General features: G+C 66.3%; 95 protein-coding genes and 1 tRNA gene (1 of these 96 running past the window's edge). 83 read left to right on the top strand and 13 right to left on the bottom strand.

Annotation, left to right across the window (positions count from 1 at the left end; all coding sequences use genetic code 11):
• A protein-coding gene (locus AC56KL_RS12665; protein WP_497180511.1) for a hypothetical protein crosses the window boundary here: on the top strand, positions 1-118 show its 3' end. The gene continues 581 nt to the left of window position 1, outside the view; 118 of the gene's 699 nt are visible here — the last part of the coding sequence; the start codon falls outside the window, past its left edge; the stop codon is at positions 116-118.
• Positions 119-236: 118 nt separating this feature from the next.
• Here AC56KL_RS12665 and AC56KL_RS12660 read toward each other — a convergent pair whose 3' ends face one another.
• Positions 237-926, bottom strand: coding sequence for a response regulator (locus tag AC56KL_RS12660; protein WP_497180510.1), 690 nt, complete (start codon positions 924-926; stop codon positions 237-239).
• Positions 927-1,181: 255 nt separating this feature from the next.
• Here AC56KL_RS12660 and AC56KL_RS12655 point away from each other — a divergent pair, with 255 nt between their 5' ends.
• On the top strand, positions 1,182-3,182 hold the full coding sequence (locus AC56KL_RS12655) for a S9 family peptidase (RefSeq protein ID WP_497180509.1): 2,001 nt from the start codon (positions 1,182-1,184) through the stop codon (positions 3,180-3,182).
• Positions 3,183-3,298: 116 nt separating this feature from the next.
• On the opposite strand, the gene AC56KL_RS12650 is transcribed toward AC56KL_RS12655, so the two are convergent.
• From AC56KL_RS12650 to xseA, 3 genes are all read right to left on the bottom strand, one after another.
• Positions 3,299-4,369 carry a tartrate dehydrogenase gene (locus AC56KL_RS12650; protein WP_497180508.1) on the bottom strand — a complete coding sequence of 357 codons (1,071 nt, stop codon included), beginning with the start codon at positions 4,367-4,369 and terminating at the stop codon, positions 3,299-3,301.
• Between the two features lie 153 nt (positions 4,370-4,522).
• Positions 4,523-5,101 carry a superoxide dismutase gene (locus AC56KL_RS12645; RefSeq protein ID WP_497180507.1) on the bottom strand — a complete coding sequence of 193 codons (579 nt, stop codon included), beginning with the start codon at positions 5,099-5,101 and terminating at the stop codon, positions 4,523-4,525.
• A gap of 95 nt (positions 5,102-5,196) precedes the next feature.
• Entirely contained in the window at positions 5,197-6,570 is a 1,374-nt protein-coding gene (gene xseA / locus AC56KL_RS12640) for an exodeoxyribonuclease VII large subunit (protein WP_497180506.1), read from the bottom strand.
• A 1,244-nt stretch (positions 6,571-7,814) separates the two neighbouring features.
• On the opposite strand from xseA, the gene AC56KL_RS12635 reads away from it, so the two are divergent.
• The 6 genes from AC56KL_RS12635 (at position 7,815) to adk (ending at position 11,694) form a co-directional block, all read left to right on the top strand.
• The gene (locus tag AC56KL_RS12635) at positions 7,815-8,420 is read left to right on the top strand and encodes a MotA/TolQ/ExbB proton channel family protein (protein WP_497180505.1); all 606 of its coding nucleotides are present in this window, start codon (positions 7,815-7,817) and stop codon (positions 8,418-8,420) included.
• Positions 8,420-8,863, top strand: coding sequence for an ExbD/TolR family protein (locus AC56KL_RS12630; protein WP_497180638.1), 444 nt, complete (start codon positions 8,420-8,422; stop codon positions 8,861-8,863). Before AC56KL_RS12635 ends, AC56KL_RS12630 begins: the two co-directional genes overlap by 1 nt.
• Before the next feature lie 33 nt (positions 8,864-8,896).
• Complete coding sequence (lpxK, locus tag AC56KL_RS12625) at positions 8,897-9,925, top strand: tetraacyldisaccharide 4'-kinase (RefSeq protein WP_497180504.1); 1,029 nt, start codon at positions 8,897-8,899, stop codon at positions 9,923-9,925.
• Positions 9,906-10,076: a Trm112 family protein gene (locus AC56KL_RS12620; protein ID WP_436106986.1), complete on the top strand. Its 171-nt coding sequence runs from the start codon at positions 9,906-9,908 to the stop codon at positions 10,074-10,076. Before lpxK ends, AC56KL_RS12620 begins: the two co-directional genes overlap by 20 nt.
• A 4-nt stretch (positions 10,077-10,080) precedes the next feature.
• The gene (gene kdsB, locus AC56KL_RS12615; RefSeq protein ID WP_497180503.1) at positions 10,081-10,833 is read left to right on the top strand and encodes a 3-deoxy-manno-octulosonate cytidylyltransferase; all 753 of its coding nucleotides are present in this window, start codon (positions 10,081-10,083) and stop codon (positions 10,831-10,833) included.
• A gap of 204 nt (positions 10,834-11,037) precedes the next feature.
• On the top strand, positions 11,038-11,694 hold the full coding sequence (gene adk, locus AC56KL_RS12610; protein ID WP_497180502.1) for an adenylate kinase: 657 nt from the start codon (positions 11,038-11,040) through the stop codon (positions 11,692-11,694).
• Positions 11,695-11,858: 164 nt separating this feature from the next.
• Here adk and AC56KL_RS12605 read toward each other — a convergent pair whose 3' ends face one another.
• Positions 11,859-12,371 (bottom strand): DsbA family protein, encoded by a 513-nt coding sequence (locus tag AC56KL_RS12605; RefSeq protein ID WP_497180501.1) that lies wholly within the window; start codon positions 12,369-12,371, stop codon positions 11,859-11,861.
• Between the two features lie 162 nt (positions 12,372-12,533).
• Between AC56KL_RS12605 and AC56KL_RS12600 the strand changes: the two genes are divergently transcribed.
• The 41 genes from AC56KL_RS12600 (at position 12,534) to AC56KL_RS12400 (ending at position 67,086) form a co-directional block, all read left to right on the top strand.
• Positions 12,534-13,214 (top strand): hypothetical protein, encoded by a 681-nt coding sequence (locus AC56KL_RS12600; RefSeq protein ID WP_497180500.1) that lies wholly within the window; start codon positions 12,534-12,536, stop codon positions 13,212-13,214.
• Positions 13,215-13,375: 161 nt separating this feature from the next.
• Positions 13,376-14,134: a 3-hydroxyacyl-CoA dehydrogenase gene (locus AC56KL_RS12595; protein ID WP_497180499.1), complete on the top strand. Its 759-nt coding sequence runs from the start codon at positions 13,376-13,378 to the stop codon at positions 14,132-14,134.
• A 104-nt stretch (positions 14,135-14,238) separates the two neighbouring features.
• Positions 14,239-16,008 (top strand): gamma-glutamyltransferase, encoded by a 1,770-nt coding sequence (ggt, locus tag AC56KL_RS12590; protein ID WP_497180498.1) that lies wholly within the window; start codon positions 14,239-14,241, stop codon positions 16,006-16,008.
• A 4-nt stretch (positions 16,009-16,012) separates the two neighbouring features.
• Positions 16,013-16,624 carry a class I SAM-dependent DNA methyltransferase gene (locus tag AC56KL_RS12585; protein ID WP_497180497.1) on the top strand — a complete coding sequence of 204 codons (612 nt, stop codon included), beginning with the start codon at positions 16,013-16,015 and terminating at the stop codon, positions 16,622-16,624.
• Positions 16,625-16,744: 120 nt separating this feature from the next.
• Positions 16,745-18,181 (top strand): hypothetical protein, encoded by a 1,437-nt coding sequence (locus AC56KL_RS12580; protein ID WP_497180496.1) that lies wholly within the window; start codon positions 16,745-16,747, stop codon positions 18,179-18,181.
• A 70-nt stretch (positions 18,182-18,251) separates the two neighbouring features.
• Positions 18,252-19,430, top strand: a complete 1,179-nt coding sequence (locus AC56KL_RS12575; protein ID WP_497180495.1) for a patatin-like phospholipase family protein — start codon at positions 18,252-18,254, stop codon at positions 19,428-19,430.
• A complete protein-coding gene (locus AC56KL_RS12570) occupies positions 19,427-23,707 on the top strand; it encodes a hybrid sensor histidine kinase/response regulator (protein ID WP_497180494.1) in 4,281 nt (1,426 codons plus the stop codon). The genes AC56KL_RS12575 and AC56KL_RS12570 overlap by 4 nt, the downstream gene beginning before the upstream one ends.
• Before the next feature lie 72 nt (positions 23,708-23,779).
• The gene (locus AC56KL_RS12565; RefSeq protein WP_497180493.1) at positions 23,780-24,478 is read left to right on the top strand and encodes a response regulator; all 699 of its coding nucleotides are present in this window, start codon (positions 23,780-23,782) and stop codon (positions 24,476-24,478) included.
• 131 nt (positions 24,479-24,609) lie between these two features.
• The gene (locus AC56KL_RS12560) at positions 24,610-26,256 is read left to right on the top strand and encodes an AMP-binding protein (RefSeq protein WP_497180492.1); all 1,647 of its coding nucleotides are present in this window, start codon (positions 24,610-24,612) and stop codon (positions 26,254-26,256) included.
• 7 nt (positions 26,257-26,263) lie between these two features.
• Positions 26,264-26,773: a MarR family winged helix-turn-helix transcriptional regulator gene (locus AC56KL_RS12555; RefSeq protein WP_497180491.1), complete on the top strand. Its 510-nt coding sequence runs from the start codon at positions 26,264-26,266 to the stop codon at positions 26,771-26,773.
• 164 nt (positions 26,774-26,937) lie between these two features.
• Positions 26,938-27,654 (top strand): EAL domain-containing protein, encoded by a 717-nt coding sequence (locus AC56KL_RS12550; RefSeq protein ID WP_497180490.1) that lies wholly within the window; start codon positions 26,938-26,940, stop codon positions 27,652-27,654.
• Positions 27,655-27,836: 182 nt separating this feature from the next.
• Positions 27,837-27,911: transfer RNA gene (locus AC56KL_RS12545), tRNA-Arg, on the top strand.
• Positions 27,912-28,095: 184 nt separating this feature from the next.
• Positions 28,096-30,060 (top strand): ATP-binding cassette domain-containing protein, encoded by a 1,965-nt coding sequence (locus AC56KL_RS12540; protein WP_497180489.1) that lies wholly within the window; start codon positions 28,096-28,098, stop codon positions 30,058-30,060.
• A gap of 36 nt (positions 30,061-30,096) precedes the next feature.
• The gene (locus tag AC56KL_RS12535) at positions 30,097-30,825 is read left to right on the top strand and encodes a CAAX prenyl protease-related protein (protein ID WP_497180488.1); all 729 of its coding nucleotides are present in this window, start codon (positions 30,097-30,099) and stop codon (positions 30,823-30,825) included.
• A gap of 60 nt (positions 30,826-30,885) precedes the next feature.
• Positions 30,886-32,124, top strand: a complete 1,239-nt coding sequence (gene epsL, locus AC56KL_RS12530) for an XrtB/PEP-CTERM-associated polysaccharide biosynthesis outer membrane protein EpsL (RefSeq protein ID WP_497180487.1) — start codon at positions 30,886-30,888, stop codon at positions 32,122-32,124.
• Between the two features lie 71 nt (positions 32,125-32,195).
• Positions 32,196-33,578 carry an undecaprenyl-phosphate glucose phosphotransferase gene (locus AC56KL_RS12525; protein ID WP_497180486.1) on the top strand — a complete coding sequence of 461 codons (1,383 nt, stop codon included), beginning with the start codon at positions 32,196-32,198 and terminating at the stop codon, positions 33,576-33,578.
• Positions 33,579-33,933: 355 nt separating this feature from the next.
• Positions 33,934-35,049: a GDP-mannose 4,6-dehydratase gene (gene gmd, locus AC56KL_RS12520; protein ID WP_497180485.1), complete on the top strand. Its 1,116-nt coding sequence runs from the start codon at positions 33,934-33,936 to the stop codon at positions 35,047-35,049.
• A gap of 2 nt (positions 35,050-35,051) precedes the next feature.
• Entirely contained in the window at positions 35,052-36,143 is a 1,092-nt protein-coding gene (gene fcl, locus AC56KL_RS12515; RefSeq protein ID WP_497180484.1) for a GDP-L-fucose synthase, read from the top strand.
• 197 nt (positions 36,144-36,340) lie between these two features.
• Positions 36,341-37,387, top strand: coding sequence for an EpsD family peptidyl-prolyl cis-trans isomerase (locus AC56KL_RS12510; RefSeq protein WP_497180483.1), 1,047 nt, complete (start codon positions 36,341-36,343; stop codon positions 37,385-37,387).
• 171 nt (positions 37,388-37,558) lie between these two features.
• Complete coding sequence (gene epsE / locus AC56KL_RS12505; RefSeq protein ID WP_497180482.1) at positions 37,559-38,347, top strand: polysaccharide export protein EpsE; 789 nt, start codon at positions 37,559-37,561, stop codon at positions 38,345-38,347.
• Positions 38,348-38,554: 207 nt separating this feature from the next.
• A complete protein-coding gene (gene epsF / locus AC56KL_RS12500) occupies positions 38,555-39,961 on the top strand; it encodes a chain length determinant protein EpsF (protein WP_497180481.1) in 1,407 nt (468 codons plus the stop codon).
• 156 nt (positions 39,962-40,117) lie between these two features.
• Positions 40,118-40,933 (top strand): chain length determinant protein tyrosine kinase EpsG, encoded by an 816-nt coding sequence (epsG, locus tag AC56KL_RS12495; RefSeq protein WP_497180480.1) that lies wholly within the window; start codon positions 40,118-40,120, stop codon positions 40,931-40,933.
• 1 nt (position 40,934) lies between these two features.
• The gene (gene xrtB / locus AC56KL_RS12490) at positions 40,935-41,948 is read left to right on the top strand and encodes an exosortase B (RefSeq protein WP_497180479.1); all 1,014 of its coding nucleotides are present in this window, start codon (positions 40,935-40,937) and stop codon (positions 41,946-41,948) included.
• Positions 41,945-42,679 carry an exosortase-associated protein EpsI, B-type gene (gene epsI, locus AC56KL_RS12485; RefSeq protein ID WP_497180478.1) on the top strand — a complete coding sequence of 245 codons (735 nt, stop codon included), beginning with the start codon at positions 41,945-41,947 and terminating at the stop codon, positions 42,677-42,679. Before xrtB ends, epsI begins: the two co-directional genes overlap by 4 nt.
• A gap of 45 nt (positions 42,680-42,724) precedes the next feature.
• A complete protein-coding gene (locus tag AC56KL_RS12480; protein WP_497180477.1) occupies positions 42,725-44,191 on the top strand; it encodes an O-antigen ligase family protein in 1,467 nt (488 codons plus the stop codon).
• Entirely contained in the window at positions 44,191-45,711 is a 1,521-nt protein-coding gene (locus AC56KL_RS12475) for an oligosaccharide flippase family protein (protein WP_497180476.1), read from the top strand. The genes AC56KL_RS12480 and AC56KL_RS12475 overlap by 1 nt, the downstream gene beginning before the upstream one ends.
• Before the next feature lie 90 nt (positions 45,712-45,801).
• A complete protein-coding gene (locus AC56KL_RS12470) occupies positions 45,802-47,085 on the top strand; it encodes a glycosyltransferase family 4 protein (RefSeq protein ID WP_497180475.1) in 1,284 nt (427 codons plus the stop codon).
• Positions 47,021-47,806 carry a glycosyltransferase family 2 protein gene (locus AC56KL_RS12465; protein WP_497180474.1) on the top strand — a complete coding sequence of 262 codons (786 nt, stop codon included), beginning with the start codon at positions 47,021-47,023 and terminating at the stop codon, positions 47,804-47,806. Before AC56KL_RS12470 ends, AC56KL_RS12465 begins: the two co-directional genes overlap by 65 nt.
• A gap of 291 nt (positions 47,807-48,097) precedes the next feature.
• Positions 48,098-50,332, top strand: coding sequence for a DUF4962 domain-containing protein (locus tag AC56KL_RS12460; RefSeq protein ID WP_497180473.1), 2,235 nt, complete (start codon positions 48,098-48,100; stop codon positions 50,330-50,332).
• A gap of 144 nt (positions 50,333-50,476) precedes the next feature.
• Entirely contained in the window at positions 50,477-51,325 is an 849-nt protein-coding gene (locus tag AC56KL_RS12455) for a beta-1,6-N-acetylglucosaminyltransferase (RefSeq protein ID WP_497180472.1), read from the top strand.
• 127 nt (positions 51,326-51,452) lie between these two features.
• Complete coding sequence (locus tag AC56KL_RS12450; protein ID WP_497180471.1) at positions 51,453-52,700, top strand: glycosyltransferase; 1,248 nt, start codon at positions 51,453-51,455, stop codon at positions 52,698-52,700.
• 161 nt (positions 52,701-52,861) lie between these two features.
• The gene (locus AC56KL_RS12445) at positions 52,862-53,980 is read left to right on the top strand and encodes a glycosyltransferase family 4 protein (RefSeq protein WP_497180470.1); all 1,119 of its coding nucleotides are present in this window, start codon (positions 52,862-52,864) and stop codon (positions 53,978-53,980) included.
• A gap of 128 nt (positions 53,981-54,108) precedes the next feature.
• The gene (locus tag AC56KL_RS12440) at positions 54,109-56,061 is read left to right on the top strand and encodes a heparinase II/III family protein (protein WP_497180469.1); all 1,953 of its coding nucleotides are present in this window, start codon (positions 54,109-54,111) and stop codon (positions 56,059-56,061) included.
• A 27-nt stretch (positions 56,062-56,088) separates the two neighbouring features.
• Positions 56,089-57,240, top strand: coding sequence for a non-hydrolyzing UDP-N-acetylglucosamine 2-epimerase (gene wecB, locus AC56KL_RS12435; protein WP_497180468.1), 1,152 nt, complete (start codon positions 56,089-56,091; stop codon positions 57,238-57,240).
• Positions 57,237-57,995 (top strand): WecB/TagA/CpsF family glycosyltransferase, encoded by a 759-nt coding sequence (locus AC56KL_RS12430; protein ID WP_497180467.1) that lies wholly within the window; start codon positions 57,237-57,239, stop codon positions 57,993-57,995. Before wecB ends, AC56KL_RS12430 begins: the two co-directional genes overlap by 4 nt.
• Before the next feature lie 208 nt (positions 57,996-58,203).
• A complete protein-coding gene (gene galE / locus AC56KL_RS12425; RefSeq protein WP_497180466.1) occupies positions 58,204-59,202 on the top strand; it encodes a UDP-glucose 4-epimerase GalE in 999 nt (332 codons plus the stop codon).
• 39 nt (positions 59,203-59,241) lie between these two features.
• Positions 59,242-60,432 (top strand): nucleotidyltransferase family protein, encoded by a 1,191-nt coding sequence (locus AC56KL_RS12420; protein WP_497180465.1) that lies wholly within the window; start codon positions 59,242-59,244, stop codon positions 60,430-60,432.
• The gene (locus tag AC56KL_RS12415; RefSeq protein ID WP_497180464.1) at positions 60,429-61,847 is read left to right on the top strand and encodes a mannose-1-phosphate guanylyltransferase/mannose-6-phosphate isomerase; all 1,419 of its coding nucleotides are present in this window, start codon (positions 60,429-60,431) and stop codon (positions 61,845-61,847) included. Before AC56KL_RS12420 ends, AC56KL_RS12415 begins: the two co-directional genes overlap by 4 nt.
• Before the next feature lie 143 nt (positions 61,848-61,990).
• Positions 61,991-62,719, top strand: a complete 729-nt coding sequence (locus AC56KL_RS12410; RefSeq protein ID WP_497180463.1) for a PEP_CTERM-anchored TLD domain-containing protein — start codon at positions 61,991-61,993, stop codon at positions 62,717-62,719.
• Positions 62,720-62,848: 129 nt separating this feature from the next.
• A complete protein-coding gene (locus AC56KL_RS12405) occupies positions 62,849-63,922 on the top strand; it encodes a TIGR03790 family protein (protein WP_497180462.1) in 1,074 nt (357 codons plus the stop codon).
• 191 nt (positions 63,923-64,113) lie between these two features.
• Positions 64,114-67,086 (top strand): ExeM/NucH family extracellular endonuclease, encoded by a 2,973-nt coding sequence (locus AC56KL_RS12400; RefSeq protein ID WP_497180461.1) that lies wholly within the window; start codon positions 64,114-64,116, stop codon positions 67,084-67,086.
• Positions 67,087-67,267: 181 nt separating this feature from the next.
• On the opposite strand, the gene AC56KL_RS12395 is transcribed toward AC56KL_RS12400, so the two are convergent.
• On the bottom strand, positions 67,268-67,618 hold the full coding sequence (locus AC56KL_RS12395) for a hypothetical protein (protein ID WP_497180460.1): 351 nt from the start codon (positions 67,616-67,618) through the stop codon (positions 67,268-67,270).
• 320 nt (positions 67,619-67,938) lie between these two features.
• Between AC56KL_RS12395 and AC56KL_RS12390 the strand changes: the two genes are divergently transcribed.
• The 15 genes from AC56KL_RS12390 to AC56KL_RS12320 all read left to right on the top strand — a co-directional run bounded on the left by AC56KL_RS12390 (position 67,939) and on the right by AC56KL_RS12320 (position 80,339).
• The gene (locus tag AC56KL_RS12390; protein ID WP_497180459.1) at positions 67,939-68,364 is read left to right on the top strand and encodes a hypothetical protein; all 426 of its coding nucleotides are present in this window, start codon (positions 67,939-67,941) and stop codon (positions 68,362-68,364) included.
• 167 nt (positions 68,365-68,531) lie between these two features.
• Positions 68,532-68,984, top strand: a complete 453-nt coding sequence (gspG, locus tag AC56KL_RS12385; RefSeq protein ID WP_497180458.1) for a type II secretion system major pseudopilin GspG — start codon at positions 68,532-68,534, stop codon at positions 68,982-68,984.
• Between the two features lie 86 nt (positions 68,985-69,070).
• Entirely contained in the window at positions 69,071-70,270 is a 1,200-nt protein-coding gene (locus AC56KL_RS12380; protein ID WP_497180457.1) for a type II secretion system F family protein, read from the top strand.
• Between the two features lie 11 nt (positions 70,271-70,281).
• Positions 70,282-71,976: a GspE/PulE family protein gene (locus AC56KL_RS12375; protein ID WP_497180637.1), complete on the top strand. Its 1,695-nt coding sequence runs from the start codon at positions 70,282-70,284 to the stop codon at positions 71,974-71,976.
• Positions 71,969-72,775 (top strand): hypothetical protein, encoded by an 807-nt coding sequence (locus tag AC56KL_RS12370; protein ID WP_497180456.1) that lies wholly within the window; start codon positions 71,969-71,971, stop codon positions 72,773-72,775. Before AC56KL_RS12375 ends, AC56KL_RS12370 begins: the two co-directional genes overlap by 8 nt.
• 20 nt (positions 72,776-72,795) lie before the next feature.
• Positions 72,796-73,395 (top strand): PilN domain-containing protein, encoded by a 600-nt coding sequence (locus tag AC56KL_RS12365; protein WP_497180455.1) that lies wholly within the window; start codon positions 72,796-72,798, stop codon positions 73,393-73,395.
• Entirely contained in the window at positions 73,392-73,967 is a 576-nt protein-coding gene (locus AC56KL_RS12360) for a hypothetical protein (protein WP_497180454.1), read from the top strand. Before AC56KL_RS12365 ends, AC56KL_RS12360 begins: the two co-directional genes overlap by 4 nt.
• Positions 73,964-74,506: a hypothetical protein gene (locus tag AC56KL_RS12355; protein ID WP_497180453.1), complete on the top strand. Its 543-nt coding sequence runs from the start codon at positions 73,964-73,966 to the stop codon at positions 74,504-74,506. Before AC56KL_RS12360 ends, AC56KL_RS12355 begins: the two co-directional genes overlap by 4 nt.
• Positions 74,506-76,602 carry a secretin GspD/PilQ domain-containing protein gene (locus tag AC56KL_RS12350; RefSeq protein ID WP_497180452.1) on the top strand — a complete coding sequence of 699 codons (2,097 nt, stop codon included), beginning with the start codon at positions 74,506-74,508 and terminating at the stop codon, positions 76,600-76,602. The genes AC56KL_RS12355 and AC56KL_RS12350 overlap by 1 nt, the downstream gene beginning before the upstream one ends.
• Positions 76,602-77,072: a type II secretion system protein gene (locus AC56KL_RS12345; RefSeq protein WP_497180451.1), complete on the top strand. Its 471-nt coding sequence runs from the start codon at positions 76,602-76,604 to the stop codon at positions 77,070-77,072. The genes AC56KL_RS12350 and AC56KL_RS12345 overlap by 1 nt, the downstream gene beginning before the upstream one ends.
• Before the next feature lie 5 nt (positions 77,073-77,077).
• Complete coding sequence (locus AC56KL_RS12340) at positions 77,078-77,461, top strand: type II secretion system protein (protein WP_497180636.1); 384 nt, start codon at positions 77,078-77,080, stop codon at positions 77,459-77,461.
• Position 77,462: 1 nt separating this feature from the next.
• A complete protein-coding gene (locus AC56KL_RS12335) occupies positions 77,463-78,212 on the top strand; it encodes a type II secretion system protein (protein ID WP_497180450.1) in 750 nt (249 codons plus the stop codon).
• Positions 78,213-78,321: 109 nt separating this feature from the next.
• Positions 78,322-79,290 carry an IS1595 family transposase gene (locus AC56KL_RS12330; RefSeq protein ID WP_497180449.1) on the top strand — a complete coding sequence of 323 codons (969 nt, stop codon included), beginning with the start codon at positions 78,322-78,324 and terminating at the stop codon, positions 79,288-79,290.
• 230 nt (positions 79,291-79,520) lie between these two features.
• Positions 79,521-79,991, top strand: coding sequence for a hypothetical protein (locus tag AC56KL_RS12325; protein WP_497180448.1), 471 nt, complete (start codon positions 79,521-79,523; stop codon positions 79,989-79,991).
• A gap of 30 nt (positions 79,992-80,021) precedes the next feature.
• Complete coding sequence (locus AC56KL_RS12320) at positions 80,022-80,339, top strand: PEP-CTERM sorting domain-containing protein (RefSeq protein ID WP_497180447.1); 318 nt, start codon at positions 80,022-80,024, stop codon at positions 80,337-80,339.
• A 79-nt stretch (positions 80,340-80,418) separates the two neighbouring features.
• Here the strand turns inward: AC56KL_RS12320 and murJ are convergent, their stop codons facing one another.
• Positions 80,419-81,969: a murein biosynthesis integral membrane protein MurJ gene (murJ, locus tag AC56KL_RS12315; RefSeq protein ID WP_497180446.1), complete on the bottom strand. Its 1,551-nt coding sequence runs from the start codon at positions 81,967-81,969 to the stop codon at positions 80,419-80,421.
• 266 nt (positions 81,970-82,235) lie between these two features.
• On the opposite strand from murJ, the gene rpsT reads away from it, so the two are divergent.
• Positions 82,236-82,502 carry a 30S ribosomal protein S20 gene (gene rpsT / locus AC56KL_RS12310; protein ID WP_027864728.1) on the top strand — a complete coding sequence of 89 codons (267 nt, stop codon included), beginning with the start codon at positions 82,236-82,238 and terminating at the stop codon, positions 82,500-82,502.
• A 358-nt stretch (positions 82,503-82,860) separates the two neighbouring features.
• Positions 82,861-85,095, top strand: a complete 2,235-nt coding sequence (locus tag AC56KL_RS12305; protein ID WP_497180445.1) for an NADP-dependent isocitrate dehydrogenase — start codon at positions 82,861-82,863, stop codon at positions 85,093-85,095.
• Between the two features lie 154 nt (positions 85,096-85,249).
• Here the strand turns inward: AC56KL_RS12305 and AC56KL_RS12300 are convergent, their stop codons facing one another.
• Positions 85,250-85,798, bottom strand: coding sequence for a pseudouridine synthase (locus AC56KL_RS12300; protein ID WP_497180444.1), 549 nt, complete (start codon positions 85,796-85,798; stop codon positions 85,250-85,252).
• A 195-nt stretch (positions 85,799-85,993) separates the two neighbouring features.
• Here AC56KL_RS12300 and icd point away from each other — a divergent pair, with 195 nt between their 5' ends.
• Together icd and AC56KL_RS12290 are read left to right on the top strand one after the other, a co-directional pair.
• On the top strand, positions 85,994-87,247 hold the full coding sequence (icd, locus tag AC56KL_RS12295; protein ID WP_497180443.1) for an NADP-dependent isocitrate dehydrogenase: 1,254 nt from the start codon (positions 85,994-85,996) through the stop codon (positions 87,245-87,247).
• A gap of 86 nt (positions 87,248-87,333) precedes the next feature.
• The gene (locus AC56KL_RS12290) at positions 87,334-87,600 is read left to right on the top strand and encodes a hypothetical protein (RefSeq protein ID WP_497180442.1); all 267 of its coding nucleotides are present in this window, start codon (positions 87,334-87,336) and stop codon (positions 87,598-87,600) included.
• Between the two features lie 87 nt (positions 87,601-87,687).
• On the opposite strand, the gene AC56KL_RS12285 is transcribed toward AC56KL_RS12290, so the two are convergent.
• Positions 87,688-87,891 (bottom strand): cold-shock protein, encoded by a 204-nt coding sequence (locus tag AC56KL_RS12285; protein ID WP_091875187.1) that lies wholly within the window; start codon positions 87,889-87,891, stop codon positions 87,688-87,690.
• Between the two features lie 319 nt (positions 87,892-88,210).
• Here AC56KL_RS12285 and clpS point away from each other — a divergent pair, with 319 nt between their 5' ends.
• The 6 genes from clpS (at position 88,211) to AC56KL_RS12255 (ending at position 97,795) form a co-directional block, all read left to right on the top strand.
• A complete protein-coding gene (gene clpS, locus AC56KL_RS12280) occupies positions 88,211-88,513 on the top strand; it encodes an ATP-dependent Clp protease adapter ClpS (RefSeq protein WP_027864722.1) in 303 nt (100 codons plus the stop codon).
• Positions 88,510-90,810, top strand: a complete 2,301-nt coding sequence (clpA, locus tag AC56KL_RS12275) for an ATP-dependent Clp protease ATP-binding subunit ClpA (RefSeq protein ID WP_497180441.1) — start codon at positions 88,510-88,512, stop codon at positions 90,808-90,810. The genes clpS and clpA overlap by 4 nt, the downstream gene beginning before the upstream one ends.
• 159 nt (positions 90,811-90,969) lie before the next feature.
• Complete coding sequence (locus tag AC56KL_RS12270) at positions 90,970-94,389, top strand: S41 family peptidase (RefSeq protein ID WP_497180440.1); 3,420 nt, start codon at positions 90,970-90,972, stop codon at positions 94,387-94,389.
• Positions 94,390-94,620: 231 nt separating this feature from the next.
• On the top strand, positions 94,621-95,337 hold the full coding sequence (locus AC56KL_RS12265; RefSeq protein ID WP_497180439.1) for a PEP-CTERM sorting domain-containing protein: 717 nt from the start codon (positions 94,621-94,623) through the stop codon (positions 95,335-95,337).
• 155 nt (positions 95,338-95,492) lie between these two features.
• The gene (locus AC56KL_RS12260; protein WP_497180438.1) at positions 95,493-97,073 is read left to right on the top strand and encodes a methyl-accepting chemotaxis protein; all 1,581 of its coding nucleotides are present in this window, start codon (positions 95,493-95,495) and stop codon (positions 97,071-97,073) included.
• A gap of 86 nt (positions 97,074-97,159) precedes the next feature.
• Positions 97,160-97,795, top strand: a complete 636-nt coding sequence (locus AC56KL_RS12255; protein WP_497180437.1) for a class I SAM-dependent rRNA methyltransferase — start codon at positions 97,160-97,162, stop codon at positions 97,793-97,795.
• Here AC56KL_RS12255 and AC56KL_RS12250 read toward each other — a convergent pair.
• From AC56KL_RS12250 to prpR, 3 genes are all read right to left on the bottom strand, one after another.
• Positions 97,792-98,964 (bottom strand): trans-sulfuration enzyme family protein, encoded by a 1,173-nt coding sequence (locus AC56KL_RS12250; protein WP_497180436.1) that lies wholly within the window; start codon positions 98,962-98,964, stop codon positions 97,792-97,794. The genes AC56KL_RS12255 and AC56KL_RS12250 overlap by 4 nt on opposite strands.
• Positions 98,961-100,340 carry a pyridoxal-phosphate dependent enzyme gene (locus AC56KL_RS12245; RefSeq protein ID WP_497180435.1) on the bottom strand — a complete coding sequence of 460 codons (1,380 nt, stop codon included), beginning with the start codon at positions 100,338-100,340 and terminating at the stop codon, positions 98,961-98,963. The genes AC56KL_RS12250 and AC56KL_RS12245 overlap by 4 nt, the downstream gene beginning before the upstream one ends.
• A gap of 286 nt (positions 100,341-100,626) precedes the next feature.
• Complete coding sequence (gene prpR, locus AC56KL_RS12240) at positions 100,627-102,231, bottom strand: propionate catabolism operon regulatory protein PrpR (RefSeq protein ID WP_497180434.1); 1,605 nt, start codon at positions 102,229-102,231, stop codon at positions 100,627-100,629.
• A gap of 161 nt (positions 102,232-102,392) precedes the next feature.
• On the opposite strand from prpR, the gene AC56KL_RS12235 reads away from it, so the two are divergent.
• The 7 genes from AC56KL_RS12235 (at position 102,393) to AC56KL_RS12205 (ending at position 113,372) form a co-directional block, all read left to right on the top strand.
• Positions 102,393-102,725 (top strand): DUF485 domain-containing protein, encoded by a 333-nt coding sequence (locus AC56KL_RS12235; protein WP_497180433.1) that lies wholly within the window; start codon positions 102,393-102,395, stop codon positions 102,723-102,725.
• Complete coding sequence (locus AC56KL_RS12230; RefSeq protein ID WP_497180432.1) at positions 102,722-104,383, top strand: cation acetate symporter; 1,662 nt, start codon at positions 102,722-102,724, stop codon at positions 104,381-104,383. The genes AC56KL_RS12235 and AC56KL_RS12230 overlap by 4 nt, the downstream gene beginning before the upstream one ends.
• A gap of 200 nt (positions 104,384-104,583) precedes the next feature.
• Positions 104,584-105,474, top strand: coding sequence for a methylisocitrate lyase (prpB, locus tag AC56KL_RS12225; RefSeq protein ID WP_497180431.1), 891 nt, complete (start codon positions 104,584-104,586; stop codon positions 105,472-105,474).
• A gap of 40 nt (positions 105,475-105,514) precedes the next feature.
• The gene (gene prpC / locus AC56KL_RS12220) at positions 105,515-106,675 is read left to right on the top strand and encodes a bifunctional 2-methylcitrate synthase/citrate synthase (RefSeq protein ID WP_497180430.1); all 1,161 of its coding nucleotides are present in this window, start codon (positions 105,515-105,517) and stop codon (positions 106,673-106,675) included.
• An 18-nt stretch (positions 106,676-106,693) separates the two neighbouring features.
• Positions 106,694-109,300, top strand: a complete 2,607-nt coding sequence (acnD, locus tag AC56KL_RS12215; protein ID WP_497180429.1) for a Fe/S-dependent 2-methylisocitrate dehydratase AcnD — start codon at positions 106,694-106,696, stop codon at positions 109,298-109,300.
• A 49-nt stretch (positions 109,301-109,349) separates the two neighbouring features.
• Positions 109,350-110,564, top strand: coding sequence for a 2-methylaconitate cis-trans isomerase PrpF (gene prpF, locus AC56KL_RS12210; protein WP_497180428.1), 1,215 nt, complete (start codon positions 109,350-109,352; stop codon positions 110,562-110,564).
• A 129-nt stretch (positions 110,565-110,693) separates the two neighbouring features.
• Positions 110,694-113,372 (top strand): sensor domain-containing protein, encoded by a 2,679-nt coding sequence (locus AC56KL_RS12205; RefSeq protein ID WP_497180427.1) that lies wholly within the window; start codon positions 110,694-110,696, stop codon positions 113,370-113,372.
• Positions 113,373-113,422: 50 nt separating this feature from the next.
• Here the strand turns inward: AC56KL_RS12205 and xth are convergent, their stop codons facing one another.
• Positions 113,423-114,190 carry an exodeoxyribonuclease III gene (xth, locus tag AC56KL_RS12200; protein WP_497180426.1) on the bottom strand — a complete coding sequence of 256 codons (768 nt, stop codon included), beginning with the start codon at positions 114,188-114,190 and terminating at the stop codon, positions 113,423-113,425.
• Positions 114,191-114,632: 442 nt separating this feature from the next.
• Here xth and AC56KL_RS12195 point away from each other — a divergent pair, with 442 nt between their 5' ends.
• Both AC56KL_RS12195 and AC56KL_RS12190 read left to right on the top strand, forming a co-directional pair.
• Positions 114,633-114,983, top strand: a complete 351-nt coding sequence (locus AC56KL_RS12195) for a phiTE_015 family protein (RefSeq protein ID WP_497180425.1) — start codon at positions 114,633-114,635, stop codon at positions 114,981-114,983.
• 6 nt (positions 114,984-114,989) lie between these two features.
• A complete protein-coding gene (locus AC56KL_RS12190) occupies positions 114,990-115,199 on the top strand; it encodes a DUF1653 domain-containing protein (RefSeq protein WP_497180424.1) in 210 nt (69 codons plus the stop codon).
• Positions 115,200-115,343 lie beyond the last annotated feature (144 nt).

Genomic DNA, 115,343 nt, shown 5'->3' with positions numbered 1-115,343 from the left:
GGCTTTCGCGGGTGACGTGGATGCCGATTTCCCGGTCGTGAACTACCGTTTCGGCGCCGAGCGCGCCCAGGTGGTCACCTACAGTGCGCCGCTGGCGCTCGTCCCGCTGTTCGAGTGAAGGGTTGGTAGGGTGGTCGGCTTCGCCGACCGCGCGGTGATCGTTAGCGCCTGAAACAAGGCGAGGGCAGATCTTGCTGGGGTTAAACGCGCGGTCGGCAGAGCCGACCACCCTACGCTCAATTCCAGGCCGACGGCGAGAACAGATAGCCTTCGCCCCACACCGTCTTGATCTTCTCCGATTCCGCATCTTCGAACTTGCGGCGCAGCTTCGAGATGCAGTTGTCGATGCTGCGGTCCAGGCCGTCGAACTCGATGCCGCGCATCTTCTTGAGCAGCGCGTCGCGCGACAGCACGCGGCCGGCCGCTTCCGCCAGCACCAGCAGCAGCTTGTATTCGGTATTCGACAGTACGCAGGGCTCGCCGCGCCAGACCACGCTGCGGTCGGTCGTGACGATGCGCAGCGCGCCGAACTGCAGCACCCGGGTGTCGGCGCCGCCCTTGACCTGGGCCGTGCGCCGCATCAGCGCGCGCAGGCGCGCCAGCAGCACGCGCGGCTGCACCGGCTTGTTGACGAAATCGTCGGCTCCCTGTTCCAGGCCCGATACCTCGTCGTAGGAATCCTCGCGCGCCGTCAGGATCAGGATCGGCACCTCGGACATTTCGCGGATCTGGCGGCACACCACCATGCCGTCGAGGCCGGGCAGCATCAGGTCGAGCACGACGACGTCGGGCGACAAAGTCTTGAAACGTTCCAGCGCCTGGTCGCCGCGGGTGACGAGGTCAACCGCGAATTCATAGCCGGACAGGTATTCGGTGACGAGTTCCGCCAAACGCGGATCGTCTTCCACCAACATCACTCGGTACATGCGCATTTTCTCCTTGTCCGAGATTGTATAAGACTAGTTGCAGGAAATCACAGCCCCTACAAAGGGGGGACATTTGCAGACAGTTTGCCGACATTTGCCTGGCGTTCGGCAGCAAGCGCGCACCATCTTACTCCGCTGCCGGACTGGACGCCGGCCTTCGCCTTTCCTCCCGCCGGGATGCTCCCGGGACGGTCCACATCGTGTAAAGTCGAGCAGCAGTAATCTCGACAATCACACGCAATCGGAGACCACCGGATGAGACTCGACCGCCGCCCCTTCGGGCTGACCCTGATCGCCACGCTTCTGATCGCCACCACCACCGCCACCGCCATGGCCCAGGAGAGCACCATCGCGCCCCCTGCAGCGATGGTGCTGGAAAACGTGCCGCCGGTACGCGCCGCCCTGGCCGCCCAGGTGGCGAAGTACAACGAATTCAAGCCGACCTCGTACGCCGCATGGCACCCGACCCGGCTCGAGATGATCGTCTCGCGCCGCCACAACAACACGCCGCAGCTGTTCCGCGTGGCCAGGCCCGGCGCGCCGCTGGAACTGATGACCGACTACGCCGAGCCGGTGCGCACGGCCCAGTACGAGCCGCGCCACGGCAAGTTCTACGTGTTCGGCCGCGACACCGGGGGCAACGAGGTGTTCCGAGCGTACCGGCGCGACGTGGGGCTGAAGCCCGGCAGCGCGGATGCGATCCCCGTCACGCCGGACAATCGCCGCGTGCAGGACACCGCCTGGGCGAAGAAGAGCGGCCGGCTGCTGTACGTGACGGTGCCGGTGGGCCGCCAGGGCTCGAACGACCAGATCAATTCCACCATCAGCATCGTCGACCCGACGCAGCCGGAACAGGCGCGCGTGCTGGCCGAGCTGCCGGGCGGCGGCTGGGGCGCGTTTGCGTTCTCGCACGACGACCGGCAACTGGTGTACAGCGAGTACGTGTCGGCCAACGAATCCTATCTGTGGCTGATGGATGTCGCCAGCGGCAAGAGCCGGCGCCTGACGGAGCAGGGCGCCAGGGGAGAAGAAACGGTCGCCTACGGCAATGCCGTATTCGCGCGCGATGGCAAGGGCGTCTACACGACCAGCGACCGCGGCTCGGAATTCCGGCGCCTGGTCCACATCGACCTGGCGAGCGGCAAGGAGACCGTGCTGACGCCCGGGATCAACTGGGACATCGACGACTTCGACCTGAGCGACGACGGCAAGCTGCTGGCATTCGTCGCCAACGAGGACGGCAGCAGCGTGCTGCGCATGATGCGTACCAGCGACCGCAAGCTGGTGGCCCAGCCGAAGCTGCCGATGGGCGTCATCGGCCGCATCGAATGGCACAACAACAGCCGCAACCTGGCAGTCTCGCTGTCCTCGGCGCGCAGCCCGTCCGAGGTCTACGGCATCGATGCGAAGACCGGCGCCGTGACGCGCTGGACCCGGCACGAGAAGATGGCCGTCGACATGAACAGCTTCGTCGAACCCGAACTGGTGCGCTGGAAGTCGTTCGACGGCCGCAGCATCTCGGGCTTCGCCTACCGGCCGGACGCCAGGAAATTCCCCGGCAAGCGCCCGGTGGTGATCAACATCCACGGCGGGCCGGAAGGACAGTCGACGCCCGGTTTCCTGGGCCGTAACAACTACTACACGGACGAGATGGGCCTGACCGTGATCTACCCGAACGTGCGCGGCTCGCAAGGGTACGGCAAGAGCTTCCTGAAGCTCGACAACGGCAAGCTGCGCGAGGATTCGGTGAAGGACATCGGCGCGCTGCTCGACTGGATCGCCACCCAGCCCGACATGGATGCGTCGCGCGTGGCGGTGGTGGGCGGTTCCTACGGCGGCTACATGAGCCTGGCCGTGTCGACCATGTACCCGGAGCGCATCGCCGCCGCCATCGACGTCGTCGGCATCTCGAACTTCGTTACCTTCCTCGAGCGCACCGAAAGCTACCGCCGCGACCTGCGCCGCGTGGAATACGGCGACGAGCGCGATCCCGCGATGCGCAAGTGGATGGAAGCGACGGCGCCGGCCAGCAACGCGGCGAAGATCAGGAAGCCGCTGTTCGTCGTGCAGGGCAAGAACGACCCGCGCGTGCCCTGGCAGGAGGCCGACCAGATCGTGGCCACGGTAAAGAAGAACGGCACGCCGGTGTGGTACATGACGGCGAACGACGAAGGGCACGGTTTCGGCAAGAAGGCGAATGCCGATTACCTGTTCTATTCGACGATCGATTTCTTCAATACCTACCTGCTCAAATAATTCGTAGGGTGGGCGGGTCTCCCGCCCACGCGTTCAGACCACGTATCTCGGCCTGCTCCGTGGTGTGCATTCGTTCGATGAACGCGTGGGCGGCATAGCCGCCCACCCTACGGACCTCAAGCAGTGACCAGATACTCGGCGATGGCGTTGCCCACGTCGGTGGTATTGGCCGTCCCGCCCATGTCCGGCGTACGCGGCCTGCTCACCAGGCAATGCTCCATCGCCCGCACGACCGCATCGTGCGCTTCCGTATAGCCCAGAAACTCCAGCATCATCGCGCCCGACCAGATCATGGCGATCGGATTTGCGATGTTCTTGCCGTAGATGTCCGGCGCCGAGCCGTGCACCGGCTCGAACAATGAAGGGAAGCTGCGCTCGGGATTGAGGTTGGCAGAGGGGGCGATCCCGATCGTGCCCGCACAGGCAGGGCCCAGGTCCGACAGGATGTCGCCGAACAGGTTCGAGGCCACCACCACGTCGAAGCGTTCCGGCGACAGCACGAAGCGCGCGGCCAGGATGTCGACGTGGTACTTGTCCCAGCGGACGTCCGGATAGGATGCCCCCATCGCGGCCACGCGCTCGTCCCAGTAGGGCATCGAAATCGCGATGCCGTTCGACTTGGTGGCGGCGGTCAGGTGCTTCTTCGGGCGGCGCCGGGCCAGCTCGAAGGCGCACTTGAGGATGCGGTCGGTGCCGTGGCGGGTGAAGACGGCTTCCTGCAGCACCAGCTCGCGCTCGGTGCCTTCGAACATGCGCCCGCCCACCGCCGAGTACTCCCCCTCGGTGTTCTCGCGCACCACATAGAAATCGATGTCGCCGGGCTGCTTGTTCGCGAGCGGGCAGGGCACGCCCGGCATCAGCCGCACCGGGCGCAGGTTCACGTACTGGTCGAACTCGCGGCGGAATTTCAGGAGCGAACCCCACAGCGAGATGTGGTCGGGCACCGTGTCGGGCCAGCCCACGGCGCCGAAGAAGATCGCATCAACGCCGGCGAGCTGCGTCTTCCAGTCGTCCGGCATCATCTGGCCGTGCTCGAGGTAGTAGTCGCAGCTGGCCCACGCGAAGTGGACGAACTCCAGCCCGATGCCGAAGCGCCTGGCTGCCGCCTCGAGCGCGCGCAAGCCCTCGGGCATGACTTCCTTGCCGATACCGTCGCCGGCGATGACGGCGATCCTGTGCTGTTGCATGGCTGGCTCCTGGGCTGAATGCATGTCAGCCGTCAGCTTAGCAAGAAAACACTCGCGACGATCGACCTGCGTGTGGCCGGGTCGTCGGCGCCGTAAATAGACACAGCCCGCGGAAGCGGGCTGTGTTTGTCAGGCTTGGGAGCGCAGAACGGCTCAGGCCATGTTCTGGTTCACGAAGTTCCAGTTCACGACATTCCAGAACGCATCAAGGAACTTGGCGCGCGCATTGCGGTAGTCGATGTAGTAGGCGTGCTCCCAGACGTCGGCGGTCAGCAGCGGCTTGTCGGTGGTGGTCAGCGGGGTGCCGGCGTTGGAGGTGTTGACGATGTCGACGCTGCCGTCGGCCTTCTGCACCAGCCAGGTCCAGCCCGAGCCGAAGTTGCCCAGCGCGGACTTGTTGAACTCTTCACGGAACTTGTCGAACGAGCCCCACTTGGCGTTGATGGCGTCCGCCACCTTGCCGGTCGGCGCACCGCCGCCGTTCGGGGTCATGCAGTTCCAGAAGAAGGTGTGGTTCCACACCTGGGCCGAGTTATTGAACACACCGCCGCTCGACTTCTGGATGATCTCTTCCAGGGACAGGTTTTCGTACTCGGTCCCCTTGATCATGTTGTTCAGGTTGGTGACATAGGTCTGGTGGTGCTTACCGTGGTGGAATTCCAGGGTTTCGGCCGAGATGTGCGGCTGCAGGGCATCTTTAGCGTACGGCAGTGGCGGCAGAGTATGTTCCATGTGCTATTCCTTGTGCGTTGGTTGGACGGGTTTTGTTCCAAAACCGCGCTATTCTAAACCGGATGGCGCGATGTTGCTTGCTTGACCAGTGCTGCTTACTCGGGCGCTTCTCCAGGCGCGGCCTGTACGCTCGAGACGACGATATCGGCGCTGCCGCCCGCCAGCCGCAGGTTCAGCTTGTTGCGCGCCTTGACCTGGGCCGGATCGCGCAGCACCTCGCCTTTCACGTTGCGCACGATCGCATAGCCGCGCTCCAGCGTGCGTTGCGGATTCAGCAGTTCGAGCTGGGCGGCCAGCGCCCCCAGCCCGTCGCGCCGCTGTTTGACACTGTTGCACAGGCTGGCGTTCAGGTGGCGCCCGTCAGCCAGTAGCTGGGCGCGCAGGGTACGCATGTCGGGACGGTGGCGCATCCAGCGCTGTTGCAGCTGGGCCAGCACCAGGTTCTGGCGGTTCACGGGCGTACGCACCGCATGGGTCAGCGCGGCCGCCATCGACAGCAGCTTCACGCGCTGGTGGCGGATCTGGGCCGAAGGGCTCAGCAGGCGGCGGCTGGCGTTGTCCAGGCCCTGGCTGGCTTCCGACAGCGTGCGGCGCATCGCACGGCGCAAGTCCGTCGCGTCGGCTTCGAGCGAGGCGAGCCAGTCGGCGCGCGGCGTGGCGGCCAGTTCGGCGGCGGCGGTCGGGGTGGCGGCGCGTACGTCGGCGGCGAAGTCGGCAATGGTAACGTCGGTCTCGTGCCCGACGCCGGCAATCACCGGGATGGCGCAGGCATCGATGGCGCGCGCGACGACTTCCTCGTTGAAGCTCCACAGGTCTTCGATCGAGCCGCCGCCGCGGCACACCAGCAGCACGTCGGCTTCCTGGAGCCGCGAGGCCGTGGTGATGGCCTCGGCAATCTTGTCGGCGGCGAACTGGCCCTGCACCGGAGCGGGGTACAGGATCACCCGGACATGCGGCACCCGGCGGCGCAGGGCGGTCAGCACGTCGCGCAGCGCCGCCGCCTGCGGGCTGGTGACGATGCCGATGGTGCGCGGGAACAGCGGCAGCGGGCGCTTGCGTTCCTGGTCGAACAGACCCTGGGCCGCGAGCTTTTCCTTCAGCTTCAGGAAGGCTTCGTAGAGCTGGCCGACGCCGGCGCGGCGGATCGTCTCGACGTTGATCTGGTAGTCGCCGCGCGCCCCGTACAGGGTCACCAGGGCGCGCACCTCGACCTTGTCGCCCTCGCGCGGGACGAAGCCGGCGTACTGGGCGCGGCCGCGGAACATGACGGCGCGCACCTGGGCGGCATCGTCCTTGAGCGTGAAGTACCAGTGACCCGAACCGGCCCGCGTGAAGTTCGAGATCTCGCCGCCGATCCAGGCCAGTGGAAAACTCCGTTCGAGCAGGCGGGCCACCTGCTGGTTCAAGGATGTCACGGTCATGACGGGCGTGGCGGTGTAGGCGGGATCGGCGTCGGTCGGGCGTTCCATGGCGGGTCGATGAAAGGGCAAGGGCATGCTTATGTCATATCTTGGCCAAAACGACAAGCGCCTGTCGCCATCCGTGCGCGCACCAAGCGACGCATTGTGGACGGATTATTGTTGCCTTTTTTCAATGCACGGGAATGAAGTCTTTAAGAATCAATGGCTTGGCAAGGGCACTTCACACTTGGCCACAATCTTATCCACAAATTCTGTGGGGAACTCAGCGAGGTAAGAGCGAGCTCGCCTCAATTTTATGCAGGGCGTGCACTTTCGTTTGCGATCAAGGACTTAGCATGCATACGTGGCGCTTGGTCACATTGTTGTCCACAAAAGCTGTGCATAGCAATTGAATCACGACGAACATGTGTGGCCCGCCCATGTGGGTGGCGTGCGCTGCTCAAAAATGGCACTTGGAAACTTTTTTCTTTAGTATCAGCAACTTAGCTAGCAGGAGAGAGGCTTGCACACATCCTTGTCCACAAAAAGTGTGCACAAGCGGAACAGCCGTCTCTGCAGCTAAAAGGGAGTGCGCTCATGGAAGACGCAAGCTACGGCGCCCTGGTCGATGCCCAATTCGACGGCAGACACAATTCATCCTTCTAAATCATATGCTTAGTTACGCATCCCTGTGCTTCATCACATCCTTGTCCACAAAAAATGTGAACAGATTGAATTTTCTTGGCCCGAGAGCCCACAGCGCTGAACAAATGCTGCTTCGGGAGCGATTTATGCACCCAAACACTTGTCTACAAGCCGATTGATGAATTTTTGTGCGTCGAGTTTTTGTTGAGCCAAATCAAAGGCTTAAGTCTTCAAAATCCCCTTTGCACACATTATTGTCCACAAAAACTGTGAGGAACCCCACAGGGTGCCGGGGTGTCGCGCGTAGTATGCGCTGATTAAATTTTGCGCTTGGGAAATTTGTTCTTCAAAATCAAAGCATTAGGCCTTGCCGCTGACCCTTGCGCACAATTTTGTCCACAGAATTTGTTCGTAACACTTTTTCTTGTGCCAGATCAAAACAAACTGCCGAGTTCGGCCGGGAAGAGGCAAACCAGCCCGGCCGGCGCCTGCCATTTTCTTGCGCAAGGTCAAAATGTCCTTATAAATCAACGTCGTTCGTCCAAACGCGCGGGCTTGCGCACATTTTTATCCACAGAAGCTGTGCAGAACCGCAGGGTGCCGCACTTGCCGCACTGCTGGCAACTTGTTACATTGCTGAATTGATTTCTTTCGCTCAGGAGTTTCTTTTGCTCGCCATTTTCCAAGCTGCAGGCTGGCCTATCTGGCTCTTGCTGATCGCCTCGATCGTCGCTGTCGCCCTGATCGTGGAACGCCTGATCTACCTGCGCCGCGAGAAGATCCTCCCAAAGGCATTGCTGGATGAAGTGATCCGCGTCTACCGCGCCGGCAAGGTCACGCCCGAGGTGGTCGACAAGCTCGAACACAATTCGCCGCTCGGCACCGTGCTGGCCGCCGCGCTGCGCAATGTCGACGCCCCGCGCGAGGTCATGAAGGAATCGATCGAGGAAGCCGGCCGCGGCGTCGCCCACGGCCTGGAGCGTTTCCTGACCACGCTCGGCACCATCGCCTCGCTCGCCCCGCTGATGGGCCTGTTCGGCACGATCGTCGGCATGATCGAGATCTTCGGCGCCCAGAGCCCGACCGGCAACAACCCGGCCCAGCTCGCGCACGGTATCTCGGTGGCCCTGTACAACACCGGCTTCGGCCTGGCCATCGCCATGCCTGCGCTGGTGTTCTACCGCCATTTCCGCTCCTCGGTCGACAGCTTCATCGTCGAGATGGAGCTGCAGGCCGTGAAGGTCGTCGACGTCGTGCACGGTAGCCGCAAATGATGAACTTCCGCCGCGGCCGCCAGCGTGAGGAACCGGAGATCAACCTGATCGCGTTCATCGATGTGCTGCTGGTCATCCTGATCTTCCTGCTGGTCTCGACCACCTACAGCAAGTTCACCGAGCTGCAGATCACGCTGCCGACGGCCGACGCCGAGAAGGTCCAGCAGCGGCCCTTCGAGATCAACGTCACCATCGACGCCAAGGGCAACTACACGGTCAACAGCGTGCCGGTCTCCTTCCACAGCGTGGCCGGCCTGGCCGAGAACCTGAGGAATGCCGCCCGCAGCGGCGGCCCGGACGGGCAGCCGGCCAATGACCCGGTCGTGATCGTCAATGCCGACCAGTTCGCGATGCACCAGATGGTCATCAATGTGCTGGAAGCGGCGCGCGTGGCCGGCTACGACAAGCTGAGCTTCGCGGCCCAGACCGGCACGAAGAAATAAGCCGGGGACGCCGCGGCGTCCACCAGCCCTTCCATGGCTTCCAAGCTCGAATCCACACTCACCCATGCCTGGCTGCGCCGCGGCCCGCTGGCCCGCATGCTGCTGCCGCTCGCGCTGCTGTTCCGGCTGCTGGCCGGCCTGCGCACGCTGCTTTACCGCCTCGGCATCAAGCGAAGCGAACGCCTGCCGGTGCCGGTCATCGTTGTCGGCAATATTTTTATTGGCGGAACAGGCAAGACCCCGCTCACGATCTGGCTGGCGGACAAGCTGCGCGCGGCCGGCATGCGTCCGGGCGTCATCTCGCGCGGCCATGGCGGCGCGCAAGCTGCGCCCCGTGAAGTGACGCCGCAGTCCAGCGCGCAGGATGTGGGCGACGAGCCGCTCCTGATCGCCGCGCGCGCCGCTTGCCCGGTCGTGGTCGGTCGCCGCCGCGCGCAAGCGGGCAGGGCGCTGCTGGCCGCGCACCCGGAGGTCGACGTCCTGATCGCCGACGACGGCCTGCAGCACACCGCGCTGGCGCGTGACGTCGAGATCGTCCTGTTCGACGGGCGCGGGGTCGGCAACGGCTGGCTGCTGCCGGCCGGACCGCTGCGCGAGCCGCCTTCGCGCCGGCGCGATTTCACGGTGGTGAACGCGCCCGAGATCACGCCGCAACTGGCGCGCGCGGTGGGCGGGGAGCCCTTCCGCATGGCGCTGGCGGGCGACTTCGCCGAACCCTTGATGCGGCCGGAGGCCTGCCTGCCCCTGGCGCGCCTGCAGGGCCGCCGCATCGTCGCGGCCGCCGGCATCGGCAACCCGGGGCGCTTCTTCGCGATGCTGCGCGGCGCCGGGCTGGTCTTCGAGGAACTGCCGCTGCCCGACCACCACGACTTCCGCGACCGTCCCTTCGACAAGCTGGATGCCGATGTCATCCTGATCACGGAGAAGGATGCAGTAAAATGTCGGCAACTTGATAACCTGAAGGACGATCCGCGGCTGTGGGTCGTACCGGTGACGGCGCGGATCGATACCGCGCTGGCCGAACAAATCGTGGAGAAATGTCGTGGACGCTCGACTGCTTGATATCCTGGTCTGCCCGCTGTGCAAGGGCCCACTCCAGTACGACAAGAAGGCGCAGGAACTCATCTGCAGCCCTGACCGCCTTGCATACCCGATCCGCGATGGCATCCCCATCATGTGGGCCGACCAGGCGCGCAAGATCGAACCGGTGTAAGCCGATGGGTTTTACCGTCATCATCCCGGCCCGCCTGGCCTCGACCCGCCTGCCGAACAAGCCGCTCGCCGATCTCGGCGGCAAGCCGATGGTGGTGCGCGTGGCCGAACGCGCCCGCGCGTCGGGTGCGGCGCGCATCATCGTCGCCACCGACCACCCGGATATCCTGGCCGCCTGCGCAGCGCACGGCATCGAGGCCTGCATGACCCGCACCGACCATCCCTCGGGTACCGACCGCATCGCCGAAGTCGCCGCCACCCTCGGGCTGGCGCCGGATGAGGTCGTGGTCAACCTGCAGGGCGACGAACCGCTGATCGATCCGGCCCTGCTGGCCGCCTGCGCCGCGCTGGTGCGGGAAGGCGTGCCGATGGCCACCGTGGCGCACCCGATCCACGAGCTTGCCGAGGTATTCAATCCGAATGTGGTGAAGGTCGTGCTCGACAAGGCGGGCAGGGCGCTGTATTTCTCGCGCGCCACGATTCCCTGGCACCGCGATGGATTTGCACAATCGACAGATGCGCTGCCGGCCGGCTATGCGCCCTTGCGCCACGTCGGCCTGTACGCCTACAGCAATGCTTTCCTCCAGGCCTATCCGGCGCTGGACAGTTCGCCGCTCGAAACCATCGAGGCGCTGGAACAGCTGCGGGTGCTGTGGCACGGCTACCCGATTGCCGTGCATATGACCGACAGCGCGCCGCCTGCCGGTGTCGACACACCCGACGACCTGGAGCGCGTTCGCCGCCACTATCTTGACTGAACTTCCCGGGGCTGGTTTTAGCTTGTCTGCGCCACATCAAATCGGGCTGGCGGCAGGCCCGGGGATTGGCGTCAAAGCTGACTTTTGTGGTAACTTTCGTATCAAGTAGCCAGATATATATCAAATGCCGCACCAAAGCGCTCAGTTCCAACATTGATCGCTCACAATAAAATTATCAACATCCTCTAAGAATCTAGGAAACTCATGCGTCTCATTCTGTTAGGAGCACCCGGCGCCGGTAAAGGCACCCAGGCCAACTTCATCAAGGAAAAGTTCAACATCCCGCAGATTTCCACCGGCGACATGCTGCGCGCGGCGATCAAGGCCGGAACCGAGCTGGGCCTGGCTGCGAAGAAGGTGATGGACGCGGGCCAGCTGGTGTCGGACGACATCATCATCGGGCTGGTGAAGGAACGCCTGAAAGAGACCGACTGCGCCAACGGCTACCTGTTCGACGGCTTCCCGCGCACCATCGCGCAGGCCGACGCCATGAAGGACAGCGGCGTGGCTATCGACTACGTGCTGGAAATCGACGTGCCGGACGAGCTGATCGTCGAACGCATGTCGGGCCGCCGCACCCACGCCGCCTCGGGCCGCGTCTACCACACCAAGTTCAATCCGCCCAAGGTCGACGGCGTCGACGACGTGAGCGGCGAGCCGCTGGTACAGCGTGACGACGACAAGGAAGAGACCGTCCTGAAGCGCCTGTCCGTATACCACAACCAGACCGAAGTGCTGCTCGGCTACTACAACAAGTGGGCACAGTCGGGCCTGCCGGGCGCGCCGAAGTACCGCAAGATTTCGGGCGTCGGCCAGGTCGAGCAGGTGCGCGACGCAGCCTTCGCGGCGCTGTCCGAATAAACGCGTTCGTGTGTCGATCGAAACGGCCCTGCAGGGCCGTTTTTTTCGTGGTGGGTGGTCGGCTCTGCCGACCGCGCGTTCAGCCAGTGCTCGTGGCGCCACGGTGCATGCCGGAGTTGAACGCGCGGTCGGGCAAGCCGACCACCCTACGTCCATCGCACAGCTTACAGATATCGCTCGACGGCGGCCGTCAGCGATGCCCGGTCGGAATCACCGTGATAGCGTTCGCCGTTGATGAAGAAGCTCGGCGTCCCGCTCGCCCCCAGGGTTTTTCCTTCTTCCGCCTGGGCCTGGATGTGCTCGCGGTGGCGGCGCGTCGCCAGGTCTTCGTCAAAGCGTTCCTTTTCGACGCCCAGTTGCTGCGCCAGCAGGGGCAACTGGCCCGGCGCCACCTGGGCCTGGTGCTCGAACAGCGTGTCGTGCATTTCCCAGAACTTGCCCTGGGCCGCCGCCGCTTCCGCGGCCTCGGCGGCCGTTTCCGCGTAGGGGTGCATCCCGAGCGGCAGGTGGCGGTACACCAGGGTGATGCGCTCGCCGTAGCGCTTCTGCAATTCGCGCAGGGTCGGATGGGCGCGCGCGCAGTAGGGACACTGGAAGTCGCCGTATTCGACGATGACGATGTCGGCGTTCGGATTGCCCCGCACGTGGTCGCCTTCCACGATCTGCAACTGGCCCATGCTCGCTCCTGTGAATGTAGAGGGTCCGATCTTCGCATGCACGGGCCGCCCACGCCGCCCGTTACCCTTCATCAATCATGTGAGGAAGTGTTTCGCGTGCGCCCGCCTGGCTCGCGCGGGCAGATAATGGCCTGTCCAAACACGAATCGTATGAGGTGCACCATGAGTCCCATCCAGTCCATGATTGCCGTGCTGTTCGCGTTGGGCTCTAGCGGCGCGCTGGCCCAGAACGCGACGCCACAGCCGCCCACCGGCAAGCCGGTATCCGACAGCGCCACCTTCGGCCCGGTGCTGAACCCGGAGGCCCCACCCGCCACCACCCGACAGCACACCCAGGCCACTACGCAGGCCACAACGCAGGCCACCACGCAGGCAGCCGGCGAAGCCCGTCCGCAGGCGCAGGAAGAGCGTGCCGGATCGCCGCCGGTCACCGGCAAGCAGAACGAAGTCGATCCGTCGGCCCGCCCGGCGCCCGTGCCCCCGCAGCCGCAGGCGCAACCGCAGACCCGGCAGCCGCAGACCCAGCTGGAGCGGCAGGGTGGGACCGAGCGCAGGCAGGAGGCCGGGAAGGCCAGGCAGGCCCAGCGCCGCCCGGGCGCCGTCCAGCAGATCGAAGGCACGCCTCGCATCGTCGCCCCCAGCCCGACGCCGGTTGCCGGGGCACAGGCCAGGATCGCGACGCCGCCGGTGGCGCCCCAGTCGACCCAGGTCATGGGCTGCATGGGCAGCACCTGCACCGACGTCAACGGCGCCACCTACAACGCGAGCGGGCCCGGGAACGCCACGGTCAGCAGCAGTGGCCGCCTGTGCACCCGCAACGGCGCCACCATGCAATGCCTTTGAGCGGAGAAGCGTAAAGCGCTCCCGGATGGTTTTTCTTGCCAAAAGTTCGCTACAATGCCGCTGTTTGACGTTTACGTAAACGTAACTTCGCCTAAGTGAGCGTGAGCGGGCGTCATCACCGTTCGAAGACAGCGGCACTAGCACTTTTAAAAGGGAAAACCATGCAAATTCAGAACAATGTGTTCATCGTGACCGGTGGCGCCTCGGGCCTGGGAGCGGCCACGGCGCGCATGATCACGGAGGCAGGCGGCAAGGTCGTCATCGCCGACGTGCAGGTCGATGCCGGCACCGCGCTGGCGGCGGAACTGGGCGGCCAGTTCGTCAAGTGCGACGTCACCCTCGAGGCCGACGGCCTGGCCGTGGTCGAGGCAGCAGGCAAGCTGGGCCTGCTCCGCGGCCTGGTCAACTGCGCCGGCGTGGCGCCGGCCATCAAGACCGTCGGCAAGGACGGCCCGCACCCGCTCGAGGCCTTCCAGCGCGCGGTGAACATCAACCTGGTCGGCACCTTCAACATGAGCCGCCTGGCGGCCGACGCCATGGGGAAGCTTGACGCCGCCGAGTACGGCGAGCGCGGCATCATCATCAACACCGCCTCGGTCGCGGCCTTCGACGGCCAGATCGGCCAGGCCGCCTACGGCTCGTCCAAGGCCGCCGTGGCCGGCATGACCCTGCCGATGGCGCGCGACCTGGCGCGCAGCGGCATCCGCGTGATGACCATCGCCCCGGGCATCTTCGAAACCCCGATGCTGATGGGCATGCCGCAGGAAGTGCGCGACTCGCTGGGCAAGATGGTGCCGTTCCCGCCGCGCCTCGGCATGCCGAAGGAATACGCGCACCTGGCCAAGGCCATCATCGAAAACGTGATGCTCAACGGTGAAACGATCCGCCTCGACGGCGCGATCCGCATGCAGCCGAAGTAAGCGGACAGAGCGCTGCCTGAAGCCGCCCGCCAATTGTTGTACGATGGGCAGGTGTCGGGCGCGTGGCGCGAGCCGCGCGCCCGTTTTGCTTTCTGGAGAATCGATTGAACAAGTTGACATCGCTGGCGCTCGCGCTGGCATTGGCGGGCGTCCAGCCCGTGCTGGCGCAGGACGCACGGCAGGCCGCCCCCGAAGCCGCCACCGGTTACCGTGAAAAGGCTGGCTGGCCCGCGAAAAGCTACATGGTGGCCGCAGCAAATCCCGTCGCGGTGGATGCCGGCTACCGGATCCTGAAGCAGGGCGGCAGCGCCATCGACGCTGCCATCGCTACCCAGCTGGTGCTGACCCTGGTCGAGCCGCAATCGTCCGGCATCGGCGGCGGCGCCTTCCTGGTGCATTACGACGGCCGCAAGACCCAGGCTTTCGACGGCCGCGAGACCGCGCCCTCTGGCGCCGACGAACGCCTGTTCCAGCGCCCTGACGGCACGCCCGTGTCGCGCACCGAAGGGGTGGTCGGCGGGCGCTCGGTGGGCGCGCCGGGCGTGCTGCGCATGCTGGAACTGGCGCACCGCGAGCACGGCAAGCTGCCCTGGCGCGCGCTGTTCGCGCCCGCCATCAAGCTGTCGGAAGAAGGCTTCGCGGTGAGCCCGCGCCTGCACGCATTACTGTCCGGCGACCGGCACCTGCGCAAGGACCCGGAGGCAGCGCGCTACTTCTACGGCAACGGCGGCGAGCCCTGGCCGGTCGGCCACATCCTCAAGAACCCGGCGCTGGCGCAAACGCTGCGCGAGATCGCCGAGGGCGGCGCCGACGTGTTCTATGACGGTCCCATCGCGCGCGCCATCGCGGCCAAGGTGCAGGGCCATCCGACCAACCCGGGGCTCCTGAGCGCCGCCGACATCGCCGCCTACCGGCCGAAAGTGCGCACGCCGGTCTGCAGCGACTATCGCGCCTACACGGTGTGCGGCATGCCGCCGCCATCCTCCGGCGGCATCGCCGTGGCCCAGATGCTGGGCATGTTCGAAACCATGGACATGCAGTCGCTCGCCCCGCGTAATGGCGTGCCGGGACCGGATGCGCTGCACGTGTTCAGCGAAGTCGCGCGCCTGGCCTATGCGGACCGCAACCGCTACGCCGCCGACACCGACTTCGTGCCGCTCCCCGGGCGCGGGGTGCCGAGCCTGATCGACAAGACCTACCTGGCCGAGCGCGCGAAACTGGTGGGACCGCGCTCGATGGGCGAGGCGCCGGCCGGCAAGCCGCCCGGCATGGACGTGGCATGGGGCACCGACAACGCGATCGAAACGCCGTCGACCTCGCACCTGTCGGTGGTGGACGGCTTCGGCGCCGGACTGGCGATGACGACCACCATCGAGGACGCCTTCGGCTCGCGCCAGATGGTGAACGGCTTCATCCTCAACAACCAGCTCACCGACTTTTCCTTCGCCTCGCGTGACGCCGACGGTCCGGTGGCCAACCGCGTGGAAGCCGGCAAGCGCCCGCGCAGCGCGATGTCGCCGACCGTGGTGTTTGACCGGAACAGCGGCCGGCTGGTGCTGGCCGTGGGCTCGCCCGGCGGCCCGGCCATCATCAACTACGTGGCCAAGGTGCTGGTCGGTACCCTCGACTGGGGTTTGAACGTGCAGCAGGCGATCTCGCTGCCGAACTTCGGCAGCCGCAACGGGCCGACCGAACTCGAAGTGGGGCGCTTCCCGTCCACCACCATCGAAGCCCTGAACGCGCGCGGCCACAAGGTGCGCCTTGGCGAGCAGACCTCGGGCCTGCACGGCATCCAGCGTATCGAAGTGCACGGCGTGCCGCTGTGGTATGGCGGGGCCGATCCGCGCCGCGAAGGCGTGGCCAGGGGCGACTGAGGCCATGCCTGCGTCGATCGCCGCAGCGTACGACCAGCTGGCCGCACGCTGGCTGGACGCGGATGACCACTTTGACCACAGCAACGGCGTGCGCCAGCATGAACGGGCGCTCGCCTTCCTCCACGGGACGGCGGATGCCTGGGCGCTCAATGTCGGCTGCGGCTGCAATACCCGGTTCAACCGTGCCATGCGTGCCCATGGCCTGCGCATCGAAGGCGTCGACATCTCGGCGCGCATGGTGGCGCTGGCGAAACAGGCCGATTCGGAAGTGGTCCTGCACCATGCGGACGTGTGCGACTGGCCGCTCCCGCGCAGCTATCGCTTTATCACGGCCTGGGACAGCATCTGGCACGTCGGCCTCGAACAGCAGCATGCCCTGATGCACAAGCTGATGGGGGCGCTCGCACCCGGCGGGGTTTTCATCTTTTCCTCAGGCGGCCTGGATGGCCCCGCCGAACATGTGGACGACGCCATGGGCGTGCCGGTCAGCTACAGCACCTTGGGGATACCCGGGCTGCTCGAGCTAGTGCGCAAGGCGGGCTGCATCTGCCGGCATCTCGAGTTCGACCAGTATCCGCTGAAGCACGTCTACATCATTGCGCAGCGCCCGGCCTGAGGCAGCTGGCCGCCGGCGCGACAGTCGGTGACGAAATTGGGAAGTCCCGAGGACAAAGTCGCGACAGATGCGGCGCCGGGGAAGGCTAGGATGCATGGACCCTTCGACCTTGCGGACACCATGCATACTACCTTCCTCGCTTATCGCCCCCGCCTGGCCGCCGCCAGCCTGCTCCTCCCGATCGTCCTGCTCAGCGCCTGCGGTGGCGGCGAACCAGGCAAGGGCGGGGCCGGTGACGGCCCGCCGCCTGTACAGTCGGCTGTGGACCATCGCGCTACCGGCGAAGCCATGGTCAAGGTGCGCGCCAGCGGCAGCGGCAGCGGCAGCGGCAGCGGCAGCGGCTGGGTCGCGCTGGCCGAGAAGCTGGAACCCTCGTTCGCACCCTTGCTGCGCCCGATGCGCCGCCTCGTGATCGCCGAGGGCGCCGCCGCCACCAGCGCCTATGCGCCGCCGGACGGCTGGTCGCTGCTCGACTTCGCCGTCCACCCCAGCCGCGAGATCAGCGTGGTGATCGCCACCGACACGCAGGTGCGCCTGCTGCGGCTCGACCGGCGCGGCGTTCCGGTTTCCCAGCTCGACTTCCAGGATGCGGCGATCCCGAACGATCCCTATATCGGCGAACCGGCCTTCATCCGCGACCACAAGGCCCTGCTGCCGCAGGCCACGCGCGACGGCGTGCGCCTGGCGCCGCTGGGCGAGCACCTGGCAATGGCCTTGCACACCCGCCGCAACTCGATCCTGGCCTACCGCTACACCTTCGGGGATGGCGGCTTCGTGCGCAGCTGGCGCACCCTGGTCGAGCCCGGCGTTGCCGTCTATGGACGTTCAGTCACCACCGGCACCTTCGACCCGTTCGGCGGTCTGCAAGGACAATGGCAGGTGCTGCTGGATACCGACGCCAAGGGACGCATCGCGGTGGGCGTGAACCTGAATCCGACCGACTACGCCGAGGGCCATGCCGAGCATTTCAAGGAAACGCTGCCCGCCGAGTTCTACAGCGGCGCCCTGGTGACCGAGCTGGCCGCGGACGGGCGGCGGGTCGGCACCAGCTACCTCGACACCCGCGCGCCGACCGAAGTGAAGGCCCTGCGCTGGCACGGCGACGCCATCGTCGCGGTCGGGCGCATCCTGCCGGAGCGCCGGCCGGATGGTTTCGGCTGGGACGGCCTGCTGAGCGTGATCCCGGCCGGGCAGACGGGCAAGGCCGCCTATCGTGCGATCGACTTCGACCGCGGCGACGCCCTGCTCGACGTGGCCTCGCTGCCGGACGGGCGCCTGCTGGCTTCCGGCAGCAAAGCCTACTTCCAGAACCCGAACGGAGCCAGCATCTCCGACGACGCCCGGCCGCTACTGGCCGTGCTCGATCCGGACGGCCGGGTGCGCGAACAGCTGCCGGTAGCGGCAGGGCCGCGCCACAACCAGCTGCGTTCGGTGACGCCGTGGGCCGGGACCTGGCTGGCGGCGGGCATGGACAACGGGCCGGGCACGCACACGGCGGACGCCGATCCGGCCCTGTTGCGCGCCGATGGTTTCGTGCGCAGCTTGACGCTGCCTTGACGGAAACGCAAAAGCAACAAGATCCTGACTATTTCCCAAGGGATAGGCAATTTTTGCTAAGCTTGGGCACGTGGACAGCAACGAGAAAACAGGCCTGGTCCTCACAGGCGGTGGAGCGCGCGCCGCCTATCAGGCCGGCGTGATGCATGCGATCGCCCGCATCCTGGCCGACGCCGGCCGTCCGGCACTGCGCTCCCCCTTCGACATCATCTGCGGCACCTCGGCCGGCGCCCTGAACGCCACCGCGCTGGCCTGCCGCGCCGACGACTTCCAGGCCGCCGTGCGCGGCCTGCTGGCCGTTTGGGAAGGCGTCGCGGCGCACCAGGTCTACCGCGCCGATTCGCTCGCCGTGCTGCGTTCGGGCGCACGCTGGCTGTCGCTGCTGTCCTTCGGCTGGATGCTGCGCAAATGGCGCGCCGCGCCGCCCCGCTCCCTGCTCGACAACACCCCGCTGGCCGGCCTGCTGCACCGCGCACTCGACCTGCCGCGCCTGGACGCGGCGCTGGCCGACGGCGTGCTGCATGCACTCGCGATCACGGCCTCCTCGTATAGCAGCGGCCACCACATCACCTTCTACCAGGCCGCGCGCGAGATCGCCCCCTGGCTGCGCCACCAGCGCCTGGCCATGCCGACCCAGATCAGCGTCGAGCACCTGCTGGCCTCGAGCGCCATTCCCTTTATCTTCCCGGCGGTGCCGCTGTATCTCGGCGGCCGGCGCGAGTATTGCGGCGACGGCTCGATGCGCCAGCTGGCGCCGATCGCGCCGGCCATCCACCTGGGCGCGACCCGCGTGCTGGTGGTGGGAGCCGGGCGCATGTCGGAAGCGGCGGCGGACGCCGCCGAGCCGGCGCCGGGCGGCGGCTACCCGAGCCTGGCGCAGGTCGCCGGCCATGCGCTGTCGTCGATTTTCCTCGACAGCCTGGCATCCGACATCGAACGCCTGCAACGGGTCAACCAGACCCTCGAGCGCGTCCCGCCAGAGGCGCGTGCGGCGCTGCCGCTGCGGCGCGTGGAACTGCTGGTCATCGCACCCTCCGAGCGCCTGGACGACATCGCGCTGCGCCACGTGCACAGCCTGCCGGCGCCGGTGCGTACGCTGCTGGGCGGGATCGGCGCGCTCGAGACGCGCGGCGCGGCGCTGGCGTCCTACCTGCTGTTCGAGGGCAGCTACACGCGCGAGCTGATCCGCCTCGGCGAACACGACACCCTGGCGCGGCGCGACGACGTGCTGGCGTTCTTCCCCGCATGAACGCGCTGCTGCGTCGACTCGTCATGGCCTTGCTGCTGGTGCTGTGCAGCGGCGCACTGGCCGCGCCGCCGCGCCCGACGCTGCGCTTCGAGCACCTGTCGGTGGCCCAGGGCCTGGCGCAGGAAACGGTACTGGCCGTGGTGCAGGACCGCGACGGCTTCATGTGGTTCGGCACCCAGAACGGCCTGTCGCGTTTCGACGGCTACCGCGTCGTCAACTACCGCAGCGTACCGGGCAAGCCGCGCTCGCTGTCGAACAGCTGGGTGCGGGTGCTGCACCTCGACCGCCACGGCAGGCTGTGGCTGGGAACCGATGGCGGCCTGAACCTGTACGATCCGGTGACCCAGTCGTTTACCCTGTTCGCGCCCGAGGAAACGGCGCGCCGCGGCAACGGCAACCGCCACATCAACGCCATCGTCGGCGACGGCCGCGACGGGCTGTGGATCGGCACCAACGACGGCCTGCAATTCTTCGACACCGCGCTGCGCCGCTTCACCACCTGGCATCACGAGCGCGGCAACGATCGCAGCCTGAGCGACGACAACGTGAACGCGCTGGCGCTGGACGGCGGCGGGCGCCTGTGGATCGGTACCGGCGGGGGGCTCGACAGCCTGGCGCCGGGCAGCGGGCGCATCGAGCGCCATGCTTCCGGCCTGGGCGCGCGCAGCAAGCCGGTGCATGCGCTGATGGTGGACGGCGAGCAGCGCCTGTGGGTCGGCCGCCTGGGCGGCCTGGAACGGCGCGCGCTGCGCGGGCCGGATGCGGGCCGGGTGAAGCGCTTCGGCCAGCCCGAGGGCCTGGGCCCGTGGTGGATCACGACGCTGTACCGCGACGCCGGGGACGAGATTTGGATCGGCACCCACGACAACGGCCTGCTGCGCTGGCGCGGCCGCGAGGACCGCTTCGACAGCTACCGCCATACCGTCACCGACCGCCACAGCCTGGGGGACAACCAGGTCTCGGCGCTGTATCGCGACCGCCTCGGCACCTTCTGGGTCGGCACCTGGTACGCCGGGGTCTCGCGGGTGGACCTGGGCAGCGGCGGCTTTGCCCGCATCGTGCGGCGCGACGACGCGCCCGACTCCCTGGCCGACAACAAGGCGCGCGCGCTGCTGGCGGATGCGCCGGGAGGGGGAGGGCGGCTCTGGGTCGGCACCGGCACCGCGCTCAACCACGTCGACCCGGCCACCGGCAGGGCCACCGTGTACCGCCCCGACCCGAACAATCCGGACAACCCGGACAGCCTGGCCGGCCTGCCGGCGGCCGCGCTCGCGCGCGACAGCAGCGGCCGGCTGTGGATCGGCAGCCGCACCGGCATCGCCTCGTTCGACCCCGTGACCCGGCGCTTCGCGCGCCAGGCGCTGCCGGGCGACGCCGACGCCAACAACGTGCGCGCCATGATGAGCACGCCGGACGGCGGCATCTGGATCGCCACCCGCGGAGGCCTGCACCGGCTCGACCCGCGCACCCGTGCGGTGGAAAGCTGGCGCCACGACCCGGCCAGGTCCGCCAGTTTGGCCGACGACATCGTGCGCCCGATGCTGCAGGACCGGCGCGGCCGCATGTGGATCGGCACCTTCGACGGCCTCGACCTGATGGACCGCGCCAGCGGGCGCTTCCGGCACTTCCGCCACGATCCCTACGATGCCGCCAGCCTGAGCCACGACGAAGTGCACGCCCTGTTCGAGGACAGCCGCGGCGACGTCTGGGTCGGCACGGCCGTGGGCCTGAACCGCATGGTGGTCGGCAGCGACGGGGCAGTGAGCTTCGTCCGCTACACCACCCGCGACGGCCTGGGAGACGATGCGGTGGCCGCGATCCTGGAAGACGACGACGGCCGCCTGTGGGTCAGCACCACCAGCGGCATCTCGCGTTTCGACCCGCGGGCCAGGACCTGGCGCAGCTACAGCGCCGCCGATGGCCTCACCGAGGGCGCCTTCTTCGATTCCTCGGCCGTGCGTGGCGACGACGGCACCCTGTACTTCGGCGGCTTCAACGGCATCACGGCCTTCGATCCGCGCGCCATCCGCGACAACCGGGTGCCGCCGCGTCCCGTCATCACCGGCCTGAGCGTCTTCAACCGGCCGGTCCACGAGGTGATGCCCTGGGTACTCAAGGGCCCGGTCGAACATGCCGAGACGGTGACGCTGCCGGCAGGCGCCTCGGTGTTCTCACTCGAGTTCTCGGCGCTGCACTTTGCCGCGCCCGAGCGCAACCGCTTCGCCTACCGCCTCGACGGCTTCGACCAGGACTGGGTGCAGGGCGACGCCGGCAAGCGCTTCGCCACCTACACCAACCTCGACCCCGGCACCTACGTGTTCCGGCTGCGCGCGGCCAACAAGGACGGCGTCTGGAGCGAGCAGGTGGCCGCGCTGGCGATCACGATCGAGCCGCCCCCCTGGGGTACGCCCTGGTTCCGCGCCATCGCCGTGCTGCTGCTGGCCACGCTCGCCTACGCCGCCGTGCGCATGCGCCTGTCGAGCCTGCGCCGCCAGAAGGAACAGCTGGCGCGCCAGGTCAGCGCGCGCACCGAGCAGGTGGAGCAGCAGAACCGCATGCTCGAGCGCCAGACGCAGGAACTGCGCGACCAGGAGGGACGCGTGCGCCAGCAGTCCAACGAGCTGGCGCGCGCCTACCGCGCGCTGCAGGAAAACGAGGAATTCCTGCGCCAGGCCAAGCAGCGCGCCGAAGACGCGACGCGCCAGAAGTCCGAGTTCCTGGCCAACATGAGCCACGAGATGCGCACCCCGCTGGCCGGCGTGATCGGGATGCTCGGATTCGCGCTGCGCGATGCCTCCCTGCGCGCGGCCACGCGCGACCAGATCGAGCGCGGCCAGGGCAATGCCGAGGCCTTGCTGGCCATCATCAACGACCTGCTCGACTTCTCCAAGATCGAGGCCGGCAAGCTCAGTATCGAGAACATCGACTTCGACCTGCACGCCGCGATCCGCAGCGTCGCCAGCCTGTTCGAGGCGCAGGCGGCCGGCAAGAGCATCGGCTTCGAGGTGGCGTTCGACCCCGCACTGCCGCGTTTCGTGGTGGGCGACCCCACCCGCCTGCGCCAGGTGCTGGTGAACCTGGTCGGGAATGCCTTCAAGTTCACCCGGTCCGGCAGCATCGCCCTGGAGGCCGACTGCCGCCCGGACGAGCAGGTGCGCGGCGATGGCTGGAGCATGGTGCGCTTCACGGTGCGCGACACCGGCATCGGGATTCCGGCCGATGCGCTGCCGCGCCTGTTCCAGAAATTCGAGCAGGCCGACACCACCACCACCCGCCGCTACGGCGGCACCGGCCTGGGACTGGCGATCTGCCGCCAGCTGGTGGCGCTGATGGGCGGCAGCATCGGCGTCAACAGCCGGGAAGGCAAGGGCAGCACCTTCAGCGTGCTGCTGCCGCTGGCGGATGGCGTCGAGCCCCCGCAGCCCGAGACGGCGCAGCGCGCGCCGCACACCCATCGCCTGCGCATCCTGTGCGCGGAGGATTTCCCTACCAACCAGATCATCGCCCGCACCATGGTCGAGGAAATGGGCCACCAGATCGACATCGCCGACAACGGCGTGCAGGCGCTGGCGGCCTGCGCCCGCACCCGCTACGACCTGGTGCTGATGGACGGGCGCATGCCCGAGATGGACGGCGCCACCGCCACCCGCCTGATCCGCGCAGGGGGCACGCCGGACGCCCGCGTGCTCGACCAGCACCTGATGATCGTCGCCCTGACCGCCAACGCCAGCGGCGAAGACCGCGCGCGCTACCTGGCCTGCGGCATGGACGCTTTTCTCACCAAGCCGATCGACGAGGACGCGCTGCACCAGCAGATCTCGCGCGCCATCGAGCGCCAGCTGGGGCGCGGCATCGCCCTGGCGCCGATGCCCGGCGCGACGAGGGAGCCGCCGGTGGCCGCGCTGGATGCGCTGTTCGGCGTCGCCCCCGGGGAAGCTCCCGGGTCCGCGGCGGCGCAATGGACAGGGAACGCAGCCGACGCGCGCGCCGGACGGAGCGAGCAGGCGCGAGTCCTGGCGGGGCGCCTGCGCGCCGCCTTCGCCGCCGACCTGCCGCGCCGGCGCGCCGAGCTCGGGGCCGCGCTGGCCGGCGGCGACCTGGATGCGGCGGGCAGGGTGCTGCACGGCCTGCGCGGCAGCGCCGCCTACCTCGGCGACGCGGCGCTCGGCCGCCTGTGCGCCGAACTCGAGGCTGCCGCCGACGCCGGCGACGGTGCGCGCCTGCGCGACGGAGCCGCCCGCCTCGAGACCTTGCTCGCCGCTTTCCATCCGTCCTGAGAAGGGGCCTTTGCCGCACCGGAGGCTGTGCCTATAATGGCAAACGACGCGTGTAAAAAGGGCCGGCTTGACATGAAAGTGCTGGTGGTGGACGACGACGTGGTGTCGCGCATGATGCTGATGCATCTGGTCGACAACTGCGGGCAATACGATATCGTGGAAGCGGAGGACGGCGAAGACGCCTGGCGCCAGCTGGCGGCCGGCCTGCGTCCGGGCATCGTGTTCTGCGACCTGCGCATGCCGAACCTGGGCGGCATGGAACTGCTGGCGCGCCTGCGCGCCGACGCGGCCCCTGGCCTGGCCGCGCTCCCCTTCGTACTGGTGTCGGCGGCCTCCGACGCCGATACGCTGGCCGAGGCCGGGCGCCTCGGGGCCGACGGCTACATCGTCAAGCCCTTCGCGGCAGGTCAGGTGCGGGCCCAGCTCACCCGTCTTGCGCACCCGGACGAAGATCCCGCCTCGGTCGCCCGGCGCCTGGGCATCGACGCCGGACGCCTGCTGCTCTATCTCGGCGGCCTGCAGCGCCAGCTCGAGGAAGCGGCGTCCCTTGACGCGCTGCCCGTTGCGGAGCAGCCGGTGCGCCTGCAGCGCCTGGCAGAAGGCTGCGCCACGCTCGGGCTGGCGGACAGCGCGGCGCGGCTGCGCGCGGCGGCGGACACGCGCCAAACCGATCCGCAAGCCACTCCACCAGCGGATGCCCAGGCCGTCGGCGCTGCGCTCGCCCACGCGCTCGGCGCCGTGGCGCGCCAGCAGGCGCGCGTGCAGGGCTGAAGCGAACCCGAAACAGGGTTCCCTTCCGAATCGCTTGCCGGTGAATTACTTTAGATTTAAAGTAATGTCGAAGTCGCTGCCGTTGTGATGAAGTTGCTGCGCTCTTGCTGGCATTTCTACAGGGACCCCACATGATCGACGTTTCCGCAGCACTTGCGCCGTCCGGCTATGCCGACGGTTTTGCGCGCGCCAACCTGCCGCCGCCCGACGCGTGGCCGGAATTCCGTTTCGACCTGCCGGAACTGCACTACCCGACCCGCCTGAACGCCGCCGCCGGGCTGCTCGATGTGGCCTCCCTGCGCGGCTGGGACGGACGCACGGCCCTGATCGGCAACCGCGAGCGGCTCAGCTATGCCGACCTGCGCGAGCGCGTCGACCGCATCGCCCATGTGCTGCGGCGCGACCTGGCGCTGCCGACCGGCAGCCGGGTGCTGCTGCGCGGCGCCAATTGCCCTATGATGGCGGCCTGCATCCTGGCCGTCATCAAGGCCGGCTGCATCGCGGTGCCCACCATGCCGCTGCTGCGCGCCCGTGAACTGGGCGTGATCGCGAGCCGCGCCCGCGTCGATGCCGTGCTGTGCGCGGCCGCGCTGCGCGGCGAGGTCGATGCCCTGGGGCTGCCGCTGCTGCTGTTCGATGCCCACGCGCCCGGTTCGCCCGATGCGCCCGGCTTGCCAGATACCCTGGAAGCGCGCATGGCGCTTCACGACGCGCCCTTCGCCGCGCACGACACGGCGGCGGACGACGTCTGCCTGATCAGCTTCACCTCCGGCACCACCGGCGTGCCGAAGGGCACCATGCACTTCCACCGCGACCTGCTCGCCATTTGCGACTGCTTCCCGCGCCATACGCTGCAGTCGCGCAGCACCGACGTCTTCATCGGTACGCCGCCGCTGGCCTTCACCTTCGGCCTGGGCGGCTTGCTGCTGTTCCCGCTGCGCGTGGGCGCCTGCGCGCTGCTGCTCGAGAAACTCAGCCCGGAGACCCTACTGGCGGCGATCCAGGAACACCGCGCCACCGTGTGCTTCACGGCGCCCACCTTCTACCGCCAGATGGCCCAGCTGGCCACGCGTTTCGACTTGCGCAGCCTGAGCCGCAGCGTATCGGCCGGCGAGGCCTTGCCGACCGCCACGCGCGAGGCCTGGAAGGCGGCCACCGGCCTGGACATGATCGACGGGATCGGCGCCACCGAGATGCTGCACATCTTCATCTCCGCCGCCGGCAGCGAGGTGCGGCCGGGCGCGACCGGCAAACCCGTGCCCGGCTACGTCGCCTGCATCCTCGACGAGGACGGTCGGCAGCTGGGGCCGGGCGTGGTCGGACGCCTGGCCGTGAAAGGCCCGACCGGCTGCCGTTACCTGGACGACCCGCGCCAGCGCAACTACGTGCACGAGGGCTGGAACATCACCGGCGACGCCTACGAGATGGATGCCGACGGCTACTTCTACTACCGCTCGCGGCTGGACGACATGATCATCTCGGCCGGCTATAACATCGCCGGCGCCGAAGTCGAAGAGGCGCTGCTGCGCCACCCGGCGGTGGCCGAGTGCGGCGTGGTCGGGCGCCCCGACGAGGAACGCGGACAGGTGGTCGAGGCCCACGTGGTGCTCAAGCCCGGCTTCGTCCCCGGGAGCGACACGGCCGTACTGCTGCAGGATTTCGTGAAGGCGCAGATCGCACCCTACAAGTACCCGCGCCTGGTACGCTTTCGCGAACAGCTGCCGCGCACCGAAACCGGTAAACTGCAACGCTTCAAGTTACGCATGGATGCGGTCTGAGGAAATCATGTCCGATCTCGGGGACGGTGAAGTGCAGGGCGGCGCGCTCGACCTGGCCAGCCGGCTGACGCAGGATCACCACCAGTCGCTCAAGCTGTGGCTGCGCATGCTGTCGTGCACCGTGCGCATCGAGAACGAGATCCGCACCCGGCTGCGCGCGGCGTTTGGCATCACGCTGCCGCGCTTCGACCTGATGGCCCAGCTCGAACGCCATCCCGACGGCCTGCGCATGGGCGAACTGTCGCGGCGCATGATGGTCACCGGCGGCAACGTCACCGGCATCACCGACCAGCTCGAGCGCGAGGGCCTGGTGCTGCGGGTGCCCGACCCGGACGACCGCCGCGCCTGGGCGGTGCGCCTGACCCCGGCCGGCCGCAGCGCCTTCGCCGGGATGGCGGCGGTGCACGAGCGCTGGATCGACGAGATGCTCGCCGACATCCCGCCCGACGACAAGGCCAGCCTGATCGCGCTGCTGGCTGCGATGAAAGACCGCCTGAGGCTGGACGACCCGCATTGAGGTCCCGGGAGCGGTGCTCACCCCCTTGTGCTTACCGGCGGTAGCAATTGTGCGACCCCGCTTGCACAAGCGCGCATAATTGCTGCATCCGTCAAGGGGAATCCATGAGCCTGATACCGCCTGATGTGCCACCGGAATTCCGCTCCTGCGGCCGGTGCCGGAACATGCGCGACCTCGGTTTCCAGGTTGCGTTCGCCTACCAGCCGATCGTCGACCTCAAGGCGCGCAGCATCTGGGCCCATGAAGCGCTGGTGCGCGGCACGCGCGGCGAAAGCGCCTGGTCGGTCCTGTCCCTGGTCAACGAGGAAAACCGCTACGAGTTCGACCAAATGTGCCGTGCCGAGGCGATCCGCGGCGCCGCGCGCCTCGGGCTGCCCGGCAGGCTGTCGATCAACTTCATCCCGAATGCGGTCTACCATCCGGCCGCCTGCATCCAGCGCACCTATTCGGCGGCGGACGAAGCGGGTTTTCCGCTCGAGGACATCATGTTCGAAGTCACCGAAGGCGAGCGCATGTGCGACCGGCCGCACCTGATCAACATCTTCCGCGAATACCGGCGCTACGGCTTTCACACCGCGATCGACGATTTCGGCGCCGGCCACGCCGGGCTGGAGCTGCTGTCGGCATTCCAGCCCGACGTGGTCAAGCTCGACATGGCGCTCGTGCGCGGCATCGACGGCGACCGGGCGCGCCAGGCGATCGTGAAGGGCGTGATGGCGATGTGTGGCGCACTGTCGGTGCGGGTGCTGGCGGAAGGCGTCGAGACGCCGGCCGAGCGCGACTGGCTGGCGGAAGAGGGGGTGGAACTGATGCAGGGCTACCTGTTCGCCAGGCCGGCGTTCCGGCGTCCGGGCGAAGTCGATCCGGCGGCCTGGATCTAGCGCAGGAGGGGGATGTCGGGCCAGGTGTAATAAAGTTAATCGTTGCAGCAATACAGAAAACGGCCTGGACCGTATAGCGCTTCCAGGCAAAAATGGCTTGCGAGGGACGCTTGCGACTGTTCTGCTTTGGCAAGACGGCTGGTACAATAGGGAACTGGCATGCGCAAGCAGGCCTGGCGAGTGTCGCCATAGTACAATGGATAGTACAAGGTCCTCCTAAGACTTAGATGCAGGTTCGATTCCTGCTGGCGACACCACTCATTCCGCCCGTCCGGGCAATGCTCCCGCCGACTCCTTCCGATTTTCGCCGCTGCGTGCACCGTTTTCGCATTTTTGCGGGGCGAAAAGCCATGAAACGGCCATGGCCAGCGCCAGTCGGTACAATGCACGCTTCTTTCAACATTTGCGCCCGCCACCCACCGGCGGGCGGGTTCATGGATCATGGCTGTCATTTCCCTTTCTTCCGCGCAACTGGCCTTCGGCCACGTCGCGCTGCTCGACCACGCTGACTTTTCCTTCGAGACCGGCGAACGCGTCGGCCTGATCGGCCGCAACGGCACCGGCAAGTCTTCGCTGCTGAAAATCATTTCCGGCCGTGCGAGGCTGGACGACGGCCTGCTGGTGATGCAGCAGGGCGTCAAGATCGCCTACGTCGAGCAGGAGCCGAGCTTCGACCCGGAGACGAGCGTGTTCGATGCGGTGGCCGCCGGCATGGGCGAGCAGCAGGCGATGCTGGCCGAGTACGAAGCGCTCACCGGCCAGTTCGGCGGGGACAATGACGAAGCGCTGATGGAGCGCATGCACGAGCTCCAGCTGAAGCTCGACGCCATCGATGGCTGGAACCTGGCGCACAAGGTCGATACCACCCTGGACCGCCTGGGGCTGAACCGCGAGGCGAAGATGGGTACGCTGTCGGGCGGGATGCAAAAGCGCGTGGCGCTGGCCGTGGCGCTGGTGTCCGCCCCCGACGTGCTGCTGCTGGACGAACCCACCAACCACCTGGACTTCACCTCGATCAAGTGGCTCGAAGGACTACTGCGCGCCTTTGCCGGATCGGTGCTGTTCATCACCCACGACCGCAGCTTCCTCGACAATGTCGCCACCCGCATCATCGAACTCGATCGCGGGCGCTTGCTTTCGTTCCCGGGCAATTTCTCCACCTACCAGGAACGCAAGCGCGAGCTGCTTGCCAACGAGGAAGTCGAGAACGCCAAGTTCGACAAGTTCCTGGCGCAGGAAGAAGTCTGGATCCGCAAGGGCGTGCAGGCGCGCCGCACCCGCGACGAAGGCCGCGTGCGCCGGCTGGAAGCGCTGCGCCTGCAGCGCACCGCGCGTCGCGAACAGCAGGGCACGGTCCGCCTCGACGTCGGCACTGGCGAACGCTCGGGCAAGATCGTTGCGGATATGGAAAACATTTCGAAGTCGTACGGCGAAAAAATTATCGTCAGCAACTTCACCGGCACGATCATGCGTGGCGACAAGGTCGGCCTGATCGGAGCGAACGGCGCCGGCAAGACGACCCTGCTCAAGATCATCCTCGGCGACGAGACCGCCGACAGCGGCACGGTCAAGCTCGGCACCCGCCTGAACGTGGCCTACTTCGACCAGATGCGCGCCCAGCTGAACGAAGAGGCGAGCCTGGCCGATACCATTTCGCCGGGCAGCGACTGGGTCGAGATCAACGGCCAGAAGAAGCACGTGATGACCTACCTGAACGACTTCCTGTTCGCGCCGGAACGCGCGCGCTCGCCGGTGAAGTCGCTCTCCGGCGGCGAACGCAACCGCCTGCTGCTGGCGCGCCTGTTCGCCAAGCCGGCCAACTGCCTGGTGCTGGACGAACCGACCAACGACCTCGACATCGAAACCCTTGAGCTGCTGGAGGAATTGCTTGAGGAATATACCGGCACCGTGTTTCTGGTCAGCCACGATCGTACCTTCCTCGACAACGTCGTGACCCAGGTAATCGTTGCCGAAGGCAACGGTACGTGGCGTGAATACGTCGGCGGCTACACTGATTGGGAACGTGTGCGCGGCAGTGACGCTGCGGGTGCGGCAAAGGGTGCGCCGTCCTCCCAAAAGGCGCCTGTGGCAGCGCCGGCTGCTCCCGCTGCGACCGCGCCGAAAGCTGGCGAAATGTCATCTAGCGCACAGAGCGTGTCTGGTAAAAAGGTAAAGTTGAGCTACAAGGAACAGCGAGAGCTGGAGGAACTTCCTCAGCTGATCGCGACTCTTGAAGATGAGCAGTCGGCCATTGCAGCACAAATGAATGCGCCCGATTTCTACAAGCGGAATCCCGGCGACGCGCGCCGCCTGAGCGAGCGCCACGCCGAGATCGATGACCTGCTGCTCGACGCCCTCGACCGTTGGGAGCGCATTGAAGCGCGCGCGAGGGGCGAGCAGCAATAACCAAACGGGCAGGCCAGGCGCCTGCGCTACAAGGACATGACCGAGCACAACGAACCCCGTACCGCTCCTCCAGCACCCGCCGCGTTATCGGTCGACGCACCTCTCTTCAGCCGCGCCGCCTGGGCGCGGATCCTGCCGTTCGGCGCCTACATTTTCTTCATCATCCTCGGCGACATGCTCGAGCGCACGGGCCTGACCCGCGCCGAGCTGCGCTGGCTGTATCCGGTCCAGATCGGCGTCGTGGCGCTGCTGCTTGCGCTGTCCTGGCGCCGCTACCACGAGCTGCGCGCGCCGCTGCCCGGCCCGGTGCAGCTGCTGGTGTCGGTGGCGACCGGCGTGCTCGTGCTCATTCTTTGGGTCAACCTCGACGCGCCCTGGATGACGGTGGGATCGAGCCCCGGCTACGATCCGCGCAGCAACGGCGAGCTCGACTGGCTGCTGGTGCTCATCCGCATCGCCGGCGCCGCGCTGGTCGTGCCCGTCATGGAAGAACTGTTCTGGCGCTCCTTCGTCATGCGCTGGGTCGACAGCGCCGACTTCGAAGCGCTGGAGCCGGCCCGCGTCGGCATCAGGGGTTTCCTGGTCTCGGTCGTCCTGTTCGGTTTCGAGCACAACCTGTGGCTGGCCGGCATCGTTGCCGGTGTGGCCTACAGCCTTCTATACATGCGTCACCGCAACCTGTGGTCCCCCGTGATCGCCCACGCTGTCACCAACGGCCTGCTCGGCGTCTATGTCGTGACGACGAGCAGTTGGGCATTCTGGTGACGGACGCCCTGGTCCGGCCGCATCCCTTCGAGCGCAATGACTTCAGAAAAGACGAACAACATGACGCATTCACGCCTCCCGACTTTCCGCACTCCCTGCCTGCGCCGGCTCGCCCTCATGGTCGCGGCGCTCTTCGTCCTCCCGGTCCAGCAAGCTTGCGCCCAGCAGCAGCCGGAAGAAGGCCTGCGCCTGTACGGCGGCATCGGCTGGGGCTATGACGACAACCTGCTGCGGGTGCCGGACAAGCAGCCCGCCTTCCGAGGCAAGCGCAGCGACCGCTGGCGCCAGGTGGACGCCGGCGTGGTCTATAACAAGCGCATCAGCCGCCAGCGCATCGCCGTCGTGGCCAAGGCGTCGAAGGTCAACTTCGACTTCTTCAAGCAGCTCGACTACGACGGCCGCGACCTGCAGGCGACCTGGTTCTGGGAGCTGGGCAACAAGTTCGAGGGACAGGCCGGCACCCTGTACGACCGCTCGCTGTCCTCGTACACCGACTTCTTCAGCGACGAGCGCAATGTGCGCGACCGCCGCCGCCAGTGGTTCGACGCCGGCTGGAAGATGCATCCGAGCTTGAAGCTGCGCACCGGCTTCACCCGCGAGCGCTACGAGTACGAACTCGTGCGCCAGCGCTTCAACAACCGCACCGAGAAAGCCGCGGAGGCCGAGCTCGTGTACCGGCCGCGCAGCGGCAACTCGGTGGGCCTGGTGGCGCGCCGCGTCAAGGGCACATACCCGTTCCGGCGCCCGGCCACGACCGGCGTGCTGGTGGATGACTTCACCCAGGACGAACTGAAGGTCCGGGTCAACTGGTACGCCACCGGCTCGACCACGGTGCAGGCCCTGGCCGGCTACGTGCGGCGCGAGCAGCCTTCCTTCGGCGAGGGCAGTACCAAAGGTTTCAACGGACGCCTGAACGCCACCTACCAGCCGCGCGGCAAGCTGACCTACAACGCCTCGCTGTGGCGCGAGTTCGCCCCGATCGAAAGCACCTTCGTCAGCTACACGCTGAACCGCGGGGCCAGCGTCGGCGCCAGCTGGCAGGCCACCGGCAAGATCAAGGTCGACGCCAATGCCTCCTATGAGAAGCGCGCCTACAACCCGCGTTCGGTCGCGGCCGCCGGTCTGCGCGATCTGGACGACTCCCTGAAGACGGCCAGCCTGCGCGCCACCTGGCAGGTCAAGCGCAAGATCGCCGTGTCGGCCGGCTGGCAGCACCAGGCGCGCAGCGGTTCGGAAACCCTGAACCTGGGCAAGTTCGACGCCAACACCGTGATGCTCAACGCGAACGTCCTGTTCTGACGGAGAACGCCATGCGCCACCGACCACATCGGGCCCCGGTCCCGGCAGACATGAAGTGAACATGCTTACCTATGACGGTCAACGACATCCCGATCATCTCGTTTTTCCAGCGCGTGCTCGATCCCCTGATCATCATGGGGACCCTGTATCTCGCCACGCTGTACTACCAGGAGCCCTTTTCCGGCTATTCGCTGGTGCTGATGATCCTGGCCTTCTTCATTTCGTCGTCGGTCTACCAGCACGTCGATCCCTACCGCACCTGGCGCAGCGGGCGCATGCTGGCCTATGCGCGCGACACCGTGTTCGGCTGGTGCCTGACGATCGCCGTGCTGTACTTCCTGGGCTCGGCCAGCGGCCTGAAATATTTCTATGACGAGCGCGTGCTGCTGGCCTGGTTCATCGCCACGCCGGTGACGATCCTGGCGAGCCACCTGGCGGTGCGCAAGGCCACGGGCAGCCGCGACCGCTCGCGCGAAGTGCGCTCGATCGTCGTGGTCGGCGTCAATGATGTCGGCCTCAAGTTCGCCCGCGTATGCGAGCGCCATCCGAACCTGTTCATGGAAGTGTGCGGCTTCTTCGACGACCGCTCGGACGAACGCCGTCCAGCCAATATCGGCCATCCGGTGCTGGGCGGCATGGCCGACGTCTGCCAATACGTGCTCCAGCGCAACATCAAGATGATCTTCATCAGCCAGCCGATCTCGGCGCAGCCGCGCATCCGCAAGCTGATTGACGAGCTGAAGGACACCACCGCCTCGGTGTATTTCCTGCCCGACGTGTATGTGTTCGACCTGATGCAGGCCCGCTTCGACACGGTCGGCGGCATGCCCGTGATCGCGATCAGCGAGACCCCCTTCATGGGTTTCAACAGCGTGATCAAGCGCGGCAGCGACATCGTGATCGGCAGCCTGATCCTGCTGTTGCTGGCGCCGCTGATGCTGGTGATCGCCATCGCCGTCAAGCTCACCTCGACAGGGCCGGTGATCTTCCGCCAGCGCCGCTATGGCCTGTACGGCGAGGAAATCTATGTCTACAAATTCCGCTCCATGACCGTGACGGAGGACGGCCCGAACGTGGTGCAGGCCTCGAGGAACGACCAGCGCGTCACCCCGATCGGCGGCTTCCTGCGCCGCACCTCGCTCGACGAGCTGCCGCAGTTCATCAACGTGCTTCAGGGCCGTATGAGCCTGGTCGGGCCGCGGCCGCACGCAGTCGCGCACAACGAGCAGTACCGCAAGCTGATCAAGGGCTACATGCTGCGCCACAAGGTCCGCCCGGGGATCACCGGATGGGCCCAGGTGAACGGGTTGCGTGGCGAAACGGCGACGCTCGACAAGATGGAGGCGCGCATCCAGTACGACCTCAACTACCTGCGCAACTGGTCGCTGTGGCTCGACCTGTGGATCATCGTGAAGACCGTGAAGGTGGTGCTCACCCGCGAGAACGCCCACTGAGCGCCCACTGAGCGCCCACTGAGCGCCCACTGAGCGCCCGGCGGGCGCCGCGACGCAGGCCCGGCCGACGGCCGGAGCATCCGGGCGACGGACTGAACCCGGCATTGCAGGCGGGATCGAATAGCAGGATGATGGAAGTCCGGCTTCTGCGAAAAGTAAATAACTGCGTGCAACGTGCAGTTATTTACCAGTGAAAACACTTTAAATTCGGATTGGAAACAATTCACTTAAAGTCGACTTAAAAGCCACGCGCACGATTGGTCTCTTGTTTGCATGGCCACACGAGCTGCGTAGAATCGTTGATGAGTTTGCAACAGCCGGGGCTGGTTTCGTCTAGTTCCGCAAGGAAAACAATATGAAGAAAGCACTGATTACCGGCGTCACCGGCCAGGATGGTTCCTACCTGGCGGAGCTGCTGCTCGAAAAGGGCTACGAGGTCCACGGCATCAAGCGCCGCGCCTCGCTGTTCAATACCGCGCGCATCGACCACATCTACCAGGACCCGCACGCCGACAATCCGCGCTTCATCCTGCACTACGGCGACCTGACCGACACCTCGAACCTCACCCGCATCCTGCAGCAGGTGCAGCCCGACGAGGTCTACAACCTGGGGGCGATGAGCCATGTCGCCGTCTCCTTCGAATCGCCCGAATACACGGCCGACGTCGACGGCATCGGCACCCTGCGCCTGCTGGAAGCGATCCGCTTCCTCGGGATGGAAAAGAAGACCCGCTTCTACCAGGCATCGACCTCCGAGCTGTACGGGCTGGTGCAGGAAACCCCGCAGCGCGAAACCACCCCGTTCTATCCGCGCAGCCCGTATGCGGTCGCCAAGCTCTACGCCTACTGGATCACGGTGAACTACCGCGAGGCCTATGGCATGTATGCCTGCAACGGCATCCTGTTCAACCACGAATCGCCGCGCCGCGGCGAGACCTTTGTCACGCGCAAGATCACGCGGGCCCTGGCCAACATCGCCCAGGGCCTGGAACATCAGCTCTTCCTCGGCAATCTCGACGCGCTTCGCGACTGGGGCCATGCGCGCGACTACGTGCAGATGCAGTGGTTGATGCTGCAGCAGGACCAGCCCGAGGATTTCGTGATCGCCACCGGGCGCCAGTATTCGGTGCGCCAGTTCGTCGAGGTCGCGGCATCCGAGCTCGGTATCGAGATCGCCTGGCAGGGCCAGGGCGTCGACGAACGCGGCCTGGTGGCGGCCGTGCACGGCAACCGCGCCCCCGGGGTGGCGGTCGGGCAGCCGATCGTGGCCGTGGATCCGCAGTACTTCCGTCCGACCGAGGTCGAGACCCTGCTGGGCGACCCGAGCCGTGCGCGCGAGCGCCTCGGCTGGACACCGACCACCAGTTTCGAAGCGATGGTGCAGGAGATGGTGGCGCACGACCTGGACACGGCGCGCCGCCACAAGCTGCTCGCATCGCATGGCTACAACGTCGCACTTTCACTGGAGTAAACGTGTTGAACAATCCCCAGCCACAGCAGCAAAAGGGCGGCCAGGACGGCGCGCCCCGCATCTACGTCGCCGGCCATCGCGGCCTGGTCGGCTCGGCCATCGTGCGCGTGTTGCGCGCCCAGGGCCACACCGACATCGTCACCCGCACCCATGCGGAACTGGAACTGACCGACCAGGCCCAGGTGCGCGAGTTCTTCCGCACCGAGCGCATCGACCAGGTCTACCTGGCCGCGGCCAAGGTGGGCGGCATCCACGCCAACAATACCTATCCGGCCGAGTTCATCTACGACAACATGATGGTGCAGGCCAACGTGGTCCATGAGGCCTGGCGCGCCGGCGTGCGCAAGCTCCTGTTCCTCGGCTCCTCGTGCATCTACCCGCGCCTGGCGGCCCAGCCGATCCGCGAGGAATACCTGATGAACGGCATCCTCGAGCCCACCAACGAACCCTATGCGATGGCCAAGATCGCCGGCATCAAGCTGTGCGAGAGCTACAACCGCCAGTACGGCACCGACTACCGCAGCGTGATGCCGACCAACCTGTATGGCCCGGGAGACAACTATCACCCGGAAAACAGCCACGTGATCCCGGCGTTGCTGCGCCGCTTCCACGAGGCGCGCATGAACGAGGCGCCGGAAGTGGTGATCTGGGGCAGCGGCAAGCCCATGCGCGAGTTCCTGTACGTGGACGACATGGCGGCCGCCAGCGTCTACGTGATGAACCTGCCGCTCGACGTGTATGCGGCCAACACCGATCCGATGCATTCGCACATCAACGTCGGCACCGGCCAGGACGTCACGATCGCCGAGCTGGCGCAGCTGGTGGGCGAGACCGTCGGCTACCGCGGCCGCATCGTGTTCGATGCGGGCAAGCCGGACGGCACGCCGCGCAAGCTGCTCGACGTGTCCAAGCTGGCCGCGCTCGGCTGGCGCGCCAGCACCCCGCTGCAGCAAGGCCTGCGCCGCGCCTACGAAGCCTTCGTGGCGCAGCAGGACGAAGAAGCGGACCATGCCGGCGCCGAGGCCGGTACGCGGGACGTGCCGCCCGAATTGGTGGGGCGCGCGGGGGGACCGGCGGCGCGGGTGGCCGCATGAGAACCGCGCGCGGTTTCCGGCACAGTAGCAGAGTGTTAATTGACGAACAGAGAACGAAGCGTGCGGAACCCAGAATGGATGAGCCCTATTTTTTATCCTGACTTTATCCAGGCCGGATCCTGATCCGGGAGCCGGTCGCGAATAACAAAAGGAACAAGAGGCGGGCCCGCCCGCTAACCAACGTCGAGGAAACCATCTTGAAAACCTTCCATTTGGCAGCCAACCAAACCTCCTTCCCATCCCCGAAGCGCCTGCTGTCCGCGGCGGCGCTGGTGCTGTGCGCGGCAAGCCTGGCCGGCTGCAGCAAGGACGAAGCGCCCAAGGAGTCGAAGCCGGGCCAGGCGCTCGCCAGTGTCAACGGCGAAGAAATCACCGTGCTGCAGCTGAACGAAGAACTGCAGCGCCTGGGCGTGTCGGCCCAGCAGCAGCAGGTGGCGGGCAAGCAGGTGCTGCAAGCCCTGATCGACCGCGAACTGCTGGAGAGCGAGGCCGCCAAGGAAAAGCTCGACCGTGACCCGAAAGTGATGCAGGCCATCGAGCGCGCGCGGTCCCTGATCATCGCCCAGGCCTACATGCAGAAACGTCTCGGCGAGCCGGCGCGTCCGGCGCCGGCCGAAGTGGAAGACTATTTCAACAAGAACCCGCAGTTCTTCGCCAACCGCAAGCAGTTCGCCATGAACGAACTGATCATCAGTGCGAACGACCTGACCCCGGAAGTGCGCGCCGCCGCCGACAGCGCCAAGTCGCTGGAAGAAGTGGCTGTGTTCCTCGACGCCCGCAATATCAAGTACGGCCGCGCCCAGGTCACGCGCAGCACCGCCGACCTCAACCCGCAGCTGTCCGGCAAGCTGCTGTCCATGCCCAAGGGCCAGCTGTTCGTGGTCAAGGAAGGCGACCGCGCGATGCTGATCTCGATCGCCGAAGTGCGCGACGCGCCCGTCACGCTGGCCATCGCCGGCCCGCAGATCGGGCAGTACCTGATGAACAAGAAGAACAAGGAGCTGGCCGCCGCCGAGATCCAGCGCCTGCGCGGCACCGCCAAGATTGCCTACCTGAACAAGGAATTCGCGCCGAACCCGAACGCCCCGGCAGGAGGCGCGCCGGCGGCCGGCGCTCCGGCGCTCGCAGCCGACCCGGCCGCGAGCGCTGTCGCCGGCGCAGCCGCATCGGTAGCGCCGGCGCCCGATGCCGGCGCTACCGCCGACAAGGCCGCGCTCGAACGCGGCGTGGCGGGCCTGAAGTAATCGCCTCCATATGGGCAGCTTGGAAAGCCGTCGCGAGCGGCAGCACTGGCGTCCGAGAAGCGCTGCTGTACGAGTAGTACAGCGAGCATCACAGGGCGCCAGTGCAACGCGCAGCAGGCTTTACGGGCAGCCCGTCGATCAACACTAAAAACAGATATAAAAGGAGCAATCATGAAACGATTCGTCAAGTGGATGATGGCCGCCGCGCTCGTGCTGAGCATGGGTGTCGCGGGCGCAGCCGAAGTGTTGCTGGGACCGGGTGACGTGGTCAAGCTGTCCGTCTACGGCAGCCCCGACCTGGCGCTCGAGACGCGCGTCAGCGAAAGCGGCAACATCACCTTCCCGCTGCTGGGCCAGGTGGCGGTGGGCGGCCTGTCGGTGGCCGCGGCCGAGAAGAAGATCGGCGACCTGCTGGAGAAGGGCGGCTACCTCAAGAAGGCCCAGGTCAACATGCTGGTCACCACGCTGGCCAGCCAGCAGGTGTCGGTGCTGGGCTATGTCAACCGTCCGGGCCGCTACGCGGTGGAAGGGCGCCGCAAGGTGCTCGACCTGCTGGCCATGGCCGGCGGCATCCACGGCGACGGCGGCGACGTCATCAGCCTGGTGCGCACCCGCGACGGCAATACCACGCGCGAGACCATCGACGTGGTCGCCATGGTCCGCAATGGCGAACTGAACAAGGATTACGAAGTGGCCGGCGGCGACATCATCTATGTCGAGCGCGCGCCGCGCGCCTACGTCACCGGCGAAGTCCAGCGTCCGGGTCCGTTCCGCCTCGAACGCGGCATGACCGTGCAGCAGGCCGTCTCGGCCGGCGGTGGCTTGAGCGTGCGTGGCAGCAACAACGGCATGAAGATCACCCGCAAGGATGCCAGCGGCAACCCGGTGACGGTTGATGTCAAGGCAAACGATCCGGTGCAAGTAGACGATGTGATCGTTGTCCGGGAAAGCTGGTTCTGAGGTGTTGTTTTTACGTAGGGTGGGCGGATTTCCGCCCACGCGGCGATAGTTTGGTAATGAGTAGCCCCGCAGGCTGCAGTACCGTGATCTGGACGCGTGGGCGGGAGACCCGCCCACCCTACAAAAGTTCGTAGACTGCATTAGAAGCACCTGTTCCACCCGTTTTGTCCACCCGCTGTCAAAGGCATCTGATGCAAAGGTAAGGCCATGAACGTTCATCAATTCCTGCTCATACTTCTCGCCCGGAAGAAAATTATCCTGGGGACCCTGCTGGTGACGGTCCTGCTCGCGCTGGGCTGGAGCCTGATGCAGCAGAAGACCTACAAGGCAACCGCATCCGTGCTGCTGAACTACAAGGGCGTGGACCCGGTGAGCGGGCTGACCATGCCGGGCAACCTGATGCCGGGCTATATGGCCACCCAGATCGACATCATCAGCAGCAAGAACGTGGCGCTGCGGGTGGTCGACTCGCTGCGCCTGGCGTCGAGCCCGGCCGTGCAGGCGCAGTGGCGCGCGGCCAGCGAAGGACGGGGTTCAGCGCGCGACTGGCTGGCTGACCTGCTGCTCCAGAAACTCGAGATCATGCCGTCGCGCGAGTCGAGCGTGGTCGAGATCAGCTTCAAGGGCGCCGACCCGACCTTCGCCGCCGCCGTCGCCAATGCCTTCGCCGACGAATACCAGAAGATCAGCGTCCAGCTCAAGACCGAGCCGGCCAAGAAGGCGTCTTCCTACTTCAACGAACAGACCAAGCAGCTGCGCGACAACCTCGAAGCCGCGCAAGCCCGCCTGTCCAAGTACCAGCAGGAGAAAGGCATCGTCAGCCTCGACAACAACCGGGTCGACGTCGAGCTGTCGCGCCTGAACGAATTGTCGTCGCAGCTGGTCGCGGCCCAGACCCAGGCCATGGAAGCCAGCTCGCGCGAGCGCATGGCCACCGGCGTCGGTTCTCCGGACGTTGCCAACAACGCCTTGGTACAGAACCTGCGCGTCAGCCTGTCCAGCGGCGAAGCCAAGCTGGCCGAGGCGGGCTCGCGTTATGGCCGCAACCATCCGGTCTACCAGTCGGCGGCCGCCGAAGTGGGCAAGATGCGCGCCGAACTGAACGCCGCCCTGGGCAGCGTGTCGAGGAGCGTCGGTTCGAACGCCCAGGTCTACCGCCAGCGCGAGGCCGAACTGCGCGCCGAGCTGGCCGCCCAGAAGACCCGCGTGCTCGAGCTGAACCGCACCCGCGACGAACTCGGCGTGATGCTGAAAGACCTTGACAGCGCCCAGCGCGCCTACGACGCCGTCAGCAACCGCTTCTCCCAGACCCGCATCGAAGCCCAATCCGAGCAGTCGGACATCTCGGTGCTGAATCCGGCGGTGCCGCCGACCGCGCCGGCCGGCCCGCGCGTGCTGCTCAATACCCTGGTATCGATCCTGCTGGGCACCATCCTCGGCGTCGGCCTGGCCCTGATCCTGGAACTCATCAACCGCCCGGTGCGTTCGAGCGGCGACGTCAAGGACATGCTGGGCATTCCGGTGCTCGGCACCATCGAGTGGCGCATGAAGCGCCCGCGGTCCGGCGGCATCCGCGCGCTGATGACCCCGCGCCGCCTGTTGCGGCTGAACTGAAGCCTGCGCGCGCCGCTCCGACCGGCGCGTGTGCCGGCAGTGCATCCGAACCAACAAGAATAGGACAGGACCATGAACCCAACCGTGCTATCCGCAATGCCTTCCGGTGCTCCGCCGGGCCACGTATCACAGGGACATTCGCATGCCGATTCCAGCATGGGTGCGCTCCTGCTCGATTCCGGCAAGCTCACGCCGGAGAGCGCCGAGCGTGTCCTGCGCATGCAGAAGGACCTCGGGATCCGCTTCGGCGAGGCCGCCGTGCGCCTGGGGCTGGTGAGCGAGGACGACATCCAGCAGGTGCTGGCGCGCCAGTTCTCCTATCCCTACCTGCAGAAAGGCCAGACCAACCTGTCGCCCAAGCTGGTCGCCGCCTACGATCCGTTTTCGCCACAGGTGGAAGCCTTGCGGGCGATCCGCAGCCAGCTCATGTTGCGCTGGTTCGCGCGCGGACGGCGCGCCCTGGCAATCGCCGGCGTGACGCCGGAAGACGGTTCCAGCCTGTTCGCCGCCAACCTGGCGGTGGTGTTCTCCCAGCTGGGCGAGCAGACCCTGCTGGTCGACGCCAACCTGCGCAGTCCGCGCCAGCAGGAGATGTTCGGCATGAAGCCGCGCCAGGGCCTGTCCGACCTGCTGGCCGGGCGCGCCGACCTCGACGTGATCCAGCGCGTGCCGGCCTTCGTCGACCTGTCCCTGATGCCGGCCGGCACGCTGCCGCCGAATCCCCAGGAACTGCTGGCGCGCGAAGGTTTCCGCAATCTCAACACCCAGCTCGAGAGCCGCTACGACGTGGTGCTGTACGACCTGCCGCCCTTCGCGGCCGGCGCCGATGCGCTGGCGGTGGCCGGACGCGCCGGCGGGGTGCTGCTGGTGGCCTGCAAGCACCGCACCCGCATCTCCAACATCAGCCGCATGGCCGAGCAGATGGCCGAATCGGGCGCGGAAGTGGTCGGCTCGGTGGTAGTGGAGTTCTGAGATGACGACGGCAGCACAGAACCAGGCGGCGACCATGCCGCCGCAGCCGGCGCCTACGCTGGCAGGCACGCTCGGTGCGCTCCGGGCGTCGGTGCCGGAATGGTGGCCGGTCTTCGCCGGCCTGGCGATCCTGTTCGGACCCACCTTCTACGACCTTTTCACCGGCGCCTGGATCGGCGAGGAGCAGGGCCATGGCCCGATCATCTTCTTCCTGACCTTGTGGCTGATCTGGCGCAAGTGGCCCGACGTGATGGCGGCAGTCGGACCGGTGGCCGGAGGAAAAGCGGCCGGCAGCTGGAGCGGCTGGCCGGTGCTGGCCCTCGGCGTGATGTCCTACCTGCTGGGCCGCTCGCAGAAGATCCTGATGTTCGAGGTCGCTTCGATCGTAGTGGTGATGGCGGCCATCGTGCTGCTCAAGTTCGGCAGCCGCGCCCTGCGCGTGTTGTGGTTCCCGTTCTTCTTCATGCTGTTCCTGGTGCCGCTGCCGAGCGAACTGGTGGCGGCGGTGACGATGCCGATGAAGATGGCGGTGTCCTGGGTGACCGAGCACATCCTGTTCGCGCTGGGCTATCCGATTTCCCGTTCGGGCGTGGTGCTGCAGATGGGCCAGTACCAGCTGCTGGTGGCCGATGCCTGCGCCGGCCTGCAGACCTTGCTGACCTTGGAAGCGCTCGGCCTGTTCTACCTGAACCTGATGCGCCATCCGTCGGCCTTCCGCAACATCACGCTGGCGATCCTGATCATCCCGATCTCGTTCACGGCCAACGTCATCCGCGTGATCTCGCTGACCCTCATCACCTATTACTTCGGCGACGCCGCCGGCCAGGGCTTCCTGCACGGTTTTGCCGGCATGGTCCTGTTCGTCACTGCGCTGCTCCTGATCCTGGCGGTCGACAACGGCCTGCAGTGGTGGATCAAGCGCGGCGAGGGCAGCGGCAGCGGCGGCTCCGGACCCGGCCCGGGCGGCGGCCGCATGTCGGGCCCGCGGACGGGCCCCCTGAAGGAGGCAACATGAACCGTCGTTTCGCCATCAGCCTGGTGCTGGGCCTGGCCATGGCCGGCACCTCGGCGCTCACCGGCGCGCTCACGCCCAAGGCGCGGGTGCCGCAGGCCCACGAACAGTTCAGCCTGGAACAGATGATCCCGCAGCGCTTCGGCGACTGGCGCATCGACCCGTCCGTGGTGCCGCTCACGCCCGACCCCGAGCAGCAGAGCGTGCTGGAAAAGATCTACGACCAGACCCTGTCGCGCACCTACGTCAACGGCGAGGGACAGCGTGTGATGCTGTCGATCGCCTATGGCGGCGACCAGAGCAAGTCGCTACAGCTGCACCTGCCTGAGGTGTGCTACGTGGCCCAGGGCTTCCAGATGGTCAAGGAAGACGACGGCGCGCTGCCGACCCGGTTCGGCGAACTGCCGGTCAAGCGCCTGGTGGCGCGCCTGCATGAGCGCAACGAGCCGATCACCTACTGGATCACGATTGGCGAGCACGCCGCCCGCGCCGGCATCCAGCAGAAGCTGCGCCGCCTGGCCTACGGCCTGTCCGGCGAAATCCCGGACGGCATGCTGGTGCGCGTCTCGACCATCGGGGCCGACGACACCCAGGCCTACCGGGTGCAGGACCGCTTCGTGGCCGACATGCTGGGCGTGATGGCGCCGCGCGACCGCACCCGCCTGCTCGGCGCCGCGCTGGCGCCGGCCCAGGCGCAGGCGCAGGCGGAAGCACCGCCGCCGGCGCGCGGCTGAAGGGCAGGGCATGGCGCGGACGCATAGGAAAGGGCAACGCAAGCGATGAACCTGAACGCGATCATCCCGTACGTGTACTACTCGCTGCCCTGGGCCGTCGTGATCGGCCTGTCGGTGGCGATCGTGGCGGGGGTCGGCATCGGCCTGGCGTGGCCGCGTTTCCTGGTCTATCCCTACCTGGCGGTGTATTTCTGCATGAACTCGACCAGCTACGGGAACATGTCGATGTTCGCCATCCGCAGTATCTACAGCCGCGGTTCCGGCCAGTTGCTGTTCGGCCTGGTGCTGTGGTACGTGCTGGGCGCCTGGCTGTGCGCCCGGGTGGCCGCCACCTTCCAGCGCCATCCGACCCCGGCCTGCAACCTGCGCCCCTGGTTCTGGGCCTGGGGCGTGCTGCTGGCGTCCCACGTCGGCATCGGCCTGGTGTCCGGCGTCGGCGTGGCCGAGTCGCTCACGCCGCAAGGCTTCTCGAACATCATCTGGATGGCGCCGCTGATCTCGCTGTTGCTGCTGTCTTTCCGCACCCGCGAGCACGTGCTCGAGCTGACCCATTTCATCCTGCTCGTCGGCCTGTGCCGCGCCCTGTTCGGCCTGGCGCGCTGGGCCGCCTTCGGGGGCGACCCGAACAATGTGTACGCGAATTCGAACGCGGTCAATATCCGCCTGACCTTCTTCGACATCAACGACAGCCTGGTGTGCACGATCGCATTCGCCATCGCCGCCGTCCACCTGTTCCAGACGGTGAACATCGAGCGCCCGAAGTTCTGGCGCACGATCGAATGGATGACCCTGGTGTCCACCGCGCTGTGCATCCTGCTGTCGTACCGCCGCAGCGCCTGGATCGGCTTCCTGCTGGCCTTCCTGGTCATCATGATGCGCTTTCCGCTCAAGCGCCGCATGCAGCTGCTGACGGGCGGCGTGCCGGTGGTCGGGGCCGCGCTCGCCTATGTCGCGGTGCAGCGCCTGTCGCAGACCAAGGGGGCGGGCAGCGGCCTGTCGAGCCTGGTGTACGACATGCAGTCGCGCCGCTTCGGTCCGGAGAGCGAGCGCGTGCTCGAACTCAAGTTCGCCATGGCCGACTTCCTGTCCAATCCATTGACCGGGATCGGCACCTGGGGCCGCTACACCGGCTACCAGTACATCTCCTGGCAGAACAATCCCGACGGCGGCATGTTCCTGCACAGTGGCGCCCTGCACATCGCGCTCAAGAGCGGGCTGCTGGGCACCATCCTGCTGTTCGGCACCATCATCACCTTCGTGCTGTTCGCACGGCGCGCCCTGAAATCGCTGCCGCCCGAACTACTCGGGCTGGCCACGGCCGGGGTGGCGGGACTCGCCTTCATGATTCCCGACTTCCTGATCGGCACGCCGATCCCGCAAGTGCGCACCACCCAGATGCTGGCGCTCTGCCTGGCCCTGCCGTACCTGGCGATGGCGGTGGCCAAGGCGGCTCCGGCGCCCCGGCCGGCCTTGAAGCCCTTCGTGCCGCGTCCCCACCTGGTGCCCGCCTGATGAACCTGCGTCTTGCCCGCAATGCCTGGTCGAACCTGCTCGGCGCCGCGATCCCGGCGCTGGTCATGCTCGGCACCGTGCCGCTGGTCGTCAAGGGACTGGGCGACGCCAGCTACGGCGTGTACTCGCTGGTCACGGCCATCGTTGGTTACTTCGCCGTCATCGACATCAACGTCACCGCCGGCTCGGTCAAGTACATCGCGGAGCACAATGCACGCAAGGACGACGAGCGCATCTTCGAAACCATTTCCTTCGGCCTGGCCACGTATGCCGGCATCGGCGTGCTGGGGGCGCTCGGCCTGTTCTTCGGCGCGGGCTGGTTCGTGGGCGGCGTGTTCACCGTGCCGGCGGCGCTGGCGCCGGAAGCCGTTGCCACCCTCAAGCTGGCCGCGCTCGGATTCCTCGCCGGCCAGCTGCAGATATACCTGAACAGCGTTCCACAGTCGCTGATGCGCTACGACATCTGTGCGCGCCTCGAGATGGCCTTCGGCACGCTGGTGCCCCTGTGCACGGTCGGCGTGCTGCTGCTCGGCCATGGACTGTTCGAGGTGATCCTGCTGCGGGTGGCGGCTTCCACCGTCCACTGCACCATCCTGTGGAGAGCGATCCGGCGCCTGCTGCCCGCGATGCGCTGGCGTTGGCCGGGTTCGAGCTTCCGCAACGCGCTGCTCGGCTTCTCCGCCTATTCCTTCCTGTCGCGTTTCGCCTCGCTGTCGTATGCCCATGCCGACAAGCTGATCATCGGCGCCCTGGTCGGGGTGACCGGGCTGGCCTATTTCACCGTGGCGGCCACGCTGGCCAATCGCGTGCTGAGCCTGACCTTCCGCCTGTCGAGCGTGTTCTTTCCGGCCGCCAGCGCGCTGGCCGCGTCGGGCGAGCTGGTGCGCCTCGACCGGGTGTACCTGAAGGCGACGCGCTACGTGGTGTTCCTGAACGCGGCGATCCTGGTGCTGGTGGCGGTGTTCGCCCACCAGATCCTGGGCTACTGGATGAACGAGACCTTCGCCCGCAACGGCGCCATGGTGCTGGCCGTGATGGCCTTGTCGCAATTCGTCGACTCGCTCACCAGCCTGCCTTCGCTGGTCAACGACGGCATGGGCCATCCACGCGTGTCCGGCCTGTTCGCCGTCACCCGTGCCGTCGCCGGGCTGGGCATCGTGTGGATCGGCGTGGCAGGGTGGGGCATCGACGGCGCCGCCTGGGGCCACCTGGCCGCCTCGCTCGTGTTCACCAGCGCCTTCCTGTTGTACGTGCATGGCCGCACCGTGCCGACCACCCTCGCCAGCCTGCTGGGACAGGGCTATGCGCCCGGCCTGGCCGGCGTTGCGCTGGTGGCGATCGCGGCGGCGACGGCCGAGCAGCTGTTCGACCGCAGCGTGTGGGACTTCCTGTTCATCCTCGGGACCACGGTGCTGCTGCTGGGCGTGCACGGCCTGCTGTTCGTGCTCGAGCGCGACGACCGGCTGCTGGCCTGGTCGCGCCTCAAGGCCGGCTGGACCCGGTCGCAGCCGGCGGGTTGAGGCAGGGGCTGCAGTGAGCGGATTCTGCAAGGTGACACGAAAAGGAATGGCGGACATGGTAATGAGAAAACGGGGCTTGCGGAGAATGCGATGCGGATCCTGATGGTGTCGGAAGACCTGCCGGGCGAGAAGATCGGCGGCCTGGGCAAGCACGTGGTCACGCTCGCCAACCGCCTGCTGGCCGAAGGCCACGATGTCGAGATCCTGGGTCGCAACGACCGCGGCACGGCCGACAGTGCCGGACAGATCGGTTTTCGCGGCCATTTCCGCCCCGGCTTCGATTTCGCGCGCCCGGGCTGGAAGGAGCTGCAACTGGGCGTGTTCAACCCACTCAAGCGACCTTATTTCGCGCGCAAGATCGCGATGGCGATCAACCAGCACGCGCCCGGCTTCGACGTGGTGCACTACCACGGACACGTGCCGATGGTCGGGCTGCACGTGGAAGAGGGGATCAACTATGTGCAGACCCGCCACGACCAGGGCAGCGAATGCCTGACCCACTTGCGCTTTCGCGACGAGGCCGTGTGCGACAACCTGGTGCCGGGCGACTGCTCGGCCTGCATCGCATCGAAGGACAGGCCGGCCGGCCCGATGCGCAAGACCGTGACCGCAATCGCCGTCACCGGCTACCGTAGCCAGACCGCGCGCGCGTTTGCGCGCCACAAGACCGTGTTTGTCTCGGATTTCCTGCGCCGCCAGTTCCTGCGCGCCGTGCCGGGGGCCGACCTGTCGCGCTGCCGCGTGATCCACAACTTCGTCGACTATCCGCGCCTGCTGGACGTGGCGCGCCGGGCGCCGGCGCCGACGCCGGGCGAGGTGGTGCTGGTGGGACGGGTCGACGCCGGCAAGGGCTTCGGCGAGTTCCTCGCGGCCAGCGCCGGCCGGCTGCCCGCGCACGCGCGCCTGACGATCGCCGGCGACGGCCCGCTGCTTCCCGACATGCAGGCGCGCTACGGCGGCCCGCAGGTGGATTTCCTGGGCTGGCAAGACTACGACGCCGCGCTCGCACTGAGCGCGCGCGCCCACCTGTGCGTGGTGCCCTCGGTGTGCGAGGAAGCCTGCAGCACCACGGTGCTCGAAGCACTTGCGCTGGGCCGGCAGTGCGTGGCAATGGCGCGCGGCGGCACGCCCGAGCTGGCGGCCTACCAGCAGTACGACGGCCAGCTCCAGCTGGCCGACACGATGGACGAGCTGGTCGAGCGCGTGTGCGCCCAGCTTGCCGAACCACCACGGCTGCAGCCGCATGCGGCGCCGCCGGCCAGTTTCGGCGCCGATGCCGGGCGCCTTCTGCCTAAACTATTGGAACTGTATGCAGAGCAAACCAACCTTCTCGATCGTTACGTGCACCTGGAACAGCGCCGCCACGCTGGCTGATACCCTGGCATCGATCCAGGCCCAGACTTGCCAGGACTACGAACACATCTTCGTGGACGGCGGCTCCACCGACGGCACCCTGGACATGATCGCCGCCTATCCGGGCAACAAGCGGGTGCTGCGCGACGTCGGCGGGGGCATCAGCCGCGCCATGAACCAGGGCATCGAAGCGGCGCAGGGCGAGTATGTTGCCCACCTGCATTCGGACGACTACTACAACGGACCCGATGTGCTGGCAACCGTCAAGCGGGTGTTCGAGCGCGGCGGACCCGACGGCGCCCCACTTGACTGGGTGTACGGGAATATCCAGGTTTTGAAGGATGGCAAGATGGAACCACCGTATGCCATGCCGCCGTTTTCCTACCGCTCCTTCGTGGCCGGCCGGGCATCGATTCCCCATCCGGCGGTATTCGTTCGCAAGACAGCCTTCGAGCGGATCGGCATGTTCGACGAAAAGCTCAAGTATGCGATGGACATCGACCTGTGGCTGCGCCTTGGCGCGGAGTCGAGCCCGGCCCTGATCGACCAGCCGCTCACCGTCTTTCGCGACCATGCCGGCAGCGTTTCTTCCGCCAACAAGCTGAAGGCCCGCCAGGAAGAGTTCAGCGTACGCCGGCGCCACATGGACAAGTCGCCGCTCGCGTTCGGCATCTATTGCTTGCGTTACCTGAAACGGACACGCGAGCTGCAGACGGCGGTGCGCGTGGCGCCAGCCTCGTAGCCGGCTTCATGGCAAATTCGACAGCGTTGCCGAATTGTCTTTCCAAGCCTTTTACAACCATTAGAAGTCTGCAAATATAATTCGGTAAACGTTGATTTTTTGTCGTGGGATTTCCGCAAAGCAAGCAAAAAATCTTTGATTTCTTCGGAGAATTTGCCTGTGCTCAACTTACTTTGGGGTAGCATCACTCCATTGAAGTAAGTCATCGCCAGCCCTGGCAAGTTTGCAAAGCCATTTTGGAAACAGCGGAATGGCGCAAGGAATTCAGGATTTTTTTCTCGGAGTACCCACATGCAATTTCACCGCAAAGGCCTCCTGTCGGCTGTCGCTTTCGCCTCGCTGTTCGCGAGCGTCAATGTGCACGCCGACTGGGTCGCCTCCACCGACCCGCTGGTCGTCAAGGCCAAGCCCGAAATGAACCAGGTGCAGGCCCAGAATCCGCCGAGCTTCACCTGGGCGCGCCATGCCACGGGACCGGCCACCTACGAATTGGAAATCACGCCGGCCGGCGGCACCCCGACCAGGGTCGTCACCGACCGCAACTGGCACTTGCCGACGAAGGCACTGCCGCTCGGTAACTATACGTGGCGCGTGCGTCCCGCCGGGTCGGCCGACTGGTCGACGGCGCGCAGTTTTTCGATCACCAGCCGCTCGAATGTATTCGAGGTGCCGGATAACGCCACGCTGCGCGCCCGCATCCTGGCCAAGCCGCGTCCGCGTTCGTTGCCGGCCTCGGTAACGCCGGCCTCGACCTGGAACTACGCCAAGCGCACCGCGCTCGAGGCCTACACCAGCCGCCTGGCGAACGAAGTCAAGCTGCAGATCACGGCCGTACCGGCCCTGTCGGATTCGCGCTGGTCGATCATCATCAGCTCTCCCCTGACGGCTGCGATGGCTTCGCAGCAGACCGACGTGCGCCAGCGCATCAACGAAGCGACCCGCCAGATGGAAGCAGCGGCGCTCATGTGGCGTCTCAAGGGCGAAGCCATCTACCTGAACGAAGCGCTGAAGCGCGGCGACCAGCTGGCTGCGCTCGACCCTGCGGGTCCCACCAGCTACGTCAACCAGGACCAGGCCACGCGCCAGATCGCCTGGGGCCTTTCCAAGGTCGCCGACATGCTGGGCAGCTCGCTCGACGCGACCCGCAAGGCGCGCTGGATGGCATCGATCAAGACCCGCACGACCGAGATCTATAACAACCTGGCAGGCGACAACGGCCGTCTCGACCAGTACCCCTTCGATTCGCATGCGAACACCAGCCTGGTGTTCCTGGTGCTGATCTCGACCATGACCCTGGGCGACATTCCGGAAGCCCAGAAGTGGTTCGACTTCTCGTTCCGCGCCTATGCTAACAGCCCGACGCCGTGGAGCGGTCCGGAAGGCGGCTATGCCAACGGCACCGCGTATGCCGAGTATGCCGCGGGCTACCTGCTGGCGCTGTGGGATCCGCTGACCCATGCAAGCGGCGTGAATTTCTTCGCCAAGCCGTGGACCCTCGGCTTCCTCGATTTCGCGATGATGCTGGTTCCGCCAGGTTCGCGCATCCACTCCTTCGGCGACGGTTCCGAGACCAAGCCCGACATGCGCGTGTTCCGCGCCTTCGCGTCGCGCATGTCTTCGCCGCGCGCGGCCTGGTACGTGAAGAACACCACCGGCATGGAAGACGCGATGTCGCTGCTGTCCGCCGAGTATCCGCTGCCGGTGTCGTACACGACGACCACCCAGGCCCCGTCCAGCTCCGCGTACTACCCGAGCACCGGCTGGGTCGCCATGCATAGCGATATCGCGTCGACCAACCGCGTCTCGCTGGCATTCAAGTCCAGCCCCTATGGCTCGTTCAGCCACAGCCACGGCGACCAGAACGGCCTGCTGCTGTCGGTCGCCGGCCAGCCGCTGCTGGTCAAGGCCGGCTGGTACGACTGGTACGGTTCGCCCTATTGGACCGACTGGTACCAGCAGACCCGCTCGCAGAACGCCGTCACCTTCGACGGCGGCAAGGGCCAGCTGGTGAACGGCTACCGCGAGCGGCTCCAGCGCAACGGCCGCATCACCGCCTTCAGCGCCCAGCCTTCCTACGACTACACCGAGGGCGACGCCACGCCGTCCTACGGCGGACAGCTGGCGATGGCCAAGCGCCAGGTCTGGCACCTGCGCAATGCCGGCCATGCGATCCTGGTCCGCGACCGCCTGTCGAGCACGGTGGCCCGCACCTATGAGTGGAACATGCACACCCCGGTCATCATGGCGGTCGTGGATCCGCTCAACGTGAAAGTCGCCGCCGGCGGCCAGTCCGTCTGCGTGCGTTCCCTGAACCCGTCGGCGACCTTCGGCAAGTGGATCGGCCCGGGCGCCAAGGCCAACGTGGTGGAAGACCACGGCGCGTTCTACCTGAAGGCGGCCGCCAACGCCACCGCCGAATACCTGGTGCTGCTCGATGTCGGCTGCAAGAGCCCGGAAGTCAAGATCACCAGCTCGGGTTCGGTGCGCACCGTCACCGTGGCCGGCCAGGCAGTGACCCTGAACTGAGAACCGTACGCTGTCTCCCCGGCGCGCCGTGCTAGACTCGGCGCGCACCGGAAGTCCCCCGCGGCTTGCGCTGCGGGGGATTTTTTTTTGTGGCGTCCGCGCGCGTGGCCGCAGTCGAAGAGGATGGCGATGAAGCAGGTGTTCATGATCCATGCACACAAGGACCTCGACCAGGTCAACGCGCTGGTCGGCCAGCTGTGCGACCCGGATTTCATCGTCTACGTCCACCTCGACCGCAAGAGCCGCCTGGATCCGCGCGCGCTGCACCCGGCGGCGCATCCTGTGCGGCAACGCGTGGACGTGCGCTGGGGCGGGTTTTCGCAGGTGCGCGCCTCGCTCGATTCGCTGCGCCAGATCCTGGCCGAGCAGCCCGAGTTCGACAAGGTGATCTTTCTCTCGGCCCAGGACTTTCCGCTGCTGCCGAACTGCCTCCTCAAGCGCGAGCTCGAACGGCTGCGCGAGCGCGAGCTGCTGGAAACCGCAGCGATCGGCCCGCACGGATGGAACGTCGGGTTTCGCTACCAGTACTTCTATCCCGAAGGAGGCGGGCGCCTGGCGCGCATCGCTTGCGGCATCGCCAACCGGACGCTGCGCTTCGCCAATCGCCGGCGCCGGTTCCCGGAGGGGTTCACGCCCTACGGCGGCTCCTCCTGGTGGGCGCTGTCGCGTGCCTGCGTGAGCGAAGTGCTGCGACTGGCCGACGCCCATCCGCAGCTGCTGCGCTTCTTCCGCAGCGTGCAGTGCCCTGACGAGATGTTCTTCCAGACCCTGGTCATGCATTCGCGCTTCGCCGGGCGCGTCCTGTCGAACAACTACCGTTACGTACAGTGGCCGGAGCAGGGAGCGCGCAATCCCAAGCTGCTGGATGCGGGCGACTTCGAGCGCATCCGCGCCTCCGACGCCCATTTCTGCCGCAAGCTCGACAGCCAGGCCAGCGCCGCGCTGTTGCCGCAGCTGGTGCAATGGCGGGAGAGCAGGGCGCTCGCCGCCTGAATGGCAGGCGCGGCGCCCGGCTTTTGCGCCCTTGTGTGTTGCAGCGCACACTTGGCGGGAATGGCCGAAGCGTGCGGGCCGGACGCTGGGCTAGAATCGGCTGGTCCGACTCATCGTTACAGACCGCATGCGCAAGCCCCTGTCGATTGCCTTCATCGTTCGCGATCCCTTGCCGCCCACGCGCGCCGACGTGCTGACCCTGTTCGGCGCCGAAATGCCGCGCTATGGCCTGCACACCGAACTCGTCGGACAGTCCGGCGGGGAGCCTTCCGCAGGCGCGGCGCCCACCGCAGCCTGGGGCGCGGGCGGCATGCACACGGTGGGCAACCTGCGCTCGCGCTTTGCCAGCATCCTGTCGCCGCTGTGGGACCTGCGCGGCCTGCTCCGGGCCCGCCGCCGCGGCCGTCCCGATTGCATCCAGGTGCGCGACAAGATCGCATCCGGCCTGCTCGGCCGCCTCGCCGCGGCGCTGCTGCGCGTCCCCTTCGTCTACTGGATGTCGTTCCCGATCGTCGAAGGCTTCGAGGTGCGGCGCGACCAGATCGGCGCCAGCAGGGGGGGACTCAAGGGAAGGCTGCTCTGGCTCGCGCATGGCGTGCGCGCGGCGGCCTCGCGCTTCGTCATCTACCGCCTGGTGCTGCCCGGCGCGCGCCATATTTTCGTGCAGAGCGACGCCATGGCCGACTGGCTGGCGGCGCAAGGTTTCGACCGGGGGCGCATGACAGCGGTGCCGATGGGCGTGGACGCGGCCCTGTTCGACCGCGCCACCATCGCGCCAGTCATTGACGCCCGCCTGGACGGGCGCCGCGTCGTCCTCTATCTCGGGCGTATCGCCAGGGCGCGCCATTCCGACTTCCTGCTCGACGTGGCCGAAGCGCTGAAGCAGGCGCTGCCGGACGCGCTGCTGGTCATCGCCGGGGACGCGCCGTCCGACGACGAAATGGCCTGGATGCGGGACGAAATCGCGCGCCGCGGCATCGGCGAGCACGTGTTGCTCACTGGATGGCTGCCCCAGCGCACCGCGCTCGGCTATGCGGTGCGGGCCGAAGTCGGCCTGTCGCCGATCCCGCGCGGCGCCCTGTTCGACGTCTCCTCTCCCACCAAGCTGGTCGAGTACCTGGCGCTGGGCATTCCCAGCGTGGCCAACGACATTCCCGACCAGGCGCTGGTCATCCGCGAGAGCGGGGCAGGTCTCTGCGTCCCGATGGACGCGGCTGCGTTCGCCGAAGCGGTGCGGGGGCTGCTGGCCGACCCGCAGCTTGCCGCCGACTTCGCGCAACGTGGTCCGGCGTACGTAAGAAGCCATCGGACCTATGCTATCCTCGGACGAATAGTTGCAGAAAAGTACACAAACATCCTGTCGGAGCGGAACTGATTGGCGCCGCACCGCACTGCCGCGCTCCATTTACCGGCCTGGCGGTCCATCGGTGCGCCGTTCTGCGCGCCGGGTAGGGGTCGAATCGTGCGCAGCTCCACAAAAAAGTTGTTGTACTATCCAAAACAATTTCTCTATTGCAAACACTTAGGGGGCGAGGCATGAAGCAGGCGACGGCCCAGGCAGCCCCTGCGCTGAGGCGGGCAGCGCCCCGCGTGCTCATGCTGGGAACCGATCCGCAGGGGCGGGGCGGCGTTGCCACCGTCGTTTCGCTGTTGCAGCAACATGGTTTGTTCGAACGGGAGGGCGTCTGCTACGTGTCCACCCATGTCGAAGGGTCGCGCACAGCCAAGCTGGTCACGGCCGTCAAGGGACTCGGCCGCACGCTGGCCTGCCTGGCGCGGCGCCCGCAGGTGGTGCATGCGCATGCCGCCTCGCACGCCAGCTTCGTCCGCAAGTCGCTGCTGCTGGCGCTGGCGCGCATGGCGGGGTGCAAGACCGTGTTTCACCTGCACGGCGGCGGCTTCGACAGCTTCGTGGCGCATGCCGGCAAGCCGATGCGGCGCTGGATCCGCCATACCCTGGAGGCGAGTTCGGTCGTCATTGCCCTGTCTGCCCGCTGGGCCGACTTCCTGCGGGAGTTCGCACCGGGCGCCGAGGTGGTGGTGATTCCGAACTCGGTGCCCCTGCAGCCTGCGGGGGGCGGGCAGGTCCGGCCCGGACGGATTCTTTTTCTGGGGCAGGTAACGAACTACAAGGGCGTCTACGAACTGGTCGAGGCGCTGGCGCAGCTGAAGGACGCGTTTCCCCGGGTGGAGCTGGCCATCGGCGGGCAGGGTGAACTGGCGCAACTGAGACGGCACGCGGAAGCCTTTGGTGTTGCGGATCGAATTGTCGAGCTGGGCTGGGTGGACGGCGCCCGCAAGGCGCAGGAGCTGGCGCAAGCGGCGATCTTCTGCCTTCCGTCGCATGCCGAAGGCTTGCCGATGGCAATGCTGGAAGCGATGGCGGCAGGCAAGGCCATTGTGGTGAGCGCGGTGGGAGGCATTCCGGAAGCGGTGCGCGATGGCGAGAACGGCGTGCTGGTTGCGCCGCGCGACGCTACGGCATTGGCGCAGGCCCTGGGCCGGCTGCTGGCCGATGAAGAGGGGCGCCTGCGCCTGGGCGCCCGCGCCCGCGCCACCGTCGAAGCGCGCTTCGAATCGGGCGTCGTGATGGGACAGATTTCGGCGGTGTACCAGAACCTGCGCAGGCCGCGCGACAGCGGCGCAAGCGCGTGAGCAAGACCACGTCAAGGAATGACGGACGATCGGTAAATCGATAACTACGCGATAACTAAGCGATAACGACGCGATAACGACGCGATGACGGCGTCAACTCGCATGGCAGGGGGGAAATGAACGCAACAGTGAGACTCGGATGGCTGGTGAACCGGCTGCGCTGCATGTCGGTGGCGGAAGTGGGCTACCGCGTCCGCCAGGCGGCGGCAACCAGGATGGGACGCCGCATGGCGGGCCGCACGGCGCCCGTGCCGCTGCCGCGCGCCCGCACGCTGGCCGTCGAGGGCGCCCCCGCGCTCGAAAAGCGCGAGGTCGAGGCCTTGCTGCTCGACGCCGACCGCATCTGCGCCGGCCATGTGGTGCTGTTCGCCGAGCGCCGCTTCGACGTCGGCGTACCCGCGGCCTGGAACCGCGACCCCGACACCGGCGTCGTCGGCCCCTCGATCTATGCGGGCGACATCCCGATCACGAACCGCGAGCTGGTCGGCGACATCAAGCACGTGTGGGAGCTGAACCGCCACCTGCACCTGGTGCGCCTGGCCCAGGCATGGACGCTGGAGCGCGATCCGCGCTGGCTGCACGCGCTCGAGCAGCAGCTGCGCAGCTGGCTCGACCAATGCCCGCCGCTGACTGGCCCCAACTGGACCAGTTCGCTGGAACTGGGCATTCGCCTGATCAACTGGAGCCTGGTGTGGCAGCTGGTAGGCGGCGAGAACAGCCCCTTGTTCGAGGGTGACGCCGGCCAGAAGCTGCGCGCCGACTGGCAGGACAGCATCCATGCCCACTGCCGCACGATCGCCCGCCACCTGTCGCGCCATTCCTCGGCCAACAACCACCTGATCGGCGAGCTGGCCGGCCTGTACGCCGGCGCCAGCACCTGGCCGTGCTGGAAGGAGTCCGCCGGCTGGCTCGACCAGGCGCGCCGCGAGCTGGAACGCGAGGCCGTACTGCAGTTCTCGCGCGACGGCGTCAACCGCGAGCAGGCCTTCGCCTATCACATCTTCTCGAGCGAGTTCCTGTTCGTGGCCGGCCTGATGGGCCAGGCCTGCGGCCAGCCTTTCCCGCGCCCCTACTGGGCCTCGCTGCAGCGCGCGCTGCGCTTCCTGCGCTCGGTGCGCGACGTGGGTGGCAATGTGCCGGCGGTGGGCGACGCCGACGACGGCTGCGTGTTCCGCCTCGACGCGGCGGGTAGCGACCGCGCCGCCCAGCTGCTGGCGCTGGGCGACACCGTATTCGGTGCAGCACCCGATACCCACCCGGGCGTGCGCTGGCTGCTGCACGCGCTGCCCGGTTCGCGCCCGGATTGCGATCCGCACGAGGTGGACACGGGCTGGGCCTTCCCGGACGGCGGCTACCTATTGTTCGGCAACCATTTCGGCGAGCACCAGGAAATCAAGGGTATGCTTGATTGCGGCCCCCTGGGCTACCTCGGCATCGCCGCCCACGGCCACGCCGACGCGCTGGCCTTGAGCCTGTCGGTGGCGGGCGAGGAATGCCTGATCGATCCCGGCACCTATTCCTACTGGCAGGAGCAGAAGTGGCGCGACTATTTCCGCGGCACCTCGAGCCACAATACCGTGCGCATCGACGGCCTCGACCAGTCCGTGAGCGGCGGGCGCTTCATGTGGCTGCGCAAGGCCCAGGCCCGCATCGAGCGCATGCCCAGCAGCCCGGGCGACTTCGATTTCCGCGGCTCGCACGACGGCTATACCCGCCTGCCGGACCCGGTGCGCCACATGCGCAGCGTGCGCTTCGACAGCGCCGGCAATACCCTGGTCGTGCGCGACGAAGTGTCGGCGCGCAAGCAGCACAAGGTCGAGCTGTTCTGGCACTTCGCCCCCGGGCTCGACGTGCGCCTGACCACCCATGGCCTGTCGGTGCGCGGCGAGCGCTTCGTGCTGCAGATGCAGGCGAGTGGGGCGGACCTGCAGCTGGAACTGGTGCGCGGCGCCGAGAACCCGCCGCTTGGCTGGTGCTCGCGCACCTACGAATCGAAGCAGCCCTGCGAAGTGCTCCGGATCACGACCGTATCGTCCGCCGTTCCTGTCGAATGCAGGTTTACAATAACGTTCCTGCATTAACAAAATGTTATCCATAGGAAAGTTGCAATGCTGATATATCTTGTTGCGGGTGCCCGTCCGAACTTCATGAAGATTGCGCCGATCGTCCGCGCCCTGCAGGCGCAGTCGGTCCTCACATTCAAGATCATCCACACCGGACAGCACTACGACCGCGAGATGAATGAGGTCTTCTTCGAGGAGCTCGGCATTCCGCAGCCGGACGTGTTCATGGCCGCCGGCGGCGGCAGCCACGCCCAGCAGACCGCCAAGATCATGCTCGGCTTCGAGGAGCTGTGCGAAACCGAGCGGCCGGCCGCGGTGCTGGTGGTGGGTGACGTCAACTCAACCCTGGCCTGCTCGATCGTGGCCAAGAAGCTGCAGATTCCGGTGGCCCACGTCGAAGCCGGCCTGCGCAGCGGCGACATGGCCATGCCGGAAGAAATCAACCGCCTCGTCACCGACAGCATCTCCGACTGGTTCTTCGCCACCGAGCCGGCCGCTTGCGAGCACCTGCGCCGCGAGGGCAAGCCCGAATCCGCCGTGCACTACGTCGGCCACGTCATGGTCGACAACGTGCTGTACCAGGCCGAGAAGCTGTCGCAGGCCGACACCTCCGGCTTCGAGACGAGCGCCTTCAAGGCGCAGCGACAGGCGGCAGGCGAGCGCTACGGCGTGGTGACCCTGCACCGCCCCAGCAACGTCGACGAACCCGAAACGTTTACCCGCATCGCCGGCGCGCTCAAGGAGATCGCGCAGGACCTGCCCCTGGTCTTCCCGGTCCACCCGCGCACCCGCGCCAATATCGAGAAGTTCGGCATCGACCTCGGGCCGAACGTCACCCTCGCCGGTCCGCAGGCCTACATGGCCTTCCTCAACCTGTGGAAGGACGCCGCCGTGGTGCTGACCGACAGCGGCGGCATGCAGGAAGAAACGACGGCGTTGGGCGTGCCTTGCGTCACGATCCGCGAGAACACCGAACGTCCGGTGACCGTCGAGGAAGGCTCCAACGTCCTGGCCGGCACCGATCCGCACGCCATCGTCCGTGAAACCCGCAAGGTGCTGCGCGGCGAAGGCAAGCAGGGCCGCCGCCCGCACCTGTGGGACGGTAGGGCGGCCGAACGCATCGTCGCGATCCTGGCGCGGGAAATCGCGGCAGGCGCCGCCACGGCTACTGCACCCACTGCAAAGGAAGCCGCATGAACGAACGGATCACCCTGATGGGCTGTCAGGTCGACAACCTGACGATGGAAGAAACGCTGGGCAAGGTCGAAGGCTTCATCCAGACCGGCCTGCCGCACCAGCACGTGGTGGTCAACGTGGACAAGCTGGTCAAGGCCAGCCGCGACCCGGAACTGCGGCAGATCATCAACGACTGCGCCCTGGTCAACGTGGACGGCATGCCGGTGGTGTGGGCGTCGCGCCTGCTCGGCAAGCCGCTCAAGGAAAGGGTGGCCGGGGTCGACCTGTTCGAGGCCCTGATGCGGCGCGCCGGCGAGAAGGGCTGGCGCGTGTTCCTGCTGGGCGCGCGCGAGGAAGTCGTGAGCAAGGTGGCCGAGACCTATTCCCGCAAATACCCGCGCCTGGTCCTGGCCGGCTACCGCAACGGCTACTGGAAGGGCGAGGAGGAGGAACAGGCGGTGGCCGAGCAGATCCGCGCGAGCCAGGCCGACCTGCTGTTCGTGGCGATCAGCTCGCCCAAGAAAGAACAGTTCCTCGGCAAGTACCAGGCCCATATGCGGATCCCCTTCGCCATGGGCGTCGGCGGCACCTTCGACGTCGCCATCGGCAAGGTCAAGCGGGCCCCGCTCTGGATGCAGAAGTCCGGACTCGAATGGTTCTACCGCTTCCTGCAGGAGCCACGCCGCATGTTCCGGCGCTACTTCATCGAAGACATGGCCTTCATCGGCCTGTTGTTCAAGGAAGCGCTCAAGCGCCGCCAGGCCGGGCCGGGATAGGGCGGCCATCGACGCCTCCCGGCGACAAGACGGGAACGCCGTCCGCACCACGCGAGGCCGTGACCATCATGCGCCGCCCGGTCCGCCCATGCGGCTGCCGCGCGCACGCTTGGCGCCCGTGTGGGCTCCTTTTGCGCAGCAGTGATATGCTGCGCATTGGATTGACACATTACTAATACATTCTACATATCACAGAGAGCAAAACGTCATGAAGATCCTGGTTACCGGCGGCATGGGCTATATCGGCTCGCACACCGTCGTCGAACTGCAGAACGCCGGCCATGAAGTGGTCGTGGTGGACAACCTGTCCAACGCGGTCGTCTCGGTGCAGGAGCGGGTGCAGCGCATCACCGACAAGACCTTCCTCTTCGAAGAAGCCGACATCCGCGACCGCGCGGCCATGGAACGCATCTTCGGCGCCCACAAGGTCGACGCCGTGATCCATTTCGCGGGCCTGAAGGCGGTCGGCGAATCGGTGGCGCAGCCGCTGCGCTACTACGACAACAACGTCAACGGCAGCGTGATCCTGTTCGAGACGATGGCCAAGTTCGGCGTCAAGTCGCTGGTGTTCTCGTCCTCGGCCACCGTGTACGGCGACCCGGCTTCGGTGCCGATCCGCGAAGACTTCCCGCTCTCGGCTACCAATCCCTACGGCCGCAGCAAGCTGATGATCGAAGACATCCTGCGCGACCTCGCCAAGGCCGAGCCAGACTGGCGCATCGCGCTGCTGCGCTACTTCAACCCGGTCGGCGCCCACGAGAGCGGCCTGATCGGCGAAGAGCCGAACGGCATCCCGAACAACCTCGTTCCCTACATCGCCCAGGTCGCCAACGGCCAGCGCGACAGGCTGTCCGTGTTCGGCGGCGACTATCCGACCCCCGACGGCACCGGCCTGCGCGACTACATCCACGTGGTGGATCTCGCGATCGGCCACGTGAAGACCCTCGACCGCCTGGCCAAGGGGCCGGGCATCGTCACCTACAACCTCGGCACCGGCCGGGGCAACAGCGTGCTGGAAATGGTGCGTGCCTTCGAAGCAGCCTGCGGCCGCCAGATTCCTTACCAGATCGTCGACCGCCGCCCGGGCGACGTGGCCAAGTGCTACGCCGATCCGGCCAAGGCGCGCGAAGAGTTGGGCTGGACTGCCGAGCGTGATGTCGCTCAAATGTGCGCCGACGTCTGGCGCTACCAGACTACCGACAAATAAGCACAGCCAAATAATCTCAGTTATGTAAAGGATGGTCCGATGAAAGCCATGATTCTCGCAGCAGGCAAGGGCACCCGTGTGCGCCCGCTAACCTACGACCTGCCAAAACCCATGATCCCCTTGCTGGGCAAACCCGTGATGGCCTACCTTGTCGAGCACCTGAAAAAGCACGGCGTGACCGAAATCATGGTCAACGTCAGCTGGCTGCACGAAAAGATCGAGGAATACTTCGGTGAAGGCCACCAGTTCGGGGTCCAGATCGGCTATTCCTTCGAGGGCTACATCAACAACGAGGGCGAAGTCGTGCCCGAGCCGATCGGTTCGGCCGGCGGCATGAAGAAGATCCAGGAATTCGGCGGTTTCTTCGACGACACCACCATCGTGCTGTGCGGCGACGCCCTGATCGACCTCGACCTGAAGGCCGCGCTGCTCGAGCACCGCCGCAAGGGCGCGATGGCCACCGTCATCACCAAGGAAGTGCCATGGGACAAAGTATCGTCCTACGGCGTGGTCGTCACCGACGCCGACGGCCGCATCACCGAATTCCAGGAAAAGCCGTCCGAGGCCGAAGCCAAGTCGAACTTCATCTCGACCGGCATCTATATCTTCGAGCCGGAAGTCATCGACCTGATCCCCTCGGGCGTGCCCTTCGACATCGGTTCCGAGCTGTTCCCGCTGCTGGCCGAGCGCGGCCTGCCGTTCTACGCCCAGGGCCGTCCGTTCAACTGGCTCGACATCGGCACCATGAGCGACTACTGGGAAGTGCTGCAGACCGTCCTGACCGGCGAAGTCAACCACATGGACGTGCCGGGCATCCAGATCGAGCCGGGCGTCTGGACCGGCCTGAACACCAGCATCGACTGGGAAGGCACCACCATCGAAGGACCGGTCTACATCGGCTCCAACGTCAAGATCGAGGCGGGCGCCCGCATCGTCGGCCCGACCTGGATCGGCCACGGCAGCCACATCTGCGAAGGCGCCGAGATCGTGCGCAGCGTGTTGTTCGAATACACACGTGTGTTGCATGATGTAACATTGCACGAAATGATTGTCTTCAAGGAATACAGTGTCGACCGCAAGGGCGAAATGAAGCACGCGTCGGAGTATTCCTCGCAGGAATGGCTGAACGCGCGCGATCGCCGCCGCTCGGTCCGCAAGGAAATCGATGGCGAAGCCCACCACGCTGTCCAGAAAATCAAAGAGAAAATCACCGAGAAAGTAAGCGCATGAAAATTTACCCAGTCATCCTCTCCGGCGGCGCCGGTACCCGTCTGTGGCCGCTCTCGCGCGCCGTGCTGCCCAAGCAGCTGCTGCCGCTGGTAGGCGACAGGACCATGCTGCAGGAAACTGCGCTGCGGGTGGCCGGCTGGCCGGGAATGATGGCGCCGCTGGTCGTGTGCGGCAACGATCACCGCTTCATGGTGGCGGAACAGCTGCGTGAAATCGGCATGACGCCGCTCGGCATCCTGCTCGAACCGGTCGGGCGCAACACCGCGCCGGCGGTGGCGGCGGCGGCCCATTACCTGAAGGCGATCGACCCGGAAGCCATGATGCTGGTGCTGCCGGCCGACCACGTCATCGAGAACGGCGCCGCCTTCCGCGACGCCGTCGAGCGCGCCGTGAACCTGGTGTCGCAGGGCGCCCTGGCCACTTTCGGCATCGTGCCGAAGACGCCGGAAACGGGCTACGGCTACATCCGCCGGGGCGAGCAGGTGGCCGATTGCGGCGACTGCTACCGGGTGGCGCGCTTCGTCGAGAAGCCGGACGCCGCCACCGCCCAGGGCTTCCTGGAAGAAGGGGGCTACTACTGGAACAGCGGCATGTTCATGTTCTACGCCGAGCGCTTCCTCAAGGAGCTGCAGGAGCATGCGCCGGCCATCGCCAGCGCCGCCGAACAGGCCGTGAGCACCGGCTACCGCGACCTCGACTTCTGCCGCCTCGAAGAAAAGGCCTTCTCGGACAGCCCGTCCGACTCGATCGACTACGCGGTGATGGAAAAGACCCGCGACGCCGCGGTGGTGCCGGCCGATATCGGCTGGAACGACGTCGGCTCCTGGTCGGCGCTGTGGGAAGTGCAGGCCAAGGACGCCCAGGGCAATGCCCAGCGCGGCGACGTCTACCTGGACGGCGTCACCAATTCGCTGGTGCGCGCCGAGTCGCGCATCGTGGCCGTGGTCGGCGTCGACAACCTGGTCGTGGTCGAGACCCAGGATGCCGTCCTGGTCACCCACAAGGACCAGGTGCAGCGCGTCAAGCAGGTGGTCGACCATCTCAAGAGCAAGGCGCGCACCGAGCACCTGCACCACACCCGCGTCTACCGTCCCTGGGGCCACTACGAGGGCATCGATGCGGGCGACCGCTTCCAGGTGAAGCGCATCACGGTCAAGCCGGGCGAGAAGCTCTCGCTGCAGATGCACCACCACCGCGCCGAGCACTGGGTCGTGGTGTCGGGCACCGCGCGCGTGACCTGCGGCGAGAAGGTCTGCCTGCTGTCCGAGAACGAATCGACCTACATCCCGATCGGCGTCACCCACCGCCTGGAAAACCCGGGCAGGCTGCCGCTGCACCTCATCGAAGTGCAGTCCGGCAGCTACCTCGGCGAGGACGACATCGTCCGCTTCGAGGATATCTACCAGCGCGCCTGAGGCACCAGGCCCTGGCAGGGTGGACGGGGGTACCCGCCCACCCTGGGGTTAGCGTCGAGGCCGCTTGCATAGCGGAACCGTGCGAACCCCCGTGCGAACGCAGGCATACAATTCCCCGCAACTGAACCGAGCGAGGGAATCCCATGAAAACAATCCTTGCGGCGTCCGCCCTGGCGGTGGTGCTGGCCGCGCCGTCGGCCTACGCGCAGAACGGCGCCCCGTTGCTGGACCTGACCCTGTACGGCCAGCTCGAGCGCTGGCTCGGCGCCGGGCCGCTCGACCTGCGCAACATCTATACACGGACGAACGGCCACAATTCACGCGACTTCCATGCCGCGGCCGATGGCGCCGGCATGACCTTCACGCTGCTCCAGGTCAGCAACGATCTAGGCGACAGCTGGATCGTCGGCGGCTACAATCCGCAGAGCTGGTCGTCCACGGCCGGCTGGCACGAGACGCCGCACGACTGGCAGCGCACCGCTTTCCTCTTCAACTACACCGACGCCCAGCTGTGGCGCCAGGTGCAGTCGGAAAACATTCTGCCGAACCGCGGCTTGCGCCAGACCTTCAACGAGCCCAACCACGGCCCGACCTTCGGCGCCGGTCCTGACCTGTTCGTCAACGACCGCCTCAACGCGGCGATGTCCTGGCAGGTGAGCTACGGCGACGGCCTGTCCGAGGGGACCAGCATCATCGATGGCAGCATCGGCGGCCAGCTGTTCCGGGTCGACGCGCTCGAAGTGTATTCGGTGTCCCTGGTGCCCGAGCCCGCCAATACGGCGATGTTCATCGGCGGCCTCGGCGTGCTCGGCTGGGCCGCGTGGCGGCGGCGTGCGCGTCCGGCGACGCTGGGCGCCGTGCGCAAGCATTGAAGGGCAGGGCTGGCTACCGGAATGCGCACCGGCGGAGCGTGGATTGGATAAACGGCAAGCTGTGGCATGATGGCGGCGGAGCCCGCTCCGCCATCCGTTCATCCTGCGACCGATTCGATGCGACCGACCTTGCCAGCGCCCCCTTGTTCCCACCTGCACGCCGAAGGCAGACCGCCTCTGCATCGCCGTCTGCGCCGCCTGCTGCTGTCCTGCCTGTTCCTCCTGTGTGCCGGCGGCGCGCTGCATGCGCCCGCGGCAGCAGCGCTCAAGCCCGAGCAATTGGCGATCGTTATCAATGACGAAGACCCCTCCAGCGTCGCCGTCGGCGAGTACTACCGCAAGCGCCGCGCGATCCCGGCCGCCAACGTGGTGCACGTGCGCATTCCCGGCAAGCCGCGGAGCATCGACCCGGCCCGGTTTCGCCTGCTGAAAGCGGAGATCGACAGCCAGCTCGGCCCAGGCGTGCAGGCCGTGCTGATGGTCTGGACGGCGCCCTATGCCGTCGACTGTCATTCCATCACCGGCGCCTACACGCTCGGCTTCGACGGCACGCAGTGCGCCAGGACCTGCGCTGCCGGCGAGCCAAGCCCCTATTTCAACAGCAAGTCGGGGCGGCCTTTCACCGACCACCAGCAGCGCCTCTCGATGCTGCTGCCGACCGAGTCGGTGCAGGGGGCCAAAGACCTGATCGACCGCGGCGTCGCCGCCGGCTTTCGCACCACGCCGGCCACCGCCTACTACCTGGCCACCTCGGAAAAGGCGCGCAACACCCGCGCCGGCTTCTTTCCTCGCCCAGGGCGCATTCCGGGCCGCCGCCTGACCACCAGGGTCCTGCAGGCCGACGTGCTGGAAGGGGTGAAGGACATCCTGGTCTACCAGACCGGCATGGCCCAGGTGGGCAAGCTGGACACGCTCGGCTTCGTGCCCGGCGCCCTGGCCGACCACCTGACCTCGCTCGGCGGCGACCTGCTCGGGACCAGCCAGATGAGCAGCCTGCGCTGGCTGGAAGCGGGCGCCACCGCCAGCTACGGCACCGTCAGCGAGCCCTGCAACCACTGGCAGAAGTTCCCGAATCCGTCCGTGCTGCTGCGCCACTACCTGAATGGCAACAGTGCCATCGAGGCCTACTGGAAGAGTGTCGCCTGGCCCGCCCAGGGCCTGTTCATCGGCGAACCGTTGGCGGCGCCCTACCGGGGACGCTGAGTCCCCGCGTGTGCGGAGCGGCCGCTGCCGGCGGCGGCGATGCAGCGCCTATCGCTCCGTCGCCTGATATATCCGTACAACATGTCATCACATAGTCAATCAATATGATTACTATGCATTTCGCCGTGGTAAATTGTGTTTTTATTGCAATTGTTTGGCGACGTGATCCGCTCTTCCATTTCAGGAACCCAATGAACAAATCCCTTATTTCCCTTAGCGCGCCTGGACGGCGCACCGTCCTGGCCGCACTGCTCGCCGGCCTGGCGCTCCCCGCCCTTGCCGAAGGCGGCAAGGTCGTCATCAGCCAGGTCTACGGCGGCGGCGGCAACACCGGCGCCAAGTATGCCCACGATTTCATCGAGCTCTTCAACCGGAGCGGATCCGATGTGGTGATCGGCGGCTGGAGCGTCCAGTATGCGTCCAGCGGCGGCACGAGCTGGCAGAAGACGGAGATCCCGGGCGGCGCGGTGCTCAAGCCGGGCCAGTACTACCTGGTGCGCCAGGCGGCCGGCAGTAATACCGCCCTCACGCCGGTCGAAGGCGACGCCGGCGGCGGCATCGCGATGTCGGGCACGACAGGCAAGGTGGCCCTGGTCAGCAGCGGCGTCCTCCTGAGCGGCGCCACCCCGGGCAGCCCGGCGCTGGTCGACCTGGTCGGCTTCGGCGGCGCCAGCGCTTTCGAAGGCGCGCCGACCCCGGCCCTGTCGAACACTACCTCGGCCTCGCGCAACGGCCAGGGCTGCACCGACACCGACTCGAACGCCGCCGATTTCGCGGTCGGCGCCGTCGCGCCGCGCAACAGCGCGAGTCCGCTCAATGCCTGCGGCGCGACCGGCCCGGTCGCCGAGCCGATCGTGCCCAGCTGCCCGGCCACGATCCTGCGTCCGCACGGAGAGTCCGTGTCCGGCAGCCTGAGCGCGCTCGACAAGGACAGCCGCGTGACCGGGGCCGCGCTCGGCTCGGGCGCCGTGCCCGGCATCCGCCTGGAAGAATTCAGCGCCTCGGGCGCCATCGACAGCGCCGCCGCCGTCAAGCTCGTGGTCGACGCCGCGACTGCCCCGGGCAGCCATCCGGTGGTGGTCGAGTTCAGCAACGACGGCGGCCAGTCGCAAAGCTGCACGGTGATGGTGCACTCGGCCGGCAGCCAGGCGATCCCGGCGATCCAGGGACCGGGTGCGGCGAGCCCGCTGGCCGGCTCGGCCCAGACCACGGAAGGGGTGATCACGGCGAAGGTCGGCAGCGGCTACTTCATCCAGGACCCGGCGGGCGACGGCGATCCGTCCACCTCGGACGGCATCTTCGTGTTCGGCCCGACGGCGGGCGCCGTGGGCGAGCGCGTGCGCGTCACCGGCATCGTGACCGAGTACAAGCCCTCGGGCACGGCCACCTACACCGAGCTGACCGATACCGTTTCGACCGTGCTCGGCGCAGGCCCGACCATCAGCGCCACCAACATCACGCTGCCGAACCCGGACCTCGAGCGCTACGAGGGCATGCTGGTGCGCTTCGCCAACCCGCTGACGGTCAACCAGAACAAGTACCTGGGCGCACGCGGCGAGCTGACCCTGTCCAGCGGACGCCGCGAGATCCCGACCAACCGCTACCGCCCCGGCACGCCGGAAGCGCTGGCCATGGCGCTTGACAACGCCGCCAACGCGATCGTGCTCGACGACGGCCTGTTCGTGCAGCCGCCAAGCATTCCCTACATCGGTCCGGAGAACACCGTGCGGACCGGGGATACCGTCACCGGCCTGGAAGGGGTGCTCGACTTCGGCGCGCTGGGCGGCGGGGGCGCGGGCTTCAAGCTGCAGCCGACCGTGGCGCCGCAGTTCTCGCGCACCAACGCGCGTCCGGGCGCGCCGAGCCTGCCGGCTGGCGTCAAGGTCGCCAGCGCGAACGTGCTGAACTTCTTCACCACCTTCACCGACGGCAGCAACGCCGAGGGCGCGAGCGGGCAGGGATGCGGCGCCAGCGCCCGCCCCAGCAATTGCCGGGGCGCCGACAACATGATCGAATTCGTGCGCCAGCGCGACAAGATCGTGAAGTCGCTGGTCGCACTCGACGCCGACGTCGTGGGCCTGATGGAGATCCAGAACAATGGCGACACCGCGGTGCAGTACCTGGTGGACAGCCTCAACGCCGCACTCGGCGCGCCGGTGTATGCGGTGGTGCCCAAGCCTGAAGCGACCGGCACCGATGCGATCCGCGTCGCGATGATCTACAAGCCGGCCGTGGTCTCCCTGGTCGGGACGGCGCTGTCGGACGGCGACCGGGTCAACAACCGCCCGCCGATGGCCCAGACCTTCAGGGCGAACAACGACGCCAGGTTCTCGGTGATCGTCAACCACCTCAAGGCCAAGGCCAGCTGTCCGTCGGGCAGCGGCCCGGACAGCGACCGCGGCGACGGCCAGGGTTGCTGGAATGCCACCCGCGTGCTGCAGGCCCAGCGCCTCGCGAACGTCTTCATCCCGCAGGTGGTGGCCAGCGCGGGCGATCCGGACGTGCTGGTGATCGGCGACATGAATGCCTACGGTGTCGAAGACCCGATCGCGACCCTGACGGGCGCCGGCCTGGTCAACGAACTCGAGCGCTTCGTGCGTCCGCAGGGTATGGTGTATTCCTATGTGTTCGACGGCGAGAGCGGTTACCTGGACCATGCGCTCGCCAGCGCTGCGCTGAGCAGGCAGGTGCTCGGCGCCGCCGAATGGCACAACAACGCGGACGAGCCGGAAGCGATCGACTACAACCTGGACGACAAGCCGCAGGACCTGTATGCGAACGATGCCTACCGCGCTTCCGACCACGATCCGGTGGTCGTCAGCCTGGCATTGACGCCGCCCTATGTGGATGTGAGCAGCTCGGTGCGGATCGTCCAGAGCGGCCTGGCGGTGAAATACGCCGAGTCACGGTATTCGGGCAAGGTCACTTTCACCAACACGGGCAGCGCCGCGCTGAACGGTCCGCTGCACTTCGTGCTGCAGGGCTTGACCGAGGGTGTGGTCCTCGAAGGCGCAAACGGCAGTCACAAGGGCGCGCGTTACCTGACCCTGCCGGAGACGACGATCGCTCCGGGAGCGAAGGTGACCCTGCACTTCAGCTTCATCTATCCGTCGAAGAAGAAGGAAATCGACTACACGCCGAAGCTGTTTACGGGGGAGCTGTAATCACTGTCCGGCGCCCTGCGGCTTGCCGCGGGGCTGCGGCGATGACGGAACACCTGCCTGCGGGCAGGTGTTTTTTTGGAGAGGGCGTTTGCAGTCGGACGGACGGCCCTGGCAGGGCCGCGCAGACGATGCGTGGTAAGAACGAAGACACGCGGCGCCGGCAAGGCCGGCGCCTTCGGGATCAGGATTGGCTTGGGCCGTTGTCGCCGGCCGCTGCACGGCGCATCGCGTCGATGCGGAAGGCTTCGGCGTTGCCATCGATGATGCGCAGGCTATTGCAGCCTTCCGCGGCGCAGTCGGGGACAGGGTTGTGCGCACCGCTGGCGGCGGCGACGGCCGGGCCGGTCGAGGCGGCCTGGCCTGCCATCACGCCCACGCTGGTGCCGGGCTGTGCGGCTTCGACGGCGGCGCTGTGTACTACCGAGGCCAGTTGCATGGGCATCTGGATGTCCTGCTGCTGGCCTGCGCCGCATGCGGTCAGGAGGGCGCTCAACGCGATGGCGGCAAAGGTACGAAAACTGGAGTAAGTCATAATCGGTTCTGTAGAGCAAGCTCGTCGATAACGAAGCCAATTGTAGTCAGTAAATTTTGCCCGTGCTCAATTATTTTCGTTAGCGAACAGCAAAGATTATGGTTTAGGAACGTAAATGAGCGACGTTAACGTGTTTTGAAGACAGTTGCAGCATCTGTTTTAAAGGAAATGAAAAATTCCAGAGCGCAATTGATGTTCTACGGCAACACTTGGGCTGAGCTGAGATCATCGCCGCTCAACAAGATTTCTTGCATGCCAAGCCAAGCCATGCATACCTTGATTTGCTTGACCACGTCTGCCCAAGCAGGGAAGATGGGCGCATGCGAACACTCATCCTTCTCTTCCTGCTTGGCTGCGCCGCCTGCACGACCGAGGCCCGCGATCCCGGCCGCACGGAAGCGCAAGGGGCGCATCGCGGTGCGCCTGCAGCGCCTGCAGCAGCCGGCGATACGCTGGCGCGCATCCGCGCCCTGGCCGGCGAGGCGAGTTGTACCGAATCGACCCAGTGCCGTTCGCTGCCGCTCGGCGCCAATGCCTGCGGCGGGCCCCAGGGCTATCTGCCGTATTCCCTGTCGCGCACCGACGAAAAGGCCCTGCACGCCCTGGCCAACCAGTACAAGGCCGAGCGCCAGGCCGCGATCAAGGCCAGTGGAATGGTGTCGACCTGCCGTCACCTGCCCGACCCGGGCGCGGTCTGCAGCAGCGGCCAGTGCCAGCCCGGCGGGGCGTCGCCAGCCGCGCGCTGACCGGCCGGTCTGCGCCGGCGCAAGAAAGACGGACTGTGCAGCTGCGATAGTCGCGCCGTGGGATGGCAGGCAAGAAAGAACCCCCATCGAGGGGGCATTGTCGAGACGATAAGCGCCGTGGTAGCCTTCCATGTTAGTTTCATGTAAGAAGAATGAGGAGCAGGTCGATGCAATCAGTTTTGGAACAGCGCGCCCCGGCGCGTCCCGTGGCGCGCGGCGTGCAGGGCTTCACCCTGCTCGAACTGCTGGTGGTGATCGTGATCATCGGCCTGCTTGCAGCCTATGTCGGCCCCAAGTATTTCTCGCAGCTCGGCAAATCCGAAGTCACCGTGGCGAAGGCGCAGATCGACGCCTTCGACAAATCGCTCGACACCTATCGCCTCGACGTTGGCCGCTACCCCAATGCGGAAGAGGGGCTGAACGCCCTGATGGCTGCGCCGCCCAGCGCCGGCGCCAAGTGGAACGGCCCCTACCTGAAGAAGGGCGTGCCGCAGGACCCGTGGGGCCGTGCCTACCAGTACCGCTCGCCGGGGACGAAGGGCGAATACGAGATCCTGTCTCTCGGCAAGGACGGACAGCCTGGCGGCGCCGGCGACAATGCCGACATTTCGTCGAACTGAGCACGCAGCCGGCCCGCACAGACCAGCCGCCATCCTGACACCACAGCGCTGACACAGCCAAAGCAGCCAAACCAGCCGGGCCCTCCATGCAGTTCGCCGTTCGTACCCTCGCGCCCGATATGTCGATCTCGGACCTCGTCGTCGATGCCGCCGACGCGCTCGACGCGCGCCGCCAGGTCGAGGCGCGCGGGCTGTTCGTCAGCGCCGTCGAGCCGGCCCGCACCAACCCCTTCGCCGCGCTGGCCAGGGGGCGCAAGGGCGGCAAGCTGTCGCTGGTGCTGTTCAGCCAGGAATTGCTGGCGCTGCTGAACGCCGGCCTGGGCATCGTCGAGGGCCTGGAAGCCCTGCTCGAAAAGGAAGCCAATACGGGCGCGCGCGGCGTGCTCGAGCGCCTGCTGGCAGGCCTGCGCGAGGGCAAGCGCTTTTCCGGCGTGCTGGCCGCCCAGCCCGACCTGTTCCCGCCGCTATACGTCGGCATCGTGCGCGCCGCCGAAGGCACCAGCGACCTGCCGCGCGCACTGTCGCGCTATATCGATTACCAGCAGCGCATCGACCTGGTACGCGCCAAGATCGTCAGCGCTTCCATCTACCCCGTGATCCTGCTGCTGGTGGGCGGCGGCGTGAGCGCCTTCCTGATCGGCTACGTGGTGCCCAAGTTCGCCGAGGTCTACCAGGGAGCGGGACGCTCGCTGCCCTGGATGTCGCAGCTGCTGCTCGACTGGGGCCAGTTCGCCTCCAGCCACGGCAGCGCGATCCTGGTGACGGCCTTGCTGGCCATCGCCGGCGCGGTGGCCGGCGTACGCCACCTGGTGCGCAGCGGCGGCATCAACCGCCTGCTGGTGCGCCTGCCCGGCATCGGCGAGCGCGCCCGCATCTATGAACTGTCGCGCCTGTACCTGACGCTGGGCATGCTGACCGAGGGCGGCATCACCATCGTCGGCGCCATCGAGACCGTGCAGCCGATGGTGTCCGGCGCCGTGCGCAAGGGCCTGGCGCAGGCGCGCGCCGCGATCGAATCGGGCCAGCCGCTGTCCAATGCATTCGAAGCAAATGGCCTGACCACGCCGATTTCCTTGCGCATGCTGCGCGTGGGCGAGCGCACCGGCGACATGGGGCCGATGCTCACCCAGTCGGCCGCCTTCTACGATGGCGAGATCACGCGCTGGATCGACCGCTTCACCCGTACCTTCGAGCCGCTCCTGATGGCGGCCATCGGCCTGGTGGTGGGCGCCATCGTGGTGCTGCTGTATATGCCGATCTTCGACCTCGCCGGGGATATGTCTTGAAAAGCGATGTCGTGAACGCGCCGCAGGATAAACCGCTGGACCCGGCGCTGCTGGCGCGCGCCCGTGCGCTGGCGCAGCAGTCGCGCCGCGGCCTGGTGGCCGAGCTCGAAGGCCTCACCGGCCTCGAGCCGCGCGGCATCATTCGCGAGCTGGCGGCCCCGTTCGCGCTGCCGGTCATGGAAACCGCCGCCATGCTGGCGCAATCTCCCGCCTTCGACCTGCTGCCGCTGGCGCAGGCCATGTCGCGCCACTGCGTGCTGCTGCGCGACGGGGCGGGGCGCCTGACCGGGGTGCTGGCCGATCCCTTCGACCTCGACCTGCAGACCTGGCTGGGCGCGCAGGCGCGCGCCACCGCCCGCGCCCCGCTCGAGCTGTGCCTGGCGCTGCAGTCCGACATCCAGGCCTATCTGTCGAAGCAGGAGGAATCGGCGCGCGCCGTCGACAGCCTGGTGGAGGGCGGCGCGGAAGCGCGGCGCGACGGCAAGGTCAACCAGGTGCTGTCCTTCGCCTCGGTGTCCGAAAGCGGCAGCCCGGCGGTCAAGCTGGTCAACTCGACGCTGTACGATGCGCTCAAGGCCGGCGCTTCCGACATCCACCTGGAGAGCACGGCGGGCGGCCTGGCCGTCAAGTACCGGGTCGACGGGGTGCTCGATCATGCCACCACGGTGGGCGGGGTCGAGCTGGCCGAGCACATCATCTCGCGCCTGAAAGTGCTGGCCGAACTCGACATCGCCGAGCGCCGCATCCCGCAGGACGGCAGCTTCCGGGTGGAGTCGGGCGGGCGCGACATCGACCTGCGGGTCTCGATCATGCCCAGCATCCACGGCGAGGATGCGGTGATCCGTATCCTCGACAAGCGCGCCATGATCGAATCCTACGGCGCGCTCACGCTCGAGGCCCTGGGTTTCGACGCGCCCTCGCTGGAGACGCTGCGCGCACTGGCCAGGGAAGCCTACGGCATGCTGCTGGTGACGGGGCCGACCGGCTCAGGCAAGACCACCACGCTGTATGCGGCCCTCACCGAGATCCACAACGGGCGCGAGAAGATCATCACCATCGAGGACCCGGTCGAGTACCAGTTGCCGGGCATCCTGCAGATCCCGGTGAACGAAAAGAAGGGCCTCACCTTCGCGAAGGGCCTGCGTTCGATCCTGCGCCACGACCCTGACAAGATCATGGTCGGCGAGATCCGCGACCGCGAGACCGCCGAGATCGCGGTGCAGTCGGCGCTCACCGGCCACCTGGTGCTGACGACGGTGCACGCGAACAACGTGTTCGACGTGTTCGGCCGTTTCACCCACATGGGCATCGATCCGTATGCGTTCGTCTCGGCCCTGAACGGGATCTGGGCCCAGCGCCTGATCCGCATGAACTGCCCGCACTGCGCGGTGCGCTACGATCCGGACGCGCTCGAGCTGGCCTCGGTGCACCTGGCGCGTGAGGACGCCCAGGACTACGTCTTCATGCGCGGCAAGGGCTGCGGCGACTGCCGCGGCACCGGCTACCGCGGGCGCCGCTCGATCGCCGAGATCCTCACGCTGAACGACGAAATCCGCGAACTGATCGTCGACAAGCAGCCGATCCGCCGCATCAAGGCCGCTGCCCACGCCAACGGCACCCGCAGCCTGCGCCTGGCGGCGCTCGACCTGGTCCGGCGCGGCGCCACCACCATCGACGAGATCAAGCGGGTGACCTTGCATGCGTAGGAAGTTCGGGCAATCCCTCCGTCTCGGCGTCGCCGCCGACGGCCTTGCGCTGCTGCGCGTGGGCGGCTGGCCGCGCGCTGGCGTCGAGGTGCTGGCCAGCAACCCGGTCGAAGCCGGGGCGCCGGATGCGCTGGCGAATACCCTGCGCGCGCTGCTGCAGGAGCTGGCCCCGCGCGCCTGGCCGCTGACCGTGGTGCTGGCCGACGAGCTGGTGCGCCTGTGGCAGGTGCCGCCGCCCAGGGGCGCGGCCCGTTTCGGCGACCTCGAGGCCGCAGCCGCGCTGCGATTCCAGGCCTTGTTCGGCGCGCCGCCGCTCGACTGGCGCATCAGCGCCGACTGGAATGCGGCGCGACCCTTCCTGGCCGCCGCGGCGCCCGAAGGCCTGCTGGCCCTGCTGGAAACGCTGGCGCGCGAACACCGTTTCCACCTGGTCGAGGTGGCGCCGCAATTCGTCGCCGCCATGAATGCCTGGCGCCGCGCGCGCCGTCCCGGCGCCTGGTTCGGCCTGGTGCACGGCGGCGTGCTCTCGCTTGCCGCCTATGAAGGCGACACGCTGGCCGCGGTGCGCACCGCCGTGATTCCACCGGGCGCCGACCGCGACTGGCTCGAAGCCCACGTCGCCCGCGAAGCGCTGCGGGTGGGGGTGGGGCGTCCCGAGCGGCTGCAGCTGTGCGGCGCCGCCCCGGCAACCTGGGCCAGTTCGGCCGGCTGCCTGAAGTTCGCCTGCACACTGCTGGAAGACGACAGCGCCGACTGGCCGCTGCACGTGCGACTGGCGCGCACGGGAATCGAAGCATGAGGCGGAGCATGAAGGGAAGCATGAAGCGAAGACTACAGCGCACCCATATCGACTTCGCACCGCGCAGCCTGCGGCGCACCCTGTTCCGCGTGCCGGGGCGCAGCGTCGGCCTGGTGGTCGCCGCTGCCGGCCTGTGCTTCGTGGCGCTGTCGCTGTTGGTCCGCTACCAGGAAGAGCGCGAGCAGCTGGAGGCGCTGCAGGCCGCCATCGCAGCGCGCTCCAGCGCCATGCGCCCCGTGCCGGTCGCGGCGGCGGCGCCGACGTTCACGGTGTCCGCCGCCCAGGCGGGCGCGGTCAACGACGCCGTCATGCAGCTCAACCTGCCGTGGCGCGATCTGGTCGAGGCGGTGGGGGCGGCCACCCCGGCCAATGTGGCGCTGCTGGCACTGGAGCCGGATGCCAAGCGCCGCACCCTGCGCATCACGGCCGAGGCCCGCAACAGCGACGACATGCTGGCCTACGTGGCGGCGATGCAGGAACAGGGCTGGTTCGGCTCGGTGGCCCTGGTGCGCCACGAGATCGCGGAGCAGGAACCGAACCGGCCGCTGCGCTTCCAGCTCAGCGCACAGTGGAGCGCGCAGTCGGGCACGCAGTCGGGTGCCGCCGGAGGCGCCCCATGAAGGACATGAACCTGTCGGCGCTCTGGCTGCGCGCCGTGCTGGCGCTGCGCCGCGCTAACCCGGTGATTGCCGCCGCCTTCGCGCTGGCGCTGGCTGCCACCGTCGCGATCGTCCTGGTGCTCGAGGCCCTGGTGGACCTGGACGAGGAATATGCGGCCGCCCGCATCCAGGCTGCAGCGCCGCCGCCCGTGCACAGCGCGCCGCCTGCGCCGCCGCCGAGCGCCGACCAGAACCTGGCCCATTTCTATGCCTCCCTGGGCGAGCGCAGCAAGGTCGACCGCCAGCTCAAGACCTTGTTCGCGCTGGCGGAGAAGAACGGCCTGGCCCTGCGCCAGGGCGAGTACCGCGCCGCCCACGAGCGCGCCGGGAGCTTCCACACCTACCAGCTCAACCTGCCGGTCACGGGCCGCTACGGGGCGATCTGGCAGTTCGCGTTCGACGCGCTGCGCGCGCTGCCGCACGCATCGCTCGACGACGTCAGCTTCCGGCGCGATGCGATCGGCAGCGCCACCGTCGAGGCGCGCCTGCGCCTGACGCTGCACCTGGCCGACACACAGGGAGTGCCGCGATGAAGCCGCGCCACATCGCCATGACAGTCGCCCTGGTGGCGGCTGGCTCCCTGGTGGCCTTCGGCGACAGGACGCCGGAGGACGCTGTGGCCGAGCCGGTCGAGCGCGCGCAGGCGCCCGGCGCCCCCGCACCGTCCCCTGCGCCGGCGCCTGCCGCCGCCAAGGGAGCGGACGCGAACCCCGTCATCCTGCGGCTGGCGGACCGCGAGGCCCTGATCGGCGACAGCGGCGACCGTTTCAACGCGGGGGAGAATGGCGTGTTCGCGCGCCAGGACTGGACCCCGCCGCCACCGCCGCCGGCGCCCGCGCCGCCGCCGCCGCCGCCGAGCGCGCCGCCCTTGCCGTTCACCTTCATCGGCAAGTCGCTCCAGGACGGCGCCTGGGAAATCTACCTCGCACGCGGCGACCGTACCCACCTGGTGCGCGAGAACACCATCATCGACGGCGCCTACCGCGTCGATGCGATCCGGCCACCGGTGCTGACCCTGACCTACCTGCCGCTGAACCAGGTTCAGCAGCTTAATATTGGAGTATTCGACTGATGCCTCGTATCCGCAATCTCGTGCTGGCTGCTGGCCTGGGGGCGGTGCTGCTCGCCGGCTGCGCGGGACAGCGCGCCTACCAGGAAGGCAATGCGCTGGTCGCGCAGGACCAGGTCGCGGCCGGGCTGGTGAAATACCAGGAGGCGGTCAATGCCGACCCGGCCAATCCCCAGTACCGCGTCGCCTACCTGCGCGCGCGCGACAGCGCGGCCAACCGCCTGCTCGGCCAGGCCGAGGCGGCCTTTGCCGCCGGCCGGCCGGAGGAGGCGCTGGCGGAATACCGCCGCGTGCTGGTTTTCGACCCGGCCAACGAGCGCGCACGCAGCGGCCTGCGCCAGGTCGAGGCCGACGGTCGCCACGCGGCTATGCTCGATCAGGCGCGCGCCGCCTTCGACAAGGGCGAGTTCGATACCGCGCGCCAGCGGCTGTCCGCGATCCTGACCGAACGCCCGGCGCACGAGCCGGCGCGCCTGCTGATGCTGGAGCTGGACCGGAAGGCGGCCGCGGCGCCCCCTGGGGAAGCAACGCTGGCGGCGGCCTTCCGCAAGCCGATCAGCCTGGAATTCCGCGACGCGCCCCTCAAGCAGGTGTTCGAGATCATCTCGCGCCATTCCGGCCTGAACTTCGTGTTCGACAAGGACGTCAAGACCGACCTGCGCAGCTCGATCTTCCTGAAGAACAGCACCGTGGAGGCCGCGATCTACTACCTGCTGATGACCAACCAGCTCGAGCGCCAGGTCATGGACGGCAACACCATCCTGATCTACCCGAACGTGGCCGCCAAGCTGAAGGAATACCAGGAGATGACGGTCAAGACCTTCTTCCTGGCCAATGCGGAAGCCAAGAACATCGCCAATACCTTCAAGACCATCCTCAAGTCGCGCGACGTGGTCGTGGACGAGAAGCTCAACCTGGTGATCCTGCGCGACAGCCCCGAAGCGGTGCGCGTGGCGACCCAGCTGGTGGCATTGCAGGACGTGCCCGAGCCGGAAGTCATGCTCGACGTCGAGGTGCTCGAGATCAAGCGCAGCCGCATCATGGACCTCGGCGTGGTCTGGCCGGCCGCGGTCTCGTTCTCACCGCTGGCCACGGTCGAGGGCGACCCCATCAGCATCGACCAGCTGCGAGGCCTGAACCGCGGCAATATCGGCGTCGTCAGCAACCTGACCACCTCCGTCAAGGCCAACAAGACCGATGGCGATTCCAATATCCTGGCCAACCCGCGCATCCGCGTGCGCAACAAGGAAAAGGCCAAGGTCGTCATCGGCGACAAGATCCCGAACATCTCGACCACGATCTCCTCGGGCGTGGGCGGCTTCGCCTCGGAGTCGGTGAACTACGTGGACGTCGGCCTGACCCTGAACGTGGAGCCGACCATCTACCTGAACAACGAAGTCGGGATCCGCATCTCGCTCGAGGTCAGCACGCTCGGCGACTCGGTGACGACGCGCTCCGGCACCGTGGCCTACCGTATCGGCACCCGCTCGGCCACTACCTTCCTGCAGCTGAAGGATGGCGAGAACCAGGTGCTGGCAGGCCTGATCAGCAACGAAGACCGTTCCAGCGGCAACAAGGTGCCGGGTATCGGCGACCTGCCGATCGTCGGCCGCCTGTTCGGCAGCACGCGTGACACCAACGACCGCACCGAGATCGTGCTGTCGATCACGCCGCGCCTGGTGCGCACCGTGCAGCGCCCGGCGGCGGCCGCGTCCGAATTCGGGGCCGGTACCGAAGCCAGCTTCCGCCGCCGTCCGGACAGCACGGCGCGCGCGCCGGTGCAGCTGCCGGTCAATGCCGGCGCTGCCGCAGCTGCTGCAGCTGCTGCGCGTGCGGGAACCGTGCAGGGTCCGGCTTCGGGCGCGCCGGCCGTTCCCGCACCGGCGCCGGTCGGTACGCCTGCGGCCGGATCGCCGGACCGCCCGCTGTCGGTGCCGCCGTCGCAGCTGCCGATGACGCCGCAGACCGGTTCGCCGCAATCCGGCCCGCCGCCGTCGGCGCCGGCGCCGGTGCCCGCGCCCGATGCGGCCGTCCAGGTGATCCCGGTCGCGCCGCCGCCGCCCGCCGTTCCCGCTTCTTCTCCAGGCGCCCGGCAATAATGTTCAAGCGCGGCTTCACCCTCATCGAGCTGCTGGTGACCTTGGCGATCCTGGCCCTGCTGGGAACGCTGGTGGTGCCGGTGGCGCAAGTCACGGCCCAGCGCCGCGACGAGGTGGAGCTGCGCCGCGCACTGCGCGAGATCCGCGCCGGCATCGACGCCTACAAGAAGGCCAGCGACGAGGGCCGCGTGGCCAAGGCGGCCGGCAGCAGCGGTTATCCGCCGCGTCTCGAGATGCTGGTCGAGGGCGTGCGCGACCAGAAGAGCCCGAAGCAGGCGCAGATCTATTTCATGCGCCGGCTGCCGCGCGACCCCTTTCATTCCGATCCAGATACGCCGGACGCACAGACCTGGGGCAAGCGCAGCTACGCCAGCGAGCCGGACGAGCCGGAAGAGGGCGAGGACGTCTACGACGTCTACTCGCCGTCGGACAGGCCGGGCCTGAACGGCATCCCGTACAACAAGTGGTGAGCATCATGTCCGAGCTGCGGCGCCTGCGCGCCTTCACCCTGATCGAACTGCTGGTGGTGCTGGGCATCGTGGCCCTGCTGCTCACGCTCGCGGTGCCGCGCTTCTTCCCGAGTATCGACGCCAGCCGCGAAACCATCCTCGAAGAAAACCTGCGCAATACCCGCGCGGTCATCGACCAGTTCCGCGCCGATACGGGACGCTACCCGGATTCGCTGGAACAGCTGGTCGAGAAGAAATACCTGCGCGCGCTGCCGATGGACCCGATCACCGAGAGCCGCGCGACCTGGGTGGTGGAGCCCCCGCCGGACGGCGAGCAGGGCGAGGTCGGCAACGTCAAGAGCGGCGCACCCGGCAACGGCCGCAAGGGCACACCCTACGCGGAGTGGTAACGTGCGCAGCTTCGCGGTCGCGGGACGCCAGGCCGGCTTCACCTACCTCGGCCTGATCATTTTCGTCTTCATCATCGGCATGGTGGGCGCCGCCACGCTGAAGATCGGCGCGCTGCTGCAGCGCGCCCATGCCGAACAGGAGTTGCTGGAGATCGGCGCGCAGTTCAGCACGGCCCTGCGCACCTATGCCGAAGCGACCCCGCGCGGCCAGCCGACCCAGCCGCGCACGCTGCAGGAACTGCTGCGCGACACACGCTTCCCTTATCCGCGCCGGCACCTGCGCAAGATCTTCGTCGACCCGGTCAGCGGCAAGGCCGAGTGGGGACTGGTGACGGCCGGGGAGGGCGGACGCATCCTGGGCGTGCACAGCCTGTCGCAGGCGGCCCCGCTCAAGGTGGGCAATTTCGACAAGCGCTTCCCCGGCTTCGACAATCGCGAACACATCGCGGACTGGAAGTTCATGGCCGAGCAGCAGGGCGCCGGGGCGCCGCTGACGCCGGGCGCCAGGCCGTCGGGCATGCCGCCGCTGCCGGGCAGCGCGCCGCCGGGCAGTTTGCCGCCCTCCCAGCCGCAGCCGGCGCCTGTTCCGTCAGCGCCGCCGCGCGAGCCCGCACCGCGTCCTGAGCCGGCGCCCGAGCCTGAGCCGCCAGCGGACGGGCAGAACGATGCACCAGCCGAGGAGGCGCCTGGGCGTCCGGAGGTAGAGGAAAACGGAGCAAAGGAGAGGACTGACACGACCCGCGGCCACTGAAGCGCCGCGGGTCCATTTTTTTGGCTCTGTCAACCTTATGTATGGATGAGGGAGGAACTGCTGAGCCAATTCGCTGTCGAACACCGGTCACGACAGACGGGGAACGAGCATGCGATCGCCTCAGTTCACAAAGTGGTTTGCCAAACTCCCTGCGCTGAATGTCCCCCAGCGCCTCAAGACACTCGCGGCCCTGCAACCGGCCGCCGGGCCCGAGCAGGTGATCTCGCTCATCACCGAGATCGGCGCCACCGCCCGGCGCTGCCCAAGTTGCGCCTGTGATCGATACCACCGGCATGGCCAGGCGAACGGCCTGCAGCGCTACCGCTGCCGCGCCTGCGGCCGCACGTTCAACGACCTGAGCGGTACACCGCTGGCGCGGCTGCGGCTGCGCGATAAATGGCTGGATTACCTGGGCACCATGCTCGAATCGAAGTCGGTGCGGGCAAGCGCCCGCCAGGTCGGGGTGCACCGCAACACCGCCTTTCGCTGGCGCCACCGCTTCCTGCAGCGGCCCCGGGACGACCAGCCCCGGCAGCTCAACGGCATCGTCGAGGCTGATGAAATGTTCTTGCTGGAATCGCAGAAGGGCTCGCGCAAGCTGGACCGGCCGGCGCGCAAACGCGGCGGCAAGGCGGGTCGGCGCGGCATCTCAAGAGAGCTCGACTGCATTCTGGTAGCGAGAGACCGTAGCGGACAGACCGTCGACGCTGTAACTGGCCGCGGCGCGCTGACGGCGCCGCAACTGGAGCGTCACCTGCTACCCAGGCTGGATCGGCAAGTGCTCCTGGTAAGCGACGCGCATGCGGCGTACCGCAGCTTCGCCCGCAAGCACGGCATCGCGCACGAGGCCGTCAACCTGCGTGCCGGCGTGCGAGTGCGCCGGGGCGCTGCCGGCGCCATCCACGTGCAGCACGTGAATGGCTACCACCAGCGATTCCGGCAATGGTTGAGCCGGTTTCGTGGGGTGGCCTCGCGTTACCTGCCCAACTACCTGGGCTGGCGCCGCGCGCTCGATGGCGACCGGGTGAGTACTGCGCAGCAATTGCTGCGCATTGCGATCGGGGTCATCAACAGTTAGCGCTGACAGCGCCTTTTTTTTGTCGAAAATGTTTACACTTGATTTCGGGCTGCGGCAGTAGAAGCCCTGCTTTTCCCTGTGAATACAAGCATTGTGCTTGTCTATGCGCGGCGAATCGCTGTCGAAAATTCTTACATTGCAATTTCGTTTGCCTGTAAGAAATCGTTGGCATGGACATTGCTTTCGATTGGGACATGTTTCGTTCCAAGTGGAAATAACAAGGAAATACAATGATCTCGTCCAAACGTTTGCTCGCCAGCCTCTCGCTCAGCCTTCCTCTCATGTTTGCCAGCAGCGCCAGCCAGGCAAGCCTGATCGGCCACTGGACCTTCCAGGGCGATGACCCGCTCCAGGACAAGACCTATAGCTTCGGCCGGGTGGAACTGCTGGGTAATGCAAGTGTTGCCAATGGTAAGTTGACGCTGACCGGAGAAGGAAGTACCCCGACCGGCTGGGCCCGTATCAACGACTACTTTGGTGCGAGCATCCAGAGCAAGACCATGGTTGTCTGGGCCTCTTTGACCGGACTGAGCTCCTCTGCGACCGCCGGCAGCCTGATGACGGTGGACAAGAAGTTCTCGGACGTCTTCGACGGGATCGTATTCGGCGAACATACGGCCAACCGCTGGATGGCCGGCAGCAACAATTGGCAGCGTACCGACACGGCAGCCCTCGGCTACACGGAAACCAGCCCCAACTAGCTTGTCCAGCTCGCTTTCACCTACGAGCAGGTGGACTTCAACCAGGTGCGCATCTCCGGCTACCGCAATGGCGTCGACATTGGCAGCTATCTCGCCATCGGCAATTCTTCCTGGAGCATGAACAATACCGAAATCATTTTCGGCGCGCGCCATACGGTGGGCGGCAACGCGCCGGGCGGACTGAATGCGGTGCTGAGCGAAGCACGGCTGTATGACACGGCCCTGAGCCAGACCCAGATCCAGGCCCTGTCGATGGAGGCGGACGTACCGGAACCGGCCTCGCTCGCCATCCTCGGCCTTGGACTGGCCATGCTGGCCGGCGCTCGCCGGCGCCGCCAGGGGCGCTAAGCGGAGCGGATTCCCGCGCCACGGCAGAAACGCAAGGGGCAAGGCGGCGGCGCCTTGCCCCTTTTTCGCAGGTACGTGCTTATTTGGCGCGGCGCTTGAAGTCGCGCGGGCGGAAGCCCAGCGCCAGCAGCACCGCGAAGTAGGCGGCGGCCGCCACCGTGATGATCGCTGCCAGCGCACCGGCACGCAGCAAGGGCGTAGCGCGCATCGCGATCCAGTCGAACTGGATCTGGCTGAACCAGGATACGGCGCCCATGACGCTGACTGCAAGCAGCAGCTTGAGAAGGAACATGCCCCAGCCCTGCTGCGGCACGTAGATGCGGCGCCGGCGCAGGCCGGCGTACAGGAGGGTCGCGTTGATGCAGGCGCCCACACCGATCGACAGCGCCAGCCCGGCCACGCCGAACAGCGGCACGAACACGATGTTCAGCAACTGCGTCGCCACCATCACGCCGACCGCGATCTTCACCGGCGTGCGCACTTCCTGGCGCGCGAAGAAGGCCGGCGCCAGCGTCTTGACCAGGATGAAGCCGAGCAGTCCGGCGGCATAGGCCATCAGCGGCAGGTAGGCGCTGACCACGTCCGCGTCGTCGAATTCGCCATAGTGGAACAGGGTGGCGATCATCGGCTCGGCCAGGGTCGCCATGCCGACTGCCGACGGAATAGCCAGCAGGAAGGTCAGGCGCAGGCCCCAGTCCAGCAGGGAGGAGTATTCCTCGGTGTCGCCATCGGTGTTCGCCTTGGCAAGGCCCGGCAGCAGGATGGTGCCGAGTGCGACGCCCAGCAGTGCGGTCGGCAGTTCCATCAGGCGGTCGGCATACTGCAGGGCGGAGACGGCCCCCGGTCCCTGCCAGGCGGCGATGGTGGTATTGATCAGCAGGCTGATCTGGGCTGCGGCGACGGCGAAGACGGCCGGCCCCATCTTGCCGAGCATGCGGCGCACGCCGCTGTCGCGCAGCCCGGTCATCGGATTGAGCGACAGCCGTGGCAGCATGCCGAGCTTGAGCAGAGGCGGGATCTGGATCGCCACCTGCAGCACGCCGCCGATGCACACCCCTACCGCCATCGCGTAGATCGGCTGGGCGAAGTAATCGGCCAGCACCACGGCGGCGAAGATGAAGGACAGGTTCAGCAGGACCGGCGTGAACGCCGGTATCTTGAACTGGCGCCAGGTGTTGAGGATCCCGCTTGCCAGCGCCACGAAGGCCATGCAGGCGATATAGGGGAACATCATCTGGGTCATGACGACAGCGGCGTCGAAGGCTTTCGGCTCGTCCTGCAGGCCGCCGCCGATCCAGTAGATCAGGAGCGGCGCGGCCACGATGCCGGCAATGCTGGTAAGTACTGTTGCCCAGATCAATACGGTGGCGACATGGTCAACCAGGGTCTTGGTGGCGTCCTGGCCGTGCCTGGTCTTGTATTCGGTCAGGATCGGCACGAAGGCCTGCGAGAATGCGCCTTCGGCAAACAGACGGCGCAGCAGGTTGGGAAGGCGGAAGGCGATGTTGAAGGCGTCGGTGAAGTACGAGGCGCCGAAGGCGGCCGCGAACAGGCTTTCGCGCAGCAGGCCGGTGACACGGGACACCATGGTCATGCTGGAAATAGCGGCAAGGGTACGGAGCAGGTTCATGGCGGGCGATTATACTTGGGCAACACTGTCCGGCGCCGCTGCACGTGAGGATAAAGCGCGATTTATCGCTTGGGCTGACGTGCCGATGGCGACAATTATCCATTTATGAATTGCCCTGTCCGCAAACCTTCGCTATAATCGTGGGCTGTACTGAATTCTGTTAGCAGACACGAATCGTTGGGCAGGCACTCGTCGGACATCAATGAGACGCCAGTTTCACTCGCGAATGTTTGCAAACGCAACTTGACCCCGATTTAGGAAATTTCATGGCAAATACCGCACAAGCGCGCAAACGCGCTCGTCAAGCAGTTAAGCAAAACGCGCACAACTCGTCGCAGCGTTCGACCCTGCGTACCGCAATCAAGGCAGTCCGCAAGGCCATCCAGGCTGGCGACAAGGCCGCTGCAACCACCATCTTCCAGCAGTCCGTGTCGACCATCGACAGCATCGCTGACAAGAAGATCATCCACAAGAACAAAGCAGCCCGCCACAAGAGCCGCCTGGCTGCTGCCCTGAAGGCACTGTCCGCTTAATTAGCGAGGTGCGTGCGGCCTGGGCCGCGCAGGCAGTTCTGTGCAGAGCAAGACCCGCCCGACTTCGGTCCCGGCGGGTTTTGTCGTTTGTTGCGCCGTTGTTGCCCCCCCTTTGTTGCCCCCCCTTGTTGCCCCCCTTGTTGCACCTTGTTGCGCCCCTCGATTCCGCAGCTTCCCCGCCTCGCGCGCAGCGGGCGCATATCTTAAAACCATGGCGCACAGTAAAATACTGGTGCATAATGTGAAACGCCGTCTTATGTCTTATAGAAGACTTCGCGCAGTGTGCGAATCAAGACCCGAGCGTTACCACCTGTTTTTTGACATCGTGCGACCCGCGCGATCATCGAGGAAAAAGCGTATGAGCAGTGATCCGACCATCATCTACACCCTGACCGACGAGGCGCCGCTGCTGGCGACGCACGCCTTCCTGCCTGTCGTCAGCACCTTCACCAAGCCGGCCGGCATCAAGGTCGAGCAAGCCGACATCTCGGTTGCCGCGCGTATCCTGGCGCAGTTCCCGGAAAACCTGGCTCCGGAACAGCGCGTTCCGGATGTGCTGACTGAACTGGGCAAGAAGACGCTCGAGCCGGACGCGAACATCATCAAGCTGCCGAACATCTCGGCCTCGGTGGGCCAGCTGACCGCCGCCATCAAGGAACTGCAGGGCAAGGGCTACAATCTGCCGGACTACCCGTCCGACCCGAAGACCGACGAAGAGAAGACGATCAAGGCCAGGTACGGCAAGTGCATCGGCTCGTCCGTGAACCCGGTGCTGCGCGAAGGTAACTCCGACCGCCGCGCGCCGAAGGCCGTCAAGGAATACGCCCGCAAGAACCCGCACTCGATGGCGCCCTGGTCGCAGGCATCGCGCACCCACGTGTCGCACATGACCCACGGCGACTTCTACCACGGCGAAAAGTCGATGACCCTGGACGGCGCCCGCGACGTCAAGATGGAACTGGTCACCAAGGGCGGCCAGACCATCGTGCTGAAGCCGAAGGTCGCGCTGCAGGCGGGCGAGATCATCGACTCGATGTTCATGAGCCGCAAGGCCCTGCTGGCCTTCTACGAGCAGCAGATCAACGACGCCAAGGCAACCGGCGTGCTGTTCTCGCTGCACGTCAAGGCGACCATGATGAAGGTCTCGCACCCGATCGTGTTCGGCCACTGCGTGCGCATGTTCTACAAGGAAGCCTTTGAAAAGCACGGCGCCCTGTTCGACAGCCTCGGCATCAACGTCAACAACGGCATGGCCGACCTGTACAACAAGATCGCCACGCTGCCGGCCTCGCAGCGCGAAGAGGTCGAGCGCGACCTGCACGCCTGCCAGGAAAACCGTCCGGCGCTGGCCATGGTCGACTCGACCAAGGGCATCACCAACTTCCATTCGCCGAACGACGTGATCGTCGACGCGTCGATGCCGGCCATGATCCGCGCCGGCGGCAAGATGTACGACGCCACCGGCTCCCTGAAGGAAGTCAAGGCGGTGATCCCGGAATCGACCTTTGCCCGCATCTACCAGGAGATCATCAACTTCTGCAAGTGGCACGGCGCCTTCGATCCGAAGACCATGGGCACCGTCCCGAACGTGGGCCTGATGGCGCAGCAGGCCGAGGAATACGGCTCGCACGACAAGACCTTCGAGATCCCGGAAGACGGCGTGGCCAACATCACCGACCTCGCCACCGGCGAAGTCCTGATGAGCCAGAACGTGGAAACCGGCGACATCTGGCGCATGTGCCAGACCAAGGACGCGCCGGTCCGCGACTGGGTCAAGCTGGCCGTGACGCGCGCGCGCAACTCGGGCATGCCGGCCGTGTTCTGGCTCGACCCCTACCGTCCGCACGAGAATGAGCTGATCAAGAAGGTCAAGACCTACCTGAAAGACCACGATACCAGCGGCCTGGACATCCAGGTCATGTCGCAGGTGCGTGCGATGCGCTACACCCTGGAGCGCGTCAAGCGCGGCCTGGACACCATCTCGGTGACCGGCAACATCCTGCGCGACTACCTGACCGACCTGTTCCCGATCCTGGAACTGGGCACCTCGGCCAAGATGCTGTCGATCGTCCCGCTGATGGCCGGCGGCGGCATGTACGAAACCGGCGCCGGCGGCTCGGCGCCCAAGCACGTGCAGCAGCTGACCGAAGAGAACCACCTGCGCTGGGATTCGCTGGGCGAGTTCCTGGCGCTGGCCGTGTCGCTGGAAGACCTGGGGCTGAAGACCGGCAACGAGAAGGCCAAGGTGCTGGCCAGGACCCTGGACGCCGCCACCGGCAAGCTGCTGGACAACCGCAAGTCGCCGTCGCCGAAGACCGGCGAACTCGACAACCGCGGCAGCCAGTTCTACCTGTCGATGTACTGGGCCCAGGAGCTCAGCGCGCAGACCGACGATGCCGAACTGGCGGCCAAGTTCGCGCCGCTGGCGGAGCAACTGGCGGAGAATGAACAGACGATCGTTCAGGAACTGCTGGCGGTGCAGGGCCAGCCGGCCGACATCGGCGGCTACTACAAGGCGGATGATGCGAAGGTGAAGGCGGTGATGCGTCCGAGCGCGACCTTCAATGCGGCGCTGGAGTCGTTCGCGGCTTGAGCGATAGACTGCTTCGATTGAAAACGCCGGCTTCCATGCCGGCGTTTTTCGTAGGGTGGTCGGCTCCGCCGACCGCGCGTTCAAATTACCTTGAAACGATGCACCTTCACAATTCACCTACTGTTTGAACGCGTGGGCGGGGAACCCGCCCACGCTACAGGTATCGGACTTCAATGAATTCGCCCGGCATCAAGGGATGCGTCGCCAGCGAAAACGGCCCGATGCTCGAGCGCACCAGGCGCAAGGTCGGCAATCCCACCGCCGCCGTCATCCTGCGCACCTGGCGGTTCTTTCCTTCCTCGAGTGTGATCGCGATCCAGCTGGTCGGCTTCTCCTGCCGCGCCCGGATCGGCGGATTGCGCGGCCACAGCCACTCCGGCTCGGCGATGCGCAGCGCCTTGCACGGCCTGGTGACGAAGTCGCCCAGGTCCAGCGGCGCCTGCAGGCGCGCCAATGCGGTCGCGTCCACCACGCCATCCACCTGCACCAGGTAGGTCTTGGCTTCCTTGTGGTCCGGGTGCGCGATCTTGTGCTGCAATTTGCCGTCGTCGGTCAGGAGCATCAGCCCTTCGCTGTCGGCATCCAGGCGCCCGGCAGGGTAGATGTTGGGAATGTCCAGGTAATTTGCCAGGGTCTCGCGGCCGTCCTGGGCCGAAAATTGGCACAGGACCTGGAACGGTTTATTGAAGAGGATCAGAGGCATGGAAGGGGAATCGGTAGATAAAAGGTGCTGCGTAGCGCCTCGGAAAATACTGGTGCATAATGCAAGATGCTACGACGATGTCTTATAGAAGACTTGGGAGCTATTCCGCATTGTAATTCCGCATTCTAGTTCATGTTGCATGCGGCGCCCCATGGCGCAACCGCAGCCTGCCAGCGACCACATTGGGAGAACACGATGTACCAACAAATCAAGGTCCCGGCCGACGGCCAGAAAATCACCGTCAACGCCGACTTCTCGCTGACCGTGCCGGATAATCCGGTCATTCCGTACATCGAGGGCGACGGCACCGGCGTCGACATCACCCCGGTCATGCTCAAGGTCGTCGATGCGGCCGTGGCCAAGGCCTACGGCGGCGCGCGCAAGATCAGCTGGATGGAAATCTACGCCGGCGAGAAATCGACCAATGTGTATGGTCCCGATGTGTGGCTGCCCGCGGAAACCCTGGAAGTACTGAAGGATTACGTGGTGTCGATCAAGGGCCCGCTGACCACCCCGGTGGGCGGCGGCATCCGTTCGCTCAACGTCGCGCTGCGCCAGGAACTCGACCTCTACGTTTGCCTGCGCCCGGTGCGTTACTTCGCCGGCGTCCCGTCGCCGCTCAAGCAGCCGGAAAAGACCGACATGGTGATCTTCCGCGAGAACTCGGAAGACATCTACGCCGGCATCGAATGGGCCGAAGGCTCCGAAGGCGTCAAGAAGGTCATCAAGTTCCTGACCGAAGAGATGGGCGTCAGGAAGATCCGCTTCCCCGAGACTTCGGGCCTGGGCGTCAAGCCGGTCTCGCGCGAAGGCACCGAGCGGCTGGTGCGCAAGGCGATCCAGTACGCGATCGACAACGACAAGCCCTCGGTGACCCTGGTCCACAAGGGCAACATCATGAAGTATACCGAGGGCGGCTTCCGCGACTGGGGCTACGCGCTGGCGCAGAAGGAGTTCGGCGCCGAGCTGATCGATGGCGGCCCATGGTGCAAGTTCAAGAATCCGAGGAGCGGCCGCGAGATCACCATCAAGGATTCGATCGCCGACGCCTTCCTGCAGCAGATCCTGCTGCGTCCGGCCGAATACAGCGTGATCGCCACCCTGAACCTGAACGGCGACTATATCTCCGACGCGCTGGCGGCCCAGGTGGGCGGCATCGGCATCGCGCCGGGCGCCAACATGTCGGACTCGGTGGCGATGTTCGAAGCGACCCACGGCACCGCGCCGAAGTATGCCGGCAAGGACTACGTGAATCCGGGCTCGCTCATCCTTTCGGCAGAGATGATGCTCCGCCATATGGGCTGGGTCGAGGCGGCCGATCTGATCATCGGCGCGATGGAGCGCGCGATCACCTCGAAAAAGGTCACATACGACTTCGCGCGCCTGATGGAAGGCGCCACGCAGGTGTCGTGCTCGGGCTTTGGCGAAGTAATGATCGAACAGATGTAAGCCGCGCCGCGCTCGATCCGCTTCCGCTAGGATGAAAGCCCCGTCTTCGGTAGAAGCGGGGCTTTCTCTATCCGACGGAGGTGGCCGTGGAGCCGGGATTTGATGTCGAACGGATCGGGCAATTCATCTATGGTTTCCACCATTTTTTCTCGCCAGACGAATTGCACGGCTTGCCGGATGCCGGCACCGTGCCGCCTGCACTGGCCGAGCGGGGCGCCGGGCTGGCGCGCCGTTTCGAAGCGGTGCTGGCCGAGTTGGGAGACGCGCCGGACGCGGTCAGCGGCGAGCGCCTGGAAGCCTTGTTGCGAGACGCGCGCACCCTCGCAGCCGAATTAGCGTACGCTCGTAATTAATGAAGAAAGAGGCGGGAGCCGGAAACGAGGGACAGGGGCGAAAAAAAACCCCGCATACGCGGGGTTCCTTGCTTCCGGGAGGGACGATTAGGTGCCCTGGATGTTGGAAGCTTGCTTGCCTTTCGGGCCCTGCGTGACTTCGAATTGGACTTTTTGACCTTCTTTGAGAGTCTTAAAACCGTTCATGTTGATTGCGGAGAAGTGCGCGAACAGATCTTCGCCGCCGTCATCAGGAGTGATGAAGCCAAAACCCTTGGAATCATTGAACCACTTAACAGTACCAGTTGCCATAAAAGAACCTTCAAATAAAAACAAATCACACGAGCCATAAAAGCAAGAAGCTTCTTGCCCCCTCCTCAGCCTGCTCACTTCTTATCAACAAGTACATAAGTACAATGTCAATGACTGCATTGTTGGCGGAACAATCATTGAAGTCAAGCGGTTTTAGGGGCCTGTTGCCAAATTTTTCACGGCAGAGGTAACGCGGCTCTTGATTTCGTCAATTGGAGCGCCATCTGCGCATAAATCGGAAAACGCGTAACATGGAAGCACATGAGAACAGGCTGATGTTTACGCTTGGCACAGACTTTGAAAGCATTAGAATACGTCCATGGCTACGAAGCATGACACCGAACAGCTGCTGGAGCGGCAGACCGTAAAACCGCCACCCCTGTACCAGGTGGCGTTGCTGAACGACGATTACACGCCGATGGAATTCGTGGTTGCAATCATCCAGGAGTACTTCAACAAGGATCGCGAAACGGCGACCCAGATCATGCTTTCCGTGCACCGTCACGGCAAGGGCGTCTGTGGAGTGTTTTCCAAAGATATAGCGTGTACCAAAGTGGAGTTTGTCTTAACGCATGCGCGTAAGGCAGGGCACCCCCTGCAGTGCGTGATGGAGGAAGTATGATTGCGCAGGAACTTGAAGTATCCCTACACATGGCCTTTGTCGAAGCCCGCCAGGCACGCCACGAGTTCATCACCGTGGAACACCTGCTGCTGGCCCTTCTCGACAACCCATCAGCCGCCGAAGTCCTGCGTGCGTGCGCGGTCAATATCGAAGACCTGCGCAAGACCTTGACTAATTTTATCGGTGATAACACCCCGACCGTGCCCGGCACGGGCGAGGTCGATACCCAGCCGACGCTCGGATTCCAGCGCGTGATCCAGCGCGCGATCATGCACGTGCAGTCGGCCTCGAACGGCAAGAAGGAAGTCACCGGCGCCAACGTGCTGGTGGCGATCTTCGGCGAGAAGGACTCGCACGCCGTCTACTACCTGCACCAGCAGGGCGTGACCCGCCTCGATGTGGTCAATTTCATTTCTCACGGCGTGCGCAAGGACCAGCAGCTCGACACCAGCAAGGCGTCGGAAGGCGTGGAAGAGGCGCAGGTCGAAGGCCAGGCCAAGGAAAGCCCGCTCGACCAGTTCACCCAGAACCTGAACAAGTCGGCTGCCGACGGCAAGATCGATCCGCTGATCGGCCGCGAGGAAGAAGTCGACCGGGTCATCCAGATCCTGTGCCGCCGCCGCAAGAACAATCCGCTGCTGGTGGGCGAGGCCGGTGTCGGCAAGACCGCCATCGCGGAAGGGCTGGCATGGCGCATCGTCCAGGAAGACGTGCCCGAGATCCTGCAGAATGCCGTCGTGTTCTCGCTCGACATGGGCGCGCTGCTGGCCGGTACCAAGTACCGCGGCGACTTCGAGCAGCGCCTGAAGGCCGTGCTCAAGCAGCTCAAGGACACCCCGAACGGCATCCTGTTCATCGATGAAATCCACACCATCATCGGCGCGGGTTCCGCTTCCGGCGGCACGCTCGACGCATCGAACCTGCTCAAGCCGGCCCTGGCCAACGGCCAGTTGAAGTGCATCGGCGCGACCACCTTCACGGAATTCCGCGGCGTGTTCGAGAAAGACCATGCGCTGTCCCGCCGCTTCCAGAAGGTGGACGTGAACGAACCCTCGGTCGAGCAGACCGTGGCGATCCTGCGCGGCCTGAAGTCGCGCTTCGAAGAGCACCACGGCGTGAAATATTCGGCCTCGGCGCTGTCCACGGCAGCCGAACTGGCGGCGCGCTTCATCAACGACCGCCACCTGCCGGACAAGGCCATCGACGTGATCGACGAAGCCGGTGCTGCGCAGCGCATCCTGCCGAAGTCGAAGCAGAAGAAGACCATCGGCAAGACGGAAATCGAGGACATCATCGCGAAGATCGCGCGGATCCCTCCGCAGACCGTCAACCAGGACGACCGCAGCAAGCTGCAGACCATCGACCGCGACCTGCGCAACGTCGTGTTCGGCCAGGATCCTGCGATCGAGGCGCTGTCGGCCGCGATCAAGATGGCGCGCGCCGGCCTGGGCAAGACCGACAAGCCGATCGGCTCCTTCCTGTTCTCCGGTCCGACCGGCGTCGGCAAGACCGAGGTCGCCAAGCAGCTGGCCTTCATCCTGGGCATCGAGCTGGTGCGCTTCGACATGTCCGAGTACATGGAACGCCACGCGGTGTCGCGCCTGATCGGCGCGCCGCCGGGCTATGTCGGCTTCGACCAGGGCGGCCTGCTGACCGAGGCCATCACCAAGAAGCCGCACGCGGTGCTGCTGCTGGACGAGATCGAAAAAGCCCACCCGGACATCTTCAACATCCTGCTGCAGGTGATGGACCACGGCACGCTGACCGACAACAACGGACGCAAGGCCGACTTCCGCAACGTGATCATCATCATGACCACCAACGCGGGCGCCGAGAGCCTGACCAAGCGCTCGGTGGGCTTCGTGGACTCGAAGCAGGCAGGCGACGAGATGGCCGACATCAAGCGCATGTTTACGCCGGAGTTCCGCAACCGCCTGGACGCGACCATCAGCTTCCGCGCGCTGGACGAAGACATCATCCTGCGCGTCGTGGACAAGTTCCTGATGCAGCTGGAAGAGCAGCTGCACGAGAAGAAGGTGGAAGCGGTCTTCAGCGAGAAGCTGCGCAAGTTCCTCGCGAAGAAAGGCTTCGACCCGCTGATGGGCGCGCGTCCGATGTCGCGCCTGATCCAGGACATGATCCGCAAGGCGCTGGCCGACGAGCTGCTGTTCGGCCGCCTGGTCAACGGCGGCCGCATCACCGTCGACCTGAACGAGAAGGACGACGTCGTGCTCGAGTTCCCGGAAGGGGACGTTGCGCCGCCGCCGGCTCCGGCCGAGACGGTCGAGATCGAGTAATCGATCGGTGGCTTAGCAAGAACCGCGCCTCGAGCGCGGTTTTTTTCGCGCTGCCCGAGCGCACGTACTCTGACCAGGATTTTTTGCGTGTATGCACGTCGCGCGGCAGCATACGTATGGCAAACTCTTCCTCTTGAGTAACCCCTTGCCATCGTGAACATGACCGTGTCCCGCACCATCCTCGCGCATTTGCTGTTCCCTTCGCTCGCCCTGATCGGCAGCCAGGCCGCCGCCGCCGACCCCTATTTCCGCTTCCCCGCGATCCGCGGCGACAGCATCGTCTTCACCGCCGAGGGCGACCTGTGGCGCACGACCACGGAAGGCGGCAAGGCCACCCGCCTGACCACGCACCCTTCGAGCGAAACCCAGGCCGCGATCTCGCACGACGGCAAGCATGTTGCTTTCGCCGCCTCCTACGAGGGCGCGCAGGAAGCCTTTGTGATGCCGATCGAGGGCGGCCTGCCCAAGCGCATCACCTTCGAGAGCGGCGGCGTGACGGTGCTGGGCTGGACCGCGCAAGGCGAGGTGCTGGTGAGCACCCAGAATTCGGTCGGTCCGTCGCAGCACCGCATCGTCGCGGCGCTCGACCCGGTCAAGATGACGCGCCGCGTGCTGCCGCTGGCGGACGCGAACGATGCCGTGCTCAGCGACGATGGCCGCACCGTGGTGTTCACCCGCATGGGCCTGTCGATGACCAACGATAACGTCAAGGCCTACCGCGGCGGCGCCCACGCCCAGCTGTGGCGCTATGAGCTGGGCGGCAAGGGCGAGGCGATCCGCCTGTTCAAGGACGACAATGCCAATAACCGCCGCGCCATGTGGTGGAAGGGCCGCATCTACTTCATCAGCGACGCCGGGGGCGCCGACAATATCTGGTCGGCGCTGCCTGACGGCAGCGACCGCAAGGTCCATACGAAGCACACGGAGTGGGACGTGCGCACCGCCTCGCTGGGCGACGGCCGCATCGCCTACCAGATCGGCGCCGACCTGCGCGTGCTCGACATCGCCAGCGGCGCCGATGCGCTGGTGAAGGCCAGCCTGGTCTCGGACTTCGACCAGCAGCGCACCCGCCGCGTGCGCTCGCCGCTCGACGCGCTCACCAATATCGACGTCGCCAACAAGGCCCAGCGCATCGTCCTGACCGCGCGCGGCAAGGTTACCATCGCCGGCACCGGCAGCTACCGCCGTGTCGAGATCGCCGTGCCGGAAGGGGCGCGCGCCCGCAGCGCCGTGTTCAGCCACGACGACAAGTGGGTCTACGCCTTCGTCGACACCACCGGCGAGAACGAGATCTGGCGCTACGCCGCCGACGGTTCGGGCAAGGGCGAGCGCCTGACCATCGACGGCGCCAGCCACCGCTCGGGCCTGTACCCGTCGCCGGATGGCCGCTGGCTCGCGCATACCGACAAGAAGGGCCGCACCTGGCTGCTCGACCTGCAGGCCAGGACCAATGTCATCATCGACGACGCCAAGCAGGTCGGCGCCGAGCGTCCGCAGCAGGTGGTGTGGTCGCCGGACAGCCGCAACCTGGCCTTCGTGCGCGTCGGCAGCAGCGAGCAGCGCAACCAGATCGGCATGTACAACCTGGCCAGCAAGTCCATGGCCTTCGTCACCACCGACCGCTACACAGCCGACTCGCCGGTGTTCTCGCCAGACGGGAAGTGGCTGTACTTCCTGTCGTCGCGCCACTTCAACGTCGGCAACGGTGGTCCCTGGGGCGACCGCAACATGGGACCGGTGTTCGACCGCCGCGTCGGCATCTACGCCCTGGCCCTGCAGCCTGGCGTGCGTTTCCCGTTCAAGCCGGAGGACGAACTGACCAAGCCGGAAGAGAAGTCGCCGGAGGCTGCCGCGCGCGCCGCGGTCCAGACCCCGGGCAAGGACGAAGCCGACAAGACCGCCGCCGTGGCCGCTGCTGCTGCAGCGACGGCTGCAGCCGCCTCGAACGATCCCAAGCCGAAGGCGGCGCCGACGCCGGCAGTCGACTATGCCGGCCTGCGCGAGCGGCTCTACGAAGTGCCGATCGCACCGGGTAACTACCGCGCGCTGGCCATCGACGACAAGCGCCTGTACATCCTCGAGTCCGACAACGGCCGCAGCGGTTCGCTCAGGACGCTCGAGATCTCGCGCAGCAGCCCGCAGCCGGAACTGTTCGTCGCCAACGTGCGCGAGTTCGGACTGAGCACGGACCGCAAGCACGTCTTCTACCGTACCTTCAATGCGGCCGGACCGGGCGAGATGGTGATCGTCGCTGCCGGCGCCAAGGCCCCGGCCGACGTGTCGAAGGCGCGCATCAAAATCGACGACTGGGCCGTCAGCACCAATCCGCGCCTGGAATGGAAGCAGATGTTCAACGACGCATGGCGCATGCACCGCGACTTCCTGTACGACGCCAACATGCGCGGCGTCGACTGGGTGGCCGTGCGCAACCGCTATGCCCCGCTGGTCGAGCGGGTCACCGACCGCGCCGAGCTGGACGACGTGCTCGGCATGATGGTGGGCGAAGTGGGCGCGCTGCACTCGCAGATCCGTCCGGGCGACGTGCGCCGCGCCACGGGCGAAGGCGTGCCGTCGAGCCTGGGCGCGGTGCTGTCGCGCGTGGCGGACGGCTTCCGCGTCGACCGCGTCTATCGCAGCGAACCGGAGCTGCCTTCCGAGCGCGGCCCGCTGTCGGCGCCCGACGTGGGAGTGAAGGAAGGCGACGTCATCACCGCCGTCAACGGCAAGTCGCTGATGGAAGCCCGCGACATCGCCGACCTGCTGCTGGACCAGGCCGACAAGCAGGTGCTGCTGCACGTGAAGAGCCAGGGCGCCGGGGCGGCCCGGCCGGTGATCGTCACGCCGGTCAACATGGTGCGCCACGCCAGCCTGCGCTACTCGGACTGGGAGCAGGGCAGGGCACGGCAGGCGGACCAGGCCTCCAAGGGTAGAATCGGCTACCTGCACCTGCGCGCCATGACGGCGCGCGACATCAACGCCTTTGCCCGCGACTTCTACGCCAACATCAACAAGGAAGGCCTGATCATCGACGTGCGCCGCAATAACGGCGGCAACATCGACAGCTGGATCATCGAAAAGCTGCTGCGCCGCTCGTGGGCATTCTGGAGCTCGAACGGCACCCTGCCGCAGTCGAACATGCAGAACACCTTCCGCGGCCACCTGGTGGTGCTGATGGACGAACTGACCTACTCGGACGGCGAAACCTTTGCCGCCGGCGTCAAGGCCCTGAAGCTCGGCCCGCTGGTCGGCAAGCGCACCGCCGGCGCCGGCGTCTGGCTCAGCGACGGCAACGGCCTGGCCGACAACGGCATGGCGCGCGTGGCGGAATTCGGCCAGTTCGCGGCCGATGGCGAGTGGCTGATCGAAGGCGTGGGCGTGGCGCCTGACATCGAGGTGGACAACCTGCCGCACGAGACCTTCGCAGGCCGCGACCGCCAGCTCGAAGTGGCGATCGACGTGCTCGAGAAGAAGATGAGGGAACAGCCGGTCAAGCCATGGAAGCCGGCCGCGATTCCGGCCTTGAAGCGGCATTGGGATGCAGGCGAATCCGGTAATAAAGTGTCGACGACGGGCCAATAAGCATTCTCGACAGGCAGGCAAAGGCTGCAATACGAACGCGGCCTTACCTGCACCGACATTAAATTTCCCGTCGAAAATTCTTACAGATAGTAAAGATTTGTTGGTTCGGCCTTGAAAAAGCCTTTAAAAATAATCACTTGTAGATCTGGTTCGCTTATTGCTTAGTGGATTGCCAGGACGATGCCAACAAGCATCCCATCCTTCAGCCCACTATCGAAAGGGACCATACCAATGCGTTTTCAATCAGTAATTGTTGCGTTCGTATTTGCCGTGGCTGCGCTTTCGCCGGCACGTGCTGCGATCATCACCACGACCTCGGTCGGTGTGCTAACCGATGGCTTCGACCATGTGAATATCTTCGGACAGGGGCTCGACCTTCGCGGCAAGGCGCTCACGCTGACAATCTCCTACGACACCGGGCTTAACACCACGACCCGGCAAGGGCTTGCCGTCCTCAGTGAAGGACTGGCGCCGTTTACCGTGACAGCGACCATCGGCGGCGTCAGTTTCGTCTCCACCGCCAGCCAGGCTGTCGATTTCAATTACACAGCCTTAAGTAACGGCGAACCTGACTGGACTTTTGGAACGTACAGCATGTACGCGGCGGCCATGGGAACGGACCCGGATGGCAGCGAGCGCCTGCCTGTTCCAATTACTGTCGATGTGCGACACTCCGTCAACGCGATCGGCAGTTTCACGACCGGCGCCCCAAGCTTTGACCAGGACTTCACCCATACGTATTCGGTTCCTGCGGGGCCCTATCCTGAGATTTCGCACCTCTACATTTCGACCCGGTTTGGCGGAGTGTTGAGCGCCGTGGCGCACCTGTCGGAATTCAGTATCACCATCGAACAGGAGGAGCAGGTGCCGGAGCCCGCCAGTGTCGGCCTGTTCGGAGCAGGTATCGGATGCCTGGTACTGATGCGTCGGCGAAAGCGCTCTGCATGAGCTTTAAGAAGCAAGCCATGGCGTAATGGGTGCTGCGGCAACAACATGCCGCTCACCCTGTCGTGACATTACCGCACTTGCATGTCATCTTTTTTCATCAGCCTGTCATAGTTAGTTTCTACAATGCAAGTATCTCGTCAACCCAGATACCTGCAATGCCACTCGCAAAGCTCCAGACCGGCACCAAGATCCTTGGCTCGTTCGGCATCGTTTTCTTTCTCATCCTCCTGCTCTCGGCCGTGGCCCTGTGGCGCATGCAGGCCAACGACGCGCTCACCGCCGATCTCGTGTATGACAAGCTGGCCAAGCAACAGCTGACATCGGACCTGCTCGGCATCGAGCGCCTGAACGGTTCGCGCACGCTGGCGATCGCACGCAGCGACAGCCTGGAACTGGCGGACTATTTCGGGGCCCAGCTGGCGGACGGCAAGAAGCGCGCCGTGGAAGTCCAGGCGAAGCTGGCCGCGCTGCCGCGGTCGGCGCGCGAAACCGCCTTGCTCGGCGAGGCGGCCAGGTACAAGGCGGCGCTGGAAAAAACCCAGGCCGCGCTGTTCCAGGCCAAGGAGTTCGGCCAGACCGGGGTGGTCGAGCAGCTCGTCAGCGGCGCCTGGGAGCAGGGCTACAAGGCCCATATCGGCGCGCTGGAAGCCCTGCTGGCCTTCGAGACCGGCGCGGCGCACGGCCTGGCCGAGGAGTCAAGCGCCGCCTCGACCGCCGGCAAATCGCTGGTGCTGGCCCTCGGCCTCGGTGCGCTCGGCGTCGGCGCGGCGCTTGCGTGGATGCTGACCCGGAACATCGTCGGTCCGCTGCAGCAGGCCGTCAGCCTGGCCGAGCAGGTGGCGCATGGCGATCTGCGCCCGGTGATACGGCATGGACGCACGGATGAAATCGGCCGCCTGTTCGATGCGCTCAACGGTATGACCGGCGGGGTGTCCGCCACCGTGTCCCAGGTACTCGCCGGCGCCCAGGCAATCGATTCGGCCTCGCACGAAATTGCCGACGGCAACCAGGACCTGTCGCGCCGCACCGAGCGCCAGGCCTCGAACCTGCGCCACACCGTCAGCGCGATGGAAGAGCTGACCGAAGCCATCGCCCAGAACAATGCCAGCGCCAGGTCGGCGAATGCGCTGGCCAGGTCGGCAGCGAACGTCGCCACCCGGAGCGCGCAGGCGGTCGAGGAAGTAGTGACGCGGATGGGCGCGATCAAGGCCTCGGCCGATAAGATCACGGATATCACCGGCATGATCGACAGCATCGCCTTCCAGACCAATATCCTGGCCTTGAACGCGGCGGTGGAGGCAGCCCGCGCCGGCGCCGAAGGCCGCGGCTTCGCCGTGGTGGCGGCCGAGGTGCGCAGCCTGGCCCAGCACTCGGCCACGGCGGCGAAAGAAATCAAGAAGCTGATCGGGGAGTCGAGCGAAGAGATCGCCGCGGGCACCGACATCGCCGGCACGGCTGGGGAAACCATGCGCGCCGTGCTGGAGCATGTGCACGACGTGGCCGGCCTGCTCGACACCATCTCCACCGCCAGCAGCGAGCAGGCCAGCGGCGTGGCCCAGGTTAGCCAGGCGATCGCCGAGATGGACGAGTCGACCCAGCAGAACGCCGCGATGGTGGAGCAGGCCGCGAGTGCGGCCGAGTCGATGCGCCAGCAGGCGGCCGAGCTGTCGGAGCTGGTGGCGACCTTCAAGCTGCGCACGTCGGCACAGGTGCCGCGCGCGCTGGCGGCTGCATGAGCGCAACATGATGCGGTGATCGGAACATGATGCGATGAGCGGAGCGGCTTGCTGTATCATCCCGCTCCAAGTAAAGAAAGCCGCACATGCTCATCATCACCATCAAACAGGGAAAGGAAGCGGGCCTGCTGGCCGGCGACCCCTGGATCTACCTCTCCGCCATCGACAAGGTCGAAGGTAAACCCCTTGAACGCAGCAAGCAGGGCGCCACGGCGATCGTGCAGTCCTCGTCGCGCCATTTCCTGGCGCGTGCCGCCTACAATGCCAAGTCGCAGATCGCGGCCCGGGTGTGGACCCTGCGCGAGGATGAGCCGGTCGACCACGCCCTGATCAAGCGGCGCGTGCAGGCGGCGGTCGAACGGCGCGCCGCGGCCTTGGCCGGCGCCGATCCGCAGGCCCTGGTCCAGCTGGTCGACGCCGAACAGGACGGGCTGCCGGGCCTGCTGGCACACGGCTACGGCGGCGCGACGGGTTTCCTGGTGTGCCAGTTCAATGCGGCCGGCGTCGACCTGTGGAAGGTGACGGCGGTGCAGGCGCTGATCAAGGCGACCGGCTGTCCCAACGTCTACGAACGCAGCGACGAACTGGTGCGCAAGGCCGAAGGCCTGCCGGTCACCCGGCGCGTGCTGGCCGGCGAGGAACCGCCCCAGCGCCTGACGGTGCGCGAGGGCGGCCGCCTGCTGCCGATGGATATCCGCACCGGCTTCGTGTATCCGCGCTAGATCGCCGCCAGCGCCCGGCGCAAGTCCTCGCGCTGGTCTTCCAGGTGCTCGATGCCGACCGATAGCCGGATCAGGCCGTCGCCGATGCCCAGCTGCGCGCGCTGTTCGGCCGGAATGCTGGCGTGGGTCATCAGGGCAGGGTGCTCGATCAGGCTCTCGACGCCGCCCAGGCTCTCGGCCAGCGTGAACACCTCGCAGGCTTCCAGGAAGCGGCGCGCGCCCGCAAGATCGGTGGCCAGGTCGATCGACACGATGCCGCCGAAACCGTTCATCTGGCGGCGCGCCAGCGCATGCTGCGGGTGCGATTCCAGGCCCGGATAGAACACCTTGCGGACCTTTGGCTCGCGTTCCAGCCACTCGGCCAGTGCCAGCGCGTTGGCGCTGCTGCGCTCCACGCGCAGTGCCAGGGTCTTGATCCCGCGTAGCACCAGGAAGCTGTCGAACGGCCCCTGGATGGCGCCGACCGCGTTCTGGATGAAGCCGAGCTGTTCGGCAAGTAGCGCGTGGCCTTCTTCCATGCCCACCACCGCCACGCCGCCGATCACGTCGGAGTGGCCGTTCATGTACTTGGTGGTCGAGTGCACCACGATGTCGAAGCCCAGTTCCAGCGGGCGCTGGACAATCGGGCTGGCGAAGGTGTTGTCGCACACGGTGATGATGCCGCGCGCGCGGCACAGCTGCGCGATGGCGGCCAGGTCGGCCAGTTTCAGCATCGGGTTGGTCGGCGTCTCCACCCACACCAGCTTCGTCTCGGGCGTGATCGCCTTGCCGAGCGCATCCGGATCGGTCAGGTCGGCGTAACTGAACGTATGGCCGGCGCTCCTGCGGCGCACCCGCTCGAACAGGCGGAAGGTGCCGCCATACATGTCGTCGCCGGCCACGATGTGCGAGTTCGCCGGCAGCAGTTCGAGCACCGCCGCGATGGCAGCCAGGCCGGAGGCGAAGGCGAAGGCCGCGCTGCCGCTTTCGATGTCGGCCACGCAGCGCTCCAGCGCCCAGCGGGTCGGGTTGTGCGAGCGGCCGTAGTCGAGGCCCTTGTGCACGCCCGGGCTCTCCTGGCGGAAGGTCGAGGTGGCGAAGATCGGCGGCATCACGGCGCCGGTGGCGGGCTCCGGCGCCTGGCCGCCGTGGATGACGCGGGTGGCGAGGTGTTTTTTCTGGTCGGTCATGAGAGCGTCCTGCGCAGGTGGTTCAGCAAATCATAGCGGGTGACCAGGCCGTAGAAGCGCTCGCCGTCGTGGATCACGGCGGTCAGGCCGCGGTCGAGGATCTCGCGCAGGTGGCCCATGCTGGCGGTCGGCAGCAGGGTCTGCAGCGAGGACGTCATGGTGCCGGAGACCGGCGCACTGAAGTCTCCCGCGTTTCCCGTAACGTGCAACAGCAGGTCCGATTCGTCGATCAGGCCCGCCAGGCGGCCGTCCGGGCCGATCACGGGCAGCTGCTGCAGGTCGGCATTGCGCATGCGGTTGAAGGCGGTCAGCAGGGTGTCGGTGGGCGCCACCGTGACCACTTCGCCTTCGTCGTAGCGGCGACCGATCAGGTCGCGCAGGTCGCCCGTCCTGGGGCGCGTTTTCAAGCCCTGGTCGACCATCCAGCCGTCGCTGTATACCTTGCTCAGGTAGCGCGTTCCCGTGTCGCACACGAAGGTGACGACGCGCTTCGGGCGGGTCTGCTCGCGGCAGTAGCGCAGCGCCGTGGCCAGCAGGGTGCCGGTCGAGGAGCCCGCCAGGATGCCTTCCTGCTGCAGCAGCAGGCGCGCGGTGCCGAAACTTTCCTCATCGGGAATGGTATAGGCCTTCTTCACCCGCGACAGGTCGGCGATGCCGGGGATGAAATCCTCGCCGATGCCTTCCACCGCCCACGAACCGGCGTCCGTACGCAATACGCCGGTGTTGATGTAGTCGGCCAGGATCGAGCCCTGCGGATCGGCCAGCACGAACTCGAGGTTCGGCTGGGTCTTCCTGAAGTAGCGCGACAGGCCGGTGAGGGTGCCGGACGAGCCGACGCCGACGACGATCGTGTCCAGCCGGTGGTTGACCTGGTCCCAGATCTCGGGCCCGGTGGTGGTTTCGTGGGCGCGCGGGTTGGCCGGGTTGTTGAACTGGTCGGCGAACCAGGCGCCGGGAATCGCGTTCGCCAGGCGCGCCGCGTAGTCCTGGTAATACTCGGGATGGCCCTTGCCGACGTCCGAGCGGGTCAGGTGGATCTCGGCGCCGAGCGCCTTCAGGTGCAGGATCTTCTCGGCCGCCATCTTGTCGGGCACCACCAGTACCACCCGGTAACCCTTGATCCTGGCCACCAGCGCCAGGCCCAGGCCGGTGTTGCCGGCGGTGGCCTCGACCACCGTGCCGCCCGGCTGCAGATGGCCGTCGTGCTCGGCCTGCTCGATCATGGCGCGGCCGATGCGGTCCTTGATGGAACCGCCGGGATTCTGGGATTCGAGTTTCAGGAACAGCTGGCAGGGACCGGTGTCGATCCGGGTGACTTCGATCAGGGGGGTGTCACCGATCAGGGAAAACAGAGCCGCTTGCGACGCATGTTGCATAGTGCCTCCGAGAGGCCGGGCAGGGCCCGGGCGGTGCGTCCGCGGCATGATGCATCACTGCGGCGGACGCTAGTCGAAGAGCTGGCGCTTGCGTGGTTCAATGGGCGCCAGGCCATGTAAAAAAGACATGATACGGCGATAATTTAACATCGTGTTGATCCAGCGCGGATCGAACTTGTAGGGTGGGCGGGTCTTCCCGCCCACGCGTTCAAGCAGACCCGGCATAGCCACACTGTCACTATCCTTCACACGGGACTTGAACGCGTGGGCAAGCAACTTGCCCACCCTACGAACGCTCGCTCCGCAGGCGTCGCCACAGGGTGGTACGGCTGATGCCCAGGTGCCGTGCCGCCGCATCGCGCTGGCCGTTGAAGCGTGCCAGCACGTCGGCAATGCTTTCCGACCCCGCCCCTACGCTGGGCAGCGGCAAGGCTGCTGCCTTGTTTAGCTCAGGGGCAATCGACACCAGGAAACTCGGCGTCAGCGCCTGCAAGGGTTCGGCCGCCAGGAACAGCGCCAGCCGCTCCATCAGGTTGCGCAGCTCGCGCACGTTGCCGGGCCAGGCATACGCTTCGAGCACGGAGGCGCAGGCACGCACCTCGGCATGCAGGTTCGGATGCGGTTTCGCGCCCAGCGCCGCCAGCGCATGCTTGAGCGACCACTCGGCCAGGGGCAGGATGTCCGCGACTCGCTCGCGCAGCGCCGGCAGGGCCAGGCGCAGCACCGCCAGGCGGTAGAACAGGTCGGCGCGAAAGCGCCCCTCGCGCACCCGCGCTTCCAGGTCGCAGTGGGTGGCGCTGATCACGCGCACCTCGATCGGCACCGGCCGCGTGCCGCCCACACGCATCACTTCGCGCTCTTCCAGCACGCGCAGCAGGCGGGTCTGCAGCGCGAGCGGCATTTCGCCGATCTCGTCGAGGAACAGGGTGCCGCCGTTGGCCGCCTCGAACAGGCCCGCGTGGCCGCCGCGCCGCGCCCCGGTGAAGGCGCCTTCCTCGTGGCCGAACAGTTCCGATTCCAGCAGCGATTCCGCGATGGCGCCGCAGTTCACCGCCACGAAGGGGCGGTTGGCGGCGCGCGCCGGGGCCTCGCGATGGATGGCCTGGGCCACCAGTTCCTTGCCGCTGCCGGTCTCGCCCTGGATCAGCACCGTCGCCGGCGAGCGCGCGTACAGCACCACGGTCTGGCGCAGCCGTTCCATCGCGGCCGACTCGCCGCGCAGGTCGTGCAGGCCGCGCCGCGCCCTGCGCGCATCGATGCCGGCGCCGCGCCGGCCGCGATTCGCTTCCAGGTGCGTCAGGCGCGCCATCTCGAGCGCATCGTCGAAGGCCTGGCGGATCGACGCGGCCGAGTACAGGAACACGCCGGTCAGGCCCGCTTCCTCGGCCAGGTCGGTGATCAGGCCGGCGCCGACGATCACCTCGATGCCGGCCGCCTTCAGTTCGTTGATGGAAGCGCGCGCGTCTTCCTCGGTCACGTAGGTCCGCTGCGCGATCGCGATGCCGAAAGTGTCCGCGAACTCGGCCAGTTCGCGCAAGGGCGCCTGGTAGGTGATCACGCCGATGCGCGAGGAAACACGCCGCGCGCGCGCCAGCGCCTGCATCACGTCGAAGCCGCTGGCCTTGGCCACCACCACCGGCACCGAGATCCGGCCCTTGAGGTAGGCGGCGTTCGACCCGGCGGCGATCACGACGTCGCAGCGCTCGGTCGCCAGGCGTTCGCGCAGCGTGCGGGCGGCTTCGTCGAAACCGAGGTGCAGCGGTTCGATCGAGGCGAGGTGGTCGTACTCGAGGGTGATGTGGCGGAACAGGTCGGACAGGCGCGACACCGACACGGTCCAGATGACCGGCTTGTCGCCGCCGTCTGCGGGGCTGCGGGTGGAGGAACTCATGTTGCAAGTGTAGCCGATTCGGTGCGCCGTGTTTCAGCCTGCAACACCGGTCCCTGTCAGTTACGCGTAAGGGAGCGTAAGAATACGGTAAGGGCATACCCGTAGGATGGTCTTCAGCCCTGAATAACAGGCATCACCAGAATAGATAACCGGAGACACACGTGGATCAAGACGTCGTACAGCGGGTCAAGGCCGACCCCAATTATCGCAAGCTGGTCAAGAAGCGTTCGCGTTTCGGCTGGATTCTCACCTGGAGCATGATGGTCGTGTACTACGGCTTTACCTTGCTCTGCGCCTTCAACAAGGAATTCATGGGCAGCCGCATCGGCGACGGCGTCATGACCTGGGGTATTCCGCTGGGCCTGTTCGTCATCGTGTTCACGGTCGTCGTCACGGCCATCTACGTGCGCCGCGCCAACGGCGAATACGATCAGTTGACCGACGCAATCAAGGCCAACGTCGCCGCCGGCGGCAAGGGTAAGGTGGCGGCATGAAGGCCCTGGACCGACTCCTGTTCGCACCGACGCTGCTGGCCGCCAGCGGCATGGCCCTGGCCGCGCCCGACCTCGGCCAGGCCACCAAGCAGGCCACCAACTGGACCGCGATCAGCATGTTCGCGCTGTTCGTGGTGGGGACCCTGTACATCACCAAGTGGGCTGCCGCCAAGACCCGCTCGGCGTCCGACTTCTACACCGCCGGCGGCGGTATCACCGGCTTCCAGAACGGCCTGGCGATCGCGGGCGACTTCATGTCGGCCGCTTCCTTCCTCGGTATTTCCGCCGCCGTGTTCCTGAACGGCTTCGACGGCCTGATCTATGCGATCGGTTTCCTGGTCGGCTGGCCGGTCATCACCTTCCTGATGGCCGAGCGCCTGCGCAACCTGGGCCGCTACACCTTCGCCGACGTCGCCGCCTACCGCTTCCACCAGAAGCCGATCCGCGTGTTCGCGGCGTCCGGCACCCTGGTGGTGGTGGCCTTCTACCTGATCGCGCAGATGGTCGGTGCCGGCCAGCTGATCAAGCTGCTGTTCGGCCTCGAGTACTGGATCGCCGTGGTGATCGTCGGCGCGCTGATGATGGTTTACGTGCTGTTCGGCGGCATGACCGCCACCACCTGGGTGCAGATCATCAAGGCGGTGCTGCTGCTGTCGGGCGCCTCGTACATGGCCTTCGCCGTGCTGGCGCAGTACAACTTCAGCCCGTCGCAGCTGTTCGCCAGCGCGACCGAGCTGCACGAGAAGGGCGAGTCGATCATGGGCCCGGGCACCTTCCTGACCGACCCGATCTCGGCCATCTCCTTCGGCATGGCGCTGATGTTCGGTACCGCCGGCCTGCCGCACATCCTGATGCGCTTCTTCACCGTCCCGAGCGCGAAGGAAGCGCGCAAGTCGGTGCTGTGGGCCACCACCTGGATCGGCTACTTCTACATCCTCACCTTCATCATCGGCTTCGGCGCGATCGTGCTGGTCGGGACCAACCCGGCCTTCAAGGATGCGGCTGGCAAGCTGCTGGGCGGCAACAACATGGCGGCGGTGCACCTGGCCAGCGCCGTGGGCGGCGACATCTTCCTGGGCTTCATCTCGGCGGTGGCCTTCGCGACCATCCTCGCCGTGGTGGCCGGCCTGACCCTGTCGGGCGCCTCGGCCGTGTCGCACGACCTGTACGCCACCGTGTTCAAGAAGGGCAAGGCCAACAGCGCCGACGAACTGCGGGTCTCGAAGATCACCACCCTGGCGCTGGGCGTCATCGCAGTGCTGCTCGGCATCGCGTTCGAGAAGCAAAACGTCGCCTTCATGGTGTCGCTGGCCTTCGCGATCGCCGCGTCGGCCAACTTCCCGGTGCTGTTCATGTCGGTGCTGTGGAAGGATTGCACCACCCGCGGCGCCACCGTGGGCGGCTTCCTGGGCCTGGCGACCGCGGTCGTGCTGACCGTGGTGTCGAAGTCGGTGTGGGTCGACGTGCTGGGCAACGCCACGGCGATCTTCCCCTATACCTCGCCGGCGATCTTCTCGATGACGGTGGGCTTCTTCGGCATCTGGTTCTTCTCGGTGACCGACAAGAGCCCGCGCGCAGCGATCGACAAGGCCGGCTTCGAGGCGCAGGAAGTGCGTTCGGAAACCGGGATCGGTGCGGCTGCGGCCAGCGCACACTGAGCGGTCGTCGCCTCGCTGGAACCCCGCTGCGGCGGGGTTTTTTATTGGTAGAATGTTTCATTGGCGTTTCATGTTTCACCGCAGTGAAACACATGAGTCGGCGAATCGGCGCTAAGTCCTTGATATTCACACAAAGTGGGACTGGCACGCCGCTTGCATTAAAAGTGGTATTCGATCAACGCAATCTCGAAAGGTGAAGCATGAGCCACTACTCCGCCGGCGCCGCGTTCCGCAAGGCTGTCCAGGAAGAATCCCCGCTACAGGTCATCGGCGCCATCAACGCCAACCACGCGCTGCTGGCCAAGCGCGCCGGCTACCGCGCCATCTACCTGTCGGGCGGCGGCGTGGCCGCCGGTTCGCTGGGCCTGCCGGACCTCGGCATCTCCGGGCTGGAAGACGTGCTGATCGACGTGCGCCGCATCACCGACGTGTGCGACCTGCCGCTGCTGGTCGACATCGACACGGGCTTCGGCGCCTCGGCCTTCAACGTGGCGCGCACCGTGCGCTCGCTTGAAAAGGCCGGCGCCGCCGCCTGCCACATCGAAGACCAGGTCGGCGCCAAGCGCTGCGGCCACCGTCCGGGCAAGGAAATCGTCGGCAAGGACGAGATGGTCGACCGAGTGAAGGCCGCCGCCGATGCGCGCCTTGATGAGGATTTCGTCATCATGGCGCGCACCGACGCGCTGGCCGTGGAAGGCCTGGACGCCGCCATCGAGCGCGCCGTTGCCTGCGTGGAAGCCGGCGCCGACATGATCTTCCCCGAAGCGATGACCAGCCTCGAGATGTATAAACAGTTCGCCGACGCCGTGAAGGTCCCGGTGCTGGCCAACATCACGGAATTCGGGTCGACCCCGCTGTTCACCGTGGACGAGCTGAAGAGCGCGAACGTCGGCCTGGTGCTGTACCCGCTGTCGGCCTTCCGCGCAATGAACAAGGCGGCCGAGAACGTGTACGCGGCCATCCGCCGCGACGGCACCCAGAAGAACGTGCTGGACACGATGCAGACCCGCGCCGAACTGTACGACCGCATCGACTACCACAGCTACGAACAGAAGCTCGACGCCCTGTTCGCCCAGAAGAAAACCAAATAAGCCCCGTATCAGAACACAGAGAACACAGGAGATCACACGCATGAGCACCCAGATCAACGAGACCCCAACGTTCAAGCCGAAGAAATCGGTGGCCCTGTCCGGCGTTGCCGCCGGCAATACCGCGCTGTGCTCGGTCGGCAAGACCGGCAACGATCTGCACTACCGCGGCTACGACATCCTGGACGTCGCCACCACCTGCGAATTCGAAGAGATCGCCTACCTGCTGGTGCACGGCAAGCTGCCCACCAGTGCGGAGCTGAGGGGCTACAAGGCCAAGCTGAAGTCCCTGCGCGGCCTGCCGCAGGCCGTCAAGAGCGCGCTCGAAGCGCTGCCGGCCGGCGCCCACCCGATGGATGTGATGCGCACCGGCGTGTCGGTGCTGGGCTGCACGCTGCCGGAGAAGGACGACCACAACACCCCGGGCGCGCGCGACATTGCCGATCGCCTGATGGCGTCCTTCGGTTCGATGCTGCTGTACTGGTACCACTTCAGCCATAGCGGCAAGGGAATCGACGTCGAGACCGACGACGATTCGATCGGCGGCCACTTCCTGCACCTGCTGCACGGCGAGAAGCCGCGCGAATCCTGGGTGCGCGCGATGCACACCTCGCTGATCCTGTACGCCGAGCACGAGTTCAACGCCTCGACCTTCACCTCACGCGTGATCGCCGGCACCGGTTCCGACATCCACTCGGCCATCACCGGCGCGATCGGCGCGCTGCGCGGACCGAAGCACGGCGGCGCCAACGAAGTGGCGCTGGACATCCAGAAGCGCTACGAGAACGCCGACGAAGCCGAAGCGGACATCCGCAACCGCGTGGCGAACAAGGAAGTCGTGATCGGCTTCGGCCACCCGGTGTACACCATCAGCGACCCGCGCAACGTGGTGATCAAGGAAGTGGCGCGCACGCTGTCGCAGGAAGCGGGCTCGATGAAGATGTTCGACATCGCCGAGCGCCTCGAATCGGTGATGTGGGAAGTCAAGAAGATGTTCCCGAACCTGGACTGGTTCTCGGCCGTGTCGTACCACATGATGGGCGTGCCGACCGCCATGTTCACGCCGCTGTTCGTGATCTCGCGCACCTCGGGCTGGGCCGCGCACATCATCGAGCAGCGCATCGACAACAAGATCATCCGCCCGAGCGCGAATTACGTGGGTCCGGAAGACCTGCAGTTCGTGCCGATCGCCGATCGTAAATAAACGCAAGTAAGCCAGACGATGAACACCAATCACCGCAAACCCCTCCCGGGCACCTCGCTGGACTACTTCGACACGCGCGCCGCGGTCGACGCCATCCAGCCCGGCGCCTACGATACGCTGCCTTACACCTCGCGCGTGCTGGCCGAGAACCTGGTGCGCCGCTGCGACCCGGCCAGCATGACCGATGCGCTCAAGCAGATCATCGAACGCAAGCGCGACCTCGACTTCCCCTGGTTCCCGGCGCGCGTGGTCTGCCACGACATCCTGGGCCAGACCGCGCTGGTCGACCTGGCCGGCCTGCGCGACGCCATCGCGCTGCAGGGCGGCGACCCGGCGCTGGTCAACCCGGTGGTCCCGACCCAGCTGGTGGTCGACCACTCGCTGGCCGTCGAGTGCGGCGGCTTCGATCCTGACGCCTTCGCCAAGAACCGCGCCATCGAGGACCGCCGCAACGAAGACCGCTTCCACTTCATCGAGTGGACCAAGAAGGCCTTCCAGAATGTCGACGTGATCCCGCCGGGGAACGGCATCCTGCACCAGATCAACCTGGAACGCATGTCGCCGGTCATCCAGAGCGAGCAGGGCGTGGCCTACCCGGACACCCTGGTCGGCACCGACTCGCACACCCCGATGGTCGACGCCCTCGGCGTGATCGCGATCGGCGTGGGCGGCCTGGAGGCCGAAAGCGTCATGCTGGGCCGCGCTTCGTACATGCGCCTACCGGACATCGTCGGCGTCGAACTGACTGGCAGGGCGCAGCCGGGCATCACCGCCACCGACATCGTGCTGGCGCTGACCGAGTTCCTGCGCAAGTCGAAAGTGGTCTCCGCCTACCTCGAGTTCTACGGCGAAGGCGCGTCCAGCCTGACCCTGGGCGACCGCGCCACCATCTCGAACATGGCCCCGGAGTTCGGCGCCACCGCCGCGATGTTCTACATCGACGAGCAGACCATCAAGTACCTGCGCCTGACCGGCCGCGAGGAAGAGACCGTGCAACTGGTCGAAGCCTATGCCAAAGAAGCGGGCCTGTGGGCCGACAGCCTCGCGAGCGCCCAGTACGAGCGCGTGCTGAGCTTCGACCTGTCTTCGGTGGTGCGCAACATCGCCGGACCGTCGAACCCGCACAAGCGCGTGCCGACCTCCGAGCTGGCCGAGCGCGGCATCTCGGGCGTGGTGGAGAACGAGCCGGGCCTGATGCCGGACGGCGCCGTGATCATCGCGGCGATCACCAGCTGCACCAACACCAATAACCCGCGCAACATGATCGCGGCCGGCCTGATTGCGCGGAACGCCAACCGCGCCGGGCTGCTGCGCAAGTCCTGGGTCAAGAGCTCGCTGGCGCCCGGCTCGAAAGCCGTGGCCTTGTACCTGGAAGAAGCCGGCCTGATGCCCGAGCTGGAAAAGCTCGGCTTCGGCGTGGTGGCCTTTGCCTGCACCACCTGCAACGGCATGAGCGGCGCGCTCGACCCAGGCATCCAGCAGGAGATCATCGAACGCGACCTGTACGCAACCGCCGTCCTGTCGGGCAACCGCAACTTCGACGGCCGCATCCACCCCTACGCCAAGCAGGCCTTCCTGGCTTCGCCGCCGCTGGTGGTGGCCTATGCGATCGCCGGCACCATCCGCTTCGACATCGAAAAGGACGTGCTGGGCCTGGACGCAACGGGCAAGGAGATTCGCCTGGCCGACCTGTGGCCGAGCGACGCCGAAATCGATGAGATCGTTGAGAACAGCGTCAAGCCGGAGCAGTTCCGCAAGGTCTATACGCCGATGTTCGCGCGCGTCGCCGATGACGGCGAGAAGGTCAGCCCGCTGTACGACTGGCGCGCCCAGAGCACCTACATCCGCCGTCCGCCCTACTGGGAAGGCGCACTGGCCGGCGAGCGCACGCTCGCTGGCATGCGTCCGCTGGCGGTCCTGGGCGACAATATCACCACCGACCACCTGTCGCCATCCAACGCGATCATGCTGGATTCGGCGGCCGGCGAATACCTGGCGAAGATGGGCTTGCCCGAAGAGGACTTCAACTCCTACGCAACACACCGCGGCGACCACCTGACGGCGCAGCGCGCGACCTTCGCGAATCCGACCCTGAAGAATGAGATGGTGCTTGACGAGGCCGGCGCAGTCAAAGCTGGATCCTTGGCCCGCATCGAGCCGGAAGGCCAGGTGACGCGCATGTGGGAGGCCATCGAGACCTACATGGAGCGCAAGCAGCCCCTGATCGTGATCGCCGGCGCCGACTACGGCCAGGGCTCCTCGCGCGACTGGGCAGCCAAGGGCGTGCGCCTGGCGGGCGTGGAAGCGATCGTGGCCGAAGGCTTCGAGCGCATCCACCGCACCAACCTGGTCGGCATGGGCGTGCTGCCGCTCGAGTTCAAGCCGGGCGTGAACCGCTTGAGCCTGGGCATCGACGGCACCGAGACCTTCGACGTGATCGGCGAACGGACGCCGCGCGCCGAGCTGACGCTGGTGATCCATCGCCGCAGCGGCGAGCGTGTCGAGGTGGCGGTGACCTGCCGGCTCGATACGGCCGAGGAAGTGGCGATCTACGAGGCGGGCGGGGTGCTGCAGCGCTTCGCGCAGGATTTCCTCGAGTCGAGCGTACCTAAAGTTGCAGCGTAACCTGTAGGGTGGTCGGCGAAGCCGACCACCCTACAAAACCGGACAAACTATGCCTCACGTACCCCAGATCAAAATCCCCGCCACCTACATGCGCGGCGGCACCAGCAAAGGCGTGTTCTTCCGCCTGCAAGACCTTCCGGCAGCCGCTCAGGCCCCCGGCCCGGCGCGCGACGCGCTGCTGCTGCGCGTGATCGGCAGCCCCGACCCCTACGGCAAGCAGATCGACGGCATGGGCGGCGCCACCTCAAGCACCAGCAAGGCCGTCATCGTCGCCAGGAGCGAGCGCGCCGGCCACGACGTCGACTACCTGTTCGGCCAGGTCTCGATCGACAAGCCCTTCGTCGACTGGAGCGGCAACTGCGGCAACCTGTCCTCGGCGGTCGGGCCCTATGCCATCGCCAGCGGCCTGGTCGACCCGGGTCGCATCCCCCAGGACGGCATGGCGGTCGTGCGCATCTGGCAGGCCAACATCGGCAAGACCATCATCGCGCACGTCCCCGTGTCGAACGGCGAAGTCCAGGAAACCGGCGACTTCGAACTCGACGGCGTCACCTTCCCGGCGGCCGAAGTGCAGCTGGAGTTCCTCGACCCCGCAGCCGAGGAAGAGGGGGGCGGCGCGGATGTGGCCAATTCGATGTTCCCGACCGGGCACCTGGTCGACGAGCTCGACGTCCCCGGCGTCGGACGGCTGCAGGCGACCATGATCAATGCCGGCATCCCGACCATCTTCGTGAACGCGGAAGCGATCGGCTACGACGGCACCGAGCTGCAGGACGCCATCAATGGCGACCCGCGCGCGCTGGCCATGTTCGAGACCATCCGCGCCCATGGCGCCCTGCGCATGGGCCTGATTTCCAGCATCGAGGAAGCCGCCAAGCGCCAGCACACGCCGAAGGTGGCCTTCGTGGCCCGGCCGGCCGGCTATGTCGCATCCAGCGGCAAGACAGTGCATGCGGGCGACGTCGACCTGCTGGTGCGGGCGCTCTCCATGGGCAAGCTGCACCATGCGATGATGGGCACTGCCGCGGTGGCGATCGGCACTGCCGCCGCGATCCCCGGCACCCTTGTCAACCTGGCCGCCGCTGGCGAAGGAGGGGCAAACAAGCGCAGCGCGGTGCGCTTCGGCCATCCATCGGGCACGCTGCGGGTCGGCGCCGAAGCCGTGTTCGACAATGGCGAGTGGAGCGTGGCCAAGGCCATCATGAGCCGCAGCGCCCGCGTGCTGATGGAAGGCTGGGTGCGCGTACCTGGAGATTGCTTTTAAGTAATCTTCCATCGGTAATGATGGGTAGCAGCAACGCTATCCATCATTCCTGCTTGTTAATTTTGGAACATCGCCCGTTTGTGGTTTATGATTGCTAAATTGCAATTTAAATTGGCAAGCATTAACCACATGGACCGACACCCCAGCAAGGACGCGCTCGCGGCCGACCCCGCAGCGGCAGCACAGCCGCAGGCGCAGGCCGACAAGGCCGACAAGGCCGACGGAAGCGACCTCGAGCAGGAGCTGCTGCACGTGGCCCTGCGCGAGCAGCGCGCCATCCTCGAGAATGCGCCGGTCGGCATCCTGTTTACCCTGCCGGGGCAAATCAAGTCCTGCAACCCGCGCATTTGCGAGATGCTCGGCTATTCCTATGCCGAACTGAGCCGGATGCATCCGATGGAGATCTTCGATTCTCCGGAAGCCTACCAAATGCTGACCGCGGAAGCGTATCCGGTGCTGGCCACGGGCAGCCTGTTCGAGAAGGGCGAGCATCCATTCCGCCGCCGTGATGGTTCGACGATGTGGGCGCGGCTGCGCGCCCGCGCGGTGGACCCGCAGACGCGCGAAGCCGGCACGATCTGGATCACCGAAGACGTGACCGAGTCGCGCCAGGTGCTGTTCGAGGTGCAGGCCATCATGAACAATGCGACGGTCGGCATCATGGTCACCCGCAACCGGGTGATCCAGCGCTACAACCCGGCCTTCGCCCGCATGTTCGGCTACCGCGACGGCGAGGCGCTCGGGCGTTCGACCCGCATCGTCTACCCGGACGACCAGGCCTTCCTCGACTTCGGCGCACTGGCCTATCCGCTGCTCGCGCGCGGCGAGCCCTACCGCGCCGAGACCGAGCTGGTGCGCAAGGACGGCAGCCGCATCTGGGGGCAGCTGCATGGCTACCTGTTCAACCCGGAAGACCCTGAACTCGGCACCATCTGGATGTTCGAGGACCGCACGCGCGAGCGCACCGACGAAATCCAGCTGCGCAATGCGCTGATGGAGAACCGCGCCATCCTCGACAACGCGGTGCTGGGCATCGCGGTGGTCGAGGATGGCATGACCCTGCATTGCAACAGCAAGATGGAAGAGCTGTTCGGCAGTCCGGCGGGCGGCATGGACGGCACCCCGGTGCGCCGCCTGTACCCGGACGAGGCGGCATGGAAGATGGCGCGCCTCGATACCGCGCGCAGCTTCGAGGCCGGCCAGGTACACATGGCGGAATACCGGATGGCGCGCCGCGACGGCACGCTGTTCTGGGCGCGCCTGTCGGGGCGCCTGTTCGACGTGCAGAAGAAAAGCGGGCGCAGCGTCTGGCTGATCGACGACGTCACCGCGCGCCGCGAGGCGGCCGACGCGATCCGGCGCGCGCGCGACGAGCTCGAGATCCGCGTGGCCGAACGCACCGCCGAACTGGCGGGCGCCAACGCCCTGCTGCAGGACGAGATCGCCGAGCGGCGCCAGGCCGAGGCGCGTGTGCACCACATGGCCTACCACGACAGCCTGACCGGCCTGCCGAACCGCGCGCTGCTGTCCGACCGGATCGAGTGCGCGCTGCGCGCGGTGCAGCGCAAGCTCGGGCATGGCGGGCGCAGGCTGGCCGTGATGTTCATCGACCTCGACCGCTTCAAGACCATCAACGACTCGCTCGGGCACGCTACCGGCGACCACCTGCTGCGCGAAGTGGCCAAGCGCCTGTGCGCGGCGGTGCGCAACAGCGACACCGTGGCGCGCCTGGGCGGCGACGAATTCGTGGTGCTGCTGCCGGACGTCGGCGGCGCGCCGGAGTGCGCGCTGGTGGGCGACAAGATCATCGACGCGCTGTCCACGCCCTTCCACCTGGACGGGCATGCCCTGCACATCTCGCCCTCGATCGGCATCTGCCTGTGCCCGGACGACGGCAACGACGTCGACACCCTGATGCGCCATGCCGATGCCGCGATGTACCACGCCAAGGCGTCCGGCCGCAACAACTACCAGTTCTTCGACCAGAGCCTGAACCAGGCGGCGGCCAGTCGCTTCGAGCTGGAGTCGAAGCTGCGCGGCGCACTCGCGCGCGGCGAGTTCGAGCTGCACTTCCAGCCCATCATCGACACCAGGACGCGCCGCCTGCACGCCCTCGAGGCCTTGCTGCGCTGGCGCCGCCGCGACGACAGCGGCGCCGAGGTACTGGTGGGGCCGGACGAGTTCATCCCGATCCTGGAAGAGAACGGGATGATCGTGGCGGTGGGCGAGTGGGTGATCCGCAGCGCCTGCGAACAGTGCGTGGCGTGGCAGCGCCAGGGCCTGCTCGCGGTGCCGCTCGCGATCAACCTGTCGGCGCGCCAGTTCATGCACGACGGGCTGGTGGACTCGATCCGCCGCATCGTCGGCGAGACCGGCATCGATCCGGCGCTGGTGGAGTTCGAGATCACCGAGACCGCGCTGATGCAGCATGGCGGCCGTACCCTCGACATCCTGCGCCAGATTAACGGCATGGGCATGCGCCTGTCGATCGACGACTTCGGCACCGGCTATTCCAGCCTGGCCTATCTGAAGCGCTTCCCGGTCCGCAAGATCAAGATCGACCGCGCCTTCGTGCGCGAGCTCGAAGCCAGCGCGGAAGACCGCGCCATCGTGGCGGCCGTGATGGCGCTGGCGAACAGCCTGGGGCTGTCGGTGGTGGCCGAAGGCGTCGAGACGGAGGGGCAGTATGGGCTGCTCGGCAACAACGGCTGCCAGTTCGCGCAGGGCTACCTGTTCGCGCGCCCGCTGCCGCCGGGAGAAGCGGCGCAGCTGCTGGCGGCGCTGGCGCCGGGCGGGAACAAGGAATAAACGCGATCCGGTCCGGGGCAAGATCACGGCCGGCGGAGCGCCCGTGACGGTCAGTCCGCGATCGTTGCGACCACGGGCGCATGGTCCGACGGCTGCTCCCACTTACGGGTCTCGCGGTCGATATGGCAGGCGCTGCAGCGCCGGGCCAGCGCGTCCGTGAGCAGGATGTGGTCGATGCGCAGGCCGCGGTTGCGGCGGAAGGCCATCTGCCGGTAATCCCACCAGCTGTACTGCTTGTCGGGCTGCTCGAACAGGCGGAAGGCGTCCACCAGTCCCAGCGCCATCAAGGCCTGCATCGCCTCGCGCTCCGGCGCCGTGAAGTGGATGTGGGTCTCCCACTGCGCCGGATCGTGCACGTCGCGCGCTTCCGGCGCGATGTTGTAGTCGCCCAGCAGGGCCAGTTGCGGATGCGCGGCCATCTCGGCGGCCATCCATTCGCGCAGCGCGGCCAGCCAGGCCATTTTGTAGGCGAACTTGTCGCTGCCGATTTCCTGTCCGTTCGGCATGTAGGCGCACACGATGCGCATCCCCGCGATGGTGGCGGCGAGCAGGCGCTGCTGCTCGTCCTCGAAGCGCGGATTGTTCTTCTGGACGTCTTCGATCGGGTGCCTGGACAGGATCGCCACGCCGTTGTAGGTCTTCTGGCCGCTGAAGGCGACCTGGTAGCCGGCGGCCTCGATCTCGGCCAGCGGGAACTTGTCGTCGGTGAGTTTCGTCTCCTGCAGGCACAGCACGTCGACCGGGTTGGCGTCGAGCCAGGTGAGCAGGTGGGGCAGGCGGACTTTCAGGGAGTTGACGTTCCAGGTGGCGATCTTCATGGCAGTGAGCGGTGTGTAAAGGCGGCATGATAACGCTTGCCGCTGGCCAAAAGAGCAGATTGCCAAAATACACATTCGTTCCTATTGCCCAACACCTTAAATGTTGTTAAATAGCTTACAAAATTGCGTGCGAGGCAAGTGTGTGTGATAAACTACATTAATAGAATGATAAAAATATGCAGGTTTTCTGCGATGCGCCCTATAAAAGCGTTCGCAAAAGCATTAAACTAGTGCCACTGCGTTTAACACTGTTTCCACATGGGAATAATTGTATTGCGTTGATGCAACTAGTCTTGTACTATCTGCAGACTTGAACGAGTTCGATTCGTCCACGGTCCGCAGCAATCGTGCGGGCATGTTGGCACGGTGCAAAGTGGTACTATGCGAAATATTGTTTTTTCGATAGCACATGAACCCGAACGCCGATTTACAAAGGAATGAAATGCGCACTGCATTCGAAGCGTGGGCCGCGCGCGAAGGCCACATCACCCGCCGCCGCGAAGACAAGCCCGAGGAATACCTCGTCTATGAAACCCAGCGCCGCTGGGTCATCTGGCAGGCGGCACTGACGCACGGCGCCAAGGCGGCAGCCGAGGCGCCGTCGAAATTCGCCAAGGACGCCGAGCAGAAGCCGGCCGTCACGCAGGACGAAGCCGCGGTGCGCAACCGCGTGCTGAACGAGGTGCTCGACGCCTTCAGCGAACTGGATGAAGCCGCCGGCATGGAAGGCGTGCTGAAGGTCATCCAGAACCTCAAGAAGAAGCAGAAGGCCCTGGCCGACAGCAAGGCCTGATCCGCGGTGCAGCGCTACCGCCATTACAAGGGCGGCGTGTACGAGCTGGTCTGCGAAGCTCTCATGGAAGCGGACCACACGCCCGTGATGGTCTACCGCGGCCAGGACGGCGCAGTCTGGGTACGTCCGCGCGCCGCCTTCTTCGACACCGTCCGCGTCGACGGCGCGGAACTGCCGCGCTTCGCGGCGCTGCCCGATCCGGCCGCATTCTCCTGAACCCGCACCTGGCGCCGCGGCGATGGGCGCCCACCCTGTTAGAGCAAAGTTGTAATGTCCGGATCTAGCAAAGTTGAAATGTCCGCTTTTGCTAGATAGCTCATGCTGTCGACTCCGAATCGTTTGGAGTCCAGTGTGAGCAAG

It is taken from the genome of Telluria sp. ZB4P34, from assembly GCF_059686055.1.
This window is presented reverse-complemented; position numbering and strand designations above follow the sequence as displayed.

Excerpts from the sequence above, each read along its gene's own strand:
- AC56KL_RS12660 (WP_497180510.1), bottom strand. The coding sequence starts at position 926 with ATGTACCGAGTGATGTTGGTGGAAGACGATCCGCGTTTGGCGGAACTC.
- AC56KL_RS12655 (WP_497180509.1), top strand. The coding sequence starts at position 1,182 with ATGAGACTCGACCGCCGCCCCTTCGGGCTGACCCTGATCGCCACGCTT.
- AC56KL_RS12650 (WP_497180508.1), bottom strand. The coding sequence starts at position 4,369 with ATGCAACAGCACAGGATCGCCGTCATCGCCGGCGACGGTATCGGCAAG.
- AC56KL_RS12645 (WP_497180507.1), bottom strand. The coding sequence starts at position 5,101 with ATGGAACATACTCTGCCGCCACTGCCGTACGCTAAAGATGCCCTGCAG.
- xseA (WP_497180506.1), bottom strand. The coding sequence starts at position 6,570 with ATGGAACGCCCGACCGACGCCGATCCCGCCTACACCGCCACGCCCGTC.
- AC56KL_RS12630 (WP_497180638.1), top strand. The coding sequence starts at position 8,420 with ATGAACTTCCGCCGCGGCCGCCAGCGTGAGGAACCGGAGATCAACCTG.
- lpxK (WP_497180504.1), top strand. The coding sequence starts at position 8,897 with ATGGCTTCCAAGCTCGAATCCACACTCACCCATGCCTGGCTGCGCCGC.
- kdsB (WP_497180503.1), top strand. The coding sequence starts at position 10,081 with ATGGGTTTTACCGTCATCATCCCGGCCCGCCTGGCCTCGACCCGCCTG.
- adk (WP_497180502.1), top strand. The coding sequence starts at position 11,038 with ATGCGTCTCATTCTGTTAGGAGCACCCGGCGCCGGTAAAGGCACCCAG.
- AC56KL_RS12605 (WP_497180501.1), bottom strand. The coding sequence starts at position 12,371 with ATGGGCCAGTTGCAGATCGTGGAAGGCGACCACGTGCGGGGCAATCCG.
- AC56KL_RS12600 (WP_497180500.1), top strand. The coding sequence starts at position 12,534 with ATGAGTCCCATCCAGTCCATGATTGCCGTGCTGTTCGCGTTGGGCTCT.
- AC56KL_RS12595 (WP_497180499.1), top strand. The coding sequence starts at position 13,376 with ATGCAAATTCAGAACAATGTGTTCATCGTGACCGGTGGCGCCTCGGGC.
- AC56KL_RS12585 (WP_497180497.1), top strand. The coding sequence starts at position 16,013 with ATGCCTGCGTCGATCGCCGCAGCGTACGACCAGCTGGCCGCACGCTGG.
- AC56KL_RS12580 (WP_497180496.1), top strand. The coding sequence starts at position 16,745 with ATGCATACTACCTTCCTCGCTTATCGCCCCCGCCTGGCCGCCGCCAGC.
- AC56KL_RS12570 (WP_497180494.1), top strand. The coding sequence starts at position 19,427 with ATGAACGCGCTGCTGCGTCGACTCGTCATGGCCTTGCTGCTGGTGCTG.
- AC56KL_RS12565 (WP_497180493.1), top strand. The coding sequence starts at position 23,780 with ATGAAAGTGCTGGTGGTGGACGACGACGTGGTGTCGCGCATGATGCTG.
- AC56KL_RS12560 (WP_497180492.1), top strand. The coding sequence starts at position 24,610 with ATGATCGACGTTTCCGCAGCACTTGCGCCGTCCGGCTATGCCGACGGT.
- AC56KL_RS12555 (WP_497180491.1), top strand. The coding sequence starts at position 26,264 with ATGTCCGATCTCGGGGACGGTGAAGTGCAGGGCGGCGCGCTCGACCTG.
- AC56KL_RS12550 (WP_497180490.1), top strand. The coding sequence starts at position 26,938 with ATGCGCGACCTCGGTTTCCAGGTTGCGTTCGCCTACCAGCCGATCGTC.
- AC56KL_RS12540 (WP_497180489.1), top strand. The coding sequence starts at position 28,096 with ATGGCTGTCATTTCCCTTTCTTCCGCGCAACTGGCCTTCGGCCACGTC.
- AC56KL_RS12535 (WP_497180488.1), top strand. The coding sequence starts at position 30,097 with ATGACCGAGCACAACGAACCCCGTACCGCTCCTCCAGCACCCGCCGCG.
- epsL (WP_497180487.1), top strand. The coding sequence starts at position 30,886 with ATGACGCATTCACGCCTCCCGACTTTCCGCACTCCCTGCCTGCGCCGG.
- AC56KL_RS12525 (WP_497180486.1), top strand. The coding sequence starts at position 32,196 with ATGACGGTCAACGACATCCCGATCATCTCGTTTTTCCAGCGCGTGCTC.
- gmd (WP_497180485.1), top strand. The coding sequence starts at position 33,934 with ATGAAGAAAGCACTGATTACCGGCGTCACCGGCCAGGATGGTTCCTAC.
- epsE (WP_497180482.1), top strand. The coding sequence starts at position 37,559 with ATGAAACGATTCGTCAAGTGGATGATGGCCGCCGCGCTCGTGCTGAGC.
- epsF (WP_497180481.1), top strand. The coding sequence starts at position 38,555 with ATGAACGTTCATCAATTCCTGCTCATACTTCTCGCCCGGAAGAAAATT.
- epsG (WP_497180480.1), top strand. The coding sequence starts at position 40,118 with ATGGGTGCGCTCCTGCTCGATTCCGGCAAGCTCACGCCGGAGAGCGCC.
- xrtB (WP_497180479.1), top strand. The coding sequence starts at position 40,935 with ATGACGACGGCAGCACAGAACCAGGCGGCGACCATGCCGCCGCAGCCG.
- epsI (WP_497180478.1), top strand. The coding sequence starts at position 41,945 with ATGAACCGTCGTTTCGCCATCAGCCTGGTGCTGGGCCTGGCCATGGCC.
- AC56KL_RS12480 (WP_497180477.1), top strand. The coding sequence starts at position 42,725 with ATGAACCTGAACGCGATCATCCCGTACGTGTACTACTCGCTGCCCTGG.
- AC56KL_RS12475 (WP_497180476.1), top strand. The coding sequence starts at position 44,191 with ATGAACCTGCGTCTTGCCCGCAATGCCTGGTCGAACCTGCTCGGCGCC.
- AC56KL_RS12470 (WP_497180475.1), top strand. The coding sequence starts at position 45,802 with ATGCGGATCCTGATGGTGTCGGAAGACCTGCCGGGCGAGAAGATCGGC.
- AC56KL_RS12465 (WP_497180474.1), top strand. The coding sequence starts at position 47,021 with ATGCAGAGCAAACCAACCTTCTCGATCGTTACGTGCACCTGGAACAGC.
- AC56KL_RS12460 (WP_497180473.1), top strand. The coding sequence starts at position 48,098 with ATGCAATTTCACCGCAAAGGCCTCCTGTCGGCTGTCGCTTTCGCCTCG.
- AC56KL_RS12455 (WP_497180472.1), top strand. The coding sequence starts at position 50,477 with ATGATCCATGCACACAAGGACCTCGACCAGGTCAACGCGCTGGTCGGC.
- AC56KL_RS12450 (WP_497180471.1), top strand. The coding sequence starts at position 51,453 with ATGCGCAAGCCCCTGTCGATTGCCTTCATCGTTCGCGATCCCTTGCCG.
- AC56KL_RS12445 (WP_497180470.1), top strand. The coding sequence starts at position 52,862 with ATGAAGCAGGCGACGGCCCAGGCAGCCCCTGCGCTGAGGCGGGCAGCG.
- wecB (WP_497180468.1), top strand. The coding sequence starts at position 56,089 with ATGCTGATATATCTTGTTGCGGGTGCCCGTCCGAACTTCATGAAGATT.
- AC56KL_RS12430 (WP_497180467.1), top strand. The coding sequence starts at position 57,237 with ATGAACGAACGGATCACCCTGATGGGCTGTCAGGTCGACAACCTGACG.
- galE (WP_497180466.1), top strand. The coding sequence starts at position 58,204 with ATGAAGATCCTGGTTACCGGCGGCATGGGCTATATCGGCTCGCACACC.
- AC56KL_RS12420 (WP_497180465.1), top strand. The coding sequence starts at position 59,242 with ATGAAAGCCATGATTCTCGCAGCAGGCAAGGGCACCCGTGTGCGCCCG.
- AC56KL_RS12415 (WP_497180464.1), top strand. The coding sequence starts at position 60,429 with ATGAAAATTTACCCAGTCATCCTCTCCGGCGGCGCCGGTACCCGTCTG.
- AC56KL_RS12410 (WP_497180463.1), top strand. The coding sequence starts at position 61,991 with ATGAAAACAATCCTTGCGGCGTCCGCCCTGGCGGTGGTGCTGGCCGCG.
- AC56KL_RS12400 (WP_497180461.1), top strand. The coding sequence starts at position 64,114 with ATGAACAAATCCCTTATTTCCCTTAGCGCGCCTGGACGGCGCACCGTC.
- AC56KL_RS12395 (WP_497180460.1), bottom strand. The coding sequence starts at position 67,618 with ATGACTTACTCCAGTTTTCGTACCTTTGCCGCCATCGCGTTGAGCGCC.
- AC56KL_RS12390 (WP_497180459.1), top strand. The coding sequence starts at position 67,939 with ATGCGAACACTCATCCTTCTCTTCCTGCTTGGCTGCGCCGCCTGCACG.
- gspG (WP_497180458.1), top strand. The coding sequence starts at position 68,532 with ATGCAATCAGTTTTGGAACAGCGCGCCCCGGCGCGTCCCGTGGCGCGC.
- AC56KL_RS12380 (WP_497180457.1), top strand. The coding sequence starts at position 69,071 with ATGCAGTTCGCCGTTCGTACCCTCGCGCCCGATATGTCGATCTCGGAC.
- AC56KL_RS12370 (WP_497180456.1), top strand. The coding sequence starts at position 71,969 with ATGCGTAGGAAGTTCGGGCAATCCCTCCGTCTCGGCGTCGCCGCCGAC.
- AC56KL_RS12365 (WP_497180455.1), top strand. The coding sequence starts at position 72,796 with ATGAAGCGAAGACTACAGCGCACCCATATCGACTTCGCACCGCGCAGC.
- AC56KL_RS12360 (WP_497180454.1), top strand. The coding sequence starts at position 73,392 with ATGAAGGACATGAACCTGTCGGCGCTCTGGCTGCGCGCCGTGCTGGCG.
- AC56KL_RS12355 (WP_497180453.1), top strand. The coding sequence starts at position 73,964 with ATGAAGCCGCGCCACATCGCCATGACAGTCGCCCTGGTGGCGGCTGGC.
- AC56KL_RS12350 (WP_497180452.1), top strand. The coding sequence starts at position 74,506 with ATGCCTCGTATCCGCAATCTCGTGCTGGCTGCTGGCCTGGGGGCGGTG.
- AC56KL_RS12345 (WP_497180451.1), top strand. The coding sequence starts at position 76,602 with ATGTTCAAGCGCGGCTTCACCCTCATCGAGCTGCTGGTGACCTTGGCG.
- AC56KL_RS12340 (WP_497180636.1), top strand. The coding sequence starts at position 77,078 with ATGTCCGAGCTGCGGCGCCTGCGCGCCTTCACCCTGATCGAACTGCTG.
- AC56KL_RS12330 (WP_497180449.1), top strand. The coding sequence starts at position 78,322 with ATGCGATCGCCTCAGTTCACAAAGTGGTTTGCCAAACTCCCTGCGCTG.
- AC56KL_RS12325 (WP_497180448.1), top strand. The coding sequence starts at position 79,521 with ATGATCTCGTCCAAACGTTTGCTCGCCAGCCTCTCGCTCAGCCTTCCT.
- murJ (WP_497180446.1), bottom strand. The coding sequence starts at position 81,969 with ATGAACCTGCTCCGTACCCTTGCCGCTATTTCCAGCATGACCATGGTG.
- rpsT (WP_027864728.1), top strand. The coding sequence starts at position 82,236 with ATGGCAAATACCGCACAAGCGCGCAAACGCGCTCGTCAAGCAGTTAAG.
- AC56KL_RS12305 (WP_497180445.1), top strand. The coding sequence starts at position 82,861 with ATGAGCAGTGATCCGACCATCATCTACACCCTGACCGACGAGGCGCCG.
- AC56KL_RS12300 (WP_497180444.1), bottom strand. The coding sequence starts at position 85,798 with ATGCCTCTGATCCTCTTCAATAAACCGTTCCAGGTCCTGTGCCAATTT.
- icd (WP_497180443.1), top strand. The coding sequence starts at position 85,994 with ATGTACCAACAAATCAAGGTCCCGGCCGACGGCCAGAAAATCACCGTC.
- AC56KL_RS12285 (WP_091875187.1), bottom strand. The coding sequence starts at position 87,891 with ATGGCAACTGGTACTGTTAAGTGGTTCAATGATTCCAAGGGTTTTGGC.
- clpS (WP_027864722.1), top strand. The coding sequence starts at position 88,211 with ATGGCTACGAAGCATGACACCGAACAGCTGCTGGAGCGGCAGACCGTA.
- clpA (WP_497180441.1), top strand. The coding sequence starts at position 88,510 with ATGATTGCGCAGGAACTTGAAGTATCCCTACACATGGCCTTTGTCGAA.
- AC56KL_RS12270 (WP_497180440.1), top strand. The coding sequence starts at position 90,970 with ATGACCGTGTCCCGCACCATCCTCGCGCATTTGCTGTTCCCTTCGCTC.
- AC56KL_RS12265 (WP_497180439.1), top strand. The coding sequence starts at position 94,621 with ATGCGTTTTCAATCAGTAATTGTTGCGTTCGTATTTGCCGTGGCTGCG.
- AC56KL_RS12260 (WP_497180438.1), top strand. The coding sequence starts at position 95,493 with ATGCCACTCGCAAAGCTCCAGACCGGCACCAAGATCCTTGGCTCGTTC.
- AC56KL_RS12255 (WP_497180437.1), top strand. The coding sequence starts at position 97,160 with ATGCTCATCATCACCATCAAACAGGGAAAGGAAGCGGGCCTGCTGGCC.
- AC56KL_RS12250 (WP_497180436.1), bottom strand. The coding sequence starts at position 98,964 with ATGACCGACCAGAAAAAACACCTCGCCACCCGCGTCATCCACGGCGGC.
- AC56KL_RS12245 (WP_497180435.1), bottom strand. The coding sequence starts at position 100,340 with ATGCAACATGCGTCGCAAGCGGCTCTGTTTTCCCTGATCGGTGACACC.
- prpR (WP_497180434.1), bottom strand. The coding sequence starts at position 102,231 with ATGAGTTCCTCCACCCGCAGCCCCGCAGACGGCGGCGACAAGCCGGTC.
- AC56KL_RS12230 (WP_497180432.1), top strand. The coding sequence starts at position 102,722 with ATGAAGGCCCTGGACCGACTCCTGTTCGCACCGACGCTGCTGGCCGCC.
- prpB (WP_497180431.1), top strand. The coding sequence starts at position 104,584 with ATGAGCCACTACTCCGCCGGCGCCGCGTTCCGCAAGGCTGTCCAGGAA.
- prpC (WP_497180430.1), top strand. The coding sequence starts at position 105,515 with ATGAGCACCCAGATCAACGAGACCCCAACGTTCAAGCCGAAGAAATCG.
- acnD (WP_497180429.1), top strand. The coding sequence starts at position 106,694 with ATGAACACCAATCACCGCAAACCCCTCCCGGGCACCTCGCTGGACTAC.
- prpF (WP_497180428.1), top strand. The coding sequence starts at position 109,350 with ATGCCTCACGTACCCCAGATCAAAATCCCCGCCACCTACATGCGCGGC.
- AC56KL_RS12205 (WP_497180427.1), top strand. The coding sequence starts at position 110,694 with ATGGACCGACACCCCAGCAAGGACGCGCTCGCGGCCGACCCCGCAGCG.
- xth (WP_497180426.1), bottom strand. The coding sequence starts at position 114,190 with ATGAAGATCGCCACCTGGAACGTCAACTCCCTGAAAGTCCGCCTGCCC.
- AC56KL_RS12195 (WP_497180425.1), top strand. The coding sequence starts at position 114,633 with ATGCGCACTGCATTCGAAGCGTGGGCCGCGCGCGAAGGCCACATCACC.